Below are 94,961 nucleotides of genomic sequence, written 5' to 3' on the forward strand. Positions count from 1 at the left end.
AGCCCACCAGCGCCGATGGTACTGCTAACGCGGGAGAGTAGGCCGCCGCCAGTTTTTATTTTATTTTTAAAAATCCTTTATCATAACGATAAAGGATTTTTTTTGCTTTATACCCAAGACAGGCTTAAGCTATGAGTAATGAGTAATGAGTAATGAGTAATAATTGATGAATGATAAACGATACACCAATCACTCATTATTTATCATTCATCATTTATCATTCATCGTTTATCATTCATCGTTTATCATTCATCGTTTATCCCACGTTGTCACTCCGCAGGAGTCTAAACAAACCATTTTACATTTGAAATTATAGTTCATTATAAATCTTAAGCATCCAAAGCCTTTATAACCACTCAACTCTGGGACCCTGAAGCTCTGATAACTAAGCCTGGATTCCTGCGGAATGACATAATTGGAACAGGGTAAGACCATTGAGACAGAAGCATTATAACCCACGGTTTACAACTTTATAATTTATGGTATGGATTAAAACTCAGAAGCACGTACATACCACAGAACCCGTATCCCGAGTCTTGTAACATCATTCATCATTGATCTCTTATCAGTAAATGATGTACTGCTGTCATTATTACCGTTTATCATTCCCTCCACGTTGTCACTCCGCAGGAGTCTAAACAAGCCACTTTACATTTGAAATTATAGTTCATTATAAACCTTCATTCAAAGCCTTTATAACCACTCAACTTCGGGACCTGAAGCTCTGATAGCTAAGTCTGGATTCCTGCGGAATGAGACAACTAGAACAGGGGTAAGACCATTGAGACAGAGGTTATTTAAACTCACGGTGCATAACTCTTTATTGCTTCCATCCCAAATCCCAGAAATCCATACCCCGGAACCCGTATCCCGAACCCCGGTTCCATCATTAATAACTTGTCATTCATCGTTTATCATTTACCACTCATCACATACCCCCTTGTCACTCCGCAGGAGTCTAAACAAGCCATTTTACATTTGAAATTATAGTTCATTATAAACCTTCAACATCCAAAGCCTTTGACCACTCAACTTTGGGACCCTGAAGCTCTGATAGCTAAGCCTGGATTCCTGCGGAATGACACAACTGGAACAGGAGTAAGACCATTGAGACAGAGGTTATTTATAGCTCACAGTGTATAACTCTTTATTAGTTCCATCCCAGATATCAGAAATCCATACCTCGGAACCCGTATCCCGGGTCTTGTAACATCATTCATCATTGATCTCTTATCAGTAAATGATGTACTGCTGTTATTATTACCGTTTATCATTCCCTCCACGTTGTCACTCCGCAGGAGTCTAAACAATGGATTTACATTTGAAATTATAGTTCATTATAAATCTTAACCATTCAGAGCCTTTATGACCACTCAACTCTGGGACCCTGAAGCTCTGATAACTAAGCCTGGATTCCTACGGAATGACATAATTGGAACAGGGGTAAGACCATTGAGACAGAGGTTATTTATAACTCACGGTGTATAACTCTTTATTAGTTCCATCCCAAACCCCAGAAATCTATACCCCGGAACCCGTATCCCGAGTCTTGTAACATCATTGATCTCTTATCAGTAATGATGTACTGCTGTCACTATTACCGTTTATCATTCCCTCCTTTTGTCACTCCGCAGGAGTCTAAACAATGCATTTACATTTGAAATTATAGTTCATTATAAATCTTTAACCATCCAAAGCCTTTATAACCACTCAACTCTGGGACCCTGAAGCTCTGATAACTAAGCCTGGATTCCTGCGGAATGACACAAGTGGAACAGGGGTAAGGCCATTGAAACAGAGGTTATTTATAGCTCACAGTGTATAACTCTTTATTACTTCCATCCCAGATATCAGAAATCCATACCTCGGAACCCGTATCCCGAGCCTTGTCACATCATTCATCATTGATCTCTTATCAGTAAATGATGTACTGCTGTCACTATTACCGTTTATCATTCCCTTCACGTTGTCACTCCGCAGGAGTCTAAGCAAGCCACTTTACATTTGAAATTATAGTTCATTATAAATCTTAAGCATCCAAAGCCTTTATGACCACTCAACTCTGGGACCCTGAAGCTCTGATAACTAAGTCTGGATTCCTGCGGAATGACATAATTGGAACAGGGGTAAGGCCATTGAGACAGAGAGTACTTATAACTCAAGGTGTATAACTCTTTATTACTTCCATCCCAAATCCCAGAAGCACGTACATACCACGGTACGCGTATCCCGAACCCGGTTCCCATCATTAATAACTTATCATTCATCATCATAGCCCCGATAGCAATGGTTACCCCGCAGCAAGCGCTGAGACCCTCCGGCTTCGCTCAGGGTGGCAGCGCAGGCGCGAGGAGTAGGAATGGATAGCGGGAAAAAGCTCCTAAACTTTAGAAGCTGATCAGCTAACTATTTCCTTGTATAACCCTGTTTTACTCAAATAATTTCAATAAGTTTGTAGTGGTTTTCTAAAATAATTATAATGTCAGGAAACATTCTGATCATCGATGATGAGATCAAACTCCTTAAATTGCTAGGAATGATCCTTTCCCAAGAGAATTTTAATGTAAAAGAAGCTTCTACAGCGCGTTCGGCAATGACGATGCTGGAGCAATATGAATTTGATGTTGTTCTGAGCGATGTGCGCCTGCCTGATGCTTTTGGAGTAGAACTGGTAAAGTCCATTAAAAGTAAATATCCGCAGCTTGAGATTATTTTGATGACGGCATTCGGGAATATTACGGATGCTGTACAAGCCATGAAGAATGGTGCTTATGACTATCTGGTGAAAGGAGATGATAATGAGAAAATAATCCCATTGGTGTATAAAGCTCTTGATAAGGTGAAAGATAACAAATCGAGAGTGGTTCAGCAGACTGCAACGAAAGGATTTGATCAGATTATAGGTAAATCACCACTAATTTTACAGGCTAAAAAGCTGGCAGAAAAGGTAGCTCTGACGGATGCAGCCGTACTTCTTACCGGAGAAACCGGAACAGGAAAGGAAGTCTTTGCGAGTGCCATTCATGAGGGAAGCGACAGGAAGAAGAACAGCTTTGTAGCCATCAATTGCTCTGCATTCAGTAAAGAGATTCTGGAAAGTGAGCTTTTTGGTCATAAGCAAGGCGCTTTTACAGGCGCTATAAAGGATAAAAAGGGATTGATCGAAGAAGCTAATGGTGGCACTTTATTCCTGGATGAAATTGGTGAAATGCCAATAGAACTTCAGGCAAAATTGCTCAGAGTTTTAGAAACCAGGGAATTTATCAAAATGGGAGAAACGAAAGTTTCCAAATCCGACTTTAGGTTAATTGCTGCTACCAACAGAGATCTGGTAGATGAAATACAGCAAGGGAATTTCAGAGAGGATCTTTATTTCAGATTAAATGTCTTTGAGATCACACTTCCGCCATTAAGAGAACGGAAAGAAGATTTAAAAGCACTGGCTAAGAATTTTATTGATCTCTTTTCTCATAAGCTTCACTTATCCTCAATCCAGGTAACTCCGGATTATTATAAAGCACTGGAGAAAAATGAATGGAAGGGAAACATACGTGAATTGAGAAATGCGGTAGAACGTAGTTTGATTTTAATGGATAACAATATCCTGGATGCAGACAGTCTTCCTCATTATTCGGAGAAATTACCTGAAAACGATTCTTTCAGTATCCGGTCACTGGAAAAAATACATATCCAAAAAGTCTTACAGTATACAAAAGGGAATAAAGCGGAAGCAGCCCGGTTACTTGAGATCGGTATTGCTACATTATACCGTAAGCTTGAAGAATACGGATTAAAATAAACCGATTATCATTTTAATAAAGAGCCTATCATTTTGATAGGCTTTTCTGTTTTTATACAGGGAGGTTTTTGAGTTTAATTAATTGTAATTCAATTGTTTAAATGTTTGTTTTTTAAAATGGAATTTCTTTTGGCATATAGTCTCTGAATAAAATATTTAAAAATGACAATTTCAAGAAAAACGTTTAAAAAACGGGAGCATTCGACTTTTAGTCTGCTGATTGTATCGTACGTATTGTTGACCCTTTTAACCCTAATAATTAAGATATGATGCTGATAAGTTTAATTCTGCTTTTTGCAGTGTTGTTTTGGCTTTTATATAAATCAGTTGAATTTTTTGATAGAATATAAATTATGTGGAGTTTATTTTTCCTCTCAATACTTGCCTTTGTGTATATCTGTTATGTTTTAATAAAACCTGAAAAATTTTAATCCATCATGAATACAGAAATATTAGGCATCATAGCAATGTTTGCTATTACTTTAGTTATCGGAATATTTTTAGGGAAATACATAGCTAATGTCTACGGATACAAAAAAACTTTTCTGGATCCGGTTTTTGAGCCCGTTGAAAAGTTAATTTATAAAGTTTCAGGGATTAATCCTGCCCGCCAGATGAACTGGAAACAGAATATGTATGCCATGCTGGCGATTAATCTGATCTGGTTTATCATTGGTTTTCTTCTTTTGCTGAATCAGGCGTGGCTTCCTTTAAATCCTGACGGAAACCCGAATATGTCACCTGATCTGGCTTTTAATACGACCATTTCATTCTTGGTTAACTGTAATTTACAGCATTACTCAGGAGAAACAGGGGTAAGTTATCTGAGCCAGCTTTATCTGATGTTTTTACAGTTTGTTACTGCAGCAACGGGAATGGCGGCAATGGCTGTTCTTTTCAAAGCTTTTAAAGAAAAAACAAGTACGGAACTGGGTAACTTCTACGATTTCTTCACAAAATCGATGATCAGAATCCTGGTTCCTATAAGCGTAATTGTCGCTCTAATCCTTTCTATCAACGGAAGTCCGATGACTTTTGAAGGGAAAGATCATATTATAACACTTGAAGGCCAGAAAGCAGACGTTTCCAGAGGTCCAGTATCTGCGTTTGTTGCCATTAAACACCTGGGAACCAATGGAGGTGGATTTTTCGGAGCGAATTCAGCACACCCGCTTGAAAATCCCAATTATATGACCAATATGACAGAAATGGTTACTCAAATGATCATTCCGTTTGCCTTGGTATTTGCACTGGGTTTTTATCTGAATAAAAGAAAGCTTTCATGGGTAATCTTTACGGTAATGACGGTCGGTTTTCTGGCGCTTACCATTCCGAATATTGTGAATGAAACAGGAGGAAATCCTCTGATTACACAAATGGGAGCAGATAACAGGCTAGGAGCTATGGAAGGAAAGGAAATCCGTTTCGGAAGTGCAGCATCCGGGTACTGGAGTATCGCTACTACTGTAATTTCTACAGGATCTGTGAATGCGATGCATGACAGTACAATGCCTCTTTCGGGGATGAATGAGCTGCTTGCCATGATGATCAACTGTTTTTATGGCGGCTGTGGGGTCGGAATTCTTAACTATTTCATTTTTATCATTCTCGCCGTGTTCATCAGTGGTCTGATGGTGGGAAGAACCCCGGAATTTATGGGTAAAAAGATTGAAGCCAAAGAAATGAAAATTGCAATGATTGTGGCTTTATTTCATCCTTTCTTAATTCTTGCAGGAACAGCTTTAACGGCTTATCTGCCGGAATTCGGAACAAAAACATTGAATAACCCAGGTTTCCATGGTTTCAGTGAAATGCTGTACGAGTTTACTTCTTCTGCAGCCAATAACGGATCCGGATTTGAAGGATTGGGAGACAATACCCCTTGGTGGAATATCTCAACGGGAATTGTACTGTTACTCTCAAGATTTATCCCGATTATAGGACCTGTTGCAATCGCAGGATTATTGGCACAGAAGAAATATATCCCGGAAAGTTCAGGAACACTGAAAACAGATACCGCTACTTTCGGATTTATGACCCTGGCGGTGATTTTACTGATTGCAGCACTGTCTTTCTTCCCTGCATTGACATTAGGGCCTATTGCAGAGCAGATTCAGTACTTCTCAAAATAAATGTGAACATTAAAAATTAAAATCAATATTCAACCATTAAGGAAGCTGGTCTGACACTTACTGAAACGTTCACTTACTATTATCCATATCTATCCTTATGATCCGGCAGACCTTGATGGTTACTATTGATTTACAATGATATAAACTCTTTCAAAAAAATGAAAAATCAGTCGCAGACATTATTTCAAAGAGATTTGGTCAACGAAGCGATAAAACAGTCCTTCGTAAAACTGAACCCGAAAATTATGTTTAAAAATCCGGTAATGTTCCTGGTAGAAATCGGAACCGTTGTCATGTTTATCGTAAGCATGTTCAGCCTTACCGGTGATAAAACCCAGGGAAGCTTTTCCTATAACTTTTTAGTATTTATTATTTTATTTTTCACCGTCTTGTTTGCCAACTTTGCAGAAGCTATTGCAGAGGCAAGAGGAAAAGCACAGGCTGATACCCTCAGAAAAACAAGGGAGGAAACTCCGGCCAGAGTAGTCCTTGATAACAAGCCGGGATTCCAGGTAGAAACAAGCCTGAAAATGTCTGCTGAAATGAAATTAGGTGATATTTTCCTTTGTGAAGCCGGAGATCAGATTCCGATGGATGGGGAGATCATTGAAGGTCTGGCAACCATTGATGAGTCTGCCATTACCGGAGAAAGTGCACCTGTGATCCGTGAAGCTGGAGGAGACAAAAGTTCTGTAACCGGAGGTACAAAAGTATTGTCAGACAGAATTAAAGTGAAAGTAACCACAAAACCGGGAGAATCCTTCCTGGATAAAATGATTGCCCTTGTAGAAGGGGCATCAAGACAAAAGACACCAAACGAAATCGCACTAACTATACTTTTAGCGGGATTCACGCTTACATTTATTATTGTTACCCTCACTTTAAAGCCTTTTGCAGACTATGCGCAGACTCCGATTACCATAGCGGCATTTATATCTCTTTTCGTTTGTCTTATTCCGACAACCATCGGGGGACTGCTTTCTGCAATCGGGATTGCGGGGATGGACAGAGCATTGAGAGCGAATGTGATTACCAAAAGCGGTAAAGCAGTAGAAACCGCAGGAGATATTGATGTTCTGCTGCTTGATAAAACCGGAACAATCACCATTGGAAACAGAAAAGCAACCCAGTTTCATCCTGCCAATGGAATTCAGATTGAAGAATTCATTAAAGCTTCCGCATTAAGTTCTGTAGCTGATGAGACACCGGAAGGAAAATCAATCATTGAACTGAGTGCTTTAAAAACCGAAGATTTATTGGTTTCCAATCCTACATATATTGATTTTACTGCGGAAACAAGAACTTCCGGAATTGATTTTGAAGAAACAAGAATCCGTAAAGGAGCTTATGATACGATAAAAAAACTGACTGAAAAAGCCGGCAACATCTTCCCGCAGGAAACCCAGGATGCGGTAACTAAAATTTCTGAAAACGGAGGAACACCTTTAGTTGTTGCCGTTAATGAAAAAGTGTGGGGCGTTATTGAGCTTCAGGATATCATCAAAACCGGAATCCAGGAGCGCTTCCAGAGACTGAGAAAAATGGGTGTAAAAACGGTAATGGTAACCGGAGATAATCCTCTGACCGCAAAATTTATCGCAGAAAAAGCCGGGGTAGATGATTTTATTGCCGAAGCCAAACCTGAAGACAAGATGAATTACATCAAAAAAGAACAGCAGGAAGGTAAGCTCGTAGCGATGATGGGAGACGGAACCAATGACGCTCCGGCATTGGCTCAGGCAGATGTAGGTGTGGCCATGAACAGTGGAACTCAAGCCGCTAAAGAAGCCGGAAACATGGTAGACCTGGATAATGACCCTACAAAACTGATTGAAATTGTGGAAATCGGGAAGCAGCTATTGATGACAAGAGGAACGTTGACAACTTTTAGTATTGCGAATGATGTAGCGAAGTATTTTGCGATTATTCCCGCACTCTTTATCACTTTTATTCCTTCCCTTCAGAAGCTGAATATTATGAACCTTCACAGTCCGGAAACAGCCATATTATCAGCGGTTATTTTCAATGCAGTGATTATTCCGTTCCTGATCCCGCTGGCACTGAAAGGAGTAGCTTATAAGCCGATCGGAGCAAGTGCATTGTTAAGAAGAAACCTTTTGATCTACGGTTTGGGCGGGGTAATTGTTCCATTTATCGGGATCAAAATCATTGATCTGATAATCAGTTTATTCTATTAAAATTTTAAAAATGAAAAATCATATTGTTTCAGCATTCAGATTAACGCTTGTAATGCTGGTGGTGACAGGACTTTATCTGGCTGTAGTATACGGAGGTTCTAAAATACTTCCCAACAAAGGAAACGGAGAAGTTATTTATGACAAAGGGCAGAAGCTTTATGCCAATATCGGACAGGAATTTAAATCTGAGAAATACTTTCATGGCCGTCCTTCTTCCGTTAATTACAATGCAGCAGGAAGCGGTGGAAGCAACAAAGGTCCAAGTAACAAAGAATATCTGGAGATTGTACAGAAAAGGATCGATACTTTGAAAACGGATAATCCTGAAATGGGGAATACAAAAGTCCCTGTAGAGCTTGTTACAGCAAGTGGAAGCGGGCTGGATCCGGATATTTCTGAAGAAGGGGCACTGTATCAGGCCAAAAGAATTGCGAAAGTGAGAAACCTTTCCGAGGAACAGATCAGAAATTTAATTAATACTCAGACGGAAAAGCCGCTGTTAGGCCTTTTCGGACCCTCAAAAGTGAATGTTCTGAAGCTTAATATTGCTTTGGATCAATTAAAATAATAAATTAATAATCAAATAATCATGTCAGGGCTTTAAACCTTGACATGGTTAACATACCTTAATAAAAGTGAAAAAATATTTAGCTATAGGAGCCGTATTGGGAATGTTTTTCTCCAAAGCACAGTCATCAGATTCATTGAAAACAGGAAATAAAGTTACATTTTCCGCGTATGCAGAACTGTTTTATACCTACGATTTTAATGAACCCGGAAATCATATGCGTCAAAATTTTCTCTACTCATATAACAGACATAATGAAATGAATCTTAACCTGGGATTGGTTAAAGCCAATTACCAGAGTGAGAATATCCGTGCCAATATAGCTTTAATGGCCGGCACGTATGCACAGGATAATATGGCAGCTGAACAAAATGCATTACGGTACGTGAATGAAGCCAATGTAGGAATCAGAATATCAAAAAATAAAAACTTATGGATTGATGCAGGGATTATGCCTTCCCATATCGGCTGGGAAAGTGCTATTGGGAAAGATAATGTCAATCTGACAAGAAGCTTAGCTGCAGAGAACTCTCCGTATTTTGAAACCGGAGCCAAAATTTCCTACACTTCAGATAATGGAAAATGGTTGGTAAGCGGATTGGTATTGAACGGATGGCAGCGTATCGCAAAGGCTGAGGGAAATCAGAGTATTTCTTTTGGTCACCAGGTAACCTATAAACCCAATGATAAAATTACCCTGAACAGCAGTTCGTTTATTGGAAATGATAAAGCAAAAGAGGATAAAAGAATGCGTTATTTCCATGATTTGTATGGAAGTTTCCAGATAACGGATCAGTTTTCTGCGGTATTAGGATTTGATATCGGAGCGGAGCAGAAATCAAAAGGAAGTGAGCAGTACAACATCTGGTACAGCCCGAATGTTCAGATGAAATATCAGTTGGACAGCAAATGGGCCCTGGCAGGAAGACTGGAGTACTACAATGATAAAAACGGAGTGATTATCAGTACTGAAACACCTAACGGATTTCAGACTTTCGGATACTCTCTCAATGTAGACTATGCAATATTCAAAAATGTTGTTTTCCGTACAGAAGCGAGAGGTTTAACTTCAAAAGATGCCATTTTTGCTAAAAATGATGAATTTAGAAAAGGGAATTTCTTCATAACATCAAGTTTAGCGGTCTGGTTTTAATATCGGTTCAGCCACAGAAAATAGTGCTTAAAGTAAAATTAAAAAGAATTAAATCAATGTCATCAGCAAAAGATTTTTTAGAACTGATTCAGAAGTCCCGCAAAGGAAAATTCAAAATTTATATCGGGATGAGTGCAGGGGTAGGAAAGAGTTTCCGTATGCTTCAGGAAGCTCATTCCCTTTTGCGAAATGGCATTGATGTAAAGATTGGCTATATCGAAACCCATGGAAGGGAAGAAACTGAAGCTCTGGTGGAAGGTCTTCCGCAAATTGAAAGAAAATCGGTTTTTTATAAAGGAAAGAACCTTGAGGAAATGGATCTTCAGGCCATTATCAACGAGCATCCTGAAGTCGTGTTAGTAGACGAGCTGGCCCATACCAACGTAGAAGGTTCCAAAAATAAAAAAAGATGGCAGGATGTATTGGAAATTCTTGATAACGGGATCAATGTCATCAGTGCCATGAATATTCAGCACATCGAAAGCCTGAATGAAGAGGTCAAAAAAATAACTGGAGTAGAAGTGGCAGAGCGGGTTCCGGATAAGATACTGGCACTGGCAGATGAAGTGGTGAATATTGACCTTACGGCTGATGAACTGCTGACCCGCCTGAAAGAAGGAAAAATCTATAAAAAAGAAAAAATTCAGACAGCGCTGAGTAATTTCTTCCAAAGCGGGCATATTCTGCAGCTTCGTGAGTTAGCTTTAAAAGAAGTAGCCACTCACGTAGAAAGAAAAGTGGAGACAGAAATCAAAACCGAGAATTTTAAACCTATAAAATTCCTGGCCTGTATCAGCAGTAATGAAAAAATTGCCAAAACAATCATCCGCAAAACAGCAAGATTAGCCAGTTATTATAACAGTCCGTGGACGGTTTTATATGTTCAGAAGCCCTCAGAAAATCCTGAAAAAATTGCTCTGGATAAGCAGCGGTATTTGATTAATAATTTTAATTTAGCACAGGAATTAGGTGCCAAAGTAGTCCGTATCAAAGAGAGCAGTGTTCATAACGGAATTCTGGAATATGTGATTGCCCATAATATCACAACGGTCTGCATTGGGAAACCTCATGCAAGGTTCTGGCAGCGGCTCCTGGGATACAGCTGGATCTATACCCTGATGAACAGGCTGAATGAAAGACAGATAGATATTATTATTTTATCATAAAAATAATGAAACTTAAAACGAAACTTACCTTAGGCGTGGGCCTTTTATTTCTGCTGATCGTTCTGCTTTCAGTGATAGGTTCTGTATATATCAATAAATTAAAATCCGATACTGAAAAGATCCTTACGGCCAATTATAACAGCCTGGAGTTTTCTAAAAATATGTTTCTGGCGCTGGATAATATCAGTACAGACAGTACCGTTGCAATAGCAGATTTTCAGAAAAACAATAAACTTCAGGAAAAAAACCTTACAGAATTTGGAGAAAAAGAAGCTACGCAAAACCTGAATCTTCATTTCAACAGTTATCTGAAAGCTCCGGATACCAATAAAGAAAAGCTGATACGAGAAGATCTGGCCAAGATTATGTCTTTGAATATGAAAGGGATAGAACGGAAGAGTGATATTGCGATTATTACTGCAGAAAACGCTACTTTCTGGATCGTAAGTTTAGGAACTGTATGTTTTCTGATTGCTTTTATTCTGCTTTTCAATTTACCACAAACCATCGCAGAGCCTATCAATCAATTGACCTTCAGTATCAAACAGATTGCCGATAAAAACTATAGTGAAAGAGTTCATTTCAAAGGAAGCGAAGAATTCAACAGTCTTGCAGATTCCTTTAACAGCATGGCGGAGAAACTTCAGGAATACGAAAGCAGCACACTTTCCAAACAGCTGATGGATAAAAAACGGATTGAAACCCTGGTTAATAACATGCATGACGCAGTTATTGGTCTGGATGAGAATCATTTTATCTATATGATCAATGATGAAGCTTTGAAAATCACCAATCTTCACAAAGAAGAAATTATCGGAAAAACAGCTCATGAAGTTGCTGTTAATAACGATCTGATGCGTGAACTATTGAAAAATATAGATCATCCGGTAAAAGATCCGATTAAAATTGTGCGTGATAACAAAGAAAATTATTTTGAACAGGACATCATCCCGATCAATATTGTAAAAACTGGTGAAAAAGAAAAAAAATATATCGGAAAGGTAATTCTGTTAAGAAATATTACCCCTTTTAAAGAGCTTGATTTTGCCAAAACCAATTTTATAGCAACCATTTCCCATGAACTGAAAACTCCGATTTCAGCTATCAAAATGGGGGTACAGCTTCTTGGAAACCAAAAGTTCGGAGCGCTGAATGAGCAGCAGCAGGAACTGCTGAAAAGCATCAATGAAGACGGACAGCGCTTACTGGATATCACAGGCGAGCTGCTTAATCTTTCCCAGGTAGAATCCGGAAACATCAGACTGACTGTTGAGAAATGTTCTCCAAAAGAAATCGTACAGGCTGCTGTAAAGAATGTTGAAAAGCTTGCCGAGCAGAAAAACATTTCCATCAGTACAGAATATCTTCTCGAAGACAGCGATGCTGTGACTGCTGATTTTGATAAAACCGTCTGGGTAATGAATAATTTTTTAACCAATGCGGTAAAGCACTCTTTTCAAGATGAAAGTATTAAGATTGTAGTTGAGAAACTGGATTCTTTCATTCAGTTCAGCATCATTGATACCGGAAGCGGGATTGATGAAAAATACCACCGCCAGATCTTTGACCGCTATTTTCAGGTTCCCGGAGAACATCAGAATGGAACTGGCTTAGGCTTGGCAATCTCAAAGAATTTTATTGAGAAACAGCATGGAGAAATAGGAGTGAAGAGCTCTTTGAATAACGGAAGTACATTTTATTTCAGACTGCCGGTTTCATAAGGTTATGTTATATTTGCGATAAAAATAAAAATGAGAAAAACTTTTGGATTCTTATTATTTTCAATGGTACTCAGTATTCAGATCTCTGCTCAGACCTTCACCTTAGAACAGCTTAAAGGTTTCAACCAACTTACCATGGATGAGTTTAAAAAGGAAATGAAGCAGCTGAAATTCAGATTTTATGACAGAACTGAAGGCCTGGGCTTTGTTTTAACAGAATATGATTCCTCGGACTATACCTCGAAAATAGGAAAGTTTGAATATACTGAAGAAAAATCACAAGACAGTATTGAATTTACTTTTAAAGATAAAAAAAATTACAACGAGTATCTTAAACTGATGCTGGCAGCCGGATATAAGGAAACAGAAAAAGGAAGGATCATTACCAAAGAACCCTATGTGGATTACCACAGGAATAACGAACATATCAGACTGATCTTGCCAAAGACAGGAGAAAGTTCACCATATACTATTATTGTTTTTAAGTAAATAAGTCTAAAACTTTTAGTATTCAACTCAATAAGCTGATCTTATATAATGTAAGATTACTGGCAGATCACCCTGCCATTGGAAGAAAGACAGATATTGAAAATGTAAGGGTAAAAATAGTAAGAGATTATCTGATATTTTATGAAGTTTCCAGCTTCTGAATTGATTATATTTCAATCTGGGATGGAAGAAGAGAAAATAGGAGTGAATAAATACATTTACTTTGTTGAAATAAAAAAGCTGCGAATAATTTTCGCAGCTTTTTTTATAACATTCGTGAGATTACTCTTTGATAAACTTCTGTACAATTGCTTTATCTTTCATGAAAACTTTAAGAATATAATTTCCTTTTGAAAGTTCAGAAACAGGAATTGAGTTTCCATTTACATTTGTTGAACGGATAATTCTTCCTGCTGCATCATAGATTTCAGCTTTTATAATTTCATTTTTAGATTGAATATGTAAAATATCTCTTACCGGATTCGGGTAAACAGCAATACCCGTATTTTCCTTATTGGCTTCTGCTGTTGCTAATACATTCTGAACGCTTGTTGTATAGGTATTGGTAATAATCGGATGATTGTAATCAAAATAAATTTTCGCAGTATTACTGAAGCTGTCTCCAGGATTTAAGGTAGATTTTGTTTTGATTTTAAACGAAACATAGCCGTCATTATGCGCGTCATCAAAAGGCAGTTGGATGTTTTCAAAGATGAATTCTACCGTATCCGGATTGGTAATTCTTGTTACAAAATTATGGCTTCCGTTTAATGCAACCAGGGAAGAAATATCAAATTTAGTAATGTCAATTTCATCTTTCACCACAATATTCTTTGCGTTTGCTGTTCCTGTATTTTCAAACCTGATCAGATAATGTACATAATCTCCTACCTGGGTTTGGGTAATTGTAGTTCCTTCCAGACAGGTTTTATCATTCGGGTCAAAAGAATTGACAACCGTTTGATTTAATGCAAAATTATTGTCAGCAGGTGTTTCATCAGCAGCTCCATTGATTTGTGCGGTATAATGTAAAACATCATTTCCATTAAGTGGTGGAGTTTGTGTTGGTGTATTTAACTTCAGCGTTACGGTAATTTCTTTGGTTTCAAAAGGGAGAAGATTCGTGAAACTCCAGTTCAGTGTTCCGGAAGATTGAGAGCTTGGAGATGTCGTTGCAGACTGATAGACCATTCGGGTATGATCAAAATTAAAAGCTATATTTCCGGATTGTGTTCCTGTTCCTTTGTTTTTATAAAAGATTTTATATTGAGTATCAAATCCCGGAACTGCTGCCTGCATAGGAATAATAACAATTTCCAGATCATTATGGGTACCATTTGCTGTTAAACAAAAGTTCTGTGTATAAGGACTTACCTGTGTTGGGAAATTGGTAGTGAATGAAGGTGGCGTAATATTAAAATAAGAAGGATTTTCCAATATAGGAGAGATAGTGTTCGTTCCGTATATCAGAGGGAAAGAATAAGATCCGAACGCATCTGAAATGGCCATGTTTTGCCCTAAAATATTGAATTTTTGAAAAGGTCTTATTATGTCATTAATGTCGCATCCATTTGTGTTCATGTCATATCTTGTTTTACCCTGAAGGATAAAATAAGAGCCTCCTGGTGTGAAAGAACAATAAGAATTTACAACAGCATTGGGCTGATTATAGGATGCTAATTGCGATATTATATAGTTAGTCTCTATAGGGTCAGTGCATACATATTGCAGTTGTGGTGTATTTGAAAAGCCAATGCCAAGATAATTATGCTTTCCGTTTTTAAGATTTAAAGTCTGTAAAGTAAGATTATTATCAAGATCAGCAATATCCAGAATAGTCTGCTTTGATAAATCAATATTCGTAAGCGAATTATTCATTACCTGAATACCTTTTAAGCCTTTTGCCTGATCAAATGCAATATTAGTTATATGATTATTATTGGCATATAAATAACCTAAATTTGGATTATTATTAAGTGTTAATGTAGTAAGCTGATTATTGTAAATATAAAGCATTCCAATCAGAGGGCTTGAGCTAAAGTCCAGACTTGTGATTTGGTTGTCGTTAGCAAGAAACATTACCAATCCGGTATAAGGGGTTACGTCAAAAGTCTGGAAAAGATTGAAGCTTATACTTAAATAGTTTACTAAAGAAGGATTAGGAATCGAAAGACTGCTTAGTTTATTACGAAATAATTCTAGCTTTTTCAAAGCTGTATCTCCGGCAAAATTAATACTTGTTAGAAATTGGTTTTGACTAACATTTACTTCTTCCAGAGCAGGGAGATTACTTAAATTTAAAGAAGTCATCGTTGAATTCTCCAATGATAATTTTGTAAGATTAGGAAGTCCAGAAATATTAAACCCACTAATGTTGGAAACAGAAATTTCTTGTACCGAAGTATTCTGGATATTTATAACGTTTCCCGCGCTGCCAATTTGTGCGGTATTTATAGCATTGCAGTTTTCAATCGTTACGTTACCTACTGTTCCGCCTGAAAAAATTAATTTTTGAAGATGAGTATAATTACTGAAAACCAGATCAGAGGATATATCAGGATTTGTTAGTTTTAGCTCAGTTAAATTTGGAAATTCAGTAAGTACTGATAAACTTGTAATAGCATTTGAAAGATCAGATAGATTTATTTTATAAACCAGCGAAGCTTCCGATAGTTGAATCTGTCCATCATTATTTGTATCCAGAGTAATAACGTTTCCGTTAGAATCCCTTGTTGCTCCGTAAGTAAACAATTTTGTTTTCAGATAGGTGTCGACATTTAACGTCTGAGCCTGAAACTGTGCAAACAGAATCATCAAAATGATTAAATAGATTTTTTTCATGGTTTAGTTTATTCTTTTTTTTATTCTTTTTATAGAATTGATTGCAAAAATAAACCATTAAGACAATATCTTAATGGTTTATTTAATATTATTTTGATTTTATTACTGTTTCTCAATCAGATCCAGAAACTGCTGCTCATCCAGAATCGTAATTGTCCCGATATCCTGGGCTTTTTTCAGCTTGCTTCCTGCCTTTTCACCTACCACAAGATAGTTGAGGTTTTTAGAAACGGCAGAAATATTTTTTCCGCCATGCTTTTCTACCATCTCCTCAGCTGCTTCTCTTGTGAATAGAGATAATTTTCCGGTAAAAAGGAACGTTTTTCCTTCCAGAACATTGGATAGAACTTCATTCGTGCTTTCTCCTTTTTCAAGCTGTACACCATAAGATTTTAACCGCTCGATCATCAAAATGTTTTCAGGATTCTGGAAAAAATCAACGATGCTTACTGCAATTTTATTCCCGATATCTTCCACCTGGCAAAGTTCTTCAATGGTAGCGTTCTTTAATTCTTCAATCGTTGGAAAGTTTTTCACCAGTTTTTTGGCAACTGTTTCCCCTACATGCTTAATTCCGATTCCGTACAAAACTTTTTCAAAAGGAACTTCTTTGGATTTTTCAATTCCTGTGATGATGTTCTGGGCAGATTTTTCAGCCATTCTTTCCAACGGAAGAAGCTGTTCTTTCGTTAAAACATAGAAATCTGCAGGATTTTCAATCAGTCTCTCCCTGTACAGCTGTTCAATCGTTTCACTTCCCAGATTGTCAATATTCAATGCTTTTCTGGAAACGTAGTGGATCATTCTTCCTACGACCTGTGGCGGACAGTGAAGCTCGTTCGGACAGAAATGAATCGCCTGATCTTCAATTTTTACCAGCTCGGTACCACATTCAGGACAATGTTTGATATATTCAATTTCTTTGCTTTCTTCCGTTCTTTTATCCGTGTTTACCCCTACAATTTTCGGGATAATTTCACCTCCTTTTTCTACATAAACAAAATCATGTTCATGAAGATCCAGCTTTTTAATGATATCTTCATTATGCAGAGAAGCTCTTTTTACGATCGTTCCGGCCAGTAAAACGGGTTTAAGGTTGGCAACAGGAGTGATAGCACCGGTTCTTCCCACCTGATAAGAGACACTCTGAAGTTCTGTCTCTACTTTTTCTGCTTTAAATTTGTATGCCATTGCCCAACGGGGAGATTTCGCTGTATAGCCAAGCTGTCTCTGCTGCTGCAATGAATTCACTTTTAAAACAATTCCATCTATTTCAAAAGGAAGGTTATGGCGTTCCGTATCCCAGAATGTAATAAATTCCTGTACTTCAGCCATCGTTTTACATAATTTGGCCTGCTGAGACGTTTTAAATCCCCAGCCCTGCGCTTTCTGAAGCAGCTCCCAATGGCTTTCAGCAGGAACTTCATCAGAAATAAACTGATACAATACAGAAGAAAGTCCGCGTTTTCTTACCTCAGCGCTGTCCTGCATTTTCAGACTTCCGCTGGCTGTATTTCTTGGATTCATGAAGGGGTCAAGACCTTCTTCCTCACGCAGTTTATTGATTTTATCAAAGTTTTTTCTGGTCAGATAAATTTCGCCACGCATAAAAAACTGAGCAGGGAAATCACCCTTTAAAGTCAAAGGAATATCTGAAATGGTACGTACATTCGGGGTAATTTCATCTCCCTGGAAACCATCACCACGGGTCACAGCCTGTGAAAGTTTACCGTTTTCATAAAGAATAGAAATGGAAGCACCGTCATATTTCAGCTCAGCAACAAATTCTACCGGATCGTCAATCGTTTTGATGATTCTCTTTTCCCAGTCTTCAAGATCGTCAAAATCGTAAGAATTGTCCAGAGAATACATTCTGAATTTATGCTGAATCGTAGGGAAAACCTTGGTAACACCACCACCTACACGTACCGTAGGAGAGTTTTCATCATAAAATTCAGGATATTTGGCTTCCAGATCCTGAAGTTCCTGCAGAAGCATGTCGAACTCAAAATCCGTGATTGTGGGAGTATCCAGTTGGTAGTAGTTTTCATTATGCTGATGAAGCTCTTTGCGGAGCTGTTCTATCTTTTGTTGAATGTTTTCAGACATTGCTTTTCTATCTTTTGAGCAAAAATAACTAAAGTAATCGCATTTAAAAAATAACAGAATAAAATAGTACAGGAAAATTAAAAATGCTTAATATGCTTTAACAGATTGGTTCTCTATAACATAAAACATATGTTTAAACTAATTTAACATAACGTTCTGATTTAATTAAAAAAATGTTAAAACTTTCTTAAACACCCCGCTCTTAAAGTCAAAATACCTTTGCACATCTGATTGAAAGAAACCTCAAAATGATCTATCATCGTGAAAATCAAAGAGGTTTCCGGGCTAACATCAAAAAATTAATAATATAGATCTTCGGAAGAAATGAAAAAAGTAAAGATTGTACTGGGATTATTGTTTTTAGGGCTTGGGACAATGGCTTATGCACAGACCACACAAGCTTCTATTGTAGGGAAAGTTACCGGACCGGGAAGTACGGCTCAGGAAAAAGTGAAAGTAACGATCGTGAATGAGTCTACAGGATTCAGAACGGAAACGGAAACCAACTCAAAAGGGGAGTATATTTTTAAGGAAATTCCTTTGGGAGGGCCTTACACCGTCATTGTAAATGATGATAAAAAAGAAGGGTACAATGTGAACTTCGGTGATCAGGTGACAGTCAATATGGATCTTGGCAATGAGAAGCATATTGAAGAAGTAAAGATCACCGGAAACCTTAAAAACAAGATCGGAAACCTGGGAGCAGCTACCGCAATTTCTGCCAAGAACATCAGTATGCTTCCTGTAAACGGACGAAACTTTACCAACCTTACGGAACTGTCACCTTTAAGTGGAAAAGGAGGAAACCTTTCCGGGCAGCTTGGATCTTCCACCAACTTTACCATAGACGGGATGACTGCAAAAAATCCAACCTCTGCAGGATCTACTACCAGCCGAAGCGGTGCACCGTTTTCAATCTCTATTGAAGCAGTACGTGAATTCAAAATCACCACCAACCAATATGATGTTACATTGGGAAGAAGCGGAGGAGGAACGGTAAGTGCCGTTACCAAATCGGGAACCAATACGTTTTCAGGAAGTGCCTGGGAATATTTAAGAACCAACTGGCTTTCCAGCCCGTATGACATCAGGGGGAACAAAAGAGATAATGATTTCTCTACTTCCCAGTTCGGGTTTTCATTAGGAGGTCCGATCATTAAAAATAAGTTGCATTTCTTTGTAGCATGGGATCATCAGTTGGATTCAAGACCTTTGATAATTGCTGATATCAAGTCTCCGGATGACGAGAAAAGATTCAATACAACAACACAGACACTTAACCAGTTTCTGGATATTGCAAGGGCAAAATACGGGGTAGGAAACAGTCCGCAGTTCGGAAGCTTTGATAAAGTGAGAAACTCTGATGCCGGATTTTTACGTTTAGACTGGCAGATCAATGAAAAACATTTATTAACGCTTAGAAATAACTTCACCTACGATCTTAATAAAAACGGATTGGGGGATAACACCAATATCAACTTCTTTGAATCTTACGGAAATGACAAAAACCTTGATAACAGCTTATTGTTAACATTAAGATCAAACCTTCAGCCTAATCTGACCAATGAATTGAAGGCTCAGTATCTTTATACTTTCCAGGACAGCTATCAGAACAATCAATTAGGAAAACCGGTTCCGAGAGCAATTGTTGAAGGTGTATCTTCCAGTGTGGGGTCTACGAATATCCAGATCGGGGGACATCGTTTTGCTCAGGAAAGCTTCAGAAATAATGTATTCCAGATTGTAGATAACTTATATTACAATACAGATAAGGTAAAATATACGTTTGGGGCTGACCTTATGTATACAACGGCAAAATCAGTATACGGAAGTGAGGTGAACGGAAGATTCCATTTCCAGGGGATGAGTAATTTTGACACCATGACGCCTTACAGATTCTACAGAGAAGTTCCTTTGGTGGCTGATCCGTCTGTAAGATCAAACATATGGAACATCGGTCTATATGGACAATTCCAGACGAAAATTGCAAAAGGTCTTGATTTAATGGCCGGTTTAAGATTAGATTACGGCGGTTATCCGAAAGCAAAATTCAACCAGAAACTGTTTGATGAAATGGGAATCAGAACCGATAATCAGATCAAATCATTTGTCATCCAGCCAAGATTTCAGTTTGACTGGAACATCAATGAGGAAAATAAAGACTTCCTGAAGTTCGGTGCCGGAATTTTCTCTTCCGATATCAACAACTATATGATTATTAACAACCTTGTATTTGATGGGAAACACTTGGCTACAGTGGATGTAACAGGTAAAGATGTTCCGTTCCCGGATTTCAACAGTTACAGGAACGATTATAATTCTGTGCCTTCACTTTCCCAGTATCAGATTCCAACCATCAACTATACCGGTAAGGATGCAAAAATCCCGATTGTTTATAAAGCAAATATTTCATATACCCATTTCTTCAATGAAAGATTCAGAGCGGGAATTGCAGGATACATGGCTCTGGGTAGAAATAATTATTTTTATTACGACAGAAACATGGTGGCCAATCCTTTCTTTACCTTGGCTAATGAAGACGGAAGAGGAGTATTTATCCCTACAGGAGCTATTACCAATAATGCCAATAATAGTGTAAGCTTTGACTGGAAACAGGGAAGAATCAATAAGAATTTCGGAAGAGTACTGGAATTGGTGAGTGATGGTAAAGTAAATCAGTTCTCATTCGTAATCGATACAAGTTACCGTTACTGGAAAGACGGAGAAATCACAGCAAGTTACACATGGTCTGATATTAAAGACAATACTTCTTACAACGGAAACGTAGCCAACTCAGCGACATTGTCTACCATGATCCAGAGTGATCCGAGAGATCTCAGAATGACCTATTCAGACAACCAGTTCAGAAACAAAGTAGTGATCTACGGTAACTCTCCAACCATTGCAGGATTTACATTAGGGATCAGGTATTCGGGAATCGGAGGGACGCGTTTCTCAGCAACCACAGGAGGAAATATCAACGGAGACTTCGTAGATTCAAATGACCTTGCTTTTATCTTCCCTAATCTTACCAAAGCCATTCTGGATGATCCGCAGGTAGGGCAGGCCCTGAAAGATTATATCAATGAATATAACGGAAGAATCGCAGAGCGTAACGGAGGTAAAAACGGATTCTACGGAGTTTGGGACGTACGTGTTGCCAAGAAAATTAAATTCGATAAAGTCGGAGCTTTTGAACTTTCTGTGGATATCTTCAACGTAGCCAACCTTCTTAACAAAGAATGGGGGGTAAACAAATCATACTCAAATACTTCTTTGTATAAAGTAACCAAGTTCAATAAAGATACCATGCAGTACGAATACACCAAAAATGTAAGCGGAGGTGGTTTGGTTCCTTTGACAGGAAATCCTTATCAGATCCAGATCGGTGCAAAATATACTTTCTAACTTCTTTTGAGCCACGGAAGACATAAAGGTTTCCGTGGTTCAATTTTTAATAACTACCTTTATCAGAAAGTTTCAGGACTTTGTTTTTAATAATCTAAATTATATTATGAAAAATTTTATCTTAGGGTTAGCAGTTTTAAGTACAGTTATGATGAAAGCACAAACCCAGATCATCGCCCACAGAGGATATTTCCAGGCTCAGCCTCCTACCACGGAAAATTCACTTCAATCGTTGGAAAATGCCCAGAAATTAAAAGTATATGGGTCTGAATTTGATGTAAGAATGACAAAAGACGGTGTATTGGTGATCAATCATGATGAGCACCATGGTAAAATGGAAATTTCAGAAACCACTTTCAAAGAACTGGAAGCATTGAAATTATCCAACGGAGAAAATTTTCCTACTTTAAAAGATTACCTGAAGCAGGGGAAAAAAGATAAATCTCTGAAATTAATTGTTGAAATTAAACCTGCCAAAACTCCGGAAATAGAAAATGAAATCACGGAGAAAACAATTAAAATGATCAGGGATATGAAGCTGGAATCTCAGAGTGAGTTTATTTCTTTCAGCCTGAATATCTGTAAGGAAATCAAAAAACTGGCTCCATCCTTTAAAGTTCAGTACCTGAACGGCGAGCTGTCTCCTGAGCAGATTAAAAAAGAAGGATTGGACGGAATGGATTACCACTACAGTGTTTTCCAGAAGAACCCGACATGGATTGCTGAAGCAAAAGCTTTAGGATTAATTACCAATGCCTGGACTGTGAATGATGTTGCCGTATATGATGAGCTGAAGAAACAGGGAATAGGGTTTGTAACAACCAATATTCCTGATCAGTTAAAGAATAAATAAACAGATTTAAAATCTTCAGAATATAACAACTGAAGGACAAAGTATTCCCCTCCTCCGGAGGGGTGTCAAAAATTCGAAGAATTTTTGACGGGGTGGTTTAATTATACCCCCAGCTAAATCAATTACAATCATAATTTACACAGTCTGACTCTTAAAAAAGGGGTCAGACTGTTCGTTTTTGGAACTTACCCCTTATTTTTTTGTAGGAGAAAATTTGCTATTTAATGTATGTTATAATATTGTAAATCAATCATTTGTGTGTTTTGTGTGGTATTATCTCAATGCAAGACAATAAAGATACATAAATACAGTCTGGAAACCGTATTAAAAATACTTAATTGATTAATTGCCTGTTAATAAGTTATTTATCTAATGTTATTAAGACTGGCTTAACAAATGGTTTAATAAATTTTTAAGAAACGTTAAAAGTGTGTTAAGACGTTCCTTGTAATGTCGTTCTAATTTTGCGCAAACAAAAAGGAAATGCGTAAAGAGACACAAAAACTGTTGGTTTTGTCGCTGTTAGGATTCGTCAGCGTCAATCTGGCAGCACAGCAGAAAGCTAAAAAAGACACGGTTAAAGGACTTGACGAAGTAGTGGTTACTGCTTTGGGCATCAAAAGACACGACAGGGCTTTAGGTTATGTTGCCGAGAAAGTAGAAGCCAAAACTTTTGAAGAAACCCAGAATAACAACTGGGCACAATCAATGGAAGGGAAAGTGGCAGGTCTTAAAATCCAGACCGCCGGAGCAGGGCCGCTTGGAACTTCCAGAATTACCTTGAGAGGGGAAAAATCTATAATGATGGATCACAACTATGCTCTGATCGTAGTGGATGGGGTTCCATTGGGAAATTCTACCACAGGTTCCGGTACGGCAGCCTATGGAGCAGGTTCGGGAGGTGATGTTCCCATTGATCTTGGAAATGGTTTAAACAGCATCAATCCGGACGATATTGAATCTGTAACCGTATTAAAAGGAGCTTCTGCAGCGGCATTATACGGATCCCGTGCCGCCAATGGAGCCTTGATGATTACCACAAAATCCGGAAAAACAAAAAACGGAAAACTGAGAGTAACTTTTAATTCTTCTTCAAGCTTTGATACAGTATTGAAGTGGCCGGACTGGCAGTACGAATACGGACAGGGAACACTGGCAACCAATACAGCAGGAAATTTTTACTATTCTTATGGCCTTTCTCCGGATGGACCAAGTACAGGAGGAACCAGTAGCGCTTTCGGGCCTAAATTCGCCGGACAATATTATTTCCAGTATGACCCTGAGGTGATGGGACAGAGTAAGGAAAGGCAATTGTGGAGACCTTATGAAAATAATATCAAAGGTTTCTGGAGAGCAGGTTCTAACTATTCAAACAGTATTTCTGTTGAAAGCTCCAATGAGAAAACCAGCTTCAGAACTTCACTGACGTATCTTAATAACGAGTGGATGATGCCGAATACAGGCTTCGACAGATTCAATTTTGCCTTATCTTTTGCCCATCAGCTTACCCAAAAATTAAAAATATCAACAAAATTTGCTTATAACACTACTACCAGTGATAACCTTCCTGCGACGGGATATAACAACCAGTCGATCTCCTATTTCATGATCTTCCAGAATCCCAATGTGGATCTTGAATGGTACAGACCGATATGGAAGCCGGGTCAGGAACAGGTTGATCAGATCCATCCGTTCAGCTCCTATATAGACAACCCTTATATGATTGCTTACGAAATGCTGAATGGAGTCAGAAAGAAGACTATTACAGGAAATATTACGGCAGATTATCAGTTTAATAAGAATTTTAGCCTGATGCTGAGGTCAGGGATTGAAATTCTGAATGAAAAAAGAACGACCAAAAGACCATGGAGTTCTGCCAATTACCAGAAAGGGTTCTACAGAGAACAGTTTATTAAAAATCAGGAATACAACAATGACCTCTTATTCTCTTACAAAGCAGATTGGAATAAGCTCAGTATTTCCGCCTCTGCCGGAGGGAGTATCCGTTATAATGAATACCTGTTGAATGATTATCAGGCTATCGGATTGAAAACAGCAGGAGAATACAGCCTTACCAATGCACTTAATATTCCGGTTAAATATCCCGCACCAAGGGATAAGCATGTAGACAGTGTATACGGGTTACTTACCCTGGGTTATGATAATAAAGTATTTGTGGACATTACAGGAAGAAATGACTGGAGTTCTACGCTTCCGAAGCAAAACAGGTCTTTCTTTTATCCTTCAGTGAGTACCAGTTTCATTTTATCAGATATTTTTAATCTGAAAAGCAATAACCTGAACTTGTGGAAACTGAGAGCTTCATGGGCAAAAGTAGGGATAGACAGTGATCCTTATCTTTTGGATAATTATTATACAGCCAGCAACATTACAGGAAGTGTGGTAGCGCCTACAACTTTTAATAATCCTTCCCTTAAGCCTGAAAAAAATACCAATATTGAAGCCGGTATGGATTTCAGCCTTTTCAAAAACAGATTGAACCTTAATCTTACCGCTTACCAGAATGTCAGTGAAAATCAGATTATCCCTGTATCATTGCCCACCGAGGCAGGATATTCTAAAAGGATCATCAATGCCGGAAAAATCCGAAACAGAGGTTTGGAACTTTCAGCAGATATCTTAGCCATAAAAGGTAAAGACTTCTCATGGAAGGTTGGTGGAAACTGGTCTACCAATGAAAACAGAGTGATGACGCTGCCTGAAGGTTTTGACGGAATTGTTTCTAACGTAGGAGATGTGGTTTTCTATAAAATGGAAGTAGGAGGTTCACTGGGAGATATGTATGGATTTAAATTATTAAGAACTCCGGACGGAAAAGTAATTTACGGGGATAACGGACTTCCGGCAAGACCTGCAGATATTGAAAAAGTAGGAAATGCATTCCCGAAATGGAGAGCAGGTCTTCAGAATGATTTCCGGATTAAAAATTTCACGATAAGCTTCTCATTTGACGGTCAGTATGGGGGTATTGCTTATTCTCAGTCGCATCATAAAATGTCTGAGCAGGGGAAGCTGAAATCTACCCTTCCGGGAAGAGATAACCCTGGCGGAATGATTGTAGGAGACGGGGTTGTTCAGAACCCTGACGGAACCTTCAGTACGAATACAAAAGGAGTACTGGTATCTTCTTACTACGGAGATTACTACAGAAGAGCCAATGTGGAAACCAACAGTTTCAGCACAGATTTTATTAAACTGAGAGACGCAAGGATTGCTTATTCATTCCCTAAAGAAACCATAAAATCTATAGGTCTGGATGACCTTACGATTGCCATTTTCGGAAAGAACTTATGGATGTGGACCAAGTTTCCAATGTTTGATCCTGAAGTAGCTACACTGGATAATGCAACCATCACTCCGGGAGTTGAGATGGGTCAGCTTCCAACAGCAAGAACAGTCGGTTTTCAGTTAAATCTTAAATTCTAAAATCTTTAAAAATGAAAAAAATAATCATACATCTTACATTGGCAGTTTCTGTTTTCATGTTTCAATCCTGTGACAGAACTTTCGAGGAGTTCAATACAGATACCAGCAGGATTAAAGACCCATCCGTAGGAAGCCTTCTTGCTCCTATCCAGTATGAAATGGGAAGTTATGGCTATAACAGGGCAGATGATTTCACTTTTGACATTATGCAGATTGCTTTGGATTTTCCGAATGAAGGAAATACCTACAGCAGATATTATATGGACGAAAAAAGTGGCAACGGCTACTGGAATACTTCTTACAGATGGCTTAAGCAGGTAAATGATCTCAGAAAATATGCAGACAAAGAACAGAATAATAATTATCTGGCTATTTCAATGGTCCTGAATGCATGGATTGCCTCCAACCTTACTGATGCTTTCGGTGATATACCTTTATCCGAAGCAGTAAGAGTTGAAGAAAATATTTTAAAACCGAAATATGATAAGCAGAAAGATGTTTACATCCATCTGTTAAATGACCTGAGAACGGCCAATTCATTATTCAATACCAATCAGGCGTTAACGGAAACAGATCTGTTTTATAATGCCAATACCAACAGCCAGGCCGGTATTTTAGGATGGAAAAAGTTCTGTAACTCCCTTTCATTAAGGTTACTGACCAGAATTTTAAGCCGAAACGGAGAAGTAAATGTTTATGAAAGAATTCAGGAAATTGTTAATAATCCTGCTCAATATCCTATTTTTCAGAATAATACAGACAGCGCGGTACTTCCGCTTTCCGGAATATCTCCCTACCTGCCGCCAATAGCCCGTCCACAGGATTTTACAGCTTACAGGGCAGCAGGTGAATTCTTTGTGAATGCCATGAAAGATAATAATGATCCAAGACTGAGTATGTTTTTCACAAAAGCGAAAGCAACATCAGGAGAAGATCTTGGCTATAAAGGAGCTCCTTCTGGATACGCTTTGGGAACAGCTTTCAACTATCAGCCTTCCAACCTGAACCAAAATCTGGCGAAAGCACCTTTAAAGATTTTAATCATGACTTATTCTGAAGTGCAGTTTATCCTTGCAGAATTAGTCAATAAAGGAATCATCGCAGGAAACCAGCAGACCTACTATGAAACCGGAGTGAAATCAATTATTGAACAATGGGGTGCAACAGTTCCGGCCAATTACTTCAGCAATCCTAAAGTAGCCTATGACGGTTCTCTGGAAAAAATTATGCTTCAGAAATATATTTCGCTGTTTTTTGTTGATCACCAGCAATGGTATGAATACAGACGTACAAAACTTCCGGTGCTCCCTAATAACGGTGGTCTTCAGAACGGCGGGCAAATGCCCGTGAGATTCATGTATCCTACCGCTACAAAAGTGATGAATACAGAGAATTATAACGCAGCCGTACAATCAATGGGAGGAGACAATATTAACGTGAAAATGTGGTGGAATAAATAACAAATTGAATTTAAAATTGAAAATAATTTAAAGATTAAAAAAATGAGTATCAATATAAAACTTTTAATGCCTTGTATGCTGGTTTCTGCAATGGCATTCTCACAAGCTTCTGTTTCAGGATATGTATTCGAAGACAGTAACAAAAATCAAAAGAAAGAAAACCGAGAAAAAGGAATTGAAGGGGTAGCCGTTTCTAATGGTGTTCAGGTAGTTCTTACGGATAAAAACGGCAGATACAGTCTTCCGGTTCAGGAGGATCAGACTGTTTTTGTGATCAAGCCATCAGGATATCAAACCGCTTTAAACGCAAACAATCTCCCGCAGTTCTATTACCATCATAAACCCAAAGGTTCTCCTGCAGATTTTAAATACAAGGGAGTAGCCCCTACAGGAGATCTTCCAAAAGAGCTGAACTTCCCGCTTTATCAGCAAAAAGAAGACAAAAACTTTGATATACTTGTTTTCGGTGATCCGCAGCCTTACACAGAAAAAGAACTGGATTACTTCAAAAGAGGAATCGTAAACGAAGTAAAGAATACGAAGAAAAATGCAGTATTGGGAATAAGTCTGGGAGATTTGGTAGGCGACAACCTAAGCCTCCAGAAACCTTACGCAGATGTGATGAAAGAAGTCGGACTGCCTTGGTATAACGTGATGGGAAATCATGATATGAACTACGATGCAAAAGAAGATAAGCTTTCGGATGAAACATTTGAATCTAATTTTGGCCCTGCCAACTACTCCTTCAACTACGGTAATGTACACTTCATCATTTTAGATGATATTCTTTATCCGGATCCGAGAGACGGCAAAGGATATTGGGGCGGATTCCGTGATGACCAGCTTCAGTTTATTGAAAACGACCTGAAACTGGTTGATAAAAATAAACTGATCGTCATCTCTTTCCATATTCCGCTGGAGCATAACAATGAAGATAACTTCAGAAATGCGGACCGTCAGAAATTATTTGATTTCTTAAATCCTTTCCGGAATGTTTTGCTTCTGTCAGCACATACCCACATACAACAGCAGATTTTCTATGGTAAAAAAGCAGGCTGGAACGGTATCAGGGAATTGCATGAATATAACGTAGGAACTACTTGCGGAGACTGGTATTCCGGAACACCGGATGATGCAGGACTTCCTACTTCTACCATGAGAGACGGAACTGCAAAAGGATATTCTTTTATCAGCTTTACAGACAATCAGTATAAAGTGAAATACAAAACAGCCGGAAAACCGGATGATTATCAGATTAAATTATATGTTCCGAAAGTGATTCCTTCCTCAAGAACTTCTGCAAAAGTATTGGCCAATTTCTTTATGGGAAGCAAAAAAGACAAAGTGGAATACAGAATAGATGGCGGAAAATGGGAAGAAATGGAGTATGATGAAACGATCGATCCTAATTTTGCCCTTTCCGTTTTCAAATGGGATTCCACAGATAAAATTTTTCCCGGGAGAAGACCTTCCAATCCCGAAATGTCAAAGCACATCTGGGAAGCTGATTTTCCGAAAAAATTACCATTGGGAAAACATAAAGTTGAGGTGAAGGCTGTTGATATGTACGGAAATGAATTCTCTGCTTCAGAAGAGTTTGAAGTACAGAATCCAATCCAGATTCCTTAAGCTTTTTATTTTTTTACTATACCTTTTTAGATATTGAAACCGGTTCTCATGAGCCGGTTTTAATGTTTAATGAAGCATAGATAAACCACAAAAGTCACAAAAGTTTTTAAAAACTCAATTTTTTTTTAAGCTATAATTTTAAGTTTAATGAAGGACACTTAGATTTTATATAAAAAAATATATGTTTTCATTTTATGTGAGCTTTTATGAAGAGTGATTACAACTTTAAATTTCTCAATGTTAATCATCTTTTGTAACTTTTGTGGTTAAATAAAATATAAGTTAAATCTATGTTTTCAATGCTTTGTAAAAATGTTCTTTTGTAACTTTGCAGTAAGAAAAGTATCATTACTATGAATATAAACGGAAAAAATGCCATCGTAACAGGTGGTGGAAGAGGACTGGGAAAAGCTGTAGCATTAGCTTTAGCCAATGAAGGAGTAAACGTTGCCATTACAGGAAGAAACGAAGAAAATCTTAAAATGACGGTTGAAGAAATCAAAAGACTGGGGGTAAACTCAGCATATGCCGTTTTTTCTGTGGACAATGAAATTCAGGTAAAAGCTGGAATTGAATCTTTAGCAGAACAGTTAGGAGGAATTGATATTCTGATCAACAACGCAGGAATCGGAGACTTTGGATCGATTGAAGAAATGCCTTCTGAAACATGGGAGCAGGTTATCAAGACCAACCTGTTCGGAGTATATTACGCGGCCAAAGCAGCTTATCCATTTATGAAATCTAAAGGAGAAGGAGATATCGTTAACGTAGCTTCTACAGCAGGCCTGAAAGGAGGTCCGAATATGTCTGCATACGCCGCTTCAAAAGCAGCTGTTGTATCTCTGTCGCAATCCATGATGGCAGAATGGAGAAAACAGAATATCCGTGTTATCACCTTGACTCCAAGTACAATTGCTTCGGATATGAGCATCCAGGGTGGTCTTACAGACGGAAATCCTGACAAAGTATTGCAGCCGGAAGATTTCGCAGAATGGGTAAGAGATATCCTGAAAATGAACAGAAGAGCACTGATCGCAAACGGATCTATATTCTCTACGAATCCATAAAAATTTAATTTAAAGTTCAAGGTTTAAGGTTTAAAGTTGTCAGAAATACTTTTCCTTTATCTTGAATACAAATTCAATAAGAGCGGGCTTTAGCCCGCTTTTTTTTACAGTGTATTGTATGGCTTTAGCCAAAACTTGTAATCTTTCACTTTTCAAAAAAATCTACATAACCTTTCAAAAAATAACTTTGAATTATAAAAATCAAAAGGAGCGGGCTTTAGCCCGCTCCTTTTTTACCTTTCTATTTTGGCTTTAGCCAAAACTTAGAATTTTTAGCATTTTACAAAAAACAACCCAATAATTTTTCCAAGTGTTTATAATAAGTTTGGGCTAAAGCCAATGGAATTTTTCATGATTTTTAAGACGGGCTAAAGCCCGCCTCTTGAATATACTATGCGCAATCATCGTGTTATTCGTGTAATCTGTGGGAAAAATGATAACTTTTGAGATTACATTTAAAAAATCTGTGTAATAAAAAAAATAAAAATCCCCCGTTTCAGCCAAAAATGACCCCATCATTTTTTTAACCGTAATAACATTAGTATTTTTGCAGCAAATTATTCACATGCAAAATTATTTAGAATTCAATTTCAAAATTTCTCCATTACAACCCTGGAATGAGATATTAATGGCAGAGCTTATAGAAATAGGTTTTGACAGCTTTACAGAAGAAATTGACGGAATTTTAGGATATATCCAGACAGACTTGTTTAACGAGGATCAGTTGAAAGCCCTTCCGATCTTTGAAAATGAAAACGTAAAAATCGGATATTCCTTCGAGGAAATGCCGAATATCAACTGGAATGAAGAATGGGAAAAGAATTTCTCTCCCATCAATATCGATGATAAAGTATTGATCAGAGCAGAGTTTCACGAATCTGTACCGGGAATGCATGAAATTATTATCCAGCCTAAAATGTCTTTCGGAACAGGGCATCACCCTACCACCCATCTGATGATCCAGCAGATGATGGATATTGATTTCAATGGTAAGAAAGTATTGGATATGGGATGCGGAACTTCCGTATTGGCCATTTATGCAAAACAGCAGGGAGCAGGAGATACAAAAGCCATTGATATTGACGAATGGTCAGTAGAAAACTCCAAAGAAAATGCGGTAAGAAACAATGTAGAACTGGATATTGAACAAGGAACTGCTGAAAACTTAGGGAAAGAGAATTATGATATCATCCTGGCCAATATCAACAGAAATATCCTTATTTCAGATATCCCGGCTTATGTTTCAGTATTGAATGACGGTGGGAAATTATTGCTTTCAGGACTGTGTTTCTTTGATGTAGATGATATTCTGGAAGTATGCAGGGAAAGCGGCCTTGAGCTGAAAAAACAGTTGCAGCGTGAAGAATGGGTAAGCCTTCTGCTTGAAAAATAACACACAAAACAAAATACGAATATGAAAACTTTATGGACAGCTTTATTCTTACTGATGCTGCAGTTTTTTGCCGCTCAGGAAAATGAAGCATATGCAGATGGTATCTTTGGTTTCGAAGAAAATAAAGCACAGAAGATCTTTACAGATTGGACCCGTGTAAGACTGAATCCGGGAGTGAATAGCCAGATTGTAGATTCACTTCAGACCAATCAGCAGGTAATGATTCTTAAAAAAGAAGAAGGTGTTCTGAAATTGGGAGAAAGAGCCGCGAACTGGTATAAAATATCTTACCAGAAAGGTGGAAATACCTTGGAAGGATATATCTGGGGCGGTAACCTTTGTGTAGGGTACCGTAACAAAAACGGATATGATTTCCTTTTCGGACTTTCCAAAACAATTGACAGGATGAATAAAGAATTGAATGAGATCGAAAAACAGAACATTGCCGGAATAAAAGCTATGGAAGGAAATACACTCATTGATGAGGTGTATTTTGATACCGGAAAAAGAGAAGAGCTTAGCTCCGGATCTTTCAATATAGAAAGCAGCCACAAACTGCAGAATGTTGAATTCACCCTTAAAGCAGGAGTTTCTGGTGAAGCCTGTGGAATAGCCGGCTATGATCAGTATGTTCTTTTTAAAGATAAAAAACTGATTGCTCTTCCACAATTGATGAATGTGGGTGACGCCGGTGCTTTTTATCATAGTGAAGAATTTGTTTTCCCGAATGATAAAGGAGGAATGCCCAATGCATTTATCCTGAAAGTAGAAGATATGGAGATAGATGAGAAAGACAGGGAAAAGAAAAAGCAATCTTCCAAAACCTATCTGTGGAACGGAAATTCTTATAAACTTAAATAATAGTATTTATTCTTAATACATGAAAACCGTTGTCCTTACAACGGTTTTCTTCTTTAATGAAATTCATGTCCTGAAATAGATTTAAGTACAAAAAAATAGGACCGGAACAAGCCAATCCTACCCAAACATGATTAAGTGTATAGTTGAGCCATTAAAGGCTGCAAGGAATTAAAGTGCACAAAAAGATTTTTATTGATCCTTAACCAATGTTTTACCTACTAATTAAGCTGATTCAATGACCTTTCGGTTATGTTTACAATGTAAAAGTAGTATGTACTGTTCTCTCAATGTGCAAAATTTCTGCTGATTCAGCGAAATAAGCCATTGAAACGGTATTTTAAACCAATGAAACGGATAAGATAATCTGTGTGCTTTTATTCAAAAATTAAGAGTATGGTACCTGCAATGATCAATAGCGCTCCTATAGCTGTCTTCAACGTGAGGGACTCTCCGAGAAATACAACAGAAAGGACAATAGTCAGTGCCACACTTAATTTATCTACCGGGGCAACCTGGGTCACCTTTCCGATTTGCAGGGCTTTAAAATAAAATATCCATGAAAGTCCTGTTGCCACTCCGGAAACGGCAATGTAGATAAGATTATGTCTGGAAAGTGCAGGGATTCCCTTGTATTCACTTCGTGCGAAGACAATTCCCCAGGCTACCAGTAGAATAATAACACTTCTTATGGCTGTTGCCAGGTTTGAGTTAACTCCTGTGATTCCAATTTTGGCAAAAATTGCAGTCAAGGAAGCAAAAAAAGCTGAAAGAATTGCATATACCCACCACATATTTTAATGTTTTAAAAATTATTAATCAGTATTAAGTCTCTCCATTTTTTAATGATCGTCCTCGTATTCTTTACTTAAAGATAGCCAAAATAAGCAAAAGAAGATTGCATTTTCTTACTTACTGTATCCAGTCACTTGCCGCTGTAATATCAGCCTGTCTCGGGAATACTTTATTCATCAGTACGCGGTGTACCTCTTCGTCACCATCTTTACAGCAATCTTCAATCACGGTAAGCTGATAATCTTTATCTGCAGCTTCTCTTAGGGTAGATAAAATAACGCCGCTGGTCGATACCCCTGTCAGCACCAGATGCTGAATATCCAGTCCACGAAGGACAACTTCAAGATCACTTCCTGTAAAAGCGCTGAATCTCCGTTTGGTAATAACAATATCATCTTCTTCAGGAATGAGCTCCGGATGAATTGCTGCCCATTCTTTCATGTCAATATCTGCCATGCGGGGTTTTATGGCCGAAAAGGCTTTATTATTGGCACTGATCTCCGGCATTCCCTGTCTGAAGCTTACAGTAATATAAATGACAGGAATATCACGGTTTCTTGCGGTCCGGATAACCTCTTTGGTATTAGAGATCAATGCTGTTGTATCAGCTAATGTGTTGACGATAGCCGACTGCATGTCCATTACCAGTAATGCTGTGTTTGCTTTTTCCATTGTTATTATATTTTATTGATAAATTGTTCCTCGGATTCTTCCAGTAATTCTTCATTGACAGCTTTTGTCTTATTCTTCTTAAATAATAAGTTCCTGAAAACAACAGCAATTACAATTCCTGCAATGCCTTCCAGCAATAAGGTTCTTGGAGCACCTATTTTCTCAGAAACAAACCCGATCAGTACACTTCCCAAAGGAAGCATTCCGAATATAGCAGTCAGCAGTATGCTTATTGCCCGGGAACGCATTTCCGGGATGACTTCAGATTGCACAATAATATTACAGGTGGTAAACTGTGCAACACCTCCCAATCCCGTCAGTGCAGCAAAGAACATAGACCAGTAGAAATGGGTGGCATATGAAAAAAGAATCAGCCCGATACTCAGGATAATTGTACTCAGGATAAGAATATTCCTCATGGATGCTCCTTTTTTTAACGAAGCCAGAAATACAGTGCCCAGAACAGCCCCGATTCCGATAAAACTTGATATATAGCCGAATGTCTTGGCGTCTCCTTTGAAAATTTCTTTAGCATAAACCGGAATTAAGGTGTCATAAGGTAAGATCAGTAAACCTGTAATGCTCAGCATAATGATCACAAGACTGATAGAAGGCTCTTTTTTCAGATATCTGAAACCTTCGGCCAGTTCCGTGAAAGTTCCTTTTTTTGTTGGCTTTTTAGAAACAATCTTTATTTTCATCAAAGAAATGGAAACCATTACTGCTGCAAAACTGGCTGCATTGATCAGAAAACAGGTCCCTGCCCCGAATTTTTGCAGAATGACCCCGGATAGGGCAGGGCCTGCTAATTTTGCAATACTTGCCATCGCCGCACTCAGTGAAAGGGCACTCGGAAGATCTTCATCATCCGTTACCACCTCGTTGATCATCGCCTGACGTGTCGGAATATCATACGCATTGATGATCCCCAGAAAAACACTTAATATAATAAAACTCCAGATATTCTGGTGTCCTGTCATGACCAGGATAGCCAGCAAAGAAGCCTGGATTAATGATAAAATCTGGGTGATCTGTATGATTTTATACCGGTTATACCGGTCGGCTGCTACCCCTCCGAATGCTGAGAATAAGAAAGACGGAAACTGTTCGGCAAAAATGGTCAACCCCAGCATAAATGCAGATTGCGTCATGCTGTATACAACCCATACTACGGCTGTACGCTGCATCCATGTTCCAAATTGAGATACAGAACGCCCAAAAAAGTACAACGTATAATTCGTGCTTCTGAACGCCCGGAATGTGCTGATATTACTTAATTTGTTCATATTTTAAAATAAACTTTTTGACAAATAATGTAAAAATGTCAAAATCTGGATAAAAAATTTTAACTGATATGTTTAATAACCATAGAGGTCAGAGTAGTGATTGTATTATTCAGGTTTTCAAAATCATTTTTTAAACCCATTTCACGCCTGATTCCCCTGATGCTGCTCAGCAGGATAAAAATAATCGTTTCCTGTTCCTCAATACGGACTGTTGGGATTTCGTTACTCTTAATACCGGCTGAAAATAAATTGAGCAGAAGATTTCTCTCTGCTTCCATCATCTGGTTATGGGCTCCGATAATATGCTTTGATCTTTCTTCATTGTCCATTCCTGCTTCTATTGCTCTGAAAAATGAAGACCTTTCTTCCGAAGTCTTTACTTTAGAAAGACAAAACTCTTTAATTTTTTCTTCGAAAGTATTTCTTTTCTTCATATTGGCATCAATCTCAGCAATAACTTCTTTGATAAGATTGTCCAGAACAGCCTGGAAAACCTCCTCACGGTTTTTATAGTAATAATAAATAGACGTTCGGCTTTTACCAACAGCTTTGGAAATATCATCCATGGTCACTTTCTTCAGGCCATACTTCAGATACAGCCCTGAAGCGGTTTCCAGGATTTGCTGTGAAAGTTGGTCTTGTTCGGTTTGAGATGACATTTTTTTTAATATGGATACAAAAATACAACATTTTGACAAAAAAACAAATTTTGTCAAAATGTTGTATTGCTATAAGAATTACCCTGTATGTCTGATTTCTAAGGAGTAGCCTTTATCGCATTATACATCATAGAATCTTTCTGCTGATTGGTATAATCGTATTTGTAATGATAGAATGAAGACTCCCAGTCGCCATATCCTACATTTGGAATAATAATGAATTTTTTACCAAAATCATCCGCGGAACTCTTCACTGCTGCAGAACGTTCAGCTTCTGATTTATTATCAAACAGGCTGGAGAAATCTGCAAGATTGTCACCTAACAGTAAAACAATGTTATAATTTTTAGCAATGTCCTGTCTTCGGTTCTCTTTGCTGCTTTCTTTCGTACGAAGAATAAGATGGGAGTCATTTTGAAGAGGGAAATTGTATTTTTTAAGATTCTTTAATGTACCTGCACGTTCCTGCTCCTTACGGTTGGTCACATAAAAAACCTGAATACCTTTGCTTGCTGCATATTGATAAAATTCCTGAGATCCGGTAATAGGAGGTGCAATGCCCTTCGCTGTCCATTCTTCCCATGTTGCCTGATCATAGCCTTTGCCTGTTTTTGAACGCTCAACTGCGTAATACGAATTGTCAAGGAAAGTTTCATCAATATCTGAAACAATAGCAAGCGGTTTTTTTGATTGCTGTGCCAGGGCCTCGTCTAAACGGAGTTTTGCAATATTGTAAGCCTGAAGGCATAAAGCTTCATATTCGGCCGCCCGCTGCTGATAAAATGCACCATATATTTTCCCGTGAAGTCCAAGATTCTGGTAAGGTGTATCTTGAATGGCAGCCTTTGAAACCGGAGCCGGAGTTTTGCACGATGTAGTCAGAACCAAAAGACTGCTTGCGATAATGAAGGTGAGATTTTTCATTGGATTAGAATAGAGTCAGACAAATTTATGACAATTTGATAGATTGACGAAATAGAAAGAAAGTCACGGTCAGCAATCGGGGAGTTTATATCTGGTAATGTGTACGGATAAAGTAACTAAAAAAGGATGTGGATGAGTGTATAATAATTATTAGATTTGAATATTGAATTTGAAAAAAATAAAAAGACGAAAAATTTTGAAATGACTAACCTATTTGAAAATTACCTATACTCTACAGGAGAGCTGTCAGCAGATGAAATCAACTTTTCTTCGCAGTTTTTCAAACCGGTCAGCTTGAAAAAAGGTGATTTTTTTATTCGTGAGGATGAAGTCTGCCGTTATATTGGGTTTATCGTTAGTGGCGCTGTAAAAGCATATGGTGTTGATAAAGAAGGAAAGGAAAATATTACCTGTTTCAAATTTGAAAATGAATTTGTCACCTCGTTTCCGGAGTTTGTGGCACAGGAAAAATCCAGAAGGAGTATCAGAACTATAGAAGATAGTGTCATCTATAGAATCAGCTATCCGGACTATCAATATCTGATTGAGCAGGTTACCTCATGGAACGGAGTCATCAGATCCGTGATGGAGCAGGAGTATAATCAAAAAGAAAGTTATCTGCTGAATTACAATAATAAGTCGGCTCTGGATAAATACCATCATGTCCTGTTTAATGAACCCATGCTTGTACGGCGCGTAGCCACGCAGGATCTGGCATCGTATCTGGGCATCACACAACGATCGCTTACACGGGCGAAGGGACAGATCCATAAGCCTGACGCATTATAGGACAAATGTCCTTATGCAGTCCTGATCATCACTGTAGATTTGCACAAAAAAATCTATGCTACGTAAAATTGCTCCCGAAGTGTTCCATATTCCGCTGATGCCGCGAAACAGTATCAACAGCTATATTATCGAAGGTGTATTGGTAGACTCAGGAATACGGAGCTCATATGCCACTGTAAAAAAAGCTATCGGGAAAATCCCCGTTTATCAACATATACTGACGCATGCGCATGCAGACCACCAGGGTTGCAGTGATCAGATATGTGCTGAATTCGGGATCCCTTTACTATGCCATCCCAACGAAGTTTTCAGAACAGAAACAGGTATGGTAACAACTGACTACCCAACGCCGCAACATTGGATAGCAAAGCTTCAGCAAAAATATTGGGCAGGTCAGGGACATAAAGTTGAAAAGACAGTTGTTGAAAATGACACTATAGGAAACTTCCGGGTAATAGAGACGCCCGGACACTCGGCCGGCCATATTTCTTTATTCCGTGAGCGGGATGGTGTACTGATTATCGGTGATGCTTCAACAAATATGAACCTGCTTACTACAGCTGCCGGTTTGCACCTTCCACCAAATATGTTCACCTCGGACCAGCAGCGAAATATCAAATCACTCCAAAAGTTAGCAGAACTGAGCCCTTCCATTATCTGCTTTGGCCACGGACCGGTTTTGCGCAATACAGACCGGAAGTTTGAGCGGTTTGTGGCTAAATGCAGCACGGCTATTGAAAGATAGTTTGTGCTGTAATCTCAGATAAAAAATATGAATATCCAGGCCGCTTTATCTGCGGCTTTATCTTTTTTCAGATTAATCAGAGCATTCCTTTGACTTGTCCGATTAAAATCGGGATGCTCTAATTTTCGCTGTAAATAATTTTGAGTGATAAATAAAAAAGACTCACTGTTTCCAGTAAGTCTTTAAGTGAGCGCGAAAGGATTCGAACCTTTGACCGTCTGCTTAGAAGGCAGATGCTCTATCCAGCTGAGCTACGCACCCGTTAAATAATTTTGAAAAAACTATTAAAACAGTCGGGGCGGCAGGATTCGAACCTGCGACCTCCTGGTCCCAAACCAGGCGCGATGACCGGACTACGCTACGCCCCGAGGGTGTCATCAGTAACGAGTTTTACTTCGTTTTTGCGGTTGCAAAGGTACAATACTTTTTGAAATAAAAAAATAAAATTGAGAATAATTTTTAATTAATTTTTCATGAAGACTTTTTTCTTACCTTTACCGGGTTAATAACCATTGACTTAACTTATTTTTAAAATGATGAAAAAATTTTCGTTTTTTTTACTCCTCTTTTCATTTTTACAAATTTAAACGGTTTGTTCATGGTGGTTTGCTCTGAAATTATAAAAAATGGAAAAGAAGATTTCTATACAATTTATATTCCTGCGCTGGAAAAAGCGTTTCAAAATGATTCCGTCAATTTGGGTTTTTACGTTAGATCTCCCGAAGACTATCTTGATGATGAAGCAGTAAGACAAGTTGATCAATATCTGAAAGAACACGAAGATCAGTTTCTGGAAAAACAGCCTGTTATTTTGATGCCAAATCTTATGGCTGGCTTATTGAAAACTTAATATTTCAGAAAGCTTTACTGCTAAAGAAAACACACAGTAATTTTTTATGAGGTACGAAAGAAATAGGAATTTAATAATCATGTTGATTATAATTGCCGGTATATTTGTATACAAAATTATATTTTCATCAAAAAACAAAGACCGTTTTTTAGATGAAATTAGAGATAAGGATATAAAATCAATGGTTAGCAAAAAGTATATTAATTATGATAATCACAATATATCATTCTTGGTGTATGGCAATAAAGATAGTATAGTGTTGTATAAAGATTGGTGGGATAAGGTTTCTGTTGGAGACTCAATAATAAAACCAAAAGGCACTTTAGAGATAGTTATTACAAATTCTGATAAAATTGAAAAATTTAATTACGAAGATAAATTTGGTTTAGGTAATTAACAGCTTTAGCATTCCACCGCCCCGCAAAGTCTCCCGACTTTGAAGCAAAAAAAAAAATCAAATAATTTAATTCAATATAATGAAATCTCGCAAACCGCGAGATTTTTTCATTTGTAATAAGGACTAATCCCTATATTTGCCCCATGAAACGATTAATGCTGCTGTACCTGCTTTTCCCTGTATTCCTATTCTCACAGACAACCGGAAAAGTGATCAAAATTTCAGACGGAGATACCATTACTTTACTGTTAAAAGGCAATCAGCAAAAAAAGCTGAGGTTGGCTGAAGTCGATTGTCCGGAAAATGGGCAGGCGTTTGGTAAAAATGCCAGGCAGTTTACTTCTGCTCAGGTATTTGGGAAAACAGTAAGCTTTGTTGAAACCACTACAGACCGTTATGGAAGATCCATTGCAAAAGTGTACTATGATGACGGAAAATACCTTTCCAAAGAGCTTATCAAAGCTGGAATGGGATGGTGGTATTTTTCCTATTCCAAAGATGCTTCTTTGGGGAAATTTCAGGAAACTGCACAGCAGAAAAAAATAGGTCTATGGCAGGATAGTAATGCCATTGCTCCCTGGGACTACCGTAAAATGAAACGGGAACTTAGAAATACCAAGAAAATCGAAGCTGCTAAGAACGCAACAAAAACAAAAGAAGCTGCGTGAATCTTGGACAAAGAAGCTTGAAAATAGAAATAGGTATTGATTAATAACTCTTTATTGGTAGGGGCAATCGTAACTTCCGTTCTCACGCTTCCATCTTCGATCCTTTTAGAAAAACAATCTGCAACATTCTTCTCACAAATTATAACAGAAACTTTGTGTGATAACCCTGAATGACACCCTAAAAATGAGTATTATTGTAAGAAAATTAATTCTGCAAAATATATGGGGCATTGGGAAATCTTTTTCTTTTTTTTAATCATCGCTTTCGTTTATTCTTCTGTGGGATTTGGTGGAGGATCCAGTTACCTTGCCGTTCTGGCAATGTACAGTCTTCCTTATCAGGAAATACGGTTAACGGCACTTATCTGTAATGTTATTGTGGTAATAGGTGGAGGAGTTATTTACATCAGGAATAAGCAGATTGACTGGAAGAAAATACTGCCGCTTACCATTGTAAGTGTACCCATGGCGTACCTGGGAGCTGTTTTAAAAATAAGCCAGGAAACTTTTTTCCAGATATTGGGTGTAGCCTTAATCATAGCTGCATTGTTGCTTTGGGTAAAGACAGATATAAAAAATGAAGAAAATTCTTATGAATATACCAAAGCTTCCCTTTTCAAAAACGGATTTTTAGGTGGAGGAATCGGATTTTTATCAGGTTTGGTGGGTATTGGCGGTGGGATTTTTCTTTCACCATTGTTAAACCTCATGAAATGGGATACTCCACGGAAAATTGCAGCGGCGTCAAGTGTTTTCATATTGGTAAATTCAATATCAGGAATCTTCGGCCAGTTATTCAGGCTGTCCGCAGATATGGATTATTTCAGAATTCTGAGCTTGTGTTTTGCTGTATTCATTGGCGGACAGATCGGTTCCAGGATGTCCCTGAAATGGAATCCTTTGGTCATCAAAAGAATGACAGCTGTTCTGGTTCTGGTAGCCGGAATAAACGTTTTAATAAAATACTGGTAATAAGCTAAATATAAAAATGATACTTAAAATATTGGCATTCGGAATAACGAAAGATATTTTCGGAACTTCAGAAAAAGAAATAGAAATACATGAAGAGGCAAGCGTCAAAGCACTTAAGGAACTTCTGGAAAAAGACTTCCCGGAACTGAAAAGATTAAAATCCTATTTTATTGCCGTTGATGATGAATATGCAGAGGATGATCAGATCATAACAGTCTCTAACGAAATAGCAATAATCCCTCCGGTAAGCGGTGGATAAAAGATATGATTGATATAAAAATAACAGAGAATATACTGGACCTCACGGATTGCTTTGCCCTTGCTTCCGATCCTGGATGTGGAGGAATGGCATCATTTGTAGGAACAGTAAGGAATCATACCCAAGGTAAATCTGTTACCCGTTTGGAATATGAATGCTATCAATCCATGGCCGTGAAGGAAATACAGAAAATAGCAGATAAAGCCATTTCCTTATTTTCAGTGAAGAATATTGTTGTACATCACCGTACGGGAGTTTTGTTTCCGGGTGATGCTGCCGTGATCATTGTGGTGAGTGACGGGCACAGAAGTGCGGTTTTCGATGCCTGCAGCTTTATGATTGAAAATATAAAAAAAACCGTTCCTATCTGGAAAAAAGAAATTTTTGAAGATGGGGAAGAATGGGTTTCGGCACACCCATAATTTTAGGAATAAAATTTTGTACCTTTACTAGGCCAGTCATTATGTCATGAAAGCAAAACTGTTGTCAAATAAATCTGTAAAGCAGATAGAAATCATCAAAGTCAGGGAAAGCAGCAGTTTCCCTTATACAGATGATATCTCTGTAGAAGAACCTCTGGAGATCAGGATTTCTTACAGTGCTGAAGGTAAAAAAGAGTCTAAAAATATTTCTGTAACCATGCGGACTCCCGGAAATGATGCAGAACTTGCTGCGGGATTTTTATTCACAGAGGGAATTATTTCAGGCCGTGAACAGATTAAAAGCACATATTCTCCGCAGGCAGAATGTTCCAGGAACAGCGAAAATGTTGTTATTGTAGAACTTACAGAAGGCTTTGTTCCTGAACTTATGAAGGCAGACCGAAATTTTTATACCACATCCAGCTGCGGCGTATGCGGGAAAGGCTCCATAGAATCTATAAGAACAGTAAGTGCTTTCCACAACTATACAAAAGAAAACACAGAAGTTTCCCTGGAGACCCTTTATCAACTGTCGGAAAAACTGCAGTCTTTCCAGAATAATTTCAGTGCTACAGGTGGTATACATGCTTCCGGTATCTTTGATCTGGAAGGAAACCTTCTGGCATTGCGTGAAGATGTGGGAAGACATAATGCTTTGGACAAACTCATAGGGTATGCACTATCTGCCGGTTTGCTTCCTTTGAACAATAAAATTTTGCTCCTGAGCGGAAGAGCCAGCTTCGAGCTTATTCAGAAAGCTGCAATGGCAGGAATATCCATTGTGGCGGCAATAGGCGCACCCTCAAGCCTTGCAGTGGATCTTGCAAAAGAATTTGATATTACTTTACTGGGCTTTCTCCGGGACAACAGGTTTAATATTTACCATTCCGGCAGCCATTTTAACATTGAAAATCTAGTATGAAAATAAGAATTAAAGATAACGCAGTCAGATTTCGTCTTACCCAATCCGAAGTGGCAAAACTGGGGGAAGACGGCATCATTTCAAGCTTTACGGAATTTGTAGACCGTCCGTTTATTTACGCTATTGAAAGAACAGAAGATGCAGAGCTTTCAGCAGCTTTCATTGAGAACAGAATGGTTCTGAAGATGCCTGCAGCAATGATAAATGAGTGGATTACCACAGACAGGGTAGGTTTTGAAGGGCAGACCGGAAAAATTAAACTTTTAATAGAAAAAGACTTTGTATGCATTGATAATACATTGGAAGATCAGAGCGACAATTATCCCAACCCGAACCTGAAATGTTAATTTTTTCATTTTTTAAAGGTAGAAATCATGGAAAACAAAGATGTATTCAAAAAAGAAGAAGACAGCAGATTGCCTTCTGCTGAACCGCCTTATAAACTGCTGGATCTGAAGCTGAAACCGCCGAAAGCCTGGGCTGCAGGTGTTCCTGCGGTGATTCATTCATTGGATCAATTGGTGCTTAATGCCTCTGTACTTCGTGGAGGGAGAGCTCTTTTCAGTATGAATCAGTTTGACGGTTTCGATTGTCCGAGCTGTGCATGGCCGGATCCGGATGATGAACGTTCCAGACTGGGCGAATACTGCGAAAACGGTGCAAAGGCCTTGGCAGAAGAAGCCACTTCGAAAAAGATCGGTGCAGAGTTTTTCAGGGAAAATTCGGTGTATGATTTGGCAAAGCTGACAGATTTTGAAATCAGCCAGTTGGGAAGAATTGCAGAACCCATGTATTTGCCGAAGGGAGGAACACATTATCAGCCGATAAGCTGGGATGATGCCTTTAAAAAAATTGCGGAAAAACTAAATGCTTTGGATTCACCGGATGAAGCTATATTTTATACATCAGGAAGAACAAGTAATGAAGCAACATGGGTATACCAGCTGTTTGCCCGTGAGTTCGGGACCAATAATTTTCCGGACTGTTCCAATATGTGCCACGAAACTTCCGGTTACGCACTTTCCAGAAGCATCGGAATCGGGAAAGGAACAGTAAAGCTGGAAGACTTTTACGATACAGACCTTATCATCATCATAGGACAGAACCCCGGAACCAATTCTCCGAGAATGCTTTCTGCATTGACTAAAGGAAAGAAAAACGGCGCAAAAATTATGGCTGTCAATCCGCTTCCTGAAGCAGGATTAAAAGGTTTCAGGAATCCTCAGGAAGTCCGTGCCTTGCTCAATAAACCTTATGAATTGTCAGATCTGTATCTTCCTGTAAAAATTAATGGAGATATGGCGCTTTTAAAAGCACTGCAAATTCTCGTGCTGGAAGAAGAAGCCAAAAACCCGGGAAAAGTTCTTGACCATGATTTTATTACGAATAAAACTGCCGGCTTCAATGAATTGGTTGAAGAATTAAAACGGTATGACCTTAATTTTTTATCAGAAGAATGTGGCATTCCGGTTGAGAATCTAAGAGAAGCTGCACAGATGATTGCCTACAAAAAAAGGATCATCATTTGTTGGGGAATGGGAATCACGCAGCAGCACAACGGGGTGGAAATGATTTATAACATCGTGAATCTCCTGCTGATGAAAGGAAGCATAGGAATCAAGGGTGGAGGAGCGTGTCCTGTTCGTGGTCACAGTAATGTGCAGGGGAACAGAACGTTACTTATCAATCATCATCCAACGACTGAGCAATTGGACAGATTGGAGGAATATTACGGCTTTAAAGTACCCAGAAAAGGAGGATATGATGTTGTCAATGCGCTTAAAGCAATGCATGAAGGCAAAGTGAAATTCATGTTCTGTATGGGAGGTAATTTCCTTTCTGCAGCACCGGATACAACGTTTACAGCAGAAGCGATGCGCAAGCTGGAAATGTCTGCGATTGTTTCTGTAAAATTAAACAGAAATCACCTTATCCACGGGAAAGAAGCTTTGATCCTACCGGTAATTTCCAGAAGTGAAAAGGATATGGTAAACGGTGAACTTCAACATGTAAGTACGGAAAATTCAATGGGAGTTGTGGAATGGTCAAGAGGAGTTCTTGATCCTATTTCAAAACATCTTATCAATGAAACTCATGTGGCCTGCAGAATGGCAAAAGCGGTTTTAGGAGAACGTTCCGTAGTGGATTGGGACAAATTTATCAACAGTTATGATGCTGTTCGTAACGATATTGAACAATGCATTCCAGGATTTGAAAATTATAACGAAAGGGTAGTGCAGAAAGGAGGCTTCTATCTTCCGAACGGACCAAGAGACGGGATATTCAACAGTGAATTTTACCCTGGAAAAGCGGCTTTCAATATAACTGCTGTACCGGATAATTCGCTTGCAGAAGACGAATATTTAATGGGAACTACCAGAACACATGACCAGTTCAATACGGTTGTTTATGGTTTGAATGACCGTTACCGTGGAATTTTCAACGAGAGAAGAGTGGTTATGATGAACGAAAAAGATATTGAAAAAGCGGGTCTCAAAGAAGGAGATCATGTAGATATTTTCAACTATGATGATGGAATCGAAAGGATAGCCCCGCTTTTTATTGTGGTAAAATATCCTATTCCGCAAAAAAGTACCATGACCTATTTCCCGGAGACCAATGTACTGGTATCCATCAATAACGTGGTAAACGGTGCCAATATGCCGGCTTCAAAATATGTCCGTATCAAAATCCGAAAGCACAATCCTGAAATTTTTAAAAAGATTGATGATCATGTAATTGCAGCTTCCGGAACAAGTATGGAACAACCATAAAATATATAGTACTTAAACAAATTATAATTCAATAATGATCATAAGAAAAAAGGAACACTGGTTCAGAATGCTTTTTGTGTGGCATGGCTCTGTTTTGCCCGCCTTGCTTCCCCGTTTGGGATTGCTTTTAATTCTTTCTTTACTGGTGACCTATTTTCATGGAATCATTCTTTCGTTTAAAGTTCCCTTAAATCCTGCTCCGCTTACGCTATTCGGTTTTGTTTTGGCTTTATTTCTCGGATTCAGAAACAATGCCAGCTATGACAGATTTTGGGAAGGACGAAAACTATGGGGCGCTCTGCTGAATACTTCCAGAGCACTGACCCGCCAGGCAGTCACGCTGAAAAATATAAAAGATGATCAGGTTTCAGTTCACAATTTTGTACAGCTGCTTGGTGCCTTTGTTTTTGCGTTGAAACATCAGCTTAGAGGAACAGATGCCTATGAAGATCTAAAATCCAGACTTGATGAAGGCCAGCTGAAAATTGTCGCTGCATCCAAATATAAACCGGCTGTAATGATGCGCCTGCTTGCAGAATGGGTGCAGAATTTAAAAGATGAGGGTTCTCTGGATTCTATTCAGCAGGCCCGCTTTGATGAAAATTTTGATAAACTGTCTGATATTCTTGGAGGCTGTGAAAGAATAATTTCAACTCCCATCCCTTACAGCTACCGTGTTCTTTTACATCGAACGGTATATATTTATTGTTTTCTGTTGCCTTTCGGACTGGTAGATTCACTCGGATGGTTTACACCTCTTATTGTTGTATTTGTTGCGTATACATTTGTTGCGTTTGAAGCAATAGCAGATGAAATTGAGGAACCGTTTGGAACAGATGCGAATGATTTAGCCCTTAACAGTATGTGTATCATGATTGATGAAACCATTCATGAAATGGTGGGAGAACACATTGCTGTTTCTCAGAAAAAGACTCAGAATATTATTGATTGATATCTTCTAAAAAAATACCTGTATGGAAATTTTAGAAAAGCAGCTGGTTTATACGGTGGGACATTCCGTTCGTTCATGGGAATACTTTATTGAAATGCTTAATTCGTTTAAGATTGAAATGGTAGTGGACATCCGCAGGTTTCCGGGGTCCAAAAAATATCCATGGTTCAGTAAAGAAAATATGAAAATCAGGCTCCCCGAAAATAATATAGATTACATCCACCTTGAAGAACTGGGAGGAAGACGAAAAGTACAACCTTATTCAATAAATAACCGGTGGCGGAATGAATCTTTTCGGGGATATGCCGATTATATGCAGACAACAGACTTTATAAAAGCAGTTGAAAACCTGGAAAATACAGCCAGGAAAAAAATAACGGTTTTCATGTGTTCTGAAGCAGTATGGTGGAGCTGCCACAGAGCTTTGGTCTCAGATTATCTTAAAGCAAAAGGGTGGAAAGTAGAGCATATTATGGATGTAAGTAAAACAGAAGAACATCCTTACACTTCACCGGCAAGAGTACGCAATGGAAATGTTTTTTATTCTGACGAAAGTTTATTTGATTAAAATCTCAAAAATTATGAAAGCAAAATTCAAAACAGGAGATAAAGTAAGCTGGAACTCTGAAGCAGGAAGAGCATCAGGAACCATTATTAAAATTCATACACAAGATTTTGATTACAAGGGCTATACTCATCACGCTAATGAAAACAACCCGCAGTATGAAATCAAAAGTGATAAATCCGATCATATTGCGGCTCATAAAGAATCTGCGCTTACCAGGATATAGCCTGCCATCTATGGATGTATTCTGTGTATGCCGTCTTTTAAAGAATACACATTCTTCTCAGGAAAAATATTTTTAATTTTTTTTACCGCTTCTGCGCTGCGTTTCCCGGATAGACAATAAACTAAAATAGGTTTGTCACAACCCGAAATATAATCTGAATGGTTCTGTAATTCTTCTACAGGAAAATTAATTCCTCCGATATTGAACTGTTCATGTTCCTGTGGTGTACGGACATCTATGATTTCAAAATGATCTTTCTTCTGCATCAGTTGCTCAAACGTAATGGTTCCTACAGTCTGAGGCAAACCTGTAATCTGCACGGAAGTTTTTCTTAATTTAATGATCTGGGTTTTGCCGTTCAGTACATTCATCATCCAGAGTTTCCCTGCCAGTGAATCTTCGGGATGTGTAAAATATTTTATAGCTTCATTAGCCTGCATACATCCGACAATTCCCGCCAGTGTAGGCAGTACGCCTCCTTCTCTGCAGTTCGGTACCTGCGATTCTTCCACATTCGGAAAAACATCACGGTAATTGGGAGAATAAGTACCATCTTTCTGTATAACATTCCAGATGCTTACCTGGCCTTCGTATTGGTAAATAGCGCCATAGACCACAGGTTTTCCCGTCATTACACAGGCGTCGTTCAGCAGGCATTTTGTTTCGAAATTATCTGTTCCTTCAATAATCAGATCAAATTCAGAAATCAAATCCATGGCATTTTCGGAGGTTACCCGCAAATTGAACGGAATGATTTTTACCGATGGATTTTGCTGCTGTAACTTTTTAGCAGCAACATCAACTTTTGATTTTCCGATATCTTCCGGAGCATATAATATCTGGCGGTGTAGATTACTTTCAGAGACGGTATCATCATCGGCAAGACCAATTGTTCCTATACCTGAAGATACAAGATATTGTGCCGAGGGACAGCCAAGCCCTCCCATGCCTACGATCAGGACCCTGGCATTTTTCAGGAGTTCCTGGGAGGAAGTCCCAAATCCGGGTAAAGCCATCTGGCAATGATAACGTTCAAACGGGTTACTCATCTGTTTCTGTCTTCAGTTATATCTGTTTTCTTAAAATTTCCTTTGCTTTTACCACATCTTCTGGAGTATTCACATTCATTAAAGAATCCGGGTTGCCTGGTTTCAGGATTAAGGTATCACTGTTGATCAGCACTTTCCTTGGGCATGTAATTCCTGATCCTAAAAAATTGAGGAGCAAAGGATAGCTTTTGGGCTCCCAGATAGTAATTAATGGTTCTGGTAATCCGTCAAAAGGACTTTCATAAGTGGTGGCTGCTTTTTCTATATTCCTGTTCTCAATTAAAAACTCTAACGATTTTTTATCCAATAAAGGTAAATCACAGGCAACGACCAACCATGCCGCATCTCTTTGGGTGCGCAATGCCGAAAGGATTCCGCCGAAAGGTCCCATATTCAGAAAAGTATCAGTAAGGGCATTGTAATTTGGATTAAAATGTTCCAGCTGGTCTTGTCTGCAGGAAATAAAAACTTCATCACAAAACGGAGCTAAAAGATCAGCCGCATAATACCGCTGCTCTTTGCCATGCCAGTTGATTTTATCTTTAGGGTTTCCCATTCGCTGGCTTTTTCCTCCAGCCAGTACCAGCCCGTTTAATTTAGGAACATCAGTCTCTTTTGAAATCATTTTTTCCTCCGGATTTTTCAATGAGTTGTATTTCTTTGATTACGATGTCATGGCTCATGGCTTTGCACATATCATAAATGGTAAGTGCGGCAACAGATGCCCCTGTCAATGCTTCCATTTCGATGCCCGTTTTAGCTTCGATCTCGGCAGTACAATAGATTTCAATTTCATTTTGAGTGTTGATTTCAATATCTATTTCACAGTTGTCCATACCAATAGGATGGCAGAGAGGAATCAGTTCTCCCGTTTTTTTTGCTGCCATTATTCCTGCAATGATGGCGGTTTGGAAAACAGAACCTTTTTTAGTTTTAAAATCATCTTTCTGAAGCGCTTCCAGAATATGTTCAGGAAGTGTCACAATAGCTTTGGCAGTTGCTTTCCGGTGGGTAACTTTTTTACGGCCTACATTCACCATACCGGGCTGTTCTTTTTTATTAAGATGTGAAAAATTTGTCATGATTACATTAAAAATTATATCTCCAGATTTTATAGACTTCGTCTTTCTTAAATGCACTTTTTTCCAGAGGAAGTTCTATAAATGCATCGGTTTCCGCAAGATGGGAAAAATCTCCGGAACCATTGGTGTTTACTGATTCTGCGATTAATTGTCCTGCTGGATTCACGCTGAGTTTTACCTGGGCAAAATATTGTAATGAAAAAGGAAAATCGATATCATTCTGTAAAACCGCATATTGGGGATTTTCCGGGATTTCCAAAGATTTTTCCAGCCAGGGAATAAAATACCGGTGCAGACACATGAACACGGAAACAGGGTTTCCAGGGAATGCAAAAACCAATTTTTCGTTTTGGCTTTTTCCGAACCAGAAAGGTTTTCCCGGTCTTTGTTTTATTTTGTGAAAAAGCTTTTTTATTCCCAGCTCTTCACAGGCTTTGGGCAGAAAATCGAATTTTCCCATAGAAACTCCGCCGCTCATCAATAGAATATCATAATGGTCGATACATTGGGAGAGTTCTTTTTTTATGAATTCAAAATCATCATTCCAATGCAGCCAGTCAGCATCGATTTTATATTTTTCCAAAGCAGATTTTATAGTAATTCCGTTGGAGCGTCTCAGCTGGAATGGAGCAGGAGTATTTTCAGGCGGAACCATTTCGTCTCCGGTGGAAATAATAGCTATTCTGGGAAGCTTTTTCACTGTCAGAAATGTTTTTCCGACTGATGCGGCAATCCCGAGAATAGATGGTGTGATGACCTGATTGGCTTTTACCAGTATTTCTCCCGATTTTTTATCCTTTCCTTTCAGATGGATATTCTGTCCTTTTTTTATATCAATATTGATGCTCGCAAAATTATTGTTGATCAGAATATCTTCATAGCGAATGACCGTATCCATTGAAGAATGTAATGCGGCTCCGGTCATAATTTCTATGCATTCGTTTTCTTTATCCACCGAAAGCGGAGCTTCTCCCGCTGCCTGTACGGCTTTGATGAGAAAATCACGTAGTCCTTTTTCGTAGGATTTAAAACTGATGGCAATTCCATCCACCGTCGGCCGGTCAAAAGGCGGCAAATCACGGTCTGCCAGAATATCTTCCGCTAAAATTCTTCCTGAGGCATTTTCATAGAAAATTTCTTCTGTCCCGAAATTTCTGACCTGGGAAAAGATGATGTCTTCTGCCTGCTGTACACTGATCATTTCCATAATTATCCTCCTATTGTTGCCATTGACTGATGTATTTGGGTTGCTGTTAAACTCAGTTTCTGAGCTTCCCAGCCGTCTTTCGGTTTTTTGTGTATGCTGCCGATAATAATGTTTTTCAGCTCTTCATCTGTTTTTCCCATACGGATTTCATCTTTCAGGTTGATACCGGTTCCTTCATACAAACAGGTTCTGAGGATACCGGAAGGGGTAATTCTTATCCTGTTGCAGTCTCCACAAAATGAACGGGTATAAGCTGCAATGATTCCTATGCTTCCGGTACATCCCGGAATTTTATAATTATATGACGTCGAACTTTTAGGGTCCTCTGTCTTTTGGATCTCAGGGAAATGATCTTTAATATAGCTGTAAATTTGTGTGAAATTCCATTTAAGGGAAATATCAGTTTCACTTCCGTTAAAAGGCATTTCCTCAATAAAACGGACATCAACAGGTAGGTCTTTTGTAAGCGCTACTAAAGGAATAATATCCTCAATATTTTCCCCTTCCATCACCACTGTGTTGATTTTTACTTTTATATCATGCTGTAAGAGACTGTCTAATGTTTTCATTACCTTATCAAAGCTGTTTCTTCTTGTAATTTTGAAAAAACGCTCTTTATCAAGGGTGTCAAGGCTTAGATTGACAGATTTTATCCCGCATTCTTTTAGTTGTGGGATATATTGTCCGGTAAGAAGGCCATTGGTGGTGATGCTGAGGTCAGTAAGTCCGGTTAATTGTGATATATTTTGGATAAGCTCAATACTGTTTTTACGGACGAAAGGTTCTCCTCCTGTTATCCTGATTTTATCGACACCCATTTCAGTAAATACCGAACAGATTCTGAGCATTTCTTCATCAGTCATTAATTCATTGTGCTTGATCCAGGCAAGACCGTTTTCCGGCATACAATAGGTACATCGGAGATTACACCGGTCTACGATAGCAAGCCGGAGGTAGTTTATGCTCCTTCCAAATTGATCTGTCAACATTTAAATAGAATAAGTCTTATTACAAATATACTGAATGTTTCTCTCTGTAAAGAGGTATTTTTATATTTGCAGATAATAGACCATATCCATATTAATTTCTGAGATGGATAAAAGAGAATTTTAACTTAAGCCCGATCGGAGAACCAAGTATCCTGATGCATGCGGCTCAGCAAAAATATAAAGATTGTTTTGATCAGTGGATACGAAATATTTTTAGCGTAAATAAAAACAAAAAACCTCACAATAAAAATTGTGAGGTTTTTTGTGAGCGCGAAAGGATTCGAACCTTTGACCGTCTGCTTAGAAGGCAGATGCTCTATCCAGCTGAGCTACGCACCCTTAAAAGTTGATTCCCGCTTAGTAAATAAGCATATTAAAAAGTCGGGGCGGCAGGATTCGAACCTGCGACCTCCTGGTCCCAAACCAGGCGCGATGACCGGACTACGCTACGCCCCGAATATATAGAAGAGCGGAGGGTAAGGGATTCGAACCCTTGCGACACTTTCGCGTCGACAGTTTAGCAAACTGCTCCGTTAACCACTCCGGCAACCCTCCTTTTTGTTTATTTTTTAATGATCGTTGTTCCGTTATTGCGAGTGCAAATATAGAACAGATTTCTTTATTTACCAAATAAAATTCAAGAAAATTTTGTGTATTTTTGAAGTAATAAATCATCCAAAAATCAAACTGATGCGTAAGACATTATATATCATCGGATTAAGCACATTTGTTTTTTCATGTACTTCCCAACAAAATGTGAAAAAAAATACGTACAAACCGAAAACCCCGGTAACACAGGCGAAACCAACAGTTCAGACAACACCTCCGGTTGCTCCAAAACCAAAAGTGGTATCTGATCATGGGGTCGACTTTTTTACTACCAATATAGCAGATCCAACAAAAAATGATAATACGGCAAGTTATGGTTCTATTGTGTCTGCAAAACCAGCCGGATATAAAGTAGTGAAGACCTATTTTCCGGCCGTTGCCCAGAACTTCAGACAGCGTTATTTAATATTACATTATACCGCACTTCCGGACGACAAATCAATTACAGTTCTTACCCAGCAGGCGGTGAGTGCACATTATCTTGTAAATAATACAGGAGATAACGAGATTTACCAGTTGGTAGATGAGAACAAACGCTCTTACCATGCAGGGGTAAGCGCATGGAGAAACGACAAAAACCTTAATGATACTTCTATCGGTATTGAAATTGTAAATACAGGATATACGACAGATGCTACGGGTAAAAGAACATTTGCTCCTTTTAGTGACGATCAGGTAAAAAAAGTAGCGGCTTTGGCTAAAGACATTGTCACAAGATATCAGATCCAGCCTACCAACGTGCTTGGTCATTCAGATATTGCTCCTACAAGAAAACAGGATCCGGGACCTATGTTCCCTTGGAAAAAGCTGTATGACGAATACCAGATTGGAATGTGGTATGATGAAGCAGCCAAGCAGACTTATCTTGAAGCAGCTCAGGCAGACATTACAACAAGATATAATGACTCCAGCTTTATCTTCCTAATCCAGACTTCACTGCAGAAATTCGGATATGCACTTGATCCCAACGGACAATGGGATGACGCCACCAAGAAAACAATTGAGGCATTCCAGTATCATTTCCGTCCGCAGAATTATGATGGAATCATGGATGCCGAAACATGGGCAATACTGCAGGCGTTAAATCAAAAATATCCGGTAAAATAATTCAGATTAAAGCGCATCGGTTAGATGCGTTTTTGCTATCTTTAAACGATCAAAAACAGTAAAATATCTGTAATGGAAAATTTCAGAAAAGAAAGTGATTTATTAGGCGAACTGAATGTGCCTTTAGACGCTTATTATGGGGTTCAGACACAGCGAGCTATCAACAATTTTAAAATTTCAGGACAGCTTTTGTCTTCGTATCCGGAGTTTATAAGAGGACTGGCTTTTGTTAAAAAAGCTGCAGCAAAAACCAACTATGAACTGGGACTTTTAGATGAAAACCTGTATTTCAAGATAGCGGAAGCGTGTGATGAAATTGTAGAAGGGAAATATCATGACCAGTTTCCGGTAGATATGATCCAGGGTGGGGCAGGAACTTCCATCAACATGAATGCAAACGAAGTGATTGCCAATATCGTGTTGGAGAAATTAGGAAAAAATAAGGGAGAATATGAATTCTGTTCACCTAATGACCATATCAACCTTTCACAGTCAACCAATGATGCTTACCCTACAGCGATCAAAATGGGATTGCTTCAGATGAATATCGGGCTGGTTGAAAGACTGGAAAAAATTATTGAGGCTTTCCGCGCCAAAGGGCAGGAGTTTCACGATGTGATCAAAATGGGACGTACGCAGCTTCAGGATGCCGTTCCTATGACTTTGGGACAGGAATTTGAAGCCTATGCTGCCACTCTGGAAGAGGATATCTCCAAACTGAATAACAATGCGGGCCTTTTCGTGGAAGTGAATATGGGGGCAACTGCTATTGGAACGGGATTGAATGCTCCGGTAGGTTATGCCACGCTTTGTGCTAAAAACTTAGCCCAGATTACAGGATTCCCGATTGTTTCTGCGCCGGATTTAGTAGAAGCTACTCCTGATACAGGATCTTATGTGATCTATTCTTCTGCAACGAAACGTCTGGCAGTTAAACTATCTAAAATCTGTAACGATTTAAGATTGCTTTCATCAGGTCCGAGAGCGGGTCTTTTTGAAATCAATCTTCCGCCGATGCAGCCGGGATCTTCTATTATGCCTGGTAAAGTAAATCCTGTGATTCCGGAAGTGGTCAACCAGGTTTGTTTTAAAGTATTCGGAAACGATCTTACCGTAACTTTTGCCGCAGAGGCAGGTCAATTACAGCTGAATGTAATGGAACCGGTACTTTCCCATGCCATCATGGAAAACATCAATTTCCTTTGCAATGCCCTGGATACCCTTCGTGAGAAATGTGTGGTTGGAATTACCGCCAACAAAGAAGTTTGCCTGAATATGGTAAAACACAGCATCGGAATTGTAACGGCATTAAATCCTTATATTGGATACAAACAGTCTACACATATTGCAAAAGAAGCATTGGAAACCGGAAAAAGCGTTTACAACCTTGTGCTGGAAAAAGGAATTCTTTCCCAGGAAAAACTGGATGAAATCCTTGATCCGAAAAACATGCTGAAACCGCATAACAAATAAATCCTATCAACAATTAATGATCAGTGATAATTGATATCCTTAGTGCTTTCTTATCATTGATCATTAATCATCATTCATTATCATTCATCAATTAATCATTCCCGTGAGGTTTTTAATCATAATTCCTGCGCATAACGAAGAAGACAACCTCTCCTTTACTCTTGATTCTTTACAGCAGCAAAGCAGCAAGGATTTTAAAGTGGTGGTCGTGAATGACGGTTCTACGGACAGAACACCTGAAGTCATCAGGAAATATACAGAAGCAGATTCCCGTTTTGAAACCGTTACCCTTCAGAAATCAGAACATCAGCCAGGTTCAAAAGTTGTTCATGCCTTTAAAAACGGACTTCAGACTCAGTCCCTGAATGATTTTGATATAATCTGTAAATTTGATGCCGATATCATTCTTCCGGATAATTATCTGGAAGCTGTAGAAGCAGCTTTTGCCAATAACCCCAAATATGGTTTGGTAGGAGGGCTGCTGTATATAGAAAAAGACGGAAAATGGGTGTATGAAGGGAATTCCAATAAGCATCATGTAAGAGGCCCTATGAAGGCTTATCGTAAAGAATGTTTTATGCAGATCGGAGGATTAAGAGAAACACTGGGCTGGGATAATATTGATTCCATATTGCTTGAAAATCTGGGATGGAAGGAAGTTGTATTACCCGAACTCCACGTAAGGCTGATCAAAGTAAAAGGAGCAGATTATACCATACGGCCTGCGGATTACTACGGAAGATATTTTTATTTCCTGGGGCTGAACAGGCTTCTGGCATATATTGCTTCTTCAAAAGAAGCTGTGAAAAGCAAATCTGCCGGTTTTTTCTTTGACATTGTTAAGTCTTATGAAAGTTGCAGAACAAAGAAACTGGAATTGAAAATTACAAAAGAAGAACAGAAAGCTGTAAATGACCAACGCTGGAAAATGTTGAAGAAAAAGTGGCTGAAGATGTAAAAAGTGTAAGGACAGAAATTGTAGAATGCTTTAATCATTATTGGAAAAATTCAATAGGAACGGGCTTTAGCCCGTTTAATCAAAAAAATAAAAATCCATCGGCTTTAGCCCAAACTTAACTTCCAAAGCGTGAAAAAAATAGCTTACATAGAAATAGACACCCACGCAGAAATTGCCAAGGCTTTCATGGATATTATGAAAGATTCTCAGAAGTTTGCGGTAGACTATTATTTTTCAAAAAGAATCAAAGATCAGATAAATCATGGTGACGAATCCGTGTTTTTATCAGACAGTTCTATGATTCTGGATCAGTTAAAAGGGAAAGATTATGATCTCGTGGTTATTGGGACGGTTCACCGTTATTTTAATACATTTTTAGCGATAACAAAAAAATACAACACAGCAGTTATTTCCCATAATCTTAATTTTATCAAAGCATCAAAATTTGATCTGATAAAAAGTGTTTTCAAGGGAGATATTGTTTTCAGATTAAAACTGTGGCTGAAAGAAGGACTATTCTACAAAACCCAAGTATATCAGACCTCCGGATCCCTTTTGGTACTGGATGAAGCTTTAATCTCAGGAAGATATCAGTTTCTGCCGTTGTTTTATACTAGGGATTTTGACAAAACAAAAAATGAAGATCTTATTGTACTTATTCCCGGCGGAGTTTCTCAAAAGAGAAGGGATTACGCCTATATTTTTAAAACTATTCAGAATCTGAAGATGGATAAACCCTGCAGGTTTGTTTTCCTGGGAAAAGCAAGTGGACATGAATTAAAACAACTCGCACAGTTGTCTGAGAAATTGCCAGGAAATATTGAAATCACTTATTTTTCTGAAAGGGTTTCACCTGAAGATTTTGAAAAATGGATGCAGAAAGCAGATGTTTTATGGTGCCCTATTCAGCAGGAGACGGAGTTTTTCAGCATGAAAGAAACGTATGGGCTGACTAAAATGACTGGAAACCTTGGGGATGCCATAGCGTATGGAAAACTGGCTGTTTTTCCCGGAAATTATCCTTCAAAACTAAACTTTATTATTCCTGAGAAAGAAAATGTTATTGATCAATTAACTGCACTTTCAGAAGCCTCATTTGATTTTTACAAAACGTATGGTAAGAAAGAAATTCAGAAAAAACTGGAGCAGTTTTTACACAGCTTAATCTGATCTCAGGCTTTCCAGCCATTAAAGCTGGAAATGTTTATTTAATCTTAAACACACTCTTAATAAACCTCATATTCAGGTACTCTTCAACAGGGAATATTTTTGTGAAATAATTTCCAATATAGATGAGTATCAGGACAACTGCAGGCTTGTAAACAAGATTAAGCAGATTGCTGTTGAAATTCGGCAGTACGATCGCTACTGTAATTGCCAGCGTACATATGATAGAGACAAAAATCATTTCAATACTCAAAGGCGAAACCTTAAAGACAATATAATTGAAAACGATTTTCACAACATTGTAGATCGTAAGTGAAATTGCCGTAGATAAAGCAATTCCAATGAGTTTGAGATCCGTGTTCTTAATGAAATAATAATTCAGTCCGATCGTTAATCCCGCCAGTAAAAGCATTACCAGAATATTGAATCTGTAATATTTTGACAGTGAAATAATATTTCCATTGAAGCCGGTAGCAAGATCTATCAATACAGCAGAACCCCAGATCCATACCACAGGCTCATATTCTCTGAGCATGGTTCCGTTTTTTGGCATAAATTGCGTCAGATAAGGGAAGCCAACCATAATACAGGAAAATAAAACGGCACCCAGGAAATACAGTGTTAAAGATGTTTTCTTATGGAACCTGTCCAGTTCTACCATATCTCCGTCTGCCAATGTTTTATTAATGATAGGAGCGGAAATATTGAACAATCCCAGCTGTGGAATAGAAATCAGTGAAATAAGGGCATATAAAACCGAGTAAATTCCTACCTCTTCCATCCCCATAAATTCCCCGATCATAAAACTGTTGATGGCCAGGTAATTCCCGAAAGTCCCCAGAAATCCGAAGAAGCTGTAATTGAAAAACTCTTTCCAGAAATTATTCTTTTTTAAATAATCTGTATTAAAATCCAGCTGAATCTTTTCAAGCTTATTGGTGTAATAAATGTAACCCAAAAGCATCAAAAAGAAAATTCCGAAAAAGAAAGCAAACGCTATTTTTTGTGATATTGCTGCACTGATATGCTGGGATAAAGCAAAGAAAAACAGACAGAATGCTCCCAGATTGGCTATTTTCGGAAACAGATTATCGAAAATATTGGAAACTACAATTCTCTTATAATTGGAAGTGTATTTATTAAAAATAGCACAAAATGAAAGGATTAAAATCAGCGGAAGAATCATTTCTTTGATCTTCCATGCTTCTGAATGCCTGAACTTCGGATAAAAATAGGGAAGTACGAAAAATACCACTGTGAAAATAAGAAAATTGATAAAAACAGTAAGAAGCGAAAGTGACAACATGTTATGCTTTTTACCATCTCTTTCCACGGTGTGGAAGAACTTTACGTTCGAATACGAAATCCCCAATACTACAAAAGGAACCAGCATTTCTGCAGTGGGAAGAATGTAGCGCAGCTTTCCATAAAATTCAAAATCATTCGGAAATATGAATATTGCGGAAACGGTGCCCAGCAAAAAACCAATATAACCGATAATGGAATATTTGAAGCCTTGTCTCGCTACTACACTCATAAAGTTGTTTTAAATGTTTTTAGGTATAAAAATAATATTGTTGATGTACTGAGTTTTATTTTTTTCGTCGTTTGTATTTTGTGTGATAATATCTTCTGTAAGATTTTCAAGCCTAAAGCTGTCTCTGTTCAGATATTTGGCGTCATATCCCCAGCTCATTACTTCAGCTATTTCGTTCCAGATAGGTGTGTTGTGGTGTCTTTGTTCCATTTCGACCATTAAAGTCGGCTGGAATCGTCTGATGGTTTCTCTCGCCCCGGATAATGTTTTTATTTCGTTTCCTTCAACGTCTATTTTGATGAAATCAAGCCTGTTGAAATGCTCCAGTGCAGCCCATTCGTCCAGTTTGATAACCTTTACCTTCTCCGTATAGCTTTTCTCTTCCCCTTTTTCTTTATAAGAAGTGTTTAAAGTACCGCGTGAAGCAATTGTTTTTCCGTTAATAACAGGTACTTTGAACTCTGCAATCCTGTTTTCATCAGAAAGAGCCAGTGGAAAGATATGCATTGCCGGAAATAACCTTTTCAGTCTCCGGTAAAGCTTTTTATTAGGTTCAAAACCATAAATCTGCTCATGATCCAATTTGTTCTCCAGCTGATAAAGAAAGGTTCCTACATTAGCACCGATGTCCAATATCACTGCATTTTTAGGAAGGTATTCTTTAATCCATACCAGTTCCGGTTCTACATTGCGTTCCGAAAAATTATTTTTATTAAGATTATTTAAAGTCTTAAAATATCTTTTTTTGTAGAAGTTCGGACTTATATACTGTAGTTTTTCTGCAATTTTTTGGTATAAAGACATTGTTGGCTTTTTGGCGAACAGCAAAGATACGTAAAAATGTAAAACTTTTCTTAAAAAATGTTAATGGTAATAAGTTGATTTTCAGTAGGTGTTTAGATGGTTTGTTTTTGTAATCCTTTGGATCTTAATGTGTTTTCAGTTTGTTAAAGTGCTCTGTTTATCTTCTGAAAATCTTATCAAAAGAGTTGCCGGGAAATACTTTTGCCAAAATACGGCTGTCATCTCTGAAAATATGAATTATTGTTGTCAAAAAATAAGTCAGGTGTCAAAGAAAAGGAGCGTTCAGGAAATCATTGAAAGGCTTCATCAGTCTGAAAATTCTGCTCATATTCTTTACTGCATTTTTATCCAGCACTTCATCATCTTTCAGAGCGTATACCACGATGAAATTTTTAAGCTTAAGATATTCTCCCATAGGATCTTCTTTTTCGAAACCCTGAGGGATTTTTTTCAGTTTGTCGTCCTGATCAAGTTCGGGAAAATGTTTTTTGAAGTCTTTATTATTGAGGATTTTAAGGAAATCATCCCCATACAGCGAAATTTCCTTACGAACCTCTTTCAGTACAGAAGATTCGGGCATATAAATTCCTCCTGCCAAAAAGGATTTTCCGGGTTCCATATGAAGGTAATAGCCTCCCTTCTGGTTTCCTTTTCCCATTCCCAGAGAAGCCCCGAAATTGGTTTTATAAGGCGATTTGTCTTTAGAAAAACGGGTGTCTCTGTAAATTCTGAACAGGGCTTTTTTACTGTCGATTTTCGCAAGCTCTTCATCAAAACCGGACATCTCTTTAATCAGTTCATCTAAAAACGAAACCACATTTTGCTGAGCTTCCGTGTAAAGATTTTTGTTCTCATTAAACCATTCGCGGTTGTTGTTTTTATTTAATTTTTTTAAAAAATCAAATGTTTTGGAAGAAATGCTTGCAGACATATTGTGTAAGGTGTTTTTCATTATTATGATATTCAAAACAGTTTCTGAACCCGGATCCCGAATCTCCGTAACCCGAACTCTCGCATCCTGCATCCCGAATGTCACAACTCAAATGTACAAAAACTATTCATATCTCAATAATCTGTTTAAACAGACAGGGAAAATGTCAAAAAAAATATTTTTTATGGCATTATTTTCGAAAATTCATAAATAGTACGGAAAAAATCAATCCAATTTAATAAAAAAAAATAATGTTTAATAACTTTTTAATTTGAAGCCTCTTTTTTTAGATTTAATTTTCTAAAAATCGAAGATATATTAAAGGATTGTGAATTTAAGTTTGCATATTTAAAAATTTATTCAAAAACAAATCAAATATTTATTGTATCTTTGCAAAAATTTTAAAATAGTTAATGAATTTATTTACGGAAACCAATTTAAGTCCTGATATCCTTAAGGCAATTGGCGAACTGGGTTACGAAAGCCCAACAGAAATCCAAAAACAGACTATCCCTTTTATTCTTTCAGATATTCGCGACTTGATCGCACTTGCGCAGACAGGGACAGGCAAAACAGCAGCGTTTTCGCTTCCGATTTTGGATATGATTGACGATACGAGTCGCAAAATCCAATTATTGGTGCTTTGTCCGACACGGGAATTATGTCTTCAGATTTCTAAAGACATAAAGAATTACTCTAAGTACATGAAAGACATCAAAACTACTGCGGTTTATGGTGGAAGTAGTATTGTAGAGCAGATGAGATCTTTGAAGGACAAACCTCAAATCATTGTGGGAACTCCGGGAAGAGTAATAGATCTTATCAACAGAAAGGCATTAGACTTTTCTGCGATTCATTGGTTGGTATTAGACGAAGCTGATGAAATGCTTTCAATGGGATTCAAAGATGAATTGGAAACCATTCTAAGCGAAACTCCGGAAACAAAACAGACTTTCTTATTCTCTGCAACGATGAATAAAGAAGTGGAAAGAATTTCCAAAAATTACCTTACAAAACCTCACCGTATTTCTGTAGGTTCTATCAATGAAGTGAAGAAGAACATTACGCACGAATATTATGTTGTAGGGTACCGCCAGAAAAAAGAAGCATTGAAAAGATTAATCGATGCCAACCCTAACCAGTATTCTATTATCTTCTGCAGAACGAGAATGGAAACTCAGGAGGTTGCTGATTTCTTAATGCAGAACGGATATGCAGCGGATGCTCTTCACGGTGATCTTTCTCAGGCGCAGAGAGATACGGTAATGAAGAAATTCAGATTGAAAAATATCGATATTCTTGTAGCGACAGATGTTGCAGCAAGAGGGCTGGATGTAAACTCACTGACTCACGTTATTCACTTCTCTTTACCGGATGATCCTGAAGTATTCGTTCACAGAAGCGGAAGAACAGGTAGAGCCGGAAAAGACGGTATTTCTATGGCTCTAATCAAGCCTGAAGAAAGCAGAAAACTGAAACAGATCAAGTCTGCAACAAAAATTGAAATTCATGAAAGAACGATTCCTACAGGTGATGATATTATCAAAGCTCAGGTAGGAGGTGTATTCGAAAAATTATTGACGGAGCACGAAGATCTTTTCGAATTTGATGACAGCTTAATCCCGGATCTGAGCAATTTTACAAAAGAAGAACTGGTACACCAGCTTCTGCAGTTCCAATTGAGAGATCTTGCTCTATACTACAAAGACAAGCATGATCTTGTTGAGCAGAAATTAAGCAGCAGAGACGATGATTACTCAAGAAGAGACCGACGTGACAGAGACCGAGATAGAGGTCGTGACAGAGATAGAGGTCGTGACAGAGACAGAGATCGTGGCGGAAAACCAAGAAGAAGGGATGAAAACATGGTAAGATTCTTCTTTAATCTTGGTAAAAAAGACCATTTAAAGAAACTTGATGTTTTAGATATTATCAACAAAGCTACTGCTGGCGGAAAAAGCAAGAAAAGAGCTGAAATCGGTGATATTGAAATCTTAGAGAAATTCTCTTTCTTCGAAGTTGAAAAATCGTTCAAAGACAATGTTTTGAGCAATATTCAATCCATGAAATTTAAAGGAAAAGATATGAGAGCTGAAGTGGCAAACTAATCTCTTTCCCAATCATACAAAACCGGCATTAGTGCCGGTTTTTTTATTTGATAATCAGTTGTTAAGCGAATGTTAACAAAACTTAATGTTATATAGTTTCACGTACAATCCTTTTTTAAGAAATTTGCACACGAATTATAAATACTAAAAAATGGGAATTGGTAATATTTTCCACGCTTTTCAACCAAAAGATAAAATCTTCTTTGTACTTTTCGAAAAAGTAACTGAAAATCTAGTTGCAATGTCAGAAGAATTCAACACAGGAATCAAGGATTTCGATCTTAATGATGATTCAATGTTGAAGAAAATGAGTGACTTCGAACACAAGAATGATGAACTTACACACGAAATTTTCGTAGAATTAGGGAAAAACTTCATTACACCTTTTGACCGTGAGGATATCCACACGCTGGCAACAGGACTTGATGATATTGCTGATTATATCTACGCTTCCACAAAATATATTTTCCTTTACAAATCACCTGAGATGAAGGCTTATTCAGACTTCTCCTTACTGATCCATAAAGCATGTCTTGAAATTCAGAATGCCATGAAAAACCTGAAAGGGTTTAAAAATATGGAACAGGTGAAAGAAGCTTGTATTAAGGTGAACTCTATTGAGAATATTGCAGACGACCTGCTTTCCAACTCAATGGTAGAATTATTTGAAACCAATGATGCCATCAACATTATTAAAGTTTCATCTGTACTGAACTACCTTGAAGTTGTAACGGACAAAGCAGAAGATGTTGCCAATACGATTGAGAACATCATGATTAAATACGCCTAATACATAGCAAAAAATGGAATTTCCTATTTTACTTATAGTTATTATTGCGCTGGCCCTGATCTTCGATTATATCAATGGTTTCCATGATGCTGCCAACTCAATTGCGACTATAGTTTCTACAAAAGTTTTAACTCCATTCCAGGCTGTACTTTGGGCGGCGCTTTGGAACTTTGCAGCGTTTTTCATTGCTGCTTATATCATTGGAGAATTCAAAATTGGTAATACAATTGCCAAAACAGTTAATGAGAATTTTATCACCCTTGAAGTTATATTTTCCGGTCTTGTGGCAGCTATTGCCTGGAACCTGCTTACATGGTGGTTCGGGATCCCTTCATCATCATCACATACACTGATCGGAGGTTTCCTGGGAGCTGCTCTTATGCATGCTTTTATGATGGATTATCATGATGTGGCAGCAGCACAGCCGGATCTTGGAACATGGGGCACCATTAAAGAAGCCTTTAATCAGGTAACACATCAGAGTGTGGTGAAGTTTGATAAAGTAATTCCTATCTTCCTGTTCATTTTCATGGCTCCGATTATAGGGATGATTATCTCTGTTATCATTACATTGATTATTATACACCTTTATAAAAGATCAAACCCGCACAAGGCAGACCAGTCTTTCAAAAGGCTGCAGCTGGCTTCTTCAGCTTTATTCAGCTTGGGACACGGTTTGAATGATGCACAGAAAGTAATGGGGATCATTGGTGCAGCAGTAATCTATTACCACGTTAACATGCTTCAGGATGTACAGTATCTGAATATTCCTTCTGCAGAACGTTTTGACTATTTTGCTCAGCATTATATCTGGGTTCCTCTGGTTTCATTCCTTGCTATTGGTTTAGGGACCATGAGCGGTGGTTGGAAAATCATCAAAACAATGGGTACCAAGATTACTAAAGTAACTTCATTAGAAGGGGTAAGTGCAGAAACTGCAGGTGCTATTACTTTATTCATCACAGACCACTTCGGTATTCCTGTATCTACAACTCATACCATTACAGGCTCCATTATCGGGGTAGGATTAACAAAAAGAGTTTCGGCTGTAAGATGGGGGATTACGGTAAGCCTTCTTTGGGCTTGGGTATTAACAATTCCAATCTCTGCCATTGTAGCAGGAATTACCTATCTTGTGGTGACTTTCTTATCTTAAGATATAACGCATACCATCATATAAACTTTGTCCAAATGGGCAAAGTTTTTTGTTTTATAAAGCCTTGAAAAATCGTATTTTTGTTCAAATTATAAGATTTTATGGAATTTTTAGACAGATACCAGCAGATTGTTGCGGACGCCATCACTAAATATACTTTTAAAGACAAACCTTCGGAATTATATGAACCGATGAACTATATTATTTCCCATGGCGGAAAACGTCTTCGTCCCATTATGGTGCTTATGGCGTGTGAGATGTTCGGAGGAGATCTTAAACAGGCAATCAAACCTGCACTGGCAATCGAGTTTTTCCATAATTTCACGCTGATTCATGACGATATTATGGATGAAGCGCCTTTAAGAAGAAATAAGCCTACTATTCATACCCTGCATGGTCTTAACGTGGGAATCCTTTCCGGAGATGGACTGATGCTTAAAGCCTATAAATTCTTTGAAGATCTTGAACCTGAAATTTTCAAAGCATGTATCAGAATATTTACCCACACAGGGCTTTTATTATGCGAAGGACAGCAGTATGATATCAATTTTGAGACTCAGGAAAATGTTACTTTTGACGATTATATCAGAATGATTACTTACAAGACAGGTGTTCTGAGTGCTTCTTCATTCGAGATCGGAGCTTTGATTGCAAAAGCAGATTTCAAAGATGCCAAAGCGATTTTCAACTTCGGAAAACATATTGGAATTGCCTTCCAGATCATGGATGACTATTTAGATGTATTCGGAGACCAGGCTCAGTTCGGGAAAAAGCATGCCGGAGATATTTATGAAAACAAGAAAACGGTTCTGTATCTGCTGGCAAGAGAGCACGCTACCGATGAAGAAAGAAAAGAACTGGATTACTGGTATTCTAAAAAAACTGAAAATGTAGATAAGGTATACGGGGTTGAAAAGATTTTCAGAAGAACAAAAGTAGATGAAAAAGCGCTGCGTTTGATCGAAAAGCATAATGAAATCGGACAAAGCTACCTTCAGAAAATAGATGTTCCGGAAGAAAAGAAAAAACCTTTTATCGAACTGGCCAATTATTTGCTGAGAAGAGAAAGTTAATATAGGTAACAGATGGCAGGCCGCAGGTAGCAGCAATTACCTGCAACCTGTTTCCTGCGACCTAACCCCCATACAATGAAATTCAGAACAGAAGTTGATATCCCCGCATCAGATAAAAAGATTGAAATTGAAGATAAAATATTTTCGATAGGTTCATGTTTTGCCTCTGAAATGACAGACTTACTTCAGGACGGGCAGCTTCAGACTTTAAATAATCCTTTTGGTACCATTTTCAATCCTTATTCTATCAATAATGCAGTCAACAGATTACATGATTCCGCGTTTTATGAGGAAGAGGAACTGATTACTTACAATGATGAATATATTTCTCTGGACCACCACACCAGTTTTGATACCCGTTATATTCATCAGACCTTAGATAAAATTAACAGTGCCATTGAAGCCGGAAATGCCTTTTTGCAGGAAGCCGACTGGATCATCATTACCTATGGATCATCATTTATTTATGAGTTTCTGCCCAAAAATAAGCTGGTCGCCAACTGTCACAAAATTCCACAGAAGTTTTTTGAAAAAAGACTGCTTTCCCATCAGGAACTGACCAGTTCGATTTACCAGACGATTCTGGATCTTAAAGACATCTGTAAAGAAGGGGTACAGATCCTGTTTACGGTTTCACCTGTAAGGCATACCAAGGATGGAATGGTAGAAAACCAGTTAAGTAAATCCAAACTGATTACCGCTGTTCATGAATCAATTTCAATGTTTGAAGACTGTCATTACCTGCCGGTTTATGAAGTTTTAATGGATGACCTGAGGGATTACCGTTTTTATAAAGAGGATATGATTCATCCCAGTGCACAGGCTGTCAATTATATTTTCGAGAAATTCGGGAATGCTTATTTTTCTGACGAAACCAAGGATTTTATCAAGGAGAATTTTAAAATTATCAAGGCCTTAGAGCATAAAACCAATGATAAGAAGGATCCAAAATTTATTGAGTTCAGAGAAAAGCTTGATCAAAGAATAGATAATCAGCGTAAGAAAGTAAAACATAAAATTTTCTAAATGCCCGATTTTACTAAGATTGATTATCTGAAAGACGGAAATGAAAGGCAGAAGAGAGCTTATGAACTTCTTACAAAACATCGCTTTTTTGAGAAACTAAAGGTGTATTCACCTATTTTAGCAGGAACTGTTCCTATTGGAATAGATATAGAAGGAAGTGATCTGGATCTTATTTTTGAGGTGAATCTGAGATTCGAAAAAGATTTTCTGGATGATTTGATGTTCAGCAGGTTTATTCCTCACGATGTGGAAACGAAAGTTGAATATCCTATCATAAACGGTGAAAAATGCATTACATTAAATTTCATGCTGGATGAATTTCCCATTGAAATTTTTGGACAGAATAAACCGACAACGAAGCAGAATGCATACCTTCATATGATTGCTGAATACAAAATATTACAGGAAAAGGGAAAAGAATTTAAACAAAAAATAATAGAACTGAAAAAACAGGGTATAAAAACAGAACCGGCTTTCGGATTGTTGCTGGGACTTGAAAATCCTTATGAAGATCTGTTGAAATTTAAATAAAATGATTGATACACATACACATCTGTACGCAGAAGAATTTGATGAAGATAGAAAAGAAGCTATCCAGAGGGCTTTAGACAAAGGAATTACAGAATTTTATCTTCCTGCCATTGATTCTGAATCCCATGAAAAAATGCTGCAGCTGGAAACAGAATATCCGGGACAGATTTTTTCAATGATGGGGTTACATCCATGTTATGTAAAACCGGAATCCTGGGAGAAAGAACTTGAAATTGTGAAAAATTATCTTGATCAGAGACATTTTCCTGCCATCGGAGAAATCGGGATCGATCTGTACTGGGATAAAACAACACTGGATATTCAGGTGAAAGCTTTTGAACAGCAGATCGATTGGGCAATAGAAAAAGACCTTCCAATCGTGATTCACACGAGAGAAAGCTTTGATGAAACCTTTGAGGTGCTGGAAAGAAAGAAACACCCGAAGCTGAGAGGAATTTTCCATTGTTTTTCCGGGAATCTTGAACAGGCACAGCATGCTGTTGATCTTAATTTTATATTAGGCATCGGTGGAGTAGTGACTTTTAAAAACGGGAAGATAGACCAGTTTCTGCGTGAAATTCCATTAGATAAGATTGTTCTGGAAACTGATTCTCCATACCTGGCTCCGGTTCCTCACAGAGGAAGAAGAAACGAAAGCTCATATCTTGACCTGGTAGCCGGAAAACTGGTGGATATTTATGGAAAGGACTTCTCGGAAATAGATAGAATTACTACTGAGAATGCTAAGAATCTTTTTAAATAAAGACAAAAACAAACCCTTTTCAAAACTGAAAAGGGTTTGTTTTTATTTCTTTCTGGTGAAATTCTTATTCTTAGGTTTTTTAAATCCTACTGAAGCTCCCGCAGAAGGCTTTTTACGATTGTTATTGGATCTTGAGTTATTGCTGCCGCCTGCTTTAGGTTTTTCACTCCCTGCAGGAACTGGTTTGTTATTGGAATCTCTTTTCTGTGCAACCAGATCATCCGTATGGAACGGGTGGTCTTTAACTACAGGAATTTTCTTCCCGATCAGCTTTTCTGTGTTCTTTAAGTTTAAAAGGTCAAGGCCGTCTACAAAAGAAATGGAGGTTCCTTCAGCTCCGGCTCTTCCTGTTCTTCCGATTCGGTGTACATAGGTTTCAGAAACGTCGGAAAGCTCAAAATTGATTACGAATTTCAGTTCGTCGATATCAATTCCTCTGGCTGCAATATCCGTTGCTACCAGAACTCTTGTTTTTCCGGATTTAAAGTTGTTCAAAGCATTTTGTCTTGCATTCTGAGACTTGTTGCCGTGAATGGCTTCAGCAGAAATATTGTCTTTCTGAAGTTTTCTTGCAATCTTATCAGCTCCATGTTTGGTTCTTGCAAAAACCAGTACGGAATCTGAAATATCATTTTTCAGAATGTGAGAAAGCAGGTTCAGTTTATTGTCTTTTTCAACGAAATATACAGATTGCTTAATGGTATCTGCTGTAGAAGATACTGGTGTTACTTCCACTTTCACAGGATTGTTCAGAATTGAGTTAGCCAGCTTCTGAATTTCACCCGGCATTGTTGCTGAAAAGAATAAAGTCTGTCTTCTCTGAGGTAAAAGTTTAATGATTCTTTTTACATCGTGTACAAATCCCATATCCAGCATTCTGTCTGCTTCATCAAGAACAAAGATCTCCAGATTTTTTAAGCTGATGATTCCTTGTGCAATGAAGTCTAAAAGTCTTCCTGGTGTTGCAACAAGAATATCAACTCCCTTTTTCAATGCAGCTTCCTGATTTCCTTGTTTTACTCCCCCGAAAATAACAAGTTGCTTTAACGGAAGATATTTACCATAAGCATTGATATTTTCCTCAATCTGAATGGCCAGTTCTCTGGTTGGAGTAAGGATTAATGCTTTTATATGTTTATTGGGAATTTTATTTTTAGATAAATTCTGTAGAATGGGAATAGAAAAAGCAGCTGTTTTACCAGTTCCGGTCTGTGCGCAGCCTAAAAAGTCTCTGCCGTCTAATATATCAGGAATAGATCTTTCCTGGATAGGAGTAGGAGTCGTGTAACCCTGCTCCTGGATTGCTTTCGCAATAGGTTCTATTAAGTTTAAGTCTGTAAAATTCAAATGAATTATTTTAAAATTTAAATAAAAATTCCTTCAGTCTGAAAGAATTACATTCTGCAAAGGTAGTCTAAAAAAAATTAAGATATATTTTAACGTTTTATGTCTTTAGTGAAAATATAACTGACCTGTAAAATTTAAATGGCTGCTCATACCTGAGCAGCCATTGTATTGATATGAAAATCTGAAATTTATTTAAATCTATATCCTACACCAGCCTGCAGGAATCCGGTTTTAATAGGAACCGAATTATTTTTATTCATTTCTATGAAGTTAAAATTGTACCTGGCATCCACAAAAAACTTTTCATTAAGTTTATATTCTGCACCTAGAAATGGAAATAAATTCAAGGTTTTTAAAGATTCGTAATTGTGCGTTTCAGCCTCATCAAAAACAGTATTCATTTTTACTTTGGATGATATATTAAATCCTAAGTTCATCCCTACAGAAGCAGAAAGCTCTGGAATAATATAATATTTTACTGAAATGGGAACCTGTATCTGGTTGAATTTATAATTAAAGTTCATGTTACCCATATTTACCACTTCATTGCCAACCAATTCATACCAGGGATAAGCGTCTTTACCACCCAGTTGTGTATATACTGCTTCAGCCTGCAAGCCAAACTTAGAGGACAAAGGCTGCTCAGCCAGGATTCCGGCGTAGAAATAAGATTTTGAATCGAGCTGTGTGTTAAAGAATTTCATACTGGATAAGGTATATCCTCCTTTTACTCCAAAGCTCATAGATTCGGAAGTTGTTTGTGCATTACTTATTGTTGATAAAACAAATGCCAGAGCGAAAAAAATGTTCTTTTTCATGTTTGTTTTGAATGGTTATTAATTTTATAAAAAAATAATTCCTCGTTGGGAGGAATTATTGTAGCAAATATAATTGAATATTTTTAAATGGAACTATTTAACTTTACTCCATTCCTGATTTTTTCTTAAATTCTCAAAAAACTGATACACCTCTGCAAGTTTCTCACTTCCGCGTTTTCCGTAATCCTCAACATTTTTTGAAGTTCCGTCAGCAAATTTGATTCTCAGATAAGAGGTTGGAAGATCTGTGATATTGTGTTCGCCGTATTTGTCATTTAAACCTTTTACATTCAGCCCATCCAGCAAGCTGATTAATTTATTATAATCTTCTTCTTTGATGGTTCCTTTAAAAGTGCCTTCACGCGGTTTGGAAAACTCATCTTTTGAAGGTTTATCATTAAAATTAAAATGCTCTGCTTCAAAAACAGCAGTTCTGTCCTGATTAATTGTCATTTTAAAAACAGGGCAGAATCCAAAACATGGGGTCGCCTCATATTCAATGGTAGCATATTTTGAATTTACTTTTTGAGAGGTTGTACAGGATGTTAAAAATACAATTGCACAAATGGTTAGCAAATATTTCATAGTTTTTTCAATTTCAAAGGGTCACGTCAATAATTGTTCCAAAAAGATAAAATGTTCTTTTGTTTTATGTTAAATATAAAATGATAAATCAGTTTAAATTTTTATTGAACCCTTAAGATCGAATGAAGATGGTAAGAACATTAAGAATAAAGCTTCGCTTCACGCTTAAAATCAGAATGATTCATCTTAATTTTACTTATCTCTTAAATCCTTCTTAATGGTTTAAAATAATATTTAGCAGAAGAAAATTAATTTATAAAAAAAACAGCCTCAGATTTTCTGAGGCTGTTTTTTTTATAATGCAGTTTTACTGTAAAAGGAAACTGAATGTACAATTTTATCCGTGCAGCTGTTTCCAGATGGCGTCTTTAAGTTCCATAAGGCCTTCACCGGTAACCCCCGAGAAGAACAAAGGCTGTCTGTTCTCAGGAAATTCTCCTGCAATTTCTTTTTTCAGTTCATCATCCAGAAGATCGGATTTTGAAACAGAAATGATGAAGTCTTTATCCAGTAATTCTGGATTGTATTCTTTTAATTCATTCTCAAGGATTTTAAACTCCTGGAAATGGTTTTCGGAATCAGCCGGAATTAAGAACAATAGGATAGAGTTTCTTTCAATATGTCTCAGGAATCTGTGTCCCAGGCCTTTTCCTTCAGCTGCTCCTTCAATAATCCCCGGAATATCAGCCATTACAAATGATTTGTAATTTCTGTAATCTACAATCCCAAGGTTAGGAGTCAGTGTGGTAAAAGCATAGTTGGCAATTTTTGGTTTTGCCGCAGAAACAGATGCCAGAAGTGTAGATTTTCCGGCATTCGGAAATCCAACCAGACCTACATCTGCCAAAATTTTAAGCTCGAAAACGATATACCCCTCTTCTCCCGGAAGACCTGGCTGCGCATATCTGGGAGTCTGATTGGTAGAAGACTTGAAGTGCTCATTTCCCAAACCTCCTTTACCGCCATGCATCAGAATGATTTCCTGTCCGTCCTCTAAAATTTCACCGATAATTTCGCCTTCTTCATTTTTGGCAATAGTTCCTACCGGAACTTCAATATAAACATCAGCTCCGAAAGCTCCCGTAAGCTGGTTTTTTCCTCCGTTTTCACCACGTTCAGCTTTTACGTGACGGGTGTATCGGAGGGGAAGCAAAGTCCATTCGTTGGCATTTCCTTTCATGATGATGTGACCTCCACGACCTCCGTCGCCACCGTCAGGACCACCTTTAGGAATATATTTTTCACGGCGAAGGTGGGCAGAACCAGCACCTCCGTGTCCGCTTTTACAATGGATCTTTACGTAATCTACAAAGTTAGACATATAGTTTGTGTTGCGGGTTGCGGGACGATATTTTGTATCCCTTGCTCATTCCCGATTATTTAATTTTCTCTACCTCAGCGAAAAGTTTTTGGGAAATTTCATCAATTTCTCCAACACCGTTTACCTCTACATATTTACCCTGCTGCTTATAAAGCTCGGCAACTTCTGCTGTTTTGGTATAATATTCTTTAATTCTGTTTTCGATGATCTCTACATTGCTGTCGTCTGATCTTCCGCTGGTTTCACCTCTTTTCAGAAGCCTCTCCACCAAAATTTTGTCCTCTACTACCAATGAAAGACAGATGTCTATCTCGTCATGTAATACTTCTTTAACGATCTTTTCCAAAGCTTCTGTCTGAGCAGTGGTTCTTGGATATCCGTCAAAGATAAAACCATTGGTATCAGTAGGCTTTTTGATCTCATCGATCAGCATATCTGTTGTTACCTGATCCGGAACCAATTCTCCCTTATCGATATATGATTTAGCCAGTTTTCCAAGTTCAGTGTCGTTTTTCATGTTGTATCTGAAAAGGTCACCTGTTGAAACCTGTTTTAAATTGAATTTTTCGATCAGATTCTGGGCTTGCGTTCCTTTTCCACTTCCTGGAGGGCCGAACAGAACAATGTTTATCATAATGTTGATTCGCTTCCGGCAATTGGCATTTTGCTTTCAGCTTTTTTAAGTTATTATTAAATGTATTTCTTTATATAATTTTAAGCTAAAAGCTACCAGCTAATAGCCAACAGCACTTTAATGGTTGATTTGTCCTTCTTCCAGCTGATACAGATTCGGTAGGTTTCTTCCTAATTCATCATAATCAAGTCCGTATCCAAGTACAAATTTGTTCGGAATTTCTTTCCCGATATAATCCAGTTTGAAATCTTTTTTATAAACTTCAGGTTTCAGTAAGAAACTTGCCAGTTTTACAGATTTAGGACGTTGTGTTTCTTTAAAATATTTGAAAAGACTTTCAACAGTATTTCCTGTATCAACGATATCTTCTACAAGAATGATGTGACGGTCTTTCACATCTTTTGTCAGTTCCATTTTCTGATAAACGATTCCTGTAGACTCAGTTCCTACATATGAACTCATTTGAATGAAGGCAATTTCGCATTCCCCCGGGTAATATTTTAAAAGATCAGAGAAGAACATAACAACTCCATTTAAAACGCCAATGAAAACAGGAACTTCATCCTTGTAATCTTCATAAATTCTTAACGCTGTCTCTTTTACAATCTCCTGAATTTCGGCATCCTTTAAATAAGGAACGAAAGTTTTGTCGTGAACTTTAATGCTTTCCATAAAATTTTTAGTAGGAGGCAAAGTTACGGATTTTAGATTTTTCAATAAAATCTTTTTGTGTTTAATCCGGTATTTGTGCTATCTTTGTTCTTTCAAAACCCAAAAATACAGAGATGTAGGATATAATTTCTTTCCGATTTGATCAAACGATAACCATCGTGTTATCGGTGTTTAACCTTTATTAAGAAAGAAATCATGATTTTACTTCAAAATATATCCTTTGGGTTTCCGGGAGGAAATCTTCTATTTAATCATACCAGTTTAACAATACAATCTCATACCAAGTCTGCTTTAGTGGGAAATAACGGTATGGGAAAATCTACCCTGCTGAAAATAATTGCAGGTGAAATACATCCTTTAAGCGGCAATGTCAGTATTCAGGGGGATGTTTTTTATGTACCCCAGATGTTCGGGAATTTCAATCATTTCACTATTGCCGAGTGCCTGAAAATAGATCAGAAGCTGCATGCTCTCGAAAAAATCACCGGCGGGGAGGTAGACGAAATTTATTTTGAAACACTCAATGACGACTGGGATATTGAGGAACGATGCCGGCATGCCCTGGAACTTTGGGGACTTGGCAATTTTGAACTTACCCAGAAACTGGAAGGCTTGAGCGGAGGACAGAAAACCAAAGTTTTTCTTGCCGGAATCCAGATCAATCAGCCGGATATTATCATATTGGATGAGCCTACCAATCATCTGGATATGGAGGGCAGAAAGCTGTTGTATGATCTTATTGACAAAACAGATGCAACCGTCGTGATCGTAAGTCATGACCGTACATTACTTAATCTTGTTGATAGCATTTTTGAGTTAAGTAATCAGGGAATAACTACGTATGGAGGAAACTATGATTTTTATGCAGAACAGAAAAAGATAGAGGAAGAAGCGTTATATAATGATATTCATGCTAAAGAACGGGCGTTGAAAAAAGCAAAGGAAAAAGAGCGGGAAACATTGGAACGAAAACAAAAGCTGGATGCCAGAGGTAAGGGGAAACAGGAAAAATCCGGGGTAGCAAGGATTATGATGAATACCCTCAGGAATAATGCTGAGAAAAATTCTTCGAAATTGCAATCTGTTCATACGGAGAAAATCAGTGGTATTTCACATGAATTAAGGGATCTTCGCTCATCGGTAAGAAATTCTGATCAGATGAAAGTGAATTTTAATGATTCCAGTCTGCATTCAGGAAAAATTCTGATTATAGCTGAAAATATCAACTTCAGTTATGGAGAACAGAAACTTTGGAAGGAAAATCTTACGCTTGAGATCCGGAGTGGAGACAGAATTTCTATAAAAGGAGCAAACGGTTCAGGAAAAACGACACTGATCAGACTTTTGTTAGGGAGCCTTCAGCCTTCGGAAGGAAGAGTAAGCAAGGCAGCATTCAATAGTATCTATATTGATCAGGAATATTCTTTGATTGATCATGGCTCAACACTGTATGATTTTGTACAGACTTTCAATGACAGCGCTATGCAGGAATCCGAAGTGAAAACATTACTGTCCAGATTTTTATTCGGAAAAGATACCTGGGACAAAAAATGCGGGATGCTGAGTGGAGGAGAGCGCTTACGTTTACTTCTCTGCGGACTTTCCATCAGCAATAAGGCACCCGATATGATCATTCTTGATGAACCCACCAATAACCTCGATCTTCAGAACGTGGAAATCCTTACCCATTCTATCAAAGACTATCATGGAACCCTGCTGGTGATTTCCCACGATGAAGTTTTCCTGGAAGAAATTGGAATAGACCGGGAATTAGCGCTGGATTAATGCTTGTATTTTGCATTTGTACAGAATCAATCAGATATTCAGTAGGGGCGGGCTTTAGCCCGTCTATCAATAAGATTAGAAATCTTCCGGCTTTAGCCGAAACTTATCATAAAAATCCCGGCTGACCATAACCGGGATTTTGCTTTTTATTTTTCACTTTTCCTGTTGATTGCATCCAGAATCATATCCATCTTTTGTTGCAGTTCATAATCCCCTGAAATTTCAATGAAAGGAATATTCATCTCAGACAGCCATTCCAAATGAGCCTTTAAAGTTCTGTTGGCAATCCCGGTATTGTAATCATAATCTTTAGCCCATTCCATGAATTCCTGATATTTTTGAGCTTTTTCCGGATGAGTGAAAATTTCATCACCATATCTTCCATATTCCCTTTTTCTCAGTCTTTCCATTCGTATTTCAGGAGGAAGATAGAGGAAAATAATCAGGTCAAATGCTGGAAATACATTTTCACCCCAATGAATAATAGAACCTCCGAAAATCCAGTTCTCAGAGGTATGAAGTTTATCCGAAACAATAGTGTTCCTTATTTCAGGATTCTGTTTTTCTGTAAAAGGAACTTCAGTTTTAAGCCAGAAAAAATCATCACTGTCAAAGTATTCAATATCGAGTTTCTCAGACAGTGCTTTTCCTAAAGTGGTAACGCCGGAACCTGAAGCTCCGAAAATATGGAGTCTCATGATTTTGTTACCATCCAGTTATAAATCCCGTTCAGTACCTCTTCCCGTATTTCCTCATTCAGAATCTCATGGCGCATTTCCGGATAGATCTTTACGTCTACATTTTGAAAACCGTCAGCTTTTAAGTGGCTGACCGTATGCATGACTCCTTTTCCGAAATCACCGATCGGATCATTCTTCCCGCTTACGAATAAAAAAGGAAAGGATTTTGAAATAGAAGAGGCCCAGTTTCTCGCGGTAGCTTTTTTATAGATGGTAAATAAAGTATAAAAAGCATTATGGGTGAACGGGATTCCACAGAGTTCATCCTCTTCAAATTTCTTTCTGTTTTCAGGATTAATACTGAGCCAGCTGGTATCACTGAAATCTTTATCCTTTTTAAAATGCTTGTTATTGACACTCGTAAAAACAGAATTCAGAAAAGTACGATGACGAGGTGCGATTGCTATCGCTAAAGATAAGTAACCTCTTAACAAGTCTATCCCCGGTAAAGGTCCGCCGGTTCCTGTAATGACAGCTCCTGAAAATTGACTGCCTGCCTTTTGAAGAAGACAACGTGTGATAAAAGATCCCATAGAATGCCCCAGAATAAAATGGGGAACATCCGGATATTGTTCTGCCAGGTAATCAGCCATCATTTCCGCGTCTGCCACAAGTCTTTCATCCGGTTTTTCAAGCTGGAAGAATCCAATGTCTTTTTTCTCCTTTACCGATTTTCCATGTCCCAAGTGATCATAAGTCAATACAGCAATTCCATGACTTGCAAAATATTCCGCAATATCTGCGTATCTTCCGCTGTGTTCCTGCATACCGTGAACAATGAGCAGGGTGGCTTTTGCGGTTTCCGGGGAAAATAAAGTGCAGAAGAGGTGGGAGTCGCTGTTTATTTTTGAGACTAAATAACTTGATTTTTGGGATGAATTCATAACCATTGGAATATTATTTTATTTCAATATCTGGGAGCTTATAATTTCCAACCGCTTCAATTAATTTTGAAGTATTGGTTTTTAAATTATTAAAGAAAGAATCCAGATTTTCAGGATACCCTCTTTCACTCAGTGCAAAAAGAAGAACACCCTTATTCTTCCCATTACTAATAATTTTATAGCGGTAAATATTTCTTTCTGCAATAAGTATTTCCTTGCCGTCCTTTGAATTTTCACTGATAAGAAAATCTAAAATATACTCTTCCTTATTTTCAAAAATCTGATAATTGACAACCGGGTTGGTCTTTTTCATTTCCTGCAATTCAGCTGCTTTTTGATCAACGACATCCTTGATGTTAAAATCACCTTTTACAAAATCGACCAACACCATACTGTTGTATCTGTTGACGTTTTCATTTGAACTGATATATTCCTGTTTGAAATAGTTTTCATTGGGATGTGAGCTCCATACGAGCTTATATTCCTTTTGATTCAACTTAATGGGACCTGGTATATTTAAATAATCATTTACTGTATTCTGAGCGTTCACGTAGAAAAGAGGTATTGTTAAAAGTAGAATCAGAATTTTAATTTTCATTGTATAAATTTATAGTAAATATAATCCATTTTATATAGGTGTGAAAGTGAAAATATAGAAATGAAATAATATTCAACCTCATGATTTTCACCCCAACTTAAAATAAATATCCTCTAGAATTTGGCCGTCATTTTTTTTAAAAGTAATTTTGCACGAATCTAAAAACAAAAGTAAAATATGTCAACTTATGTAGTTGTAGGTCTTCAGTACGGAGATGAAGGCAAAGGAAAAATCACGGATGTTTTATCAGCAAAATCGGACTATGTAGTGCGTTTCCAGGGTGGAGACAATGCTGGTCACACGGTTTATGTAGGAGATGAAAAATTCGTTCTACACCTTCTTCCTTCAGGAGTTCTTCAATGCAAAGGGAAATGTATCATTGCGAACGGAGTAGTGGTAAACCCTAAATCTTTCATTAAAGAAGTAGGTCAGATCGAGAGCAAAGGCTTGAGAACAGATCATATCTTTATCAGCAGAAGAGCGCATGTGATTATGCCTTACCACATCCTTTTGGATACTTACCGTGAAGAGGAGCACGGGGGAACTCAGATCGGAACTACCAAAAAAGGAATCGGACCTTGTTATGAAGATAAAATTGCAAGAGTCGGGATCAGAATGGTAGACCTTTTAAATCCTGAGATTTTAAGAGATAAAATCGAGAAAAACTTAAAAGTTAAAAATTCTCTTTTTGAAAAATATTACGGGAAGCCGGCTTTAGATGTTGAAGAAATCTACAATGAATATTTAGCCATCGGAAAGCAGCTTCAGGACAGAATCGTTGATACTGAATTAGAATTAAACGAAGCCATCAGAGACGGTAAAAACGTTTTATTCGAAGGAGCACAGGCGTTAATGCTTGATATCGACTTCGGAACTTATCCGTATGTAACTTCATCTTCTCCATCTACAGGTGGTGTTTGTTCAGGAGCAGGAGTTCCGCCAACGTCACTTCAGAACCTGATCGGTGTAGCAAAAGCATATTGTACAAGAGTTGGAAACGGTCCTTTCCCTTCTGAGTTAGATAACGAGCTGGGTGAAAAAATCAGACAGATCGGTGGTGAATTCGGAGCAACGACAGGAAGACCAAGAAGAACAGGCTGGTTAGACCTTGTTTCTTTAAAGCATGCCTGTATGATTAACGGTATTAATAACCTTGTGATCACTAAGCTTGACGTTCTTACAGGAATTGAGAACCTGAAAGTAGTAACCCATTACAAAACTGAAGACGGAAAAATCATCGATTATTTCACTTCGTCAACAGAAAAACTATACAACTACGAACCAATCTACCAGGATTTACCAGGCTGGAGCGAAGATATTACCAAAGCTAGAAGCTATGATGAACTTCCTGACACAGCTCAGAAATACATCGAGTTTATTGAAAAATACTTAGGAATCAATGTTTATTTAGTTTCTGTAGGTCCTGAAAGAAGTCAGAACATCATCAGAAAAGAATTATTCTAGTATTCTTAGAAATAAAAATAACAGAGAGACTATCATTGGATGGTCTCTTTTTTTGTTTAAAAATTTACTTTTCGCCTTTTCAATCAATCCTTGTCAAGTTTCAAAAGCTTACAAGAGTGCTGGTTAGTCTGTTATTCAAAAAGAATTCCAATCCTGAATTTTTGTATACTTTTGCTTTAAGACAAAAGCGTAAATAAAAAAATTATGGAAGAAAATAAAATCCCCCAACGTTTTCTGGATAACATCGTCATAAGTTTATACTTTACAATCGCTTATGCCATTCTGCTGATTGTTTATTTGGGACTTCCCATAAGAGTCAGTTCAGACTTTTTACTGTTTCTGTTTATTATCTGCAGTTTGTTGTTTAGTACAGGAGGAATCTATTTTGCTGCTAAAAGTTATTTGAAAACAAAGGTCAGTTCAATTATTCTGATTGTTATTAATGCGCTGGGATTATTAATACCGCTTACTCTTATTCTACTGCTTCTATAAATCCTCTTTATCAGATTGTTTTATATAATTTAACTCTAATAATCCTTATTTCTTTTCATAAGAGATAACTCCTCTTTTTCTGTAAACTTTCTATTTGTAAATGTTAAAATTTAAACTTTATCATAAAATTTTCTAATATTATGTTGTTTTGATAAAATTTTGGCAGATGTTTTGATATTGAAACAGTACTTATCGATAAGAACAATAAAACTAATAATCAAAATTTTTAACAGTTTAAATAGTAGTAGTGATGAAACAACATAACCAAAACCAGGAATTTCGGTTTAACGAAGTCCTGTTCGAGCACCGCAATAAAGACTATGGTGCCTATGTATTAAGAAACGAATCAGATAGAATATTAACCAAAGCACTTTTTATAGGAGCAAGTTTAATGGCAGCAGTATCTATTACGCCGTTTGTGGTTTCTGCATTTAAGACAGCAGAACCAACAGATAAAATATGGGAACTCCCGCCACCAGTAATCATTCCTGACGATCCGGTTGCACCTCCGGTAAAAATTACTCCGGTAAAACCTGAAACAGCTCCCAATACAAAGACTTTTGACAGTACAGTGCCTACGCCATCAAGTACAGCTCAGGATAATGTGAAAAAAGATCCTGTTCCTGATGATGCGGTAGCTGGTTTTAAAGACAATTTTAAAGGAGATCCTGTAGTGCCGAATACACCTAATGTTCCAACAGTAACAGTAGGAACAGGACCTGTAATCACGACACCTCCACCTGTAATTGCTGATCCGGTGGACAAAACTAAAATTGCTGAAGCAGGAGAATTGGGAGTAGAAGCCAGTTATCCTGGCGGAATAGACTCCTTCAGAAATAAAGTAATGAACAGCTTCGACGGTTCAGGATTTGAATCAGAAGATGTTGTAAAGACGACAGTTACCTTTATTGTAGAAATGGACGGAACCATCTCAGGGGTAAAAGCTAACGGAACCAACGCCGATTTTAACAATGAGGCAATGAGAACAATTAAAATGATTTCCAGTAAAGGAAAATGGATTCCCGCCAAAAACAAAAAAGGAGAATACGTAAGAAGTTATTTCAAATTTCCAATCTCCATGAAATTTGAAAATTAACATGTAAAAGTAAATTTCAAATAGTTATCCACAAAGAATTTTTTTTGTGGATAATTTTTTTTACTGTTAAATTGCTTATTAACAATATTTTAACTCAATTTTGATTTTCCCCACTTACCGAGAGCAAAGAAAAAAGTGTATTTTTGAATCTTAAAGTTCTAATAATGGCAAAAATCATAGGTATTGCTAATCAAAAAGGAGGTGTTGGTAAAACTACCACCGCTGTAAATTTGGCAGCAGCGTTAGGAGTATTGGAAAAAAGAATATTAATTATTGATGCTGACCCTCAGGCGAATGCGACATCCGGCCTGGGTGTTGAGGATGTTCAGTACTCTACATATAATCTACTGGAGCATAGTGCAGATACCAGGGTTTGTATCAAAAGAACGGCAACTCCAAACCTGGATATTATTCCGTCACACATCGACCTTGTAGCAGCAGAAATTGAATTGGTTGACAAGGAAGACCGTGAGTATATGCTGAAAAAAGCATTAGCCAGTGTAAGAGATGATTATGATTATATTATCATCGACTGTGCGCCGAGTTTGGGTCTTATCACAGTAAACGCTCTTACGGCAGCAGATTCCGTAATTATTCCGATCCAATGTGAGTATTTTGCATTAGAAGGACTTGGAAAGCTTTTGAATACCGTTAAAAACGTTCAGAAGATCCATAATAAAGATCTTGGAATAGAAGGTCTTCTTTTAACCATGTATGACAGCAGATTGAGACTATCCAATCAGGTTGTTGAAGAAGTAAATCTGCATTTCCCTGAAATGGTTTTTGAAACTATTATCAGCAGAAACGTAAGATTGAGTGAAGCACCAAGTTTCGGGGAAAGTATCCTGAATTATGATGCGGAAAGTAAAGGAGCTGTTCAGTATATTCAGTTAGCTGAGGAAGTTCTTTTAAAAAATGAAAACTTAATAAAGAATTAAATTAATAATAAATGGCCAGAGTGAATGCCAGTCATCACTTCTCAAACATCATTTATCAATTATATCTATGAAGGACAAAAAAAGAGCTATGGGACGCGGCTTGGGCGCCATTTTAAGTGCAGAATCCAAAGCAACCATCAACTCCGCTACTGATGAAGGAGCAGATAAGTTTGTGGGGAATATTGTAGAAGTTGCGCTTGAAGATATCTATCCGAACCCAACGCAGCCGAGAACTTATTTTGATGAAAAAGCATTAAACGAACTTGCTCAGTCGATTAAAAACTTAGGCGTGATTCAGCCGATTACCCTGAGAAAAGATGGTGAGAAGTTTGAAATCATTTCCGGGGAAAGACGTTACAGGGCAACTAAAATTGCCGGTTTAACAACTATTCCTGCCTATATCCGTCTGGTAAATGATCAGGAGCTTCTTGAGATGGCTCTTGTTGAAAATATCCAGAGAGAAGATCTTGATGCCATCGAAATTGCTTTGACCTATCACAGGCTTTTGGAAGAGATCGGGCTTACTCAGGAAACACTGAGCCAGAGGGTAGGGAAGGACAGAAGTACCATTACCAACTCTATCAGGCTTTTAAGATTAAACCCGGATATTCAGAATGCTATCAGAAGCGGGGAGATTTCTGCAGGACACGGAAGGGCTATTATCAGTCTTGAAAGCGAAGAAGATCAGCAGGTTTTGTTTGATCTTATTATCAAAGAAAAATTAAACGTTCGTCAGGCTGAGCAGGCAGCTGCAGCACTGAAGAATCCCAAGTCTCCGGCCGCTAAAAAAGCAAAAGTGGAACTTTCCAATAATTATAAAAAAGCCCAGAAGACCATTGCTGACATCCTGGATGTAAAAGTGGAAATCAAAGCTTCTGGAAATGGTAAAAAAGGTAAAATTGTTCTGGACTTCAAAAATGAAGAAGAGCTGGAATATATTTTATCCCATATTAAATAATGAAGAAAATATTTTTCACATTTTTCTTGTGTATTGCTGCACTGGCCTATTCACAAGTAAAACCTATCGATACCGTTCGGATGGAAACTCCCCCGAAAGAAGAACCCCGTGTGGTAAAACCAGGCAAAACAGAAGCAAAGATCATTGAAGATCTTGAGAAAGCCAATGGACCCACTGCAAAAACCATAAAGCTGAATCCTACCAGGGCAGGATTGTATTCTGCTGTTCTGCCGGGATTGGGACAGTTTTATAATAAAAAGTATTGGAAAATTCCGATTGTCTGGGGAGCTGTAGGAGCCGGAGTCGGTATTGCTGTGTGGAATGATAACCAGTACAAAAAATACCGTGAATATTATGTGGCAAAACTGAACGGAACCCCTAATGAATTTGTAGACAGCCATCCGTGGTTAGACAAGAGAGCTTTAGGAAATGCACAGGACAGAGCCAAAAGACAAAGGGATTATGCCATTGCCATTACAGGGTTGATCTATATTCTGAATATTGTAGACGCTGTAGTAGATGCACACCTTTACGAAAGCCGTCATGATCCGGACTTGGTTTTTAAGCCATCGGTTATTCAGGATCAGTACGGTTATAGTGCTCCGAAAACAGGATTCAGTTTAAGTTATAGATTTTAAAATACAACATACCTGCAGGAAAATCATATTTTGAATGCGGGATTAAAAATAAAAGATTATATGAAAATAGCATTAGTCGGTTACGGTAAAATGGGTAAGATCATTGATGAGATCGCACAGAAGAGAGGTCATGAAGTAGTTGCCCGTCTGAAGGAAACCCCAACTGCTGAAAATCTTAATAATCCGGATGTCGTGATTGAGTTCTCATTGCCGGAAGTGGCTTTTGAAAACATCAAAACTTGTCTTGAAAACAAAATTCCTGTGATCTGCGGAACTACAGGATGGCTTGAGAAAAAAGCTGAAATTGAAAAATTAGCGGTGGATAACGATACCGCTTTCTTATACGGTTCCAATTTTAGTTTAGGAGTGAATTTATTTTTTGCTTTAAACGAAAAGCTGGCAGATCTGATGAAAAACGTAGATGAATACTCTTGTCAGCTGGAAGAAATTCACCATATCCATAAAAAAGATGTTCCAAGTGGAACCGCAATTTCCATTGCAGAAGGAATCATTCAGAACAATCCGAAATTTGAAGCGTGGAAGCTGGAAGAAACAGAAGGGAAACAGCTTGGTATTTTTGCAATACGTGAAGATGAGGTTCCGGGAACCCACAGTGTATATTACAGAAGTGAAGTTGATGAAATCGAGATCAAGCATACCGCTTTCAACAGAAACGGTTTTGCGTTGGGAGCTGTGGTAGCCGCCGAGTGGATTAAAGATAAAAAAGGAAACTTCGGAATGAAAGACGTTTTGGGACTTTAATTTGTAACAAATTCTGTAAATTGCAGACCAATAAGACAGAAAATGATGAATAGTGAATTGTAAACAGCGGACCGCTTTTATCATTTATTACTCATCATTTATCATTTATATCATAAGAATAGGCACAAAAAATTTATGAATTATTTTTTAACTTATACAGTATATGTCCTCATACTATCCGTATTGATGGGGATTTCATCTTGGAAACTGTTCAAAAAAATGGGCTACAGCCCTTTATTGGCTTTTATCCCTTTCTACAACTACTTCATCATTCTGAAGGAAACAAAACACCCGAAATGGTGGGCAATTCTGTCTTATCTTCCGATAGTAGGGCCAATCATGATGTCTGTTTTCCATCTTTACTTAGTGAAAAAGTTTGGGAAAACGCTTTTCAAAGACCAGATTCTTACGGTGATCCTGCCGTTTATTTACCTGGCAGTAATCAACTATTCTAAAGATGTAGAGTTAGAAGATGAAAATGCAGATGACCTGTTTCTTACAGACGAAGAGAAAAATGATAAGAAAAAAGATACTTTTATAGGTTCTATTACCTTTGCGGTAGTTTTTGCTACCATCATCCACGTTTTTGTAACCCAGCCTTTCGGGATTCCCACAGGATCTATGGAAAGGACATTATTGGTAGGTGACTTCCTTTTTGTAAACAAATGGAGCTACGGATACAGACTTCCGATGCGCCCGGTAGCAATACCTTTCCTTCAGGGAACCATTATGGATACAGGGCAGAAAGGAAATCCGAAAGATGATCCTAAATCTTATGTAGATGCTGTAAAGCTTCCTTATACAAGAATTTTACAATTCAATAAGCCGCAGAAAAATGATGTGGTGGTTTTTAACTATCCTCAGGATTCCGTACATACAGCCATTGACAGAAAAGATCCTTATGTAAAAAGATGTGTGGCAACCGCAGGTGATACTTTCGAAATGAGAGCCGGAAGACTTTTCGTTAACGGAAAGCCGGAAACCGTTTTGGGTGACCAGGAAGTACAGCACAGATATATTGTAACTACAGATGCGCAATTGGATATCCCTACTTTATACAAAGCCTACGGATTCCTGCCGGTTCAGGAAGTACAGCAGAATAATGGAGGTTTCCTGTATGGATTCCAGGGCTTAACGGATAACATTGCTAAAGAAATTAAGGAACTTCCTCACGTTATTGATATGAAGGAAGAAATTTCACCTAAAGGCGAAGCAGCAGTATATTACAGAGACGAAGCGAAAACCAAAATTGATACAACCCAATCTATCTTCCCGATCAATAAACCTTGGAATCAGGATTGGTACGGCCCGGTTAGAATTCCTAAAAAAGGAGATGTGGTTGCCATCAATCAGGAAACCCTTCCGATGTACCAGTGGATCATCTCTGAGTATGAGCATAACAGTCTTGAAAAAAAGAACGGAAAAATCTTCATTAACGGAAAGGAAGCCAATCAATATACCATTCAGCAGGATTATTATATGATGATCGGGGACAACAGAGATGCATCACTGGATGCCAGATTTTTTGGTTTCGTTCCTGAAGAAAATATCGTTGGAAAGCCAATGTTTACATGGATGAGCCTTCAGGGTGCATTTGCAGACAACAGTTCTACTTACCAGGCACCATTCAAAATCCGTTGGGAAAGAATGTTTAAAGCAACCAATACAGGAGAAGCCAATAAAACCTCTTACTGGTGGATTGCTGCAATGATTCTGATTCTGTTCTTCGGATGGGAATATTTCATGAAATTGTTCAGAAAGAAAAAAACTGAAGACGATTAATAGAAAAATTAAACTTAAAATAGAATGAAGTATTTGAAAAAATACTTCATTTTTGCATTATGAATATGACGAATGTATTATTGCCGGCATTTTATATGCCCCCAATCTCATGGTTCTCAGTGTTTTTGAATCCTGAGAATGAAATTGTATTTGAACAGTTTGAAAACTTCCCGAAGCAGACGTATAGAAACCGTGCGAATATCTATGGAGCGAACGGAAAATTGTCATTAATAATTCCTATCCACCATAATGGGAAAAGAGAATTTAAAGATATTGAAATCTCTTACCGCGAAGACTGGAGAACACTTCACTGGAAATCAATCAAAACAGCGTACCAGAGTTCTCCTTATTTTGAGTACTATGAAGATAAGTTCAGAAAAATATTTGATCTTAAAGAAAAGTTCCTTCTTGATTTTAACCTTAAAGGCATAGAAGTCATCCAACAGATACTGAAAACGGAAAAGGCACACTCTTTGAATGAAGAATATATCAAAAATCCTGAAAGCATCAATTTCAGGGAAAAGTTTTCGGCAAAACTTCCTTCAGCATTTCAGATGGAAGAATATTACCAGACGTTTTCCGATAAATTCGGATTTTTGGAAGACCTGTCGGTTCTTGACCTTATTTGCAATAAAGGCCCGGAATCACTGGTGTATATTAAAAATATAAAACAACAATATTAGGATACAATCGCTGTTGATAAATTTTCAGGCATAAAACAGATGATAACGGCGATTGGCATATCTTTTTAAAAAATTAAATATCAACATATGAAAAAGGTATTATTAGCTGCAGTTTTTTTAGCAGGTTTTAGTTTCTCTTTTGCACAGGAATCTAAAGCTAAAAGTATTGACCCAAATGAAGATAAAGATCTGATGACATGGTATCATAAAGATTTTGCAACTTCAAAAGTATACGGAGTAAATACGGCAAATGCTTATAAATACTTGGAATCTAAAGGGCTGAAGCCTAAAACCGTAGTGGTGGGCGTACTGGACAGCGGAGTGCAGGTAGATCACCCCGGATTGGTAAATAACCTATGGTCCAACCCTAATGAAGTCCCTGGAAACGGTAAAGATGACGACGGAAACGGATATATTGATGATGTACACGGATGGAACTTCATAGGAGGTAAAAATGGTGATATTGATATCGATAATATGGAAGTAACAAGGGTTGTTGCCAAATATAAGCCCATTTTCGAAGGAGATGATTCTGCAAAGAATAAAGCCAACCAGGCTAAGATGAAGGATGAGTTTGATATGTACATGAAGGCTAAAGACATGTTTAATAAGAAAAGTGTCGAGGCTCAGCAGAATTTCAGAACTTATTCTATGCTGAACGAATTGATTCCTAATATGGTAAAGTTACTGGGAGGTAAACCTGTAACTGCTGAAACCCTTGCTGCCATCAAGGCGCCGACAGATCAGAAAGATGCCATTGCATTGGATTTCCTAGGTCAGATTTCGCAAAGCCCGGAATTCAAAGGAAAATCAGCTGCAGAGTTTGAAAAAAAGATGAAGGAGGAGATGAAGGATGCTATCGATCACTTTGCCCCTGCAGCAAAACAATATGACCTTTCATATGATCCGAGAAAAGAAATTGTAGGGGATAACTATGACGACTATTCTGAAAAAATCTATGGTAACAACCATTACGAAGGACCGGATGCAGAACACGGAACTCACGTAGCAGGGATTATTGCAGGACTTCCGCAGGGAAAAGAAGTCCAGTACGGAATAGCCTCAAAAGTAGCCAAAATTATGTCTGTAAGAACCGTACCTAACGGAGACGAAAGGGATAAAGACGTTGCCAATGCTATCAGATATGCAGTGGATAATGGTGCGAAAGTCTTAAACATGAGCTTTGGTAAGCCTGTTTCTCCAGGTAAAAACGTCGTTTGGGATGCTTTCAAATATGCTGAAGATAAAGGCGTTCTTTTAGTGAAAGCAGCAGGTAATGAAAATGAAGATGTTGCAGAGCATCTGGCGTATCCTACCAATTTTAAAAACGTTACTGATGAAAAACCATTCGTGAGCAATGTTCTTGTCGTAGGAGCAAGCACCAATAAAAATAATGCACTGAGAGCAGATTTCTCTAATTACAATAAAAAAATGGTGAATGTTTTCGCTCCCGGAGAAGAAATCTATTCTACAGTTCCTAAGAACGAATACAAATACCTTCAGGGAACCTCTATGGCTTCCCCTGTAGTAGCCGGAGCAGCAGCTGTTTTATTGGCTTATATGCCGGAATTGAAGCCTTATCAGATTATTGAGGCACTTGTGAAAAGCAGCAATCCGAGTACGGCAAACGGATTTGCGGACCAATCTCAGGCAGGTGGGGTTATCGATCTGAAAAAAGCAGCAGAATATGCTTATACTAACTTCTACAACGGTAAGACATCAGGCATTACCAGGCCTTCGAAATCCGTAAAAAAGGCTGTTAAAAAATAATTTATCTTCCTGTGTTTAAGGAGAAACCATAAAGAGTCCGAATTTTTTTCGGACTTTTTATTTTTTATTTTAAAATTTGGCACGGTTTTTTGTAACTTTATAGTAACAAAATAATAAACAACAAAATGAAAAAGTTACTACTTGCAGGGATGTTGGGAACATCACTTTTTGCAGTTTCGTGTTCCTCTGTTAATAAAGCAGCTACATCTCAAAATCAAAGAGCAGATTTCCTGAAAATGAAAGGAGACTGGCAGATTGTGAGCATAGATTACGATAAAGGTTATAAAATTAAGCCTTTTGACGAAGGTGCAGACGCACAGTGCTTCGTAGGAAGTCACTGGAGATTGATTCCTAATAACTGGACAGGAGCTTATACTTTAAACGGTGGTGGAAATTGCCCGGCAATTACACAGCCTATCAAATTTGAAGTAAAAGACGGTAACACGTTTATGTTTAAAAAAATTGCTTCAGGTACAAAAGCAAAACAAAATACGGTAGGTTACAGCCTTACCTTGATCAATCAGTCAACAGATCAGTTTTCTCTTGAGCAGGATGTTCCATTTGAAGGAGGTAATGTAAAAGTAGTTTACAACTTCCAGAGAACAGGAATGAAATAATTTATCAACATAAAAGATCAGAAAAAATGAAATTTACAAAAACATACGTAGGAGCCCTTTTCTTGTCATCAGCATTATTATTGACGAGCTGTGAAGCGGTTCAGAATTCAAATCACCAGCAACGGGGTACAGCAGTAGGTGTTGCTTCAGGAGCAGTACTGGGAGGTATCCTTGGTAATAATGTAGGTAAAGGAGGAAACGGGGCTATCGGAGCTGTATTGGGAGGTATTATCGGTGGTGTTGCAGGTAATGTTATCGGTAACAAAATGGATAAGCAGGCAAGAGATATTAAAGAAACTTTACCGGGTGCTCAGGTAGAAAGAGTAGGAGATGGTATTAAAGTAACAATGAATGAAAGTATCGTTAACTTTGCTTTCGACTCTTCAAACCTTACTTCTGTTGCACAGACCAACCTTGATAAATTAGCTGAAGTACTTGCCAATAACCCGGATACGAACATCAATATCTATGGTCACACAGACAGCAAAGGTTCGGATGATTACAATCTTAAACTTTCTCAAAGAAGAGCAGATGCTGTAAAAGCATATTTAACAGGAAAAGGAATTGCATCAGGCAGAATGTTTACAAAAGGTGAAGGTGAAGCCATGCCTGTAGCGAGCAATGATACTGAAGAAGGAAGAGCTAAAAACAGAAGAGTAGAGTTTGCCATTACAGCCAATGAAAAAATGATTAATGATGCCAAACAAGGGCAATAGTTAATTTAATATATAAATATTTTCGTAAAAGACCGCCCCGGCGGTTTTTTTTGTATTTTTATGCTAGCAATTTTGAATTTATTATTTTTGTATTTGAAATAACATAAATGAAGAAATATTTAAAGCTGCTCCGTGTGGAGCAATGGGTGAAAAACCTTTTTGTATTTGTCCCTCTGTTTTTTTCAGGTAATATTACCAACATAGACCTGCTTGTTAAGAGCATTTTCGCATTTTTAATATTTTCCCTTGCGGCAAGTGTTGTGTATATCCTGAATGATTATAATGATATCGAAGCAGACAAAAAGCACCCCGAAAAAAGGAGAAGACCGCTGGCTAGCGGAGCTATTTCAAAATCAAAAGCTATAGGCATTCTTACAGGTCTTATCATCGCAGATATCGGCCTTGTATTTTTTACTCAACTTTATTTCCATGAAATACTTTGGAAATTTGCAATTATCATAGGATTTTATGTGGTAATGAATCTTGCCTATACATTCAGGCTTAAGCATGTACCTATCATTGATATTTTTATTATTGCTATAGGATTTGTATTACGAGTGCTGGCGGGTGGTTATATTACCGGAATCAGCATTTCGCAATGGGCAATTCTTTTGACGTTTGTATTGGCGTTGGTGCTGGCAATCGGGAAAAGAAGAGGAGAGCTTATCAATGCTCAGGTTTCAGGAAAAACGAGAAAAGCATTGGATGGTTATAACGTTCAGTTTGCAGATATTGCCTTGTCTATTTCCATTACACTGGCTATCGTATGCTACCTGATGTTTACCCTGTCTCCTGAAGTACAGGAAAGATTTCATGAAAGAGTTTTTTACACGGTGATTTTCGTAGTGTTCGCATTGTTAAGATACCTTCAGCAGACGCTTGTTTACAACAGAACGGAATCCCCTACAAAAATTGTCTACAGAGACCGTTATATACAGGTTACTTTATTGCTTTGGGTAGTTGCATTTTTAATTCAAATTTATTTTAAGAAATGAAGCCTAATTTCATACAGAAAGTTACCAACTGGGGAAATTTCCCGGTAGTAGAGAAAGAAATGAGATCTGAGGACAGTTTCAAAAAAATAAAAGAATTTGTACTCAGCCACAACGAGATTATTGCAAGAGGAAACGGAAGATGTTATGGAGATGCTTCTTTGGGAGAATCCATATTTTCAACGAAAAAATTAAATAAATTCATAAGCTTTGACCGTTTAAACGGAGTAATAGAGTGTGAATCCGGAGTACTGCTTTCAGATGTGCTGGAAATAGCTGTTCCGCAAGGATATTTTCTTTATGTTACGCCCGGAACAAAATTTGTATCAGTAGGAGGTGCTATTGCTTCTGATGTTCACGGGAAAAATCATCACGCGGAAGGATGCTTTTCAGAATATGTCATTGAATTTAAACTCATGACCGAGAATGGCGAAATTATTACCTGTTCCCGGGAAGAAAATTCAGACAGGTTCTGGGCAACCATTGGCGGAATGGGACTTACGGGAATTATTCTTACAGCAAAATTTAAACTTAAAAATATAGAATCTGCTTATATCCGTCAGGAAAGCATAAAGGCAGACAACCTGGAAGAGATATTTAAGCTGTTTGACGAAAGTGAAAACTGGACCTATACCGTTGCATGGATTGACTGTCTTCAGAAAGGAAAAAATATCGGCAGAAGTATTCTGATGAGAGGAGAGCATGCCTTCCAGCACGAGCTTCCGCAGAACTTTTCAAAAACTCCTTTGAGGCTGAAGAAGAAATTCTCTCCTACAGTTCCGTTTTATTTTCCGGGATTTGTACTGAATGCGCTTACTGTAAAAATATTCAACTGGCTGTATTATAAAAAGCAATCTAAAAAAGAAGTAAAAAACTTTATTGATTACGAGACGTTTTTCTATCCTCTGGATGCAATCAATGACTGGAATAAAATCTATGGAAAATCCGGTTTTATCCAGTATCAGATGGTAATCCCTAAAGAAACAGGAAAAGAGGGAATGAAAAGGATCCTTGAAACCATTGCTAAAAGCGGAAACGGATCTTTCTTAGCTGTTTTAAAACTTTTTGGGAAAAATAATCCTCAAGCATACAACTCATTTCCTGTAGAAGGGTATACCTTAGCGCTGGATTTTAAAGTCAATTCAAAGCTGAAAAAGCTTGTAGATCAGCTGGATGCTATTGTTCAGGAATTCGGAGGAAGAATTTACCTTACCAAAGACAGCATGAGCAGATCATCGCTAACCAGTTACCTTAAAAATATTCAAAATCCTAAGTTTGTGTCGTTACAGCACAAAAGAATCATAAATAATAACTCATAATGATAGTTCTGGGAAGTACATCCGAAGTGGCACAGGCTTTTGTGGAAAAAGCACTTCAGGAAGGAGAAAAGTTTGAAAAAATTTATCTTTTTACCTCAAATAAAGAAACTACAGAGCGTTTTGCAAGACATATCGATGTAAAGTTTCTTCAGCAGGCGGAAGTCATTGATCTGGATCTGACGAAAGAAATTGATTACAACAGATTTGATCATATCAATTCAAATGTATTATTTTGTGCCGTAGGATATTTAGGGGAAGGAACAGAAGAAGGATTGTATGATAACAGAAATACAGAACGCATCATTGATATCAATTATTCAAAACTGGTTCCTGTAATGAATTATTTTGCCCATAAATTTGAAAGCAGAAGATCGGGAACAATCATTGGTCTTTCATCAGTAGCAGGTGACAGGGGAAGGCAGAGCAATTTCATCTATGGAAGCGCAAAAGCTGCTTTTACTGCCTATCTGAGTGGTTTGAGGAATTACCTTTTTGATAAAAAAGTTCATGTGCTTACAATAAAGCCCGGGTTTATGGCAACCAAGATGACGGAAGGACTGCCTTTGAATCCTAAATTAACGGCAACACCCAAACAGGCAGCTGCCTGTATTTATAAAGCCTTCAAAAAGCAGAAAAATGTGGCATATGTTTTGCCGGTTTGGAGTATTATTATGATGATTATCAGGAATATCCCTGAGTTTATATTCAAAAAATTAAAGCTTTAAAAATGAAAAAATTGTATTGTTTTGATTTTGACGGAACCCTGACGTATAAAGATACTATGTTTATGTATCTTAAATTCTACGATTCTACGAAATACCGTATACAATTTTTGAGACATGTACCTCTCTTTATCCTGCTGAAGCTGAAACTGGCTGAAACTGAAAAAGTGAAGAAAAGTTTTATCGGTTCTATTTTAAAAGGACAAAGCCAGGAAAAGATCGAACAGAAATCTAAGCAGTTTTTTGAACAGCATTATCCTAAAATTGTGAGGGAGAATGCATTAGACTTTATAAAAAATATCGATAGGAATAATACACAGAGTTTATTGGTAACCGCTTCATTGGATATCTGGGTAAAACCTTTTGCTGAAGAACTTAAAATGGAGCTGGTTTCTACGCGTGCAGAGTTTAAGAACGGAGTTTTCACAGGAAACTTTGTAGGGAAAAACTGTAACGGGAAGGAAAAACTGATAAGAATTAAAGAAGAAATCAACGATTCAAAGTACGATAAAATTATTGCATTTGGAGATACTTCCGGAGATCGGCCAATGTTAAAATGGGCAAATGAAGGACATTACCAATTTTTTCATTAATTTTGGGAGATAAAATTGTAAAAAATGAAAAGCCTGTCAATTGCATGTGCGGTAATCTTTATGAGCTGTGCAGCTACACCGTCTCAAAAGAGTGCTGATAGTCAGCATGACGCAGAACTTGTTGTCTCCCAGTCACAGGGAGGTGCAGCGCAGGCAGGTTTTAGAATTATTAAGGAAGAAGCAGATTTTCGTAATACAATTAAAGGAAGTTTTGGCATTATAGGCCCGGAAGGAGATGGAGCTTACATCAAATACCCGCAATTTCCTAAAAATAAAAAAGTTGTTTTATACAATCTGGGAACCTTCAGATCAGGAAGCCATACCATTGATGAGATCAAAAGTGTATCTGTGAAAAATAAAATTTTATATGTGGAAGTTCCGGCCGGAGCGCCCTCTGGTGGAATGGAAATTCAGGTGATTTCCAACCCTTGGTTTATTTTCACTGTTCCTGCAGATTACCAGTTTACCTCCGTAGAATTAAAATATTCAAAATAATAATGGATAAAGTATATTTAGATAATGCCGCAACCACTCCGCTTGCAGAAGAAGTTATAGATGCAATGGTTGGCACTATGAAGATGAATTTCGGAAACCCGTCTTCAACGCACAGCTTTGGACAGGAAGCAAAAATCCTTATTGAAAATGTAAGAAGACAGGTTGCAGACTATCTTCATGTAACTCCCGCTGAAATCATTTTCACTTCCTGTGGAACCGAATCCAACAATATGATCATCAAATCCTCGGTAGAACATCTTGGAGTAGAAAGAATCATCAGCTCTCCTCTGGAACACAAATGTGTTTCTGAAAGTATTCTGGATATGAAAAGCAGAAAAGGAGTAGAAGTAAACTATATCCGCCCGAATGAAAAAGGAGATATTGATCTTGCTAAATTAGAAGAGCTTTTAAAAGCATCAGATAAAAAAACACTGGTAAGCTTAATGCATGCCAACAACGAAATCGGAAATATCATCAATCTTAAACAAGTTGCGCAGCTGTGCAAAGAGCATAATGCGCTTTTCCACTCGGATACTGTACAGACGATGGCTCATATGAACCTGGATTTCTCTGATATCCCTGTAGACTTTGCTTCCTGCAGTGCCCATAAGTTTCACGGGCCCAAAGGTGCCGGATTTGCATTTATCAGAAAGGCAACAGGGTTAAAAGGAATTATCACCGGAGGACCTCAGGAAAGAAGCCTTAGAGCAGGAACTGAAAATGTTTGCGGTATTGTAGGGCTGGGGAAAGCATTGGAGCTTTCTTTGAATCATATGGAGGAATATACCCGTCATATGCAGGATATCAAAGATTATGCAATTGAAAGACTTTCTGCAGAAATTGAAGGGATAAAGTTCAATGGAAGAAGTGCTGAAAAGGAAAACAGTCTTTATACGGTTTTAAGTGCATTACTGCCTTATAAAAATCCATTGATAGGACTTCAGCTGGATATGAAAGGAATTGCAATCTCTCAGGGAAGTGCATGCTCGTCAGGAGCATCAAAACCTTCAATGGTCATGATGATGGTGCTTTCTGAAGACGAAATGGATCACTGTACGCCATTGCGTATCTCTTTCAGCCATATGACGACCAGGTCGGATATTGATGCATTAGTAAATGCACTGAAAGAAATTTCAAAAGATTACACCATAGAAAAAACTAATGTTGAGCATAGATAGTCTTGTGCTTTAAAAATCGTAATTTTGAACATCCGATAAGAGGATTAAAAGAAAATAATATTAATAAAATAAAAGAAACAAAAATGGCTTTAGAAATTACAGACAGCTCATTTCAGGATACGGTTTTAAAATCAGACAAACCGGTATTAGTAGACTTCTGGGCAGTATGGTGCGGACCTTGCAGAACTTTAGGACCAATCATCGAAGAAGTAGCATCAGATTTTGAAGGTAAAGCAGTAGTAGGGAAAGTAGATGTGGATAACAACCAGGAAATCTCTATGCAGTATGGTATCAGAAATATTCCTACAGTTCTTATCTTTAAAAACGGAGAAGTAGTAGATAAATTAGTAGGTGTAGCTCCAAAAGAGGTAATCGCTGAAAAATTAAGCGCTCACTTATAAAAAAAATAAGTTTGATAATGAATGCCTTCCAGTATTGGGAGGCTTTTTTTCTAAAATAATTTGCAGATAACAAAAAAAGATGTAATTTTGCAACCACGAAAAAGAAACGACGTTCTTTAAATAATGATCCGGTAGTTCAGCTGGTTAGAATGCCGCCCTGTCACGGCGGAGGTCGCGGGTTCGAGTCCCGTCCGGATCGCAGAAGTTTTCTCAATTTCTTTTTAAAAAATTGATCCGGTAGTTCAGCTGGTTAGAATGCCGCCCTGTCACGGCGGAGGTCGCGGGTTCGAGTCCCGTCCGGATCGCGGAAGTTTTCTCAATTTCTTTTTAAAAAATTGATCCGGTAGTTCAGCTGGTTAGAATGCCGCCCTGTCACGGCGGAGGTCGCGGGTTCGAGTCCCGTCCGGATCGCGGAAGTTTTCTCAATTTCTTTT

Annotated in this window: 87 protein-coding genes and 8 tRNA genes; 66 read left to right on the forward strand and 29 right to left on the reverse strand. The window is 37.9% G+C overall.

Annotated features, from left to right (window positions below):
- The first annotated feature begins 2,479 nt into the window (after nt 1-2,479).
- From ACR1PO_RS21485 to ACR1PO_RS21530, 10 genes are all read left to right on the forward strand, one after another.
- The gene (locus tag ACR1PO_RS21485) at nt 2,480-3,799 is read left to right on the forward strand and encodes a sigma-54-dependent transcriptional regulator (RefSeq protein ID WP_332386059.1); all 1,320 of its coding nucleotides are present in this window, start codon (nt 2,480-2,482) and stop codon (nt 3,797-3,799) included.
- Between the two features lie 353 nt (nt 3,800-4,152).
- On the forward strand, nt 4,153-4,230 hold the full coding sequence (locus tag ACR1PO_RS21490) for a potassium-transporting ATPase subunit F (RefSeq protein ID WP_077415921.1): 78 nt from the start codon (nt 4,153-4,155) through the stop codon (nt 4,228-4,230).
- Nucleotides 4,231-4,236: 6 nt separating this feature from the next.
- Nucleotides 4,237-5,931, forward strand: a complete 1,695-nt coding sequence (gene kdpA, locus ACR1PO_RS21495; protein WP_433988121.1) for a potassium-transporting ATPase subunit KdpA — start codon at nt 4,237-4,239, stop codon at nt 5,929-5,931.
- Between the two features lie 158 nt (nt 5,932-6,089).
- On the forward strand, nt 6,090-8,129 hold the full coding sequence (gene kdpB, locus ACR1PO_RS21500) for a potassium-transporting ATPase subunit KdpB (protein ID WP_332386057.1): 2,040 nt from the start codon (nt 6,090-6,092) through the stop codon (nt 8,127-8,129).
- 10 nt (nt 8,130-8,139) lie between these two features.
- Nucleotides 8,140-8,697, forward strand: a complete 558-nt coding sequence (kdpC, locus tag ACR1PO_RS21505; RefSeq protein ID WP_433988122.1) for a potassium-transporting ATPase subunit KdpC — start codon at nt 8,140-8,142, stop codon at nt 8,695-8,697.
- 103 nt (nt 8,698-8,800) lie between these two features.
- The gene (locus ACR1PO_RS21510) at nt 8,801-9,850 is read left to right on the forward strand and encodes a porin (protein ID WP_433988173.1); all 1,050 of its coding nucleotides are present in this window, start codon (nt 8,801-8,803) and stop codon (nt 9,848-9,850) included.
- Between the two features lie 56 nt (nt 9,851-9,906).
- Complete coding sequence (locus tag ACR1PO_RS21515; RefSeq protein ID WP_374465125.1) at nt 9,907-11,016, forward strand: sensor protein KdpD; 1,110 nt, start codon at nt 9,907-9,909, stop codon at nt 11,014-11,016.
- A gap of 5 nt (nt 11,017-11,021) precedes the next feature.
- Entirely contained in the window at nt 11,022-12,737 is a 1,716-nt protein-coding gene (locus ACR1PO_RS21520; protein ID WP_433988123.1) for an ATP-binding protein, read from the forward strand.
- A gap of 30 nt (nt 12,738-12,767) precedes the next feature.
- On the forward strand, nt 12,768-13,226 hold the full coding sequence (locus tag ACR1PO_RS21525; protein ID WP_433988124.1) for a hypothetical protein: 459 nt from the start codon (nt 12,768-12,770) through the stop codon (nt 13,224-13,226).
- 38 nt (nt 13,227-13,264) lie between these two features.
- The gene (locus ACR1PO_RS21530) at nt 13,265-13,387 is read left to right on the forward strand and encodes a type II toxin-antitoxin system RelE/ParE family toxin (RefSeq protein ID WP_433988174.1); all 123 of its coding nucleotides are present in this window, start codon (nt 13,265-13,267) and stop codon (nt 13,385-13,387) included.
- A 121-nt stretch (nt 13,388-13,508) separates the two neighbouring features.
- Here ACR1PO_RS21530 and ACR1PO_RS21535 read toward each other — a convergent pair whose 3' ends face one another.
- Nucleotides 13,509-16,067 (reverse strand): DUF7619 domain-containing protein, encoded by a 2,559-nt coding sequence (locus ACR1PO_RS21535; RefSeq protein ID WP_433988125.1) that lies wholly within the window; start codon nt 16,065-16,067, stop codon nt 13,509-13,511.
- Nucleotides 16,068-16,169: 102 nt separating this feature from the next.
- Nucleotides 16,170-18,176, reverse strand: a complete 2,007-nt coding sequence (gene ligA / locus ACR1PO_RS21540; protein WP_433988126.1) for an NAD-dependent DNA ligase LigA — start codon at nt 18,174-18,176, stop codon at nt 16,170-16,172.
- 324 nt (nt 18,177-18,500) lie between these two features.
- Here ligA and ACR1PO_RS21545 point away from each other — a divergent pair, with 324 nt between their 5' ends.
- The 8 genes from ACR1PO_RS21545 to ACR1PO_RS21580 all read left to right on the forward strand — a co-directional run bounded on the left by ACR1PO_RS21545 (nt 18,501) and on the right by ACR1PO_RS21580 (nt 32,294).
- The gene (locus ACR1PO_RS21545; protein ID WP_433988127.1) at nt 18,501-21,584 is read left to right on the forward strand and encodes a TonB-dependent receptor; all 3,084 of its coding nucleotides are present in this window, start codon (nt 18,501-18,503) and stop codon (nt 21,582-21,584) included.
- Between the two features lie 106 nt (nt 21,585-21,690).
- Nucleotides 21,691-22,437, forward strand: coding sequence for a glycerophosphodiester phosphodiesterase (locus ACR1PO_RS21550; protein WP_433988128.1), 747 nt, complete (start codon nt 21,691-21,693; stop codon nt 22,435-22,437).
- A gap of 483 nt (nt 22,438-22,920) precedes the next feature.
- Nucleotides 22,921-25,884 (forward strand): SusC/RagA family TonB-linked outer membrane protein, encoded by a 2,964-nt coding sequence (locus ACR1PO_RS21555; RefSeq protein WP_433988129.1) that lies wholly within the window; start codon nt 22,921-22,923, stop codon nt 25,882-25,884.
- Nucleotides 25,885-25,895: 11 nt separating this feature from the next.
- Nucleotides 25,896-27,344 carry a SusD/RagB family nutrient-binding outer membrane lipoprotein gene (locus ACR1PO_RS21560; RefSeq protein WP_433988130.1) on the forward strand — a complete coding sequence of 483 codons (1,449 nt, stop codon included), beginning with the start codon at nt 25,896-25,898 and terminating at the stop codon, nt 27,342-27,344.
- Nucleotides 27,345-27,410: 66 nt separating this feature from the next.
- Nucleotides 27,411-28,973, forward strand: coding sequence for a calcineurin-like phosphoesterase C-terminal domain-containing protein (locus ACR1PO_RS21565; protein ID WP_433988175.1), 1,563 nt, complete (start codon nt 27,411-27,413; stop codon nt 28,971-28,973).
- Nucleotides 28,974-29,326: 353 nt separating this feature from the next.
- A complete protein-coding gene (locus tag ACR1PO_RS21570; protein ID WP_278352932.1) occupies nt 29,327-30,040 on the forward strand; it encodes a 3-ketoacyl-ACP reductase in 714 nt (237 codons plus the stop codon).
- A gap of 565 nt (nt 30,041-30,605) precedes the next feature.
- On the forward strand, nt 30,606-31,433 hold the full coding sequence (prmA, locus tag ACR1PO_RS21575) for a 50S ribosomal protein L11 methyltransferase (RefSeq protein ID WP_433988131.1): 828 nt from the start codon (nt 30,606-30,608) through the stop codon (nt 31,431-31,433).
- Between the two features lie 21 nt (nt 31,434-31,454).
- Nucleotides 31,455-32,294: an SH3 domain-containing protein gene (locus tag ACR1PO_RS21580; RefSeq protein WP_433988132.1), complete on the forward strand. Its 840-nt coding sequence runs from the start codon at nt 31,455-31,457 to the stop codon at nt 32,292-32,294.
- A gap of 374 nt (nt 32,295-32,668) precedes the next feature.
- On the opposite strand, the gene ACR1PO_RS21585 is transcribed toward ACR1PO_RS21580, so the two are convergent.
- The 5 genes from ACR1PO_RS21585 to ACR1PO_RS21605 all read right to left on the reverse strand — a co-directional run bounded on the left by ACR1PO_RS21585 (nt 32,669) and on the right by ACR1PO_RS21605 (nt 36,626).
- Nucleotides 32,669-33,085, reverse strand: a complete 417-nt coding sequence (locus ACR1PO_RS21585) for an EamA family transporter (RefSeq protein WP_332386046.1) — start codon at nt 33,083-33,085, stop codon at nt 32,669-32,671.
- A gap of 118 nt (nt 33,086-33,203) precedes the next feature.
- Nucleotides 33,204-33,758: a cysteine hydrolase family protein gene (locus tag ACR1PO_RS21590; RefSeq protein ID WP_433988133.1), complete on the reverse strand. Its 555-nt coding sequence runs from the start codon at nt 33,756-33,758 to the stop codon at nt 33,204-33,206.
- A gap of 5 nt (nt 33,759-33,763) precedes the next feature.
- On the reverse strand, nt 33,764-35,044 hold the full coding sequence (locus tag ACR1PO_RS21595; protein ID WP_433988134.1) for an MFS transporter: 1,281 nt from the start codon (nt 35,042-35,044) through the stop codon (nt 33,764-33,766).
- Between the two features lie 59 nt (nt 35,045-35,103).
- Nucleotides 35,104-35,703 (reverse strand): TetR/AcrR family transcriptional regulator, encoded by a 600-nt coding sequence (locus ACR1PO_RS21600; RefSeq protein WP_433988135.1) that lies wholly within the window; start codon nt 35,701-35,703, stop codon nt 35,104-35,106.
- A gap of 98 nt (nt 35,704-35,801) precedes the next feature.
- Entirely contained in the window at nt 35,802-36,626 is an 825-nt protein-coding gene (locus tag ACR1PO_RS21605; protein ID WP_433988136.1) for a 5'-nucleotidase, lipoprotein e(P4) family, read from the reverse strand.
- Nucleotides 36,627-36,827: 201 nt separating this feature from the next.
- Between ACR1PO_RS21605 and ACR1PO_RS21610 the strand changes: the two genes are divergently transcribed.
- On the forward strand, nt 36,828-37,415 hold the full coding sequence (locus tag ACR1PO_RS21610; protein WP_433988137.1) for a Crp/Fnr family transcriptional regulator: 588 nt from the start codon (nt 36,828-36,830) through the stop codon (nt 37,413-37,415).
- 55 nt (nt 37,416-37,470) lie between these two features.
- Nucleotides 37,471-38,160, forward strand: coding sequence for an MBL fold metallo-hydrolase (locus ACR1PO_RS21615; RefSeq protein WP_332386039.1), 690 nt, complete (start codon nt 37,471-37,473; stop codon nt 38,158-38,160).
- A gap of 187 nt (nt 38,161-38,347) precedes the next feature.
- On the opposite strand, the gene ACR1PO_RS21620 is transcribed toward ACR1PO_RS21615, so the two are convergent.
- A tRNA-Arg gene (locus ACR1PO_RS21620) sits at nt 38,348-38,421 on the reverse strand.
- Nucleotides 38,422-38,453: 32 nt separating this feature from the next.
- Nucleotides 38,454-38,528 (reverse strand) — tRNA-Pro (locus tag ACR1PO_RS21625).
- Between the two features lie 230 nt (nt 38,529-38,758).
- On the opposite strand from ACR1PO_RS21625, the gene ACR1PO_RS21630 reads away from it, so the two are divergent.
- From ACR1PO_RS21630 to ACR1PO_RS21685, 12 genes are all read left to right on the forward strand, one after another.
- On the forward strand, nt 38,759-39,010 hold the full coding sequence (locus ACR1PO_RS21630; RefSeq protein WP_433988138.1) for a hypothetical protein: 252 nt from the start codon (nt 38,759-38,761) through the stop codon (nt 39,008-39,010).
- 46 nt (nt 39,011-39,056) lie between these two features.
- Nucleotides 39,057-39,407, forward strand: a complete 351-nt coding sequence (locus ACR1PO_RS21635; protein WP_433988139.1) for a hypothetical protein — start codon at nt 39,057-39,059, stop codon at nt 39,405-39,407.
- Nucleotides 39,408-39,550: 143 nt separating this feature from the next.
- Nucleotides 39,551-40,075 carry a thermonuclease family protein gene (locus ACR1PO_RS21640; RefSeq protein WP_433988140.1) on the forward strand — a complete coding sequence of 175 codons (525 nt, stop codon included), beginning with the start codon at nt 39,551-39,553 and terminating at the stop codon, nt 40,073-40,075.
- Nucleotides 40,076-40,297: 222 nt separating this feature from the next.
- Complete coding sequence (locus ACR1PO_RS21645) at nt 40,298-41,047, forward strand: sulfite exporter TauE/SafE family protein (RefSeq protein ID WP_433988141.1); 750 nt, start codon at nt 40,298-40,300, stop codon at nt 41,045-41,047.
- Nucleotides 41,048-41,063: 16 nt separating this feature from the next.
- Nucleotides 41,064-41,306 (forward strand): MoaD/ThiS family protein, encoded by a 243-nt coding sequence (locus ACR1PO_RS21650; RefSeq protein ID WP_332386034.1) that lies wholly within the window; start codon nt 41,064-41,066, stop codon nt 41,304-41,306.
- Nucleotides 41,307-41,311: 5 nt separating this feature from the next.
- Entirely contained in the window at nt 41,312-41,728 is a 417-nt protein-coding gene (locus ACR1PO_RS21655; protein WP_332386033.1) for a molybdenum cofactor biosynthesis protein MoaE, read from the forward strand.
- Between the two features lie 46 nt (nt 41,729-41,774).
- Nucleotides 41,775-42,650 carry a formate dehydrogenase accessory sulfurtransferase FdhD gene (gene fdhD / locus ACR1PO_RS21660; protein ID WP_332386032.1) on the forward strand — a complete coding sequence of 292 codons (876 nt, stop codon included), beginning with the start codon at nt 41,775-41,777 and terminating at the stop codon, nt 42,648-42,650.
- Nucleotides 42,647-42,997 (forward strand): DUF7009 family protein, encoded by a 351-nt coding sequence (locus ACR1PO_RS21665; protein ID WP_332386031.1) that lies wholly within the window; start codon nt 42,647-42,649, stop codon nt 42,995-42,997. The genes fdhD and ACR1PO_RS21665 overlap by 4 nt, the downstream gene beginning before the upstream one ends.
- A 27-nt stretch (nt 42,998-43,024) precedes the next feature.
- Nucleotides 43,025-45,424 (forward strand): FdhF/YdeP family oxidoreductase, encoded by a 2,400-nt coding sequence (locus tag ACR1PO_RS21670; protein ID WP_433988142.1) that lies wholly within the window; start codon nt 43,025-43,027, stop codon nt 45,422-45,424.
- Between the two features lie 34 nt (nt 45,425-45,458).
- Complete coding sequence (locus ACR1PO_RS21675) at nt 45,459-46,376, forward strand: bestrophin family protein (RefSeq protein ID WP_433988143.1); 918 nt, start codon at nt 45,459-45,461, stop codon at nt 46,374-46,376.
- A 22-nt stretch (nt 46,377-46,398) separates the two neighbouring features.
- Nucleotides 46,399-46,944: a DUF488 domain-containing protein gene (locus ACR1PO_RS21680; protein WP_433988144.1), complete on the forward strand. Its 546-nt coding sequence runs from the start codon at nt 46,399-46,401 to the stop codon at nt 46,942-46,944.
- 13 nt (nt 46,945-46,957) lie between these two features.
- The gene (locus ACR1PO_RS21685; protein ID WP_433988145.1) at nt 46,958-47,167 is read left to right on the forward strand and encodes a hypervirulence associated TUDOR domain-containing protein; all 210 of its coding nucleotides are present in this window, start codon (nt 46,958-46,960) and stop codon (nt 47,165-47,167) included.
- An 8-nt stretch (nt 47,168-47,175) separates the two neighbouring features.
- On the opposite strand, the gene ACR1PO_RS21690 is transcribed toward ACR1PO_RS21685, so the two are convergent.
- From ACR1PO_RS21690 to ACR1PO_RS21725, 8 genes are all read right to left on the reverse strand, one after another.
- Nucleotides 47,176-48,216, reverse strand: coding sequence for a ThiF family adenylyltransferase (locus ACR1PO_RS21690; protein ID WP_433988146.1), 1,041 nt, complete (start codon nt 48,214-48,216; stop codon nt 47,176-47,178).
- A 16-nt stretch (nt 48,217-48,232) separates the two neighbouring features.
- A complete protein-coding gene (locus ACR1PO_RS21695; protein ID WP_433988147.1) occupies nt 48,233-48,841 on the reverse strand; it encodes an NTP transferase domain-containing protein in 609 nt (202 codons plus the stop codon).
- Nucleotides 48,822-49,298 carry a cyclic pyranopterin monophosphate synthase MoaC gene (moaC, locus tag ACR1PO_RS21700; protein ID WP_332386024.1) on the reverse strand — a complete coding sequence of 159 codons (477 nt, stop codon included), beginning with the start codon at nt 49,296-49,298 and terminating at the stop codon, nt 48,822-48,824. Before moaC ends, ACR1PO_RS21695 begins: the two co-directional genes overlap by 20 nt.
- 7 nt (nt 49,299-49,305) lie before the next feature.
- The gene (locus ACR1PO_RS21705) at nt 49,306-50,505 is read right to left on the reverse strand and encodes a molybdopterin molybdotransferase MoeA (protein ID WP_433988148.1); all 1,200 of its coding nucleotides are present in this window, start codon (nt 50,503-50,505) and stop codon (nt 49,306-49,308) included.
- A gap of 2 nt (nt 50,506-50,507) precedes the next feature.
- Nucleotides 50,508-51,494, reverse strand: a complete 987-nt coding sequence (gene moaA, locus ACR1PO_RS21710; RefSeq protein ID WP_433988149.1) for a GTP 3',8-cyclase MoaA — start codon at nt 51,492-51,494, stop codon at nt 50,508-50,510.
- 265 nt (nt 51,495-51,759) lie between these two features.
- Nucleotides 51,760-51,833 (reverse strand) — tRNA-Arg (locus ACR1PO_RS21715).
- Between the two features lie 42 nt (nt 51,834-51,875).
- Nucleotides 51,876-51,950 (reverse strand) — tRNA-Pro (locus ACR1PO_RS21720).
- Between the two features lie 14 nt (nt 51,951-51,964).
- Nucleotides 51,965-52,049, reverse strand: a tRNA-Ser gene (locus ACR1PO_RS21725).
- Between the two features lie 135 nt (nt 52,050-52,184).
- On the opposite strand from ACR1PO_RS21725, the gene ACR1PO_RS21730 reads away from it, so the two are divergent.
- The 4 genes from ACR1PO_RS21730 to ACR1PO_RS21745 all read left to right on the forward strand — a co-directional run bounded on the left by ACR1PO_RS21730 (nt 52,185) and on the right by ACR1PO_RS21745 (nt 56,811).
- A complete protein-coding gene (locus ACR1PO_RS21730; protein ID WP_433988150.1) occupies nt 52,185-53,210 on the forward strand; it encodes an N-acetylmuramoyl-L-alanine amidase in 1,026 nt (341 codons plus the stop codon).
- A 72-nt stretch (nt 53,211-53,282) separates the two neighbouring features.
- The gene (gene aspA / locus ACR1PO_RS21735; RefSeq protein ID WP_433988151.1) at nt 53,283-54,683 is read left to right on the forward strand and encodes an aspartate ammonia-lyase; all 1,401 of its coding nucleotides are present in this window, start codon (nt 53,283-53,285) and stop codon (nt 54,681-54,683) included.
- 103 nt (nt 54,684-54,786) lie between these two features.
- Nucleotides 54,787-55,641, forward strand: coding sequence for a glycosyltransferase family 2 protein (locus tag ACR1PO_RS21740; RefSeq protein ID WP_433988152.1), 855 nt, complete (start codon nt 54,787-54,789; stop codon nt 55,639-55,641).
- A 129-nt stretch (nt 55,642-55,770) separates the two neighbouring features.
- Complete coding sequence (locus ACR1PO_RS21745; RefSeq protein ID WP_433988153.1) at nt 55,771-56,811, forward strand: glycosyltransferase family protein; 1,041 nt, start codon at nt 55,771-55,773, stop codon at nt 56,809-56,811.
- A 34-nt stretch (nt 56,812-56,845) separates the two neighbouring features.
- Here the strand turns inward: ACR1PO_RS21745 and ACR1PO_RS21750 are convergent, their stop codons facing one another.
- The 3 genes from ACR1PO_RS21750 to ACR1PO_RS21760 all read right to left on the reverse strand — a co-directional run bounded on the left by ACR1PO_RS21750 (nt 56,846) and on the right by ACR1PO_RS21760 (nt 60,101).
- Nucleotides 56,846-58,345, reverse strand: a complete 1,500-nt coding sequence (locus ACR1PO_RS21750) for a lipopolysaccharide biosynthesis protein (RefSeq protein WP_433988154.1) — start codon at nt 58,343-58,345, stop codon at nt 56,846-56,848.
- A 9-nt stretch (nt 58,346-58,354) separates the two neighbouring features.
- Nucleotides 58,355-59,149: an FkbM family methyltransferase gene (locus ACR1PO_RS21755; RefSeq protein WP_332386015.1), complete on the reverse strand. Its 795-nt coding sequence runs from the start codon at nt 59,147-59,149 to the stop codon at nt 58,355-58,357.
- 265 nt (nt 59,150-59,414) lie between these two features.
- Entirely contained in the window at nt 59,415-60,101 is a 687-nt protein-coding gene (locus tag ACR1PO_RS21760) for a DUF2461 domain-containing protein (protein ID WP_433988155.1), read from the reverse strand.
- A 392-nt stretch (nt 60,102-60,493) separates the two neighbouring features.
- Here ACR1PO_RS21760 and ACR1PO_RS21765 point away from each other — a divergent pair, with 392 nt between their 5' ends.
- The 7 genes from ACR1PO_RS21765 (at nt 60,494) to ACR1PO_RS21795 (ending at nt 67,527) form a co-directional block, all read left to right on the forward strand.
- The gene (locus tag ACR1PO_RS21765) at nt 60,494-62,188 is read left to right on the forward strand and encodes a DEAD/DEAH box helicase (RefSeq protein ID WP_433988156.1); all 1,695 of its coding nucleotides are present in this window, start codon (nt 60,494-60,496) and stop codon (nt 62,186-62,188) included.
- A 151-nt stretch (nt 62,189-62,339) separates the two neighbouring features.
- Nucleotides 62,340-62,978, forward strand: coding sequence for a DUF47 domain-containing protein (locus ACR1PO_RS21770; protein WP_002981301.1), 639 nt, complete (start codon nt 62,340-62,342; stop codon nt 62,976-62,978).
- 13 nt (nt 62,979-62,991) lie between these two features.
- Nucleotides 62,992-64,134 carry an inorganic phosphate transporter gene (locus ACR1PO_RS21775; RefSeq protein WP_332386014.1) on the forward strand — a complete coding sequence of 381 codons (1,143 nt, stop codon included), beginning with the start codon at nt 62,992-62,994 and terminating at the stop codon, nt 64,132-64,134.
- 101 nt (nt 64,135-64,235) lie between these two features.
- Complete coding sequence (locus ACR1PO_RS21780; RefSeq protein ID WP_332386013.1) at nt 64,236-65,207, forward strand: polyprenyl synthetase family protein; 972 nt, start codon at nt 64,236-64,238, stop codon at nt 65,205-65,207.
- Between the two features lie 75 nt (nt 65,208-65,282).
- Entirely contained in the window at nt 65,283-66,233 is a 951-nt protein-coding gene (locus tag ACR1PO_RS21785; protein ID WP_433988157.1) for a GSCFA domain-containing protein, read from the forward strand.
- Nucleotides 66,234-66,764: a DUF4269 domain-containing protein gene (locus ACR1PO_RS21790; RefSeq protein WP_433988158.1), complete on the forward strand. Its 531-nt coding sequence runs from the start codon at nt 66,234-66,236 to the stop codon at nt 66,762-66,764.
- 1 nt (nt 66,765) lies between these two features.
- A complete protein-coding gene (locus ACR1PO_RS21795) occupies nt 66,766-67,527 on the forward strand; it encodes a TatD family hydrolase (protein WP_433988159.1) in 762 nt (253 codons plus the stop codon).
- A 42-nt stretch (nt 67,528-67,569) separates the two neighbouring features.
- Here ACR1PO_RS21795 and ACR1PO_RS21800 read toward each other — a convergent pair whose 3' ends face one another.
- From ACR1PO_RS21800 to ACR1PO_RS21825, 6 genes are all read right to left on the reverse strand, one after another.
- On the reverse strand, nt 67,570-68,874 hold the full coding sequence (locus tag ACR1PO_RS21800) for a DEAD/DEAH box helicase (RefSeq protein ID WP_332386011.1): 1,305 nt from the start codon (nt 68,872-68,874) through the stop codon (nt 67,570-67,572).
- Between the two features lie 188 nt (nt 68,875-69,062).
- A complete protein-coding gene (locus ACR1PO_RS21805) occupies nt 69,063-69,692 on the reverse strand; it encodes a porin family protein (protein ID WP_332386010.1) in 630 nt (209 codons plus the stop codon).
- 93 nt (nt 69,693-69,785) lie between these two features.
- Nucleotides 69,786-70,277, reverse strand: coding sequence for a DUF6438 domain-containing protein (locus ACR1PO_RS21810; protein WP_332386009.1), 492 nt, complete (start codon nt 70,275-70,277; stop codon nt 69,786-69,788).
- A gap of 337 nt (nt 70,278-70,614) precedes the next feature.
- Nucleotides 70,615-71,598, reverse strand: a complete 984-nt coding sequence (gene obgE, locus ACR1PO_RS21815) for a GTPase ObgE (RefSeq protein WP_433988160.1) — start codon at nt 71,596-71,598, stop codon at nt 70,615-70,617.
- A gap of 55 nt (nt 71,599-71,653) precedes the next feature.
- A complete protein-coding gene (locus tag ACR1PO_RS21820) occupies nt 71,654-72,232 on the reverse strand; it encodes an adenylate kinase (RefSeq protein ID WP_002981283.1) in 579 nt (192 codons plus the stop codon).
- 117 nt (nt 72,233-72,349) lie between these two features.
- The gene (locus ACR1PO_RS21825; protein ID WP_041461548.1) at nt 72,350-72,904 is read right to left on the reverse strand and encodes a phosphoribosyltransferase; all 555 of its coding nucleotides are present in this window, start codon (nt 72,902-72,904) and stop codon (nt 72,350-72,352) included.
- A 195-nt stretch (nt 72,905-73,099) separates the two neighbouring features.
- Between ACR1PO_RS21825 and ACR1PO_RS21830 the strand changes: the two genes are divergently transcribed.
- Nucleotides 73,100-74,689 carry an ABC-F family ATP-binding cassette domain-containing protein gene (locus tag ACR1PO_RS21830; protein WP_433988161.1) on the forward strand — a complete coding sequence of 530 codons (1,590 nt, stop codon included), beginning with the start codon at nt 73,100-73,102 and terminating at the stop codon, nt 74,687-74,689.
- Nucleotides 74,690-74,835: 146 nt separating this feature from the next.
- Here the strand turns inward: ACR1PO_RS21830 and ACR1PO_RS21835 are convergent, their stop codons facing one another.
- Genes ACR1PO_RS21835 through ACR1PO_RS21845 form a run of 3 tightly spaced genes read right to left on the reverse strand, consistent with a single transcriptional unit; the run spans nt 74,836 to nt 76,911 of the window.
- Nucleotides 74,836-75,387: an AAA family ATPase gene (locus tag ACR1PO_RS21835; protein ID WP_332386007.1), complete on the reverse strand. Its 552-nt coding sequence runs from the start codon at nt 75,385-75,387 to the stop codon at nt 74,836-74,838.
- Nucleotides 75,384-76,313, reverse strand: a complete 930-nt coding sequence (locus tag ACR1PO_RS21840) for an alpha/beta fold hydrolase (RefSeq protein WP_433988162.1) — start codon at nt 76,311-76,313, stop codon at nt 75,384-75,386. The genes ACR1PO_RS21835 and ACR1PO_RS21840 overlap by 4 nt, the downstream gene beginning before the upstream one ends.
- A gap of 13 nt (nt 76,314-76,326) precedes the next feature.
- Nucleotides 76,327-76,911 (reverse strand): HI_0983 family protein, encoded by a 585-nt coding sequence (locus ACR1PO_RS21845; protein WP_433988163.1) that lies wholly within the window; start codon nt 76,909-76,911, stop codon nt 76,327-76,329.
- 177 nt (nt 76,912-77,088) lie between these two features.
- On the opposite strand from ACR1PO_RS21845, the gene ACR1PO_RS21850 reads away from it, so the two are divergent.
- From ACR1PO_RS21850 to ACR1PO_RS21955, 22 genes are all read left to right on the forward strand, one after another.
- Entirely contained in the window at nt 77,089-78,375 is a 1,287-nt protein-coding gene (locus tag ACR1PO_RS21850; RefSeq protein WP_002981272.1) for an adenylosuccinate synthase, read from the forward strand.
- A gap of 204 nt (nt 78,376-78,579) precedes the next feature.
- Nucleotides 78,580-78,867, forward strand: a complete 288-nt coding sequence (locus ACR1PO_RS21855) for a hypothetical protein (RefSeq protein WP_433988164.1) — start codon at nt 78,580-78,582, stop codon at nt 78,865-78,867.
- Nucleotides 78,868-79,117: 250 nt separating this feature from the next.
- Nucleotides 79,118-79,963 (forward strand): energy transducer TonB, encoded by an 846-nt coding sequence (locus ACR1PO_RS21860; protein ID WP_433988165.1) that lies wholly within the window; start codon nt 79,118-79,120, stop codon nt 79,961-79,963.
- Nucleotides 79,964-80,127: 164 nt separating this feature from the next.
- The gene (locus ACR1PO_RS21865; RefSeq protein ID WP_002981269.1) at nt 80,128-80,901 is read left to right on the forward strand and encodes a ParA family protein; all 774 of its coding nucleotides are present in this window, start codon (nt 80,128-80,130) and stop codon (nt 80,899-80,901) included.
- Between the two features lie 67 nt (nt 80,902-80,968).
- Entirely contained in the window at nt 80,969-81,859 is an 891-nt protein-coding gene (locus ACR1PO_RS21870) for a ParB/RepB/Spo0J family partition protein (RefSeq protein ID WP_002981266.1), read from the forward strand.
- Complete coding sequence (locus tag ACR1PO_RS21875; RefSeq protein WP_332386002.1) at nt 81,859-82,497, forward strand: DUF5683 domain-containing protein; 639 nt, start codon at nt 81,859-81,861, stop codon at nt 82,495-82,497. Before ACR1PO_RS21870 ends, ACR1PO_RS21875 begins: the two co-directional genes overlap by 1 nt.
- A gap of 60 nt (nt 82,498-82,557) precedes the next feature.
- Nucleotides 82,558-83,259 carry a 4-hydroxy-tetrahydrodipicolinate reductase gene (dapB, locus tag ACR1PO_RS21880; RefSeq protein ID WP_433988166.1) on the forward strand — a complete coding sequence of 234 codons (702 nt, stop codon included), beginning with the start codon at nt 82,558-82,560 and terminating at the stop codon, nt 83,257-83,259.
- 135 nt (nt 83,260-83,394) lie between these two features.
- The gene (gene lepB / locus ACR1PO_RS21885) at nt 83,395-85,041 is read left to right on the forward strand and encodes a signal peptidase I (protein ID WP_433988167.1); all 1,647 of its coding nucleotides are present in this window, start codon (nt 83,395-83,397) and stop codon (nt 85,039-85,041) included.
- Nucleotides 85,042-85,100: 59 nt separating this feature from the next.
- Nucleotides 85,101-85,724 (forward strand): WbqC family protein, encoded by a 624-nt coding sequence (locus ACR1PO_RS21890; protein WP_332386000.1) that lies wholly within the window; start codon nt 85,101-85,103, stop codon nt 85,722-85,724.
- A gap of 87 nt (nt 85,725-85,811) precedes the next feature.
- Entirely contained in the window at nt 85,812-87,494 is a 1,683-nt protein-coding gene (locus ACR1PO_RS21895) for a S8 family serine peptidase (RefSeq protein WP_433988168.1), read from the forward strand.
- Between the two features lie 125 nt (nt 87,495-87,619).
- Complete coding sequence (locus ACR1PO_RS21900) at nt 87,620-88,111, forward strand: hypothetical protein (RefSeq protein ID WP_374464775.1); 492 nt, start codon at nt 87,620-87,622, stop codon at nt 88,109-88,111.
- A 26-nt stretch (nt 88,112-88,137) separates the two neighbouring features.
- Entirely contained in the window at nt 88,138-88,827 is a 690-nt protein-coding gene (locus tag ACR1PO_RS21905; protein WP_332385998.1) for a YiaD family glycine zipper/OmpA-like lipoprotein, read from the forward strand.
- 107 nt (nt 88,828-88,934) lie between these two features.
- Nucleotides 88,935-89,822 (forward strand): decaprenyl-phosphate phosphoribosyltransferase, encoded by an 888-nt coding sequence (locus tag ACR1PO_RS21910; protein WP_433988169.1) that lies wholly within the window; start codon nt 88,935-88,937, stop codon nt 89,820-89,822.
- Entirely contained in the window at nt 89,819-91,138 is a 1,320-nt protein-coding gene (locus tag ACR1PO_RS21915; protein ID WP_433988170.1) for an FAD-binding oxidoreductase, read from the forward strand. Before ACR1PO_RS21910 ends, ACR1PO_RS21915 begins: the two co-directional genes overlap by 4 nt.
- Entirely contained in the window at nt 91,138-91,863 is a 726-nt protein-coding gene (locus ACR1PO_RS21920) for an SDR family NAD(P)-dependent oxidoreductase (RefSeq protein WP_433988171.1), read from the forward strand. Before ACR1PO_RS21915 ends, ACR1PO_RS21920 begins: the two co-directional genes overlap by 1 nt.
- 2 nt (nt 91,864-91,865) lie before the next feature.
- Complete coding sequence (locus ACR1PO_RS21925) at nt 91,866-92,453, forward strand: HAD family hydrolase (RefSeq protein WP_002981245.1); 588 nt, start codon at nt 91,866-91,868, stop codon at nt 92,451-92,453.
- 24 nt (nt 92,454-92,477) lie between these two features.
- Entirely contained in the window at nt 92,478-92,948 is a 471-nt protein-coding gene (locus ACR1PO_RS21930; protein ID WP_433988172.1) for a hypothetical protein, read from the forward strand.
- 2 nt (nt 92,949-92,950) lie between these two features.
- Nucleotides 92,951-94,126: a cysteine desulfurase family protein gene (locus ACR1PO_RS21935; protein ID WP_332385995.1), complete on the forward strand. Its 1,176-nt coding sequence runs from the start codon at nt 92,951-92,953 to the stop codon at nt 94,124-94,126.
- 83 nt (nt 94,127-94,209) lie between these two features.
- Nucleotides 94,210-94,527 (forward strand): thioredoxin, encoded by a 318-nt coding sequence (trxA, locus tag ACR1PO_RS21940; protein ID WP_027374941.1) that lies wholly within the window; start codon nt 94,210-94,212, stop codon nt 94,525-94,527.
- Between the two features lie 125 nt (nt 94,528-94,652).
- Nucleotides 94,653-94,726, forward strand: a tRNA-Asp gene (locus tag ACR1PO_RS21945).
- 32 nt (nt 94,727-94,758) lie between these two features.
- A tRNA-Asp gene (locus ACR1PO_RS21950) sits at nt 94,759-94,832 on the forward strand.
- A gap of 32 nt (nt 94,833-94,864) precedes the next feature.
- Nucleotides 94,865-94,938: transfer RNA gene (locus ACR1PO_RS21955), tRNA-Asp, on the forward strand.
- Nucleotides 94,939-94,961: the final 23 nt, after the last annotated feature.

This window comes from Chryseobacterium amylolyticum (assembly GCF_051011775.1).
Lineage (GTDB): Bacteria > Bacteroidota > Bacteroidia > Flavobacteriales > Weeksellaceae > Chryseobacterium.

Coding starts and splice junctions, on each gene's coding strand:
- ACR1PO_RS21485 (WP_332386059.1), top strand. CDS start 2,480: ATGTCAGGAAACATTCTGATCATCGATGATGAGATCAAACTCCTTAAA.
- ACR1PO_RS21490 (WP_077415921.1), top strand. CDS start 4,153: ATGTGGAGTTTATTTTTCCTCTCAATACTTGCCTTTGTGTATATCTGT.
- kdpA (WP_433988121.1), top strand. CDS start 4,237: ATGAATACAGAAATATTAGGCATCATAGCAATGTTTGCTATTACTTTA.
- kdpB (WP_332386057.1), top strand. CDS start 6,090: ATGAAAAATCAGTCGCAGACATTATTTCAAAGAGATTTGGTCAACGAA.
- kdpC (WP_433988122.1), top strand. CDS start 8,140: ATGAAAAATCATATTGTTTCAGCATTCAGATTAACGCTTGTAATGCTG.
- ACR1PO_RS21510 (WP_433988173.1), top strand. CDS start 8,801: ATGTTTTTCTCCAAAGCACAGTCATCAGATTCATTGAAAACAGGAAAT.
- ACR1PO_RS21515 (WP_374465125.1), top strand. CDS start 9,907: ATGTCATCAGCAAAAGATTTTTTAGAACTGATTCAGAAGTCCCGCAAA.
- ACR1PO_RS21520 (WP_433988123.1), top strand. CDS start 11,022: ATGAAACTTAAAACGAAACTTACCTTAGGCGTGGGCCTTTTATTTCTG.
- ACR1PO_RS21525 (WP_433988124.1), top strand. CDS start 12,768: ATGAGAAAAACTTTTGGATTCTTATTATTTTCAATGGTACTCAGTATT.
- ACR1PO_RS21535 (WP_433988125.1), bottom strand. CDS start 16,067: ATGAAAAAAATCTATTTAATCATTTTGATGATTCTGTTTGCACAGTTT.
- ligA (WP_433988126.1), bottom strand. CDS start 18,176: ATGTCTGAAAACATTCAACAAAAGATAGAACAGCTCCGCAAAGAGCTT.
- ACR1PO_RS21545 (WP_433988127.1), top strand. CDS start 18,501: ATGAAAAAAGTAAAGATTGTACTGGGATTATTGTTTTTAGGGCTTGGG.
- ACR1PO_RS21550 (WP_433988128.1), top strand. CDS start 21,691: ATGAAAAATTTTATCTTAGGGTTAGCAGTTTTAAGTACAGTTATGATG.
- ACR1PO_RS21555 (WP_433988129.1), top strand. CDS start 22,921: ATGCGTAAAGAGACACAAAAACTGTTGGTTTTGTCGCTGTTAGGATTC.
- ACR1PO_RS21560 (WP_433988130.1), top strand. CDS start 25,896: ATGAAAAAAATAATCATACATCTTACATTGGCAGTTTCTGTTTTCATG.
- ACR1PO_RS21565 (WP_433988175.1), top strand. CDS start 27,411: ATGCCTTGTATGCTGGTTTCTGCAATGGCATTCTCACAAGCTTCTGTT.
- ACR1PO_RS21570 (WP_278352932.1), top strand. CDS start 29,327: ATGAATATAAACGGAAAAAATGCCATCGTAACAGGTGGTGGAAGAGGA.
- prmA (WP_433988131.1), top strand. CDS start 30,606: ATGCAAAATTATTTAGAATTCAATTTCAAAATTTCTCCATTACAACCC.
- ACR1PO_RS21580 (WP_433988132.1), top strand. CDS start 31,455: ATGAAAACTTTATGGACAGCTTTATTCTTACTGATGCTGCAGTTTTTT.
- ACR1PO_RS21585 (WP_332386046.1), bottom strand. CDS start 33,085: ATGTGGTGGGTATATGCAATTCTTTCAGCTTTTTTTGCTTCCTTGACT.
- ACR1PO_RS21590 (WP_433988133.1), bottom strand. CDS start 33,758: ATGGAAAAAGCAAACACAGCATTACTGGTAATGGACATGCAGTCGGCT.
- ACR1PO_RS21595 (WP_433988134.1), bottom strand. CDS start 35,044: ATGAACAAATTAAGTAATATCAGCACATTCCGGGCGTTCAGAAGCACG.
- ACR1PO_RS21600 (WP_433988135.1), bottom strand. CDS start 35,703: ATGTCATCTCAAACCGAACAAGACCAACTTTCACAGCAAATCCTGGAA.
- ACR1PO_RS21605 (WP_433988136.1), bottom strand. CDS start 36,626: ATGAAAAATCTCACCTTCATTATCGCAAGCAGTCTTTTGGTTCTGACT.
- ACR1PO_RS21610 (WP_433988137.1), top strand. CDS start 36,828: ATGACTAACCTATTTGAAAATTACCTATACTCTACAGGAGAGCTGTCA.
- ACR1PO_RS21615 (WP_332386039.1), top strand. CDS start 37,471: ATGCTACGTAAAATTGCTCCCGAAGTGTTCCATATTCCGCTGATGCCG.
- ACR1PO_RS21630 (WP_433988138.1), top strand. CDS start 38,759: ATGGTGGTTTGCTCTGAAATTATAAAAAATGGAAAAGAAGATTTCTAT.
- ACR1PO_RS21635 (WP_433988139.1), top strand. CDS start 39,057: ATGAGGTACGAAAGAAATAGGAATTTAATAATCATGTTGATTATAATT.
- ACR1PO_RS21640 (WP_433988140.1), top strand. CDS start 39,551: ATGAAACGATTAATGCTGCTGTACCTGCTTTTCCCTGTATTCCTATTC.
- ACR1PO_RS21645 (WP_433988141.1), top strand. CDS start 40,298: ATGGGGCATTGGGAAATCTTTTTCTTTTTTTTAATCATCGCTTTCGTT.
- ACR1PO_RS21650 (WP_332386034.1), top strand. CDS start 41,064: ATGATACTTAAAATATTGGCATTCGGAATAACGAAAGATATTTTCGGA.
- ACR1PO_RS21655 (WP_332386033.1), top strand. CDS start 41,312: ATGATTGATATAAAAATAACAGAGAATATACTGGACCTCACGGATTGC.
- fdhD (WP_332386032.1), top strand. CDS start 41,775: ATGAAAGCAAAACTGTTGTCAAATAAATCTGTAAAGCAGATAGAAATC.
- ACR1PO_RS21665 (WP_332386031.1), top strand. CDS start 42,647: ATGAAAATAAGAATTAAAGATAACGCAGTCAGATTTCGTCTTACCCAA.
- ACR1PO_RS21670 (WP_433988142.1), top strand. CDS start 43,025: ATGGAAAACAAAGATGTATTCAAAAAAGAAGAAGACAGCAGATTGCCT.
- ACR1PO_RS21675 (WP_433988143.1), top strand. CDS start 45,459: ATGATCATAAGAAAAAAGGAACACTGGTTCAGAATGCTTTTTGTGTGG.
- ACR1PO_RS21680 (WP_433988144.1), top strand. CDS start 46,399: ATGGAAATTTTAGAAAAGCAGCTGGTTTATACGGTGGGACATTCCGTT.
- ACR1PO_RS21685 (WP_433988145.1), top strand. CDS start 46,958: ATGAAAGCAAAATTCAAAACAGGAGATAAAGTAAGCTGGAACTCTGAA.
- ACR1PO_RS21690 (WP_433988146.1), bottom strand. CDS start 48,216: ATGAGTAACCCGTTTGAACGTTATCATTGCCAGATGGCTTTACCCGGA.
- ACR1PO_RS21695 (WP_433988147.1), bottom strand. CDS start 48,841: ATGATTTCAAAAGAGACTGATGTTCCTAAATTAAACGGGCTGGTACTG.
- moaC (WP_332386024.1), bottom strand. CDS start 49,298: ATGACAAATTTTTCACATCTTAATAAAAAAGAACAGCCCGGTATGGTG.
- ACR1PO_RS21705 (WP_433988148.1), bottom strand. CDS start 50,505: ATGGAAATGATCAGTGTACAGCAGGCAGAAGACATCATCTTTTCCCAG.
- moaA (WP_433988149.1), bottom strand. CDS start 51,494: ATGTTGACAGATCAATTTGGAAGGAGCATAAACTACCTCCGGCTTGCT.
- ACR1PO_RS21730 (WP_433988150.1), top strand. CDS start 52,185: ATGCGTAAGACATTATATATCATCGGATTAAGCACATTTGTTTTTTCA.
- aspA (WP_433988151.1), top strand. CDS start 53,283: ATGGAAAATTTCAGAAAAGAAAGTGATTTATTAGGCGAACTGAATGTG.
- ACR1PO_RS21750 (WP_433988154.1), bottom strand. CDS start 58,345: ATGAGTGTAGTAGCGAGACAAGGCTTCAAATATTCCATTATCGGTTAT.
- ACR1PO_RS21755 (WP_332386015.1), bottom strand. CDS start 59,149: ATGTCTTTATACCAAAAAATTGCAGAAAAACTACAGTATATAAGTCCG.
- ACR1PO_RS21760 (WP_433988155.1), bottom strand. CDS start 60,101: ATGAAAAACACCTTACACAATATGTCTGCAAGCATTTCTTCCAAAACA.
- ACR1PO_RS21765 (WP_433988156.1), top strand. CDS start 60,494: ATGAATTTATTTACGGAAACCAATTTAAGTCCTGATATCCTTAAGGCA.
- ACR1PO_RS21770 (WP_002981301.1), top strand. CDS start 62,340: ATGGGAATTGGTAATATTTTCCACGCTTTTCAACCAAAAGATAAAATC.
- ACR1PO_RS21775 (WP_332386014.1), top strand. CDS start 62,992: ATGGAATTTCCTATTTTACTTATAGTTATTATTGCGCTGGCCCTGATC.
- ACR1PO_RS21780 (WP_332386013.1), top strand. CDS start 64,236: ATGGAATTTTTAGACAGATACCAGCAGATTGTTGCGGACGCCATCACT.
- ACR1PO_RS21785 (WP_433988157.1), top strand. CDS start 65,283: ATGAAATTCAGAACAGAAGTTGATATCCCCGCATCAGATAAAAAGATT.
- ACR1PO_RS21790 (WP_433988158.1), top strand. CDS start 66,234: ATGCCCGATTTTACTAAGATTGATTATCTGAAAGACGGAAATGAAAGG.
- ACR1PO_RS21795 (WP_433988159.1), top strand. CDS start 66,766: ATGATTGATACACATACACATCTGTACGCAGAAGAATTTGATGAAGAT.
- ACR1PO_RS21805 (WP_332386010.1), bottom strand. CDS start 69,692: ATGAAAAAGAACATTTTTTTCGCTCTGGCATTTGTTTTATCAACAATA.
- ACR1PO_RS21810 (WP_332386009.1), bottom strand. CDS start 70,277: ATGAAATATTTGCTAACCATTTGTGCAATTGTATTTTTAACATCCTGT.
- obgE (WP_433988160.1), bottom strand. CDS start 71,598: ATGTCTAACTTTGTAGATTACGTAAAGATCCATTGTAAAAGCGGACAC.
- ACR1PO_RS21820 (WP_002981283.1), bottom strand. CDS start 72,232: ATGATAAACATTGTTCTGTTCGGCCCTCCAGGAAGTGGAAAAGGAACG.
- ACR1PO_RS21825 (WP_041461548.1), bottom strand. CDS start 72,904: ATGGAAAGCATTAAAGTTCACGACAAAACTTTCGTTCCTTATTTAAAG.
- ACR1PO_RS21830 (WP_433988161.1), top strand. CDS start 73,100: ATGATTTTACTTCAAAATATATCCTTTGGGTTTCCGGGAGGAAATCTT.
- ACR1PO_RS21835 (WP_332386007.1), bottom strand. CDS start 75,387: ATGAGACTCCATATTTTCGGAGCTTCAGGTTCCGGCGTTACCACTTTA.
- ACR1PO_RS21840 (WP_433988162.1), bottom strand. CDS start 76,313: ATGAATTCATCCCAAAAATCAAGTTATTTAGTCTCAAAAATAAACAGC.
- ACR1PO_RS21845 (WP_433988163.1), bottom strand. CDS start 76,911: ATGAAAATTAAAATTCTGATTCTACTTTTAACAATACCTCTTTTCTAC.
- ACR1PO_RS21850 (WP_002981272.1), top strand. CDS start 77,089: ATGTCAACTTATGTAGTTGTAGGTCTTCAGTACGGAGATGAAGGCAAA.
- ACR1PO_RS21855 (WP_433988164.1), top strand. CDS start 78,580: ATGGAAGAAAATAAAATCCCCCAACGTTTTCTGGATAACATCGTCATA.
- ACR1PO_RS21860 (WP_433988165.1), top strand. CDS start 79,118: ATGAAACAACATAACCAAAACCAGGAATTTCGGTTTAACGAAGTCCTG.
- ACR1PO_RS21865 (WP_002981269.1), top strand. CDS start 80,128: ATGGCAAAAATCATAGGTATTGCTAATCAAAAAGGAGGTGTTGGTAAA.
- ACR1PO_RS21870 (WP_002981266.1), top strand. CDS start 80,969: ATGAAGGACAAAAAAAGAGCTATGGGACGCGGCTTGGGCGCCATTTTA.
- ACR1PO_RS21875 (WP_332386002.1), top strand. CDS start 81,859: ATGAAGAAAATATTTTTCACATTTTTCTTGTGTATTGCTGCACTGGCC.
- dapB (WP_433988166.1), top strand. CDS start 82,558: ATGAAAATAGCATTAGTCGGTTACGGTAAAATGGGTAAGATCATTGAT.
- lepB (WP_433988167.1), top strand. CDS start 83,395: ATGAATTATTTTTTAACTTATACAGTATATGTCCTCATACTATCCGTA.
- ACR1PO_RS21890 (WP_332386000.1), top strand. CDS start 85,101: ATGAATATGACGAATGTATTATTGCCGGCATTTTATATGCCCCCAATC.
- ACR1PO_RS21895 (WP_433988168.1), top strand. CDS start 85,812: ATGAAAAAGGTATTATTAGCTGCAGTTTTTTTAGCAGGTTTTAGTTTC.
- ACR1PO_RS21900 (WP_374464775.1), top strand. CDS start 87,620: ATGAAAAAGTTACTACTTGCAGGGATGTTGGGAACATCACTTTTTGCA.
- ACR1PO_RS21905 (WP_332385998.1), top strand. CDS start 88,138: ATGAAATTTACAAAAACATACGTAGGAGCCCTTTTCTTGTCATCAGCA.
- ACR1PO_RS21910 (WP_433988169.1), top strand. CDS start 88,935: ATGAAGAAATATTTAAAGCTGCTCCGTGTGGAGCAATGGGTGAAAAAC.
- ACR1PO_RS21915 (WP_433988170.1), top strand. CDS start 89,819: ATGAAGCCTAATTTCATACAGAAAGTTACCAACTGGGGAAATTTCCCG.
- ACR1PO_RS21920 (WP_433988171.1), top strand. CDS start 91,138: ATGATAGTTCTGGGAAGTACATCCGAAGTGGCACAGGCTTTTGTGGAA.
- ACR1PO_RS21925 (WP_002981245.1), top strand. CDS start 91,866: ATGAAAAAATTGTATTGTTTTGATTTTGACGGAACCCTGACGTATAAA.
- ACR1PO_RS21930 (WP_433988172.1), top strand. CDS start 92,478: ATGAAAAGCCTGTCAATTGCATGTGCGGTAATCTTTATGAGCTGTGCA.
- ACR1PO_RS21935 (WP_332385995.1), top strand. CDS start 92,951: ATGGATAAAGTATATTTAGATAATGCCGCAACCACTCCGCTTGCAGAA.
- trxA (WP_027374941.1), top strand. CDS start 94,210: ATGGCTTTAGAAATTACAGACAGCTCATTTCAGGATACGGTTTTAAAA.